The sequence below is a fragment of the Campylobacter massiliensis genome (genome assembly GCF_014253065.1).
Lineage (GTDB): Bacteria > Campylobacterota > Campylobacteria > Campylobacterales > Campylobacteraceae > Campylobacter_A > Campylobacter_A massiliensis.
Genome location: NZ_JACLZK010000001.1, coordinates 633,505 through 748,847, shown reverse-complemented (window position 1 = coordinate 748,847; position 115,343 = coordinate 633,505). Strand labels below are relative to the sequence as shown.

The following is a 115,343-nucleotide window of genomic DNA, read 5'->3' as shown; positions in this document are numbered from 1 at the left end:
TCTGAAGCCAAACTGCTCGGGCGTGATGCTGTACTCGCTGATCTGTCCGCCTCGTAGCTCCACGACGCGCGTCTCATCGCATAGGCTGATCTCGTCTAGTCCGTCCTCGCCGCGAACTACCAGCGCTCGCTCGCGTCCTAGTAGCTGTAGCGTCTCGGCGTAGAGGCGCAAAACGGGCTTATGGTAGACGCCTACTAGCTGATTTTTGAGCGCCAAATTTGGATTTAGCAGCGGGCCTAGCACGTTAAAAACCGTGCGGATACCCAGGCGCTGACGTACTTCGCGCACCTCGCCCACTAGCTGGTGGAAAAACGGAGCGTGGAAAAAGGCTAAATTTTTGTCGTTTAGCAGCTCGCGTTGCCCTAGGAGCGAATTTGAGCTCTTAACGCCCAAAATTTCCAGCACGTCCGAGCTGCCTGATTTGCTAGAAACGGCTTTGTTTCCGTGCTTTGCGACTTTGACGCCGAGGCTTGCGAGGATAAACGCGACGGTGGTCGAGATATTTATCGTCCTAAAGCCGTCGCCGCCCGTGCCGCAAAGATCGATCATCGGCGAGGGATCGCGGTAGGTCTGCGAGTATTTTAGGATGTTTTTGGCGAGGCTTGCGAGGCTTTGCGGATAGAGACTTTTTTCGCTGATTAGCACCAAAAGCGCGGCTAGCTGCGTGATCTCGTACTCTTTACTGGCGATGATTTCGCAAATTTGCTCAAAGTCGCGGTCGTCTAGACGTTCGTTTTCTTGAAGCTTGATTAGAAACGGCTTTAGCGGGCGGACTTTGGGCTCTTTAGCGACTTCAGCCGCAGGTGCGGCTTCGTAGTTGATGAAATTTTCGATGATTTTTTTGCCGTACTGCGTGAAGTAACTCTCGGGGTGAAACTGGATGCCAAAAATCGGCCTGTCTTTGACGCTAAGCGCCATCACTACGCCGTCCTCGCTCACGGCAGCGGCCTGTAAATTTGACGGTAGCTCGTCCACGTAAAGCGAGTGGTAGCGCATAACCTCAAATTCGTCCGGTAGCCCCGTAAATAGCGGCTCTTTGCGGCTAACTTTTATGAGTGAGGTTTTACCGTGATATGGTTTTTCTAGGCGTTTGATCTTTGCGCCGTAAACGAGTCCGATCGCCTGATGTCCGAGGCAGATACCGAGGATCGGCGCGGCGATGTCGCTTTTTAAAATCTCTAAACAAATGCCGCTATCTTGCGGGTGTTTTGGGCCCGGGCTTAGCACGATTTTGCTCGGATTTAGCCTGCGAATCTCATCTAGCGTGATCTTGTCGTTGCGCACGCAGCGCACTTCTTCGGAAGTTAGTTCGCGTAGATACTGCTCTACGTTGAATACGAAACTGTCGTAGTTGTCGATTAATAAAATCAAAATTTTCTCCTTTTTTGCGGCTTGTCTCGTGAGCGCTTTTCCGAGATTTTGCAAAATTTTCGCTCCGCAGGCTACATGCCTAGCGCACGCTCAATTTTGCTTCAAAACTCGAAAAATCATCTCGCGATACTTCGCCTTATCATTTTACTCTCAAATTTGAAGCCAAATTTGGCTAAATTTGCAAATTTTACCCACCAAGACCCGCATCTTGAAAATGTAAATTTAAAAACGTGCGGCGCAATAGCGCCAAATTTAAACCTGCACGCAGTGCAGCAACATCTCACGTCGTAGGGGTTGGGAGATCGTTAAGGGGGAAGGGAGCGACTTCGTAATTCAAGCCCCTTCCCCCTTAACAAAGAAACTTAAACAATAAATTTAAGTAACAATCTGCTTAAAAGTAAAATTAAATTTCTTTTGCGTTTTTCGCAAACACGTTTAGCACCGAGGCGCGTTTTTTACAAATTTCTTTATATTCGTATTCGGGAACGCTATCGATCACGATGCCGGCTCCCGCCTGCACGAAAATTTCGGCAAAATTTTCCCCACGCTCTCTGCTTTTTAAATTTGACTCGTCTGCGCCGTCAAGGTGCGGGTCATGCTCGCTAGCGTCAAATTTGCCGTCAAATTTACGCGCAAATATCGCGCTTCTAATCAAAATCGCCATTTGCGCGTCGCCGTTAAAGTGGAAAAATCCGATACCGCCGCCGTATGCGTTGCGCCTATATGACTCAAGCTCGGCGATGATCTCCATGGCGCGGATTTTGGGCGTACCGCTGAGCGTGCCTGCGGGAAAGATGCTGCCGACCGCGTCAAATGCGTCTAGATCGTCCGCCTTCGCGCCGTAGACGTCGCTTACGATATGCATCACGCTCTCGTAGCGCACGATGCGCATGGCGTTTTTGACCGCGACGCTTTTTGGCTTGCTGACGCGGCCGATGTCGTTGCGGGCGAGGTCGATGAGCATTTTGTGCTCGGCTAGTTCCTTTTCGTCGTTTAGCAGTTCGCGCTCGAGTGCGGCGTCCTCCATCGCGTCCTTACCGCGGCCGCGTGTGCCGGCTATGGGCGCGACGTAGATTTTGCCCTCTTTGATCTCGCAGACTAGCTCGGGGCTAGAGCCCGCGACGTCGCCGTAAGGGGTCGGAAAGTGAAACATATAAGGGCTCGGGTTTGCCTCGCTTAAGGCTCTGTAGAAGTCAAGGCTATCCATATCCGAGGTTAGTTTTAGCTGTTCGCTTAGCACGACTTGAAAGACGTCGCCGCTTTTTAGATACTCTTTGGCGCGCTTTGCGATGTTTAGAAAATGCTCTTTTTCGCCGTCTAAATCGGTTAAAATTTTATATTTGCTCTGCCGTTTTGCGCGGTCCTGGGCGGCTTTTGCTTCGTCGTCCGCGCTAAATTTAACTAAAAAATCGTAATACCGTTCGCTATCGCCGTAAAAGCTGTAAATTTTGCTATTTTTATCAAAGTGCAGGTAGGCGCGGGCGTTAGCGTAGAAAAAGTCGGGGAAATCGTACTGCGAGGCGTTAAATTTGGGGATTTTTTCAAAATATTTTATCCCGCCGTAGCCCAGCACCCCAAATAGTCCCGCAAAAGGGGCGTCAAATTTTTGAGCTTTAAAATAGCTCTTAAGCCCCGCAAAATCGGTTTGTTCGCTGCTTATATACTCGCAGTCGATGCCGACTATGGTCTGCGTCGTGTCCTCGGCGAGGTAGGAGTTGGCAAATCTCTCGCGGATCTTTTCGTAATAAAAAATTGGGCTCAAAAGTAGCATAAAATATCCTTTAATGAGCGTAGATTATATAAAAATTAAGCTTAAATTTCATTTGACGGCGGCGTCAAAAAGCTCGCGTTCTAGCCTCTGCGCCGCGTCTAGGGCGGGGCAGTCCGAGGCGCCGTATCTAGCCGCGATGCTTTTTATATCCTCAAAGCTCACGACCGTTTTGCCCTCTCTTTTTTGAAATAAAAACTTAAACGGAAGCTCCAGCGCTAGGCTCGGTTCGCATTCTATTAAAGGCGCAAGTACGCCCGGCGCGCCGAAGATTACCGTGACCGACGGGGTCAAATTTACTCCCGTTTGCGCGGCGAAAACGTGATGAGGCACTACGGCAAATTCGCTAACGTCTTTCATATCAAGCAGTCTTTGAAATCTCTTGACCGCGGCTTCTAGCTCTAGCTCGCTTTGGCCTGCCGTGACGCCGGCAAAGGCCAAATTTAACCCCGCAAAAATCATCAAAAACAATCTTTTCAATAACTTCCTTTTTTTAAATTTTAAAATTAATTTTACCCAAAAACGGCTAAAATCGGATTTTACTTTAAGGCGAGATTATGGAAATTTTATCGGTTGCGTCGGTCGGATACGTGTGTTTGGGGCTATTTGTCGGCTTTTTGTCTGGATTTTTGGGCATCGGAGGCGGCGCGGCGGCCGTGCCTATACTCGTATTTTTGGGCTTTGACGTCAAATACGCAATCGGCGTAAGCGTCCTTCAGATGGTTTTTAGCTCGGTTTACGGCTCGCTTTTAAATATAAAAAACAAAAACGTTGATCTAAAGCCCGCTTTGGTGCTAGGTATCGGCGGCTTTTGCGGGGCGAGCGCGAGCGGCTTTATCGTGGCGAGCGTTCCGTCGAAATTTTTGCTTCTCACGCTTATTTGCATTCAAATTTTTAACGTTATTAAGCTATTTTTTAAAAATCCGGAGCCAAAAGGCGCGCACAATCCCTCCCTCGTGCCGCTTTTTTTCGTCGGACTTTTCGTCGGCGCGGTGGCGATCAGCGTGGGTATCGGCGGCTCGGTCATCATCATGCCGGTTTTGATAAATTTTCTTAATTACGACATCAAAAAGGCCGTTAGTACGGGGCTATTTTTCGTGATATTTTCGTCGATTTCGGGCTTTATTAGCCTCGCCTCGCAGGGGCTCGTGCAGTACGAGGTCGGCGTTTTGGTCGGTATCGGCTCGCTTATAAGCGTGAGGTTTGGCGTAGCTTTGGCGCAAAAGATCGACCGCACCGTCCAAAAAAGATGCCTACTTGCGCTTATCTCCACGACGCTAATTATAATGATAAATAAGCTTCTTGCTTAAAATTTGAGTTTATAGATTTAAAACAATACGATTAAATTTGCGATAAATAAGGGAGTGGGGCAAATTTGCCCCGCCCGTATTCAAGAAAAATCAGAAATTTTCTAAAAATCCACCGTCGCTTAGTTTTAGCTCGAGATCCTTTACGTAGTCTTCGGCTGCTTTTTGATATTCGTTTTTGCTGGCGGTTTTTATTGTGCCGTTTTTGCCGGTAAACTCAAGGTTTCTCTCTCTTGCAAAATTTGCCGTCTGTTTTACGATATTTTCAAACGAGTTTTCGCCGTTAAATTTAAGTGCGATAAAGGCATCAAACGGCGAAAAATTCGCGGGCACGTTTAACTCGTCGGCAAATTTTATCACCGGTTCGTCTGCGGCACTAAAATACTCAAAATATCCGCGTACTCGCTCTTTTAGGCGACTCTTACCAACTTCATAAGTAATTTTCGGACGCTCGTAAGTCGTTAGCTTCGCACAGTCTGCGGCTAAAATCTCCATAAAACCGAAATATGCCGATTTTACGGCGTTTTCGTCGTCTTTTAAGAGTGCTGCGACATCGGCAAAATTTACGCTTGCCGGATATACGTCGGTAAAGACTTGATAAAGCCAGTCGTATTCAGGTTTCATTAAGACGTTGCTAATATTTTTGTAGCGGTCTTTTTCTTTGTTAAAGCCTGCTGAGATATGTAGCTTGCAAAGTTCGTCGGCGCCGATATTTACGTTAAGGTCGTTTGGAATAAGCTCTTTGTGTACTATCATGCTGCGTCTAAAAACCTTGTTTGTTAAAAAGTCGAGCGTCTGTTCTTTTTCTATGCGCGAGCTAAAATTTGCGTCTATATACGAGTCAAATTCTTCTATTCCTAAATTTGACTGAAAAACGTCCTCAAGCCCGACTTCGGCGAGATAAGTTAGGTTGTTTTTTTCTAAATTTTCCGCAAAATCTTTAAAATAAATCGGATAGTTAAAAACTTCTAAATATTCGTGAGCGATATAAGAATCGTTTGTTGAGAGTATATGGTCGATGTGGAATTTTAGGCTATCATAATTTACGAAAATCTGGCTTACGTTGCCATCTTTTTGGCAAAATTTAGCGTATTCTCCCAGTACCTTTAAAAGCTCTCTAGCTTTGGCTACTTTTGCGGCTTCTCCTTTTATACCCTTGGTGCCAAACATTAAAAAATCTCTGATCGTATCCTTGATCTTCCAGCCCGGATAGACGTTGTAGCTCACGTACGCCACGCCGTTTGGGCTCAAAAATCGCTTGATGGTTTTTAGGATCGCGTCCTTTACGACGCCAGGCACCCAGCTATAAACGCCGTGGCAGATGATGTAGTCGAATTTACCGTAATCGCTCACGTCCGCATCCGTAAAATCGCAGATATCTTTTGCCTTAAATTCGATATTATCCACTCGCATTTGTACGGCTAGCTCTTTGGCTTTATTTATCTGCACTTCGCTTAGATCTATGCCTAGCACCTTTGCCTGCGGATTTGCGATAGCAAAAGGAAATAAATTTCCTCCGTAGCTGCAGCCTATTTCCAGCACTTTAGCCGTTTTTGACGGCGGCGGCGTTAGCGACAAAAAAGAAGCCAAAGCCTCAAGGCGCGCTGGTGAAGTCTCGGGAAAGGCGGCTGAAATATACGGAAGCTCGTCGTAGGATTTTTGGATGTCGTTCATTTTAGAGCCTTAGGTTAAAATATTTTTACGATGATACAGCAATGCCTATTAAATAAGGGTAAATTTAAGCGGTCAAAGCCGCTCAAATTTACTTAAAATTTAAGTCCGAAAACAGCCGAAGCGATAAAGACGACGGTCGCCGTGATGAGAAAAATTCCGATGATGTTTAGCCAGATCCCCGCCTTTATCATCGAGCTGATTTTTACGTAGCCAGAGCCGTATGCGATAGCGTTTGGCGGCGTGGCGACTGGTAGCATAAATGCAAAGGTAGCCGCCATAGTGACCGGGATCGTAAATAGCATAACGTTTGCGCCGGTGTATCCAAGACCTGCGCTAACGCCTGCAATGACGGGCAAAAAGGCCGCTGCGGTAGCGGTATTTGACGTGATCTCGGTGAGGAAAATGACGAGCGCTACGACGGCCATGATGATCGCCGAGGTAGGCAGCGCGCCGAGCGCCGATACCTGATGACCGATCCAAAGCGATAGCCCGCTGCTACTAAATTGCGCCGAGAGCGACAGTCCGCCGCCAAAGAGTATGAGGATGTCCCACGGCAGCTTTTTGGCGCTGCCCCAGTCGATGAGACGCTCGCCGCTTTTGTTTGCGGGCACGATAAAGAGCAAAATCGCCGTACTCATCGCGATTATGGCGTCTAGGCTAGCGATTTTTATATCAAAGGATTTTAGTACGAAGCCTAACGATATCCAGCACGTGGCAGCCGCTACGAAGATAACCCCTACTAGCTTTTCTGGTACGGTTATGGGGCCGAGCTTATCTAGCTCGTCTTGGATTACTTTTTTGCCGTTTGGGATCTCGCCGATTTCGGGCTTAAAGAGCACGTAGGTGAGCAAAAACCAGCACGCCGCAAGCATAACGACGCTAAGCGGTACGCCCACTAGCATCCAATCAAAAAAGCCGATCTCGATGCCAAATTCGTTTTTCATATACGCCACTAGCAGGGCGTTTGGCGGAGTGCCGATGATGGTGCCCACCGAGCCGATAGAGGCGGCGTAGGCGATGCCTAGCATCAGCGAGATACCGAAATTTGAGCTAAAGGAGCTTGTTTTTTCTTTTATCTCATTTGCGATGTCGCGGCCTTTGTGAAATATCGTATTCATCACGCCGCCTTGCACGCCTTTTCGCGAAATTTCGTCTAAATTCGCCACGTCCTCGATCGCCGTAAACGTCCATTTTTGAGTCGTTAGGCGTCCTACTAGATGTAGTACGCTAAGGCCCACGGGCAGCATCATTATAGCGGTTGCAGTGTTGCTCACCCACATGGATAAAAATCCCGTCGCCACCATAAACCCCGCCACCAGCCGCCTAGGACTAGTACCTACTAAAAGCACGATGGCAAGGGCGATTCTAGTGTGTAGATTCCATCTTTGCATAGCAAGGGCTAGCACGAATCCGCCCATGAAAAGATATATCGTGTCCGAAGCATACGGCGCGGCGACTACCTTAAACGCGTCGACGCCTAGCACGGGAAAGGCCACCATCGGCACCAGGGCTGTCGCGGGCAGGGCGATGGCCTCGGTCATCCACCACGCCGCCATCAGCGCGGCTACTGCGGCAACGACGGGCATGGCTTCTACGTGTAGCTTTTTGCCCTTTGCCGCTGCTAGAGCGATATCTCCGGCGTTTGCGGGGAAAATTTTATAAACCGCAATCGCTAGCAAAATGCCTAGCACCAGCCCGATGAGCTCGACTCGGTTTGTTCTTCTGTCGATAGGAATATGCGGATTTGCCATGATAACTCCTATACTTGGGATAATTTATAATACAGCCAAAAAGCTTATAGCTTAAAAAATTCTTTTGCTTTAAAATTGATTTTTTACTAAAGTGTTGATAAAAGTAACAGAGATTTTAGTTAAAGCGATTTTGGGTATAATTACGGGTTAAAAATTTAAAATCACGGAAGCGAAAATGAACTCAAACGACACCATAAAAATCACGGGCGCGCGCGAGCACAACCTAAAAAATTTAAACCTCGAAATTCCGAAAAACAAGCTCGTAGTTTTCACCGGACTTAGCGGCAGCGGCAAGAGCACGCTAGCCTTTGATACGCTTTATGCCGAGGGGCAGCGCAGGTATATGGAGAGCCTTAGTAGCTACGCTAGACAGTTTCTAGACCGCGTAGGCAAGCCAGACGTCGATAAGATCGAGGGTCTAACGCCCGCTATCGCGATAGATCAAAAAACCACGTCCAAAAACCCGCGCTCGACCGTGGGCACGATAACGGAAATTTACGACTACCTGCGCCTTCTATACGCTCGCATCGGCATACAGCACTGCCACAAATGCGGCAAACCGATCTCTAAAATGTCGGCTAGCGATATCATAAACGAGATCCAAAAGCTCCCCCAGGGCGCAAAAGTCGTCATCTACGCTCCGCTCGTGCGCGAGAAAAAGGGCACGTGGGCGGACTTAATAGAAAATTTGCGCGGCAAAGGCTACGTGCGCGCTCAGATAGACGGCGTGCAGGTGCGTCTAGACGAGGAGATCGAACTAGCTAAAACCAAAAAACACACGATAAAGCTCATCGTAGACCGTATCGTGATAGACGCGGATAACGCGCAGCGCCTAGCCCAGGACGTAGAAAAAGCGCTCGCAGAGAGCTACGGCGAGGTCGAGATCGAGATAGCAAATGCCGAAGAACTCGGACTAAAAGAGAGCTTTATACATTACAGCGAGCACTCGGCGTGCTTTGATTGTAAAATTTCATTTACGCCGCTAGAACCGCTTAGCTTTAGTTTTAACTCCCCAAAAGGCGCGTGCGAGAGGTGCGACGGGCTTGGCATCAGATATAGCCTGGATCTCACCAAAGTGATCGACGAAGAAAAAAGCATCGAAGGCGGCGCGATAAAGCTGCTTTACGGCTATAATATGAGCTATTATTATAAATTTTTGCTGGCTTTTTGCGAGCAAAACGGCATTGACGCAAAGCGCCCCTACTGCGAGCTTAGCGAGGATGAAAAGCGCCTCGTGCTCTACGGCAACGTAAAAGAGGTCGAGTTTTTCTGGAAGCGAAACAAGTTGCTACGCAAATTTGAAGGCGCGCTAAAAATCACTCACGGACTGCTAAAAGACTACAAGGACTTCGACGAATACATGAGCGAGAAGGTCTGCGACGACTGCGGCGGACACAGGCTAAAACCTCAAAGCCTAGCCGTCAAGGTCGCAGGCCGCGGTATCGGCGAAATTTTAGACATGAGTATCGAAAACTGCACCGCGTTTTTTTCAGACGAGTCAAATTTTAGCTATCTTAGCGAATACGATAAAACGATCGCAAAGCCGATATTTAAGGAGATAAACGAGAGGCTGTTTTTCCTCTACGACGTGGGGCTGGGGTATCTCTCGCTCGGACGCGACGCACGCACGATTAGCGGCGGCGAAGCGCAGCGCATCAGGATCGCTAGCCAGATCGGCAGCGGGCTAAGCGGCGTGATGTACGTGCTAGACGAGCCTAGCATCGGTCTGCACGAGCGCGATACGCTAAAACTCATCAAAACGCTGCGAAATTTGCAAGCCAAAGGCAACTCCGTGATCGTCGTCGAGCACGATAAAAAAACAATCGAGGAGGCCGACTATGTCGTGGATATCGGGCCTGGAGCGGGGAAATTCGGCGGGCAGATAGTTTTTGCCGGCGACGTGAAAAGCCTGCTAGGCTCAAGTACGCAAACCGCGCTTTACATAAACGGCGAAAAGGAAATCGACTACCAAAAAAACCGCAAAAGCGACACGTGGCTGGAGATCTCAAACGTAAATATCAACAACATATCAAATTTAAGCGCGCGCTTTCCGCTGCGAAATTTAGTCGGTATCACGGGGGTTTCGGGCTCTGGTAAAAGCTCGCTCGTACTACAAACTCTTTTGCCTGAAGCCCAGGAGCAGCTAAACCGCGCCAAAAAGGTAAAAAAGGTCGCGGGAGTAAATTTGAGCGGCCTGGAAAATCTAGACAAGGTGATCTACCTCGATCAAAGCCCGATCGGCCGCACTCCGCGCTCAAATCCAGCCACCTATACGGGCGTGATGGACGAGATCAGAGGGCTTTTTGCGCAGACCAAAGAAGCCAAGCTGCGGGGCTACAAGATCGGCAGGTTTAGCTTCAACGTCAAAGGCGGACGCTGCGAAAAGTGCCAAGGCGAGGGCGAGATCACGATCGAGATGCACTTTTTGCCCGACGTAAACGTCGTTTGCGACTCGTGCGGCGGCACCCGCTACAACGCGCAGACGCTAGAAATCCTCTACAAAGGCAAAAGTATCGCCGACGTGCTAAATATGAGTATCGACGAGGCGGTGGAGTTTTTTAAATCCGTGCCCAAAATCGCCAGCAAACTAACGACGCTGCAAGACGTCGGCCTAGGCTATATCACGCTAGGGCAAAACGCCGTGACGCTAAGCGGCGGCGAGGCGCAGCGCGTAAAGCTCGCAAAAGAGCTCAGTCGCTCGGACACGGGAAATACGCTCTATATCCTCGATGAGCCGACTACGGGGCTGCATTTCGCCGATGTCGATAGGCTCGTGCGCGTGCTGCACCATTTGGTCGATCTTGGCAACTCGGTCTTTGTTATCGAGCACAACATGGACGTCATCAAAAACTGCGACTACATCGTCGATATGGGGCCCGAAGGCGGCGCAAAAGGCGGTAAAATCATCGCCGAGGGTAGCGTAAAAGAGGTCGCTAAAAATCACGCAAAAACGGGCAGCTATACGGGTAAATTTTTAGCCGAGGAGCTGGAAAATATGAAAAACGCGGCAAAAAAGGCGAAGAAAAAATAAACGGCGAAGCAGATCGGTAAAATTTAAAAAGCTATGTCGGCGTAAATTTACGCGAGACTTGCCGCGTTAAATTTGAAGGAGCGAAAATGGACGCAAAACTCTATCTAAACAAAGCCGTTATGCAGCTATCAAGGGGACTTGAGGAGGGCGGCGTACAGAGCCTAAAGGATGCGCTCGGAAGCGACGGCGACGAGGCGAGCAAGGTGCAAGCTAGCGTGATTTTAGGCGAATATTTCGTGATGAAGGGCGAATTTGCGCAGGCTAGGCGATATCTCGAAGCCGTAGTCGAAAACTCTAGCGAACTGGAAGAAGAATACGACGATTTACTAAACGATGAGATTTACAAAGCCGATTTGCTCCTAGATATGATCGATCGCTTCGGCTTTTTAGCGAAGTGAGGCGACGTAGCAGGCAAATTCGCGATATAAATTTGACGGTTTGCGGGCTTAACCGCGCCAAATTTAGCCCGCAAAACGGCTGTAAATTTAACGAAAGGCAAAAATGAGACTTTGGACGATAAGCTTTAAATATCTCGACGCAAAGGGGCTCGTGGCGCTTTGGCGCGAGGCGCTGCTAGCTAAAAACGTGCTGGCTGGGCTTACTAAAGGCTACAAAAATCACCCGCAGCTTGACCGCTTTTATGCGCATGAAAACGCGCTAGAGGCGATAAATGCGTATCTGGCGGGGGTTTATGAGGAGGCCTGCGCTCGCGGGTATAAATTTGACGCCGCGAAAGTGGGCGAATTTGACGAGCGAAATTTGGCGAAAATCAGCGTCTCTCGCGGGCAGATAGAGTATGAATTCGCCTTTTTGCAAGATAAGCTAAAATCGCGCGACGTCAAGGCTCACGAGCGAAATTTGAGCGTAAAAAATATAGAAATAGCTAGCATTTTTAGAGAGGTTGACGGCGGAATCGAGCCGTGGGAGAAGGTAAAAATTTAGCGCCGTTTCGCGCGTAAATTTTGGCTTGCTTGCGCAAATTTGATTAAAAACGCCAAAATAAATACGCAGATTTTGCCAAGATTTGCGGTAAATTTCGAGCGTTAAATTCAGGTATTTAAAACGCCGTAAAACAGCGCAAATTTGGCACTAGGCCGATACGCGGCTTTATGCGGATAAATTTGATTTTGCATTTCGGCGATGTATGGACGGTAAGATAAAAATCTCGCACGAATAGCGCTGCCATAAAATCTAAAATTTACGAGCTAGTGCAGGCGTTTGTTAAATTTGGCGTTTTAAATTTGCCGTCAAATTTAAAGGACGAAGTAGTCAAATTTAAAAAAGCGAACCTGACTTTGTCTCCGCCAAATTCGCCTTTGTTTTTCAAAAAACTTCGCCGACCGACCAAATTTTGCGTTCAAATTTGACGGATCATAGCTCGTTTTACTCCGCTCTCATATGCTCGGCGGCAGGCACTTTAGGCAGTCCCGGCATCAGCATCGTCGATCCGCTGACCGCCACGATAAAGCCAGCTCCGCCGCGTATCTCAAGCGCGCTAACTTCAAAGCTAAAGCCCCTCGGCCGTCCGAGTAGTTTGGCGTCTGAGCTAAAGCTATACTGCGTCTTTGCGACGCAAACTGGGAAGGCGTCAAAGCCTAGACGCGAAATCTCGGCTAGATCCTCCTGCGCGCGCGGGCTAAAGACGACATCTTTGGCGCCGTAAATTTTAGTCGCGATCTTTTCGATCTTGGTTTTGACGGGGTCGGCGGGGTCGTAGGTGAAGTTTATCTCGCGAGCCGGTTTTTCGCAGATTTGCGCGACTTTTTTAGCTAGATCCTCCGTGCCGGCACTTCCTTTTAAAAAGCCTTCGCACACGCTAAACTCAGCCCCCGACTCCTCGCAAAGAGTGCGCACGTGAGCGATCTCCTCGTCCGTATCGGTCGCAAATTTATTTAGCGCGACGATGACGTTTTGGTTAAAATTTTTGAGATTTTCTATGTGGGCTTTTAGGTTTTCGCCGCCTAGCTTTAGCGCGTCTAAATTTGGCTGCGAGATGCCGTCTTTGTCGCATCCGCCGTTATATTTTAGCGAGCGGATAGTGCTTACTAGCACGACGCATTTTGGCGCGAGGCCCGCGGTGCGGCACTTGATATCTAGGAACTTTTGCGCTCCCAGCTCTGCGCCAAAACCCGCCTCGGTCACGACGTAGTCGGCTAAATTTAGCGCCGTTTTAGTTGCGATGACGCTGTTGCAGCCGTGCGCGATGTTTGCAAACGGTCCGCCGTGGATGAGCACGGGCGTGCCCTCTAGCGTTTGCACGAGGTTCGGTTTTATCGCCTCTTTTAGCAGGACGCAGACGGCGTCGGCGCAGTTTAAGGATTTTGCGCGCACGAGGCCGCCCTCTTTATCGTAGGCGACGATGATATTTTGGGCGCGCTCTTTTAGATTTTTTAGGTCGGTCGCGAGGCACAGGATCGCCATTATTTCGCTAGCGGCGGTGATTACGAAGCCGTCCTTGCGGGTAACTTTATTGCTCTTTTCAAGACCTATCTCGATCTCTCTTAGCGAGCGGTCGTTCATATCCATGCAACGCTTGAAAACGACGCGCGCAGGGTCGATATTTAGGGCGTTGCCGTGGTGGATGTGGTTATCTAGCATCGCCGCGATGAGGTTATTTGCCGAGGTGATAGCGTGAAAGTCGCCGTTAAAGTGCAGGTTGATATCCTCACTCGGCGTCACCTGCGAGTAGCCGCCGCCCGTCGCTCCGCCCTTTATGCCAAAAACCGGCCCCAGGCTCGGCTCTCGAAGCGCGGCGCATACGCGTTTGCCGATACGCGCTAAGCCGTCAGATAGCCCGACGGTCACGGTCGTTTTGCCCTCGCCGTACGGGGTCGGATTGGTCGCGGTAACTAGGATGAGGTTTGCGCTAGGCGCGCTGCCTAGTCGCGGCTCGATCTTGGCTTTTAGCTTGCCGAAGGTGTCTAGCGCCTCCTCGCCTAGCCCTAGTTTTGCGCCGATTTTTATGATATTTTGCGGCTTTGCGCTCGCTTCTATTTCTCTGTCGCTTAGCATCGTCTTTCCTTAAAAATTTGATTTAAAATGATTTTGTAATTTTAACTCGCTAATGCGAAAAATCTCATTAAATTTTAGCCGCTCGTAATCAAATTTGGGCTAAATTTGAAACTAAAATCGATAAAGGATCGCTATGAAGGCGCTAAACGTTTTGCTTTTTGACGGATTTACTACAATGGACGCGCTGGGGCCTGCCGAGGTGCTATCTCGAGCGCGAGAGGGCGAGCGAAAATGCTACGAGATAGAGTATTTTTCGGTTGAGGGCGGGCTCGTGGGTAGCAGTACGGGCGCTAAAATTTGGACGCGAAAGCTAGATGAGATGGTTAAATTTGACGTCTTGCTCGTGCCAGGCGGTTTTGCGGCTAGAGAGCTTGCGCATGAGGGCGAGTTTATCGCTATTTTGGGCGAGCTAGCGCGCAGGCACGAGTACGTGTTCACGGCGTGTACGGGCTCGGTTTTGCTAGCTAAAACAGGATTACTCGACGGCATGGAGGCCACGAGTAACAAACTATCGTGGCAGTGGGCGACCTCAGAGGCCCTGAATGTACGTTGGATACGCGCGGCCAGGTGGTGCGTTAGCGGGAAATTTTACACTAGCTCGGGCGTGAGCGCGGGTATCGACGCGGCTCTGGGTTTTGTCGCGGATATGCACGGTCGAAACGAGGCGCAGCGTATCGCCGTGACGATGGAGTATGTCTGCAATAGCGACAAAAACGCGGATCTGTTTTAAATTTTAGTTTGCGGCGGTTGCTAAAATTTGACGGATAAATTTAAGCCGAGTCAAATTTCGAGGCACCGTGTCTAAAAAATGCGTGAAAAACGAATTTACAAAATTAGCCGTTCAAAAGCACGGGTATAAAAAGTGCAAATTTAGTCTGATAGTCGGAAGATTTCTGATTTATGGCTAAAAACAAGTAAATAATCCAAAACAATGCAAATTTTACTGCCAAAAATCGCAAATTTTATAAATTCAGCGGTTTTGGGCGACAGACTTATCGCTGTTTGGAGCGTTTTTAAGCTTTTCGCACACCAAGGCAGCGTAAATCATCGCTAGCGTCGTCGCAAACCAGATGATGTAAGGTAAGCAAAAAACAAAAGGCTTTTCGTAGTAGTCGTATTGCACGTCGACGTTGCGGCCGATGTAGAGATAAAAGCCGCCTACGATGATGACGTAAAGCGCGATAGCGACGGTGTTGCAGGCGCGAACTAGCTTGCTGGTCGGATGTTTTTGTTTAGATACGGTCTCGTGATTATGACTCATCTTTTCTCCTTTATTTTTGGGAAATGTTATCATAATTAGCGTAAAATTTTGATGACATCTAGTAAATTTTAAAGCAAAAAATTCACAACTAAAAAATAATAAAATTTAAGCGGATTTTATGGGGGGGGGGGGGTAGAATGCGTTCTTATTTCACTTTAAAGGATAAAAATGAGTTTTTATTTTTTTGACGCAAAAGATTTGAGGCGTGTTGGTAGGTTTCTGGCTATTTTGATATCGTTTGTATAGGTATTGGAGCCAGTGTCTTGTGTGTTCATTTTTTAAAAGACGATAGCTATTCTCTGCTTTTTATAGTTGTTATCCCTTTGGTATATTTTGGGCTTAAATTTTATTCAAAATGCCCGAACTGCAAAAAGAGTTTTTGTACTAGAAAAATAGGCCAAGAGACGTTGCGTGAGGAGCTGGCGAAAGGAACTAAAAAAGTGGATAATAGAACAGTAAGCACAACGTTTAGGATAAAAGATATAGAAATTTATACTAAATGCGATAAGTGCGGTTTTGAAAATTTTTATACGGTAACCAAAAAAACAGAGGTGTAACTTTTAAGGATTTTAAACGTCTTAAAAATTTTAATCAATAGGAGTAGAAAATGGTAAATGAGAATTTCAAAAAATGGGCTTTGGGTTTTAGCGGTTGCGACGGCGGAGACATCGGTAGCGCGCAAAGCCCGAGCGTTTGGCTATGCGGACTTGAGTGGGGCGGTGGGTTTAAACCTGAAGAGTTGGCTGATGAGTTTAAGGATGATGTTAGCAAGCCATCCGCAGGATACGAAAGCTACGAGCGAAATTTGGCGTATCAATATAATATCAAAGCCCTTAAGCTGCTTTGCGCGCTTAACGGAGCGAGCGATCATATCAAATTTAACGAAACCGTAAAGCCCTTTACGCAAGGTGCAAAAGGGTATTTTAAGCTAAATTTGTATCCGCTTGCGTTTAAAAATACAAACCATAGTCTTTGGAGCGAAGGTTTTGCCGAGGCAACAGGTCTGAAAAATAAGGGCGAATATATACGCTGGATAGAGCAAAATCGCTTCCCTAAACTTAGGGCATGGGCAAAAGAGCGCAAGCCGCGCCTAATAATCTGCGTGGGAATAAGCTATAAAAACGAATTTATCGCGGCATTTGGCGGCGAGGGCGTGCAGGTGAATGAAGCTATTGCGGGCGATAAGAAATTTTATTATTTTAAAAATGAAGACAATACGATTGTGGCTATAACGTATTTTCTAGGCAATCCGCACGGTTTAAATTCTGACGTAGCAATAAAAGCTACGGGCGAGAAAATAGCTCAAATTTTGACTCAAAACGGCAAATAAACTTAGCGTTAAGGGCAGTAAATAACTAAAATTTACCGCACTCGCACGCCAAAAAACGGCGAGTGTGATTTGAGCGTACTTCACGCACTCGCCGAATTTACCTCGCGCTACCACAGTTTTAGGCAGACTTGCCCTATGATGACGGCGATAGGAGCTCCGTTTATGTCGTAAGTATTGCTTGAGTTTGAGCCAAAATCGGGCTTGACGACGTTGCCTTGTATCACCCAAGTGTTGCTTGAGTTTGCGCCGTATTTGGGTTTTATTTTTTTGCCGTCGAACTCAAAGGTGTTAGAGGAGTTGGCTCCAGTTTTAGGCTTTAGCACGCCGCCGTCAAATTCAAAGGTATTGTGCGTGGTTGCGCCGTATTTTGGCTTCAGTTCGTTGCCCTCGTATACCCAAGCGCCGTTGCCCGCAGACCTTCCGTCCCAGTTGATTTTTGGCATTTTATCCTCCTAAAATTGAGATATAAGTAACTATTTTCCGCGGCTTGCTTCTTTTGCCTTTATCGCTTCGTAAATTTCATCCGCGTTTGTCAAATTTGCGTCCAAAAACTCCTGAGCCTTTTTGAGCGTGCGCGCGCCCATGATGCCGTCGGCTTTGACGCCGATAGCCTTTTGCACGTATAAAATTTTATCTTTTTGCGTCATCTGCGGTGCGGTTTTGGCGGCGGCGGTGGAGTTTGTTTCGCGCACCGTCTCGTTTGATCCGTCAAATTTAGCCGTCATCTCGCGAAATTTGGCCTCCAGGCCGCGCGATGCCTCAAAGCGCTCGTCAAGCTGCATAAGAGTCGGAGCGTAACCGAAGCTCGATATCGCGCCGTAGATCGCGCCGAGGGCTCCAAAGCCCGCTAAAATTTTAAAAAACAGCGAAAAAGCCTCTTTGTTTCGCATGCTTTGGCGGTACTCTTTAGGCACGCTGCTTCGGCGAAATAGCGTAACCAGCGCGCTAAGAGGCGCTAATACGCACCAAGCCATGCCCGCGCAAATAGCCAAAAATATAAGCGTGTAAATAGGCGCCATGATGTAGCGATCGGCTAAATTTTCGCCCAAAAATCCCGCCGTAAAAACTAGCGCAAGCAGCCAAAATAGCGAGCCCAACCCAAACCAAACCGCAGGCGAGTAAACGGGGGAGATTTTATTTAGGCATTTTTTCATCGTTTCGCCTAGTTTGCTCGCCGCACCTCTTGAGACGTAGCCGTCGCAGGCCTCTATCACGGCGTTTGCGGCCTCGTTTTGCGCGCCGTCCGTCTTAGCGATACGCTTTAGCGCGGAGTCTAGAGCGGGCTGCGAGCAGTAGCGCGTGAAAAATTTAAACGCCTCTCGCCTAGTTATCTTGCCGTCGGCGTCAATCTTTTCTAGCATTATTATCTCGTCCGCTAAAAGATCGTCGAAAAAGGGCGGCCTGATAAAGGCGTAGGGCGGGTTGCTAAAGCCCACCGCCTCGTACTCTTTGCCTAGCAGTATAAAATTTAGCCTCGTTATCGCGCTAGAACCTACGTAAGAAAACAGGTGCGAATCCTCCCCGCCGCTCTCTTCGTCTTGATAAAAAGGTATCGTCTGCGAGATAAATTTACAGCTGCGAGCGCATAAAAAGTCTAAAAGCTCGTCCGCGTAGGCGCGCGATTTTATGCGTAAATTTACGCTGGGTTTCGCGTAGGCGCCGATGTTTGCTATCGTGGTAAAGTATCCGTGTCCGCTACACTGGGCGCACTGCACGTAGCCAGACCCGCCGCATCCGCCGCACCTTACGGCACCCGATCCCGAGCAGCCGTAGCAGGTGCTTGAACCGCTGCCGCCGCACGATGAACAGCTCTCGTAGCGATACGTCACGTAGGTGCTGCCGTCGGAGTTATACTGCGTGTGAGGGCGATTTACGCCGCCGCTGCCTCCGCACGTAGAGCAGCTTTGTCGTCCGCGTCCGCCGCAGCTGGAGCAGGTTTTTTTGCCTCGTCCGCCGCACTCGCCGCAGCGCGTCTGCCCGTCGCCGCCGCAGTTGTCGCAGCGCTCGCTCATGCTAAATGGCTTAAAATCGTAATACCTAACCGCGGCGCTTGATTTTGCGACGGCTTCTTTTGCGTCTTGGCGTAGCTCGGCGAGTAAAATTTCGTGCAGATCGGCGCTATCTCTAGCCTGCAGCAAGCACTCTCTGGCGTGATTTTCGTAGCCGCGAGTGTCGCCTCCGAAATGTATCTGCTCCTTTTGGCCGCCTGCGATTTTGCTCTCTTCGCGCTTGCCGTAAAACTCCCACGTCACGGTCGCCGTCGCTTCAAAATCAAAAATTTCGTGCGAAATTTCTACCAAATCTTCAGGCTTAGCTTGGTTGCCGCTTACTAGATTTCGTAGCCCTTTTAAAAACGGCTCGTGTAAACTTAGCTCGTCAAATTCGCTCATTTTAAATCCTAAATTTTATTTTAAGCGTCTAGTCCTGCGCGCTTTTTTATCTCGCTTAAAAACTCCGCTCCGCCGTCTGCAAAAGCCTCGCGCGGCACGGCGTAAAACATGGAGTTTTCGATGATAACGACGATAAAATCACCGATATAGCGGGCGTGGCTGATGGCGTTATAAAAATATCTGCCCTCGCCGAATTTGCTTTTTTGCACGAAAAACTCATCCTCCAAGATCACGCTTTTTTGCCCGAATTCGCCGTAGTTTGCTTTATTTATCAGCGCGTGAGTAAGCAGCCAAGGCCGTAGTCCCGTAGCGTAGAGCAGAGTAAAAAATGCGGCCATCCACGATAGGTAGGCTAGATTTTCCACGCCGCTAAAACCGTAATCCCTAAGCAAGTCGCTAAGCTCCCTGAAGTAAAATTTGACGCACAAAAGCGTGATAAAAATCATCCCGATAAAGATCGCCGCAAAGTCACAAAGGTTGATATAGCGCATAAATTTATCGCCCTTATAGACTATCTTGCCCACCTCGCGCGTCATCGCTTTATACTCGGCGCTAGGCTTTATCTCAAATTCGGCTTTTAAATTTGACATTTGCTTCCTTTAAATTTTGATGAAATATTATCAAATTTGGCCTAAATTTACGCTATTTTTAAAACAGCGGCTAAAACGAGAATTAAGCCTAAATTTCGTAAAATCGCCGTCAAGACGCGAGGTCGCGTAATACGTTTAAAGGCATACAATGCAAAGTTCAACCTCATAAATCCCGCTAAATTTAAACCAAATCAAGCATCAAATTTAAATTTAAGGCAGAATCATGAAAAGACGAGATTTTCTAAAACTAGGCGCGCTGGCTGCGGCATCGGCGCAGGCAAAGCAATTTAACGCGCTAGCGCAGGCGATATTTGACGAGCAGATGGGGCTTTGCGCGAATAAATTTGGCGCGTTTTACGTCCAAACCATCGGCGGCAGGGTCGTTGGCACCGAGCCGTTCGAGGGCGACGCGATGCCAACGGTGCTAAACAACGCTCTAAGCGATCACATCCAAAACGAAACGCGCGTGAAATACCCATACGTGCGCAAAAGCTTCCTAGCCGATCCCTCAAATCCAAAGCCGCAGCTTCGCGGCAAAGAGCCCTTCGTGCGCGTTAGCTGGGACGAGGCGATAAAGCTAAGCGCCAAAATTTTAAAAGAAAACTTCGACAAATACGGCTCGCAGGCCATTTACGGGCAGCTTTATCAGTGGGGTAGTCTAGGCAAAGTCGGCCACTCGCAGCGCACTGCAAAGCGCATGCTAAACGCGCTAGGAGGCTACGTGAGCGAGCTTGGCGGCTACTCTTACGGCGCGGCGACTGCGTTTTTACCTCACGTGACGGGCTATATCGATCCGACGCATAATCCTACGCGCTGGGAAGGCGTGGTAAAGGAGGCCAAAACGATCGTATTTTGGGGGACAAATCCGGTCGTCTCAAACAAGATCGCTATCGGCGTTCCGATGCACAACTCCTACGCCTACTACGAGATTATGAAAGAGAAATTTAAAAAAGGCGAGATGAAAATTTACAGCATAGACGTTTACCGCAACGAAACGGCGGAGTATTTCGGCGCGCACTATCTCGCCGTGCGCCCTTGCACCGATACGGCGATGCTGATCGGGCTTTGCGAATATATCTATGAAAACGGGCTTTACGACAAGGAATTTATCGAGCGCTACACGGTCGGGTTTGATAAATTTAAGGATTATTTCACGGGCGCGAAAGACGGCGTGAAAAAGGATCTAAAATGGGCGAATAAAATTTGCGGCGTGAGCGAAAAGGAGCTAAAAGAGCTAGCGGGTACGCTGGCTAAAAAAGACACGCTCATAGTTACAGGCTACGCGATACAGCGCCAGCACCACGGCGAGATGGCGTACTGGGCGCTCATCGCGCTGGCTGCGATGCTAGGCGATATCGGCAAGACCGGACGCGGCTACGTGATGAACGATCAGATGCATAAAAACGCAGATATCAGCTTCGTCGCGCCAAAGCTTCAGGCTTTTAACCCGGCGGTAAATGAAAAATACATCGCCCCGCAAGGCAAGCTAGCCAAAGCCAAATACCACGAGATACCAAACAGTAGGCTCATAGACGCGATCATGGAGCCCGGCAAGCAGATCGAGCGTAACGGCAAAAAGTACGTCATGCCGCACATCCGCGTGATGTTTAACGCCAACGGCTCGACCTTCACCCGCCACCCCGACACCAACCGCGCGGTCGAAGCGATGAAAAAGATAGAGGCGATCATCACCACTGAGCCCTTTTGGACGAGTACGGCGAGGCTCAGCGACATCGTGCTACCGGCGGCGCTTGAGTGCGAGCGCACGGATATAGAGTTTGCAAACTCGACTAGCGAGTATCTTTTTGCGATTAAGCCGCTAGTAAAGCCCGCGGGCGAGAGCAAGAGCGACTTTGAGATCGCGCGACTCATCTGCGCGCAGTGGGGCGAGGAGTACGAGCAGGCCTTTAGCGAGGGTAAAACGGAGCTTGAGTGGGTGAAGGAAATCTACGCCGATGCAGTCCAAAAAGCCGAAGGCATGGGCATAGCGATGCCGAAATTTGAGGAGTTTTGGCAAAAAGGATATGTCAAATTTGATAAGATCGACGAGAAAAAGCGATACTTTACAAACTACGCGGACTTCCGCGCCGATCCCGAGAAAAACGCGCTAAAAACGCCGTCGGGCAAGATCGAGCTCTACTCCGAAGCGGTCGAAAAGCTAGGCTATGCCGACTGCCCGCCGCACGCGACGTGGATGGAGCCGTTTGAGTGGCTGGGCGGCGACGTGAGCAAGTATCCTATCGCCATCAGCGGCGCGCACTCTAAATTTAGGCTCCACTCGCAGCTAAATAGCTCGCTCATCCGCAACTACGCCGAGATCGCGGGCCGCGAACCAGCGCTAATTAGCCCCGCCACGGCAAAGGCGCGCGGCATCAAAACGGGCGACGTAGTAAGGATATACAACGACCGAGGCGAGATCCTCTGCGGCGCGCTGGTAAGCGATACCGCGCAAGATAACGTCGTGATCGTAAGCGAAGGCGCGTGGTACGACCCCGCCGTCTGGGGCGAGCGTAGCCTATGTAAACACGGCAACATAAACGTGCTAACCAAGGACGTGCCTAGCTCGCAGCTCTCGCAAAGCAACACCGCGCACACGAGCATGGCGCAGGTCGAGAAATTTAAAGGCGAACTGCCGAGTGTAACGGCGTTTGATAGGCCAGTGACGATAGAGGCTTAGGCTTTAGGATTTAAATTTGAGCGGTGAGCTAGCCGCTCAAATTTGACTACTTTTTAAATTTACCCGCTTAAATTTATCGTCAAATTTAACTCAAATTTGACCGCTCCAGCGCTTACTCCGCGCCGCTAAATTTAAATTTACTTTCAAATCAGCCGTTTTTTTGCCTAAAATTTGTAAAATTAGCCCAAAAAAAGGATAAAAAATGAGCCAAAAAACGCTAACGATCATCGACACTTTCGGGTTTTTTTTCAGACTTTACTACGCGATGAGCGGGCTAAAAAACCGCGAGGGCAAGCCAAGCGGCATGGTGAGCGGCTTTGCTAGCTTTATCATGAATCTGCGCCAGGAGTTTGCCAGCGACTACATCATCTTCGCGCTAGATAGCAAGGGCAAAACGCTGCGCCACGAGATCCTGGGCGAGTATAAAGCCAACCGCTCCGAGCCGCCCGCAGCGCTAAAAGAGCAGCTGCCCGTTTGTATCGAGATGATAGAAAAAATGGGCCTAGCCGCCGTGAGCCGCGAAGGCTACGAGGCCGACGACATCATCGCTAGCGTCGTAAAGGAGTGCAAGCAGCGGGGTATATTCGTACGCATAGTGACGCACGATAAGGACCTCTACCAACTCATCGAGGACGGCAAAGTAAGCATCTACAGCCCCCAAAGCAAGATCGATCACGATAGCGCGAGCTGCATAGAAAAATACGGAGTTCCGCCAAGCTGCATACGCGATTTTCTCGCAATCGCGGGTGATAGCTCGGATAATATCCCGGGCGTCAAAGGCATAGGCGCGGTCGGCGCAAAAAAGCTACTAAACGAATTCGGCAATCTAGAAAGCATCTACGAAAACCTGCCGCTAGTGCGAAACGAACGTATCCGCGGTATGCTGGCAGAAGGCCGAGAGAGCGCGTTTTTGAGCAAGCGCCTAACCTCGCTCTTTGACGACGTGCCCGACGTGCTCGATCTAAAAAGGGCGGAATTTCCCGAGCAAAATCCGCTCGTAAAGGTCGCCGATACTCTGCGAGAATACGATCTAAACCGCCTCTTAAAAGCGCTGCAAAATAGCGAAAACGCGGGCGAAAACGCGAAATTTAAGCTCGGCTTTAACGCGCGGCTTTTAACGGACGAGGGCGAGATCGAGCGACTGCTGGCAAACGTTGACGCAGACACGCTCGTGGCCTTTGACACCGAGACCACGGACGTCGATACGCAAAACGCCCGCCTGGTCGGCTTTAGCTTTTGCTTTAACGACGAGGAGGCCTACTACGTGCCCGTGGCGCACGAGTATCTGGGTGCGCCAAAGCAAGTAAGCGAAAAATTCGCCGGTTGGGCGATCTCGCAAATTTACAAAGGCTGCGTGATCGGGCAAAATTTAAAGTACGATTTTAAGGTCGTAAAGCGAAATCTAGGGCTCGAGCCGCCGGTAAATTTTAAAGACACGATGATACTGGCGTGGCTCATGGATCCGGGATCTAGCGTGGGTATGGACGCGCTAGCCAAGCGGCTCTACGACTACGATACGATAAAATTTGAAGACGTGGTAAAGCGCGGCGAGACCTTTGCGTCCGTGGCGCTAGAAAACGCGGCAAAATACGCGAGCGAGGACGCGTGGATAACGCTGAAATTTTACAAAAGCTTTTTAAATTTGCTTGACCCTGAGCTGCTCGCGCTCGCCGACACGCACGAGTTTGCGTTCATCCTCACGCTTTTTGATATGGAGCGCGAGGGCATCGCGATAAACCGCGAAAAAATGCAAAATTTAATCCTAAAAAACGACGCTAAGATTAAGGCCTTGACCGCCGAAATTTACGAGCTAACTGGCGAAAATTTTAATATAAACTCCGTTAAGCAGCTAGGCTCGGTGCTGTTTGAGCACCTAAAACTACCCGTAAAGAAAAAGACAAAAACGGGCTACAGCACCGACGAGGCCGTGCTAGCCGAGCTCATCGACGAGCATCCCGTCATCGAAAAACTACTCGAGTACCGCGAGCTATACAAGCTGCAAAGCACATACTGCGAACCGCTGCTAAATTTAGCTAAAAAGGATGCCGACAGCAGGATATACACGAACTTTATCCAGACGGGAACCAGCACGGGCAGACTCTCGTCTAAAAACCCGAACCTGCAAAATATCCCCGCTCGCGGCAACCTAGCTAAGGACGTGCGAGGCTGCTTTGAGGCTAAAAGCGGCTTTAGCTTCGTGGGGCTTGACTATAGCCAGATTGAGCTGCGACTGCTCGCGCATTTTAGCCGCGACGCCGCGCTACTTCAGGCATTTGCGAACGACGAGGACATCCATGCGCGCACGGCGATTAGTATATTCGGCAGCGCAGAGGGGCAAAACCGCGCGGTGGCCAAGAGTATAAATTTCGGCCTCATCTACGGCATGGGCTCGAGCAAGTTGGCAAATCAAGTAAGTATCACGCGTGCCGAGGCAAAGGAGTATATCGAGCGCTATTTTAAGGCGTTTCCGACGATAAAGGGCTTTTTAGAAGGGATAAAAACCGCGGCCAAAAACGAGGGCTTCGTGCGCACGCTGCTGGGTAGAAAGCGGCTATTTGACTTTACTACAGCGACGCCGATGCAAACGGCGATGTACGAGCGCGAGGCGGTAAATACGATATTTCAGGGCTCGGCTGCCGATATCATCAAAATGGCGATGGTAAAAATCCGCCCGCTTTTAAGCCCGCGCGCGAAAATGCTTTTGCAGATACACGACGAGTTGATTTTCGAGGTGCAGGACGGTTATGCGCAGGAATTCGGCGCGGCGGCGCAAAAGATAATGCAAGAAATTTACAAACTAAACGTACCGCTAAAAACGAGCCTAAACGTGGCGAAGGATTGGGGCGAGCTTAAGTAATCGGATGCATTTGGCGCGGAGTTTTTAAAAAGATAAACGCAAAAAATTTTATAGATTTTTTATAAATCAAATTATTTTTGACTGCAAGACGGCGTCAAATTTAAAATTTGGCGTATTTATCTTGCAATCAAAAATCCCGCGAGCCTTTTGGGCGACTAACGCGGGATAAAATTTAAGCAAATAGATTTATCACAAAAGAAAAAACGATCACCATCGCTACGCCGCACAATATAGACGGGCGCTGGAAGCGGTTGGCGGTTTTTAAATCAGAGCCTTCGCACACAGGGATCAACGTAGGCAAATTTGCGACCGGTCCGCCGGTTAAAAAATGCTGCGTTAGTGCGCTACCTCCCGCTGCGGCTACGCAAGCGGCTAGCGGATCGGCTCCGGCGCTGATAACGACCGTTAGCATCGGTATGGTTAGCGCTCCCGATGCAGAATAAGACTGTGTAATTATGCCCGCAAATATCGAAACCATAAGCATTACGAGGATCGGCGATATATTTAAAAGCGGCTCAAGTATGCTGCGTATGCTATCTATCATACCGATATTTTTGATAACCCCGGACATAAAAAGAAAGCCGATCGTAGCTACTAGCGGTATCGCCATACGCGTAAGACCCTCTATCATCATATTTTCGCCTTTGCCGGGAGCCAGTCTAGCTAAAAAAATCACCACGACGCCGCAAGCCATACCTACGATAAAAATAGGCAAGCCGCTAACAAAACCAGCAAGCAGTAAGATAAAAGGTAAAAACGCTTTAAACGACGTGATGCGCGAATCCGTATCTTTAAAATCCTCAAGTATCTTTTCGATCTCTTGCCTGGACAAGAGCAAATTTCGCTTCTTCATGTAAAAATACATCCTAGTAAACGATGCTAAAATGATCGTCATCGCGCAGATCGCTCCGACGATGTTTATCGCACCAAAGCCTATGCCCGCAGTCGCGATTAGGGCAACTTGGGTCGGATGAGTAAAGCCGCCGAAATTTCCAAGTCCGCCGGCATGTCCTAGAGTGCCAGCGGTTTGGTTCGGGTCGCAGCTCATTTTAATAGCCGCAGGCCCAGCGATCGCGCCGGTTACGATAGGAGGCGAATAGCCCGTGAGCATGCCCATTATGCCCGCAGCCGTCGATGCTGCCGCGCAGATACCCGGGCCTCCGCCGATTTTTATACCAAATCTTATGACCGAGCGCACTATCACGGCCAAAAAGCCCGAGCCCTCCAAAATACCTAAAAACAAAAGCACGCCCGTCATATCGGCGATGACGGGATTTAAACCGCCTTTGACTAAATTCGCGATAGTTGCGCCGTCTTTACCCGACATAGGAAAGCCTGCGACGATCGCTACTATCGTAGAGCCTATGATAGCCGTGATGTATAGCGGGGTGCGACCCGTGATCATTAGCGCCAGCACCACTAACATCAAAATTTGAACAACAACGCTCATATCCATGACGTCCTCCTTTTAGCGTAAAATTTCTCGCAACCGGTCGATACCGCGGTGAGTTAGCGAGTTAAATTTGGCATCAAGCGGCAAAGGCTGAGATGAAAACTTAGCAATCACCAGATCGCTTTGCGGCTCGATAAATAAATTTTGCCCGAACACTCCAAGTCCAAAGACCAACGGATGCTCGCCGCGCTCGACGTACCATTTGCTACGGTAGTGCATCGGGCGTTTTTCGTAAAATTCGTAAAAATCGCCGCCATCCCAAGCCTCGCGGCTTCCAGCCGTTAGAATATCTTTTAGCCACTGCGGCGGTACGATCTGTCTGCCGTTTGCTGTACCCTGCGTTACGAATAGTCGCCCGAGTCTAGCCATATCTCTCGTCGTGCAGTTTAACCCGCCGGCGCATCTTGGCGCACCCGTACTATCGACCGTTATATAGGCTTTTTCTTGCGCTCCTAACGGTTGCCAAATTAGCTCGCTTAGCAAGTCGGTGTAGCGAACACTCGTTACTCGCTCGATCGCCCAACCTAGCAGGTCGGTATTTGGCGATGCGTAGTGAAAGCGCTCATTGTGTCCGCCGTCGCTCTCCTTAAGCGTCCCGAAAAATTCGCGCAAATTCGTCTTCTCGTCGCATGGTAAAAACGGATCCCATCCCTGAGCTTTGCGGTAGGCGATGATTTTGCCTGAGGAGGCGAGGTAGTTTTCGTCAAATTCTACCCCCGCGCGCATATCGAGCAGATCGCGCAGGCTCGCTCCCGCGTATGCCGTATCTTTGACCTCCGGTAAAATATCCGTAACTAGCGTGTTTAAGTTCAAATTTTGCCTCTGTGCCACGATGCCGTAAAGCAGCCCCAGTACGGACTTTGAGACCGACATTAAAATGTGAGGACGATTTGGTTTGAGCTCGCCGAAGTATTTTTCATATACGAGCTTGCCTTTGCGCAAAATAACGATACCGTCGGTGTAAGTTTGCTCAAGCCAATCGTCAAATTTTAGCTCGCCGCCGTTTTCTTGCAATGAAAAATCGGACAAATCTTGCATTCGCGCTTCAAAAGGCGTAAATTCGTCGCGGTCGTTATCTATGATAGCCGATGGCACGATCTCGCAGACGTGGCTAAAAGCCCAACGGTTAAAAGGCGCTTTTCTCCAATTGCTTAAATCCACTTGAGACTCTTTTGCGGGCGGAAAACCTTGCATTAGCGTCGCCATTCTTTACCTCCTAGTAAAAGATATATTAGATATTATATATAATGTATTATATGCCTTAAAGGTAAACAGTTAGTAAAATTTAATCTGTTTTTTACTTAATTTTTTTAAGATTTTTTCTTTTTAGAAAGTGTGAATTTGTTTTTGAAATACTAAAATAGGCGAGCTTTTATATGTTTTTTATGTATAATAGCTCACAAAAAATCGGAGTTAAATTTAAATGATGTATAACAATGCCCTAGGGCGCCCTATGACGACAACGGAATTTATAGTTTATAGCTTAAGTCAAGAGATATTAAACGGCAAAATAAAATCAGGAACCAGACTCACGCAAAACGAAATTTCAAAAAAATTTAACGTCAGTCAAACGCCCGCAAGAGAGGCTCTAAAAATCCTTACCGCAGAAGGATTAATAAGCTTTGACCCCTATAAGGGCGCGATAGTAAAAGGACTTTGCTATAAAGATGCTAAAGATATCTATGATTTGAGGATTTTACTGGAGCCAAAGCTTATCGCGGACGGCTTTGAAAATTACGACGAAGAAAATCTGCAAAACGCTTTACAAGTGCAGCAAAAGATAGAAGAGTGCGATGATTTTAACGAGTGGGCGCTGCTAAACGCCGATTTCCACAGGTGCTTTTGGCAAAGCGAGGCAGGAAGCAGGACGTTTGCGATAGTGGAAAATTTGATGTCGGCCTCGATCCCATACGTTTCTTTGTCCTTGCACTATAAAAAGACGCATCTTAAAGCCTTTAACGCGCAGCACAGAGCGATACTGGAGGCCTATAAAGATAAAGATCTGGAAAAGCTCATCAAACTAAGCGTCGAACATACGGCTCAAACGAGAGAAATTTTAGAAGATGCGATAAACAGCGTCCTTTAAAATTTGAATACGAGAATAATAAAACTCAAAAAAGACAGACTTATTCAAAAGCGCTTTAATTTACTCTAAACCTTGTGAATTTTGACGTAAAATTTAAAGCGCATTTGATGTTGTTTCTGTAAATTTAGCTATTTTATAAACCCGACCTGCGGTAAAATTTCAGCTAGCGCTGCATCCTTTTTCTCGTTAAATTTGACCTTATTCTGCTCGAAAAGATTATTTCCGTGCGCGTCAATCGAGACGATGAGCGGGCCAAACTCCTTCACGCGGCACTTCCACAGCGTCTCGGGCATCCCAAGCTCCGTCCAGTCGGCACTCTCGATCTCCTCGACCTGCGTCGCGGCGACCACCGCGCAGCCCGCAGGAAATACGCAGTGTATCGCGCCAAACTCCTTGCAGCCGCTCATCGTGCCCTCGCCCATGCCGCCTTTGCCCACTATCAGGCGCACGCCCGTTTTAGCGATAAACTCGCGCTCGAATTTCTCCATCCGCATGCTCGTAGTCGGCCCCACGGAGACCATCTCGAAGGCCTCTTTACCGCCATCGTCCATTTTTCTGATGATCGGCCCCGCGTGCAGGATCGCGCCGCCCCTGATATCTAGCGGCAGCTCGCGGCCCTCCTCTACGACGCGTCTATGCGGCACGTCGCGGCATGTGACGATATGCCCCGTGAGGTATATGACGTCGCCGATTTTGATATCCGCTAGGTCCTCTGCGCTGATCGGCGTGGTTAAAATTTTCTTACTCATAGCGCGAACTCCTTGTGCGATTTTACGTCGAAATTTAGCTGCTCGTCCCAGACGATATGGCCTTTGCGGTGCGACCAGCAGCCTACGTTTACGGCGACGGCGATGACGCTTGGGTGGCGGGCGCAGTTTTCGATATGTACGCCCATCACGGAGCTCGCGCCGCTCATGCCTTGCGGGCCCAGGCCGATTTTATTGATGCCATCTTCGAGTAGCTTTTCGGTTAGCGCGGCTCGGTCGTTTGGATTATGCGAGCCTAGCGGTCTCATCAGCGCTTTTTTGGATAGCAAGGACGCCACGTCGATCGAGGTGCCTACGCCTACGCCCAATAGCAGCGGCGGACAGGCGTTTATGCCGTAACTGGTCATTATGTCCATGACGAATTTCACGACGCCCTCGTAGCCCATGCCGGGCATCAGCACGATTGCCTTGCCGGGTAGACTACAGCCGCCGCCCGCCATGTAGGTGTGTATCTCGCACTCGCTACTTTGCGGCACGATCTCCCAAAAGACGCTAGGCGTGCCCTTGCCGACGTTTTTACCGGTGTTGTACTCGTCAAACGTCTCGACGCTGTTGTGGCGCAGCGGAGCCTCGCGCGTCGCTCGCAGTACGGCCTCTCGCAGCAGCTCCTCAAGCTCGCCGATGAGCGGGAAGTTCGCTCCGCAGCGCACGAAAAACTGGATCACGCCCGTATCCTGACAGGACGGACGGTCTAGCTGCTTAGCTAGGCGCTGGTTTTCAAACATCGTTTTGTAGATCTCCTTTGCCAGCGGCTGCGTCTCGCGCTCGCTAAGCTCCCGCAGCTTCGCCGTCACGTCGTCAGGTAGCACCTTGCCCGTGTAGCCGACGAATTTCGCCATGACCTCGGTCATCTTTTGCACGGCTTTTTCTTTATCCATCGCTTCTCCTTTGCCAAATTTTACTTTCAAATTTTTCATAAGCGCCCGCTAGGATGCAACCCACGGCGTAGCAGAGCAGGTCGGCAAAATCAAACGTCCCGCCGATCATTACTTTTAAAATTTTATTTTCTACGCCTAAAATTTGCACCGCGCCCAAATACTGCGCGAGCTCCAAAGCCGCCGCAAACGCGAAAATTTTAAGCGGCAAATTTAAAGATGGCGCGCTAAATGTAGCCCGAGCCAACGCGTAAAGCAAGATGACGGCAAAAACGTCGCCCGCATAGTGTCGCACGAAGCCGCCCTTTACGCAGATCGCGATGTAAATTTCGACCGCCAAAAGCACGCCAGCCGCGGCTAAAAACGCTAGCCTTGTTCGTGCACTTTGCCTTGTTTGCGGCTTTTGCGCGAGCTTTTTCGCGCCCTTCGGTCCAGCCTTTTGCTCGTTTAAATTTTCCTCTCGCAACGCTTTCCTTTTAAATTTAGCCTTCAATTTAACTCGTTAACTCGCACGCTCAAATTTAGCCGTTAAATTTCCTCGCGCGGCGTAAATTTATAGATGATTTATCAGGCTTGCGTTATATGCTGCGCCGAAGCCGTTGTCGATATTTACGACGCTCACGCCGTTTGCGCAGCTGTTTAGCATCGCTAGCAGCGCCGCCAGCCCGCCAAAGCTCGCGCCGTATCCCACGCTGGTGGGCACCGCGATCACCGGCACGCTCACAAGGCCTGCAAGCACGCTAGCTAGCGCGCCCTCCATGCCCGCCACTGCGATCACGACCTTTGCGCCGCGTATCTGCTCTAAATTTGCGATCAGCCTATGCAGCCCGGCCACGCCCGCGTCGCTAAATTTGCGCGCGTCGTTGCCTAGAAATCGCGCCGTTTCGTACGCCTCCTCCACTACCGCGCCGTCGGCGGTGCCGGCAGATACTATCGCGATGTAGCTTTGCGTGAGCTCGGGCTCTTTAAATTTGACGCTGATGACGCGGCCGCGAGCGTTAAACTCCGCCTGCGGTAGCGCCTCGCGCACCCGCTCGAAAACCCGCTCGTTCGTGCGCGTGATCAGGATATTTTGCCGCCTCGCGCCGATCGCCTCTACGATACACAAAATTTCATCATCCGTCTTGCCCTCGCCGTAGATCACCTCTCCCGCGCCGTTTCGCAGGGCGCGCTGGGTATCGATCTTGGCACAGCCCACGTCCTCGTATGGGTAATTTTTCAGGTATTTTAGCACCTCTTGCTCGCTCATGTGGCCGCTTTTTATCCCCGCAAAAAGCTCTAAAATTTCATCTTCTCTCATGCAAAACATCCTCTCTAAGCCCCTTTAGATCGAGCGTCACATCCGCAGCGCCCAGCGCCACGAGCCGCCTAACGACGCTTTTAAATTTCGCGTCGTTTAGAAAGCTTTGCATGCTAGAAAAGGGCATTTGCAACTTTATATTTTTGCGGTCGCATCGCGCACGGACGTTTGCGTAGCCGCTTGTGATGAGCAGATTTTCCGCCGCTTCGATCAAATTTAGCTCGCTCTCATCGATCTCGCGCTCGTACGGCAAGCGCGTTAGCAAGCACGCATAGCCTGGCTTTTCGGCTGTGGGTAAGTTTAGCTCGCGCGATAGCTCGCGGATCTCAGCTTTGGTTAAATTTATCAGCGGCGAGAGCACGCCTAGCTCCTCTTTTGCTTTGAGCCCGGGGCGGTATTCGCCCAGATCGTCTCGGTTCGTGCCGTCTGCGACACGGCTAAAGCCAAGCTCACGGGCGCGCTCGATCAGTCGCGAAAACACGGCCTTTTTGCACAGATAGCAGCGGTTTTCGGGATTGTCTTTGATCCCCTCCGCGACGCCTAGCTCTAAAATTTCGTGCCTGATGCCGTAGATGCGGGCAAATTCTACGGCTTCGGCGATCTCGCGCGAGGACATGTAGGGCGATCTTATCGTTATGCCGATCGCGCGCTCACCTAGCGCGTCGTGCGCCGCGCGTAGCAGCAGCGAGCTATCCGCGCCGCCGCTAAATGCGACCGCGAGTTCACCCAGCCCGCGCAGATCAGCCTTTAGTTTTTCTAGTTTCGTCATAGATTTCTAACGCCTCTTTTCGCACCAGCTCTATCGTCGTGCCGTGCGCGAGCGCCGCGGCCTTGCAGTCGTCAAATTCTGGCTTTATTTTTTGCGTTTGCCCGTTGCCAGAAATTTTGAGCCCTATCTCGCCAAATTTAGTCTGCACACGCACAAACTCGCGCTTTAGCTCGGTTTTAGCAATCTCTATCTCGCGGACGCCGATCGCCGTCGTGTGCGTAAAAATCAGATCCTTTAAATTTTGCGCGTCCTGTTTGCGGCACAGCGCGTTTAGCTCAAAGCCCGCGCGCCCCTTTTTCATAAAAATAGAGCGACTAAATACGTCCAGCGCGCCGTTTTCGCGCAAAATTTCGCACGCAAGCGCAAAACTCTCGGCATCCATATCGTCGATGTTCGTGGAGATCAGAATTTGCTTGCAAACCTCGCCATGGCCAGCTCGCGCGCTTAAATTTCGCTCGCCGCTTTCGTCGCTTAAATCTGCCTCGCATATCATCACTCGAAGTAAGTTTGCAAAGCCCGCCGCGTCTTTGCTGCCCGCGCCGTAGCCGATCTTTTCTATTTTAAAGCTCGCGCCGTCCGTAAATTCGTCCGCGCAAGTTTTTAAAATCGCCGCACCCGTGGGCGTAGTCATCTCGAAATTTGCGCGCCCGAGGCTTACGGGCACGCCTTTTAAAATTTCGCAAACGGCTGGCGCAGGTACGCTAAGCTCGCCGTGATCGCAGATCGCTACGCCGCCGCCAAGCTCGATTTTGGAGCTTATGACGTGCGAGACGCCGAGCTTTTCAAAAAGATACTCGAGGCAGATCGCCGCGCCAGCGACGTCCGCGATGCTATCGACCGCGCCGACCTCGTGAAAATGCACCCGCTCTATGTCCGTACCGTGGACTTTGGCTTCCGCCTGCGCGATCGTGCGAAATATCGCGTCCGCTCTTTGTTTGCAGCGCTGGCTTAAATTTGAACTCTCTAAAATTTGCCTGATACCCGCGTAGCTTCTGGCATGGGGCTGCGATTTTAGCGGCACGACGTCGATTTTGGTCGCGGCGATGCCTTTTTTTAGCACGTTTTTGCGCACAAGCTCAAATTCGCCGGCCAAATTTAACTTCTCTAGCTCGGCGCAAAGATAGTCAAAATCTACGCCAAGCTCCACCAGCGCGCCTAAATTCATATCGCCGCTAATACCGCAGCTAGCATCATAGTATAAAATTTTAGCCATACTTAAACCTTAGGCACAGTCATAGAGCCAAACGGCAAGATGATGATCCCGGCGTCCGCGCCCTTTTGCGCGAGCGCGTCGTCTAGGGCCTTTTGCAAATCATGATACGGTTTTAGGTGTACGGCTCGCATCTCGTCGTCGCTGAGATCGCTCACCGCCCAGGTCTGCGCCCAGAGCGAGATTTCAGCCATTTTAGCGGCCTTGTGGTAGCCGAGCTTAAAGCCCGCGCTAATCTTTTCTAGCACCTTTTTAGGCGTATCCGCGGAAGCCATCAGATCAAAAAACGGCTTTGGTCCGATGCCGGTGCGGCACTTTGCGACCATTATTAAAATTCCGTCCTGCGCGAGCGCTAGTTTGCCGTTATCTAGGGCTTTTTGCGCCTGATAGAGATCGACGTCCATCGGATAGGGCGCAACCGAGATCACGATATCGGCCTTGCACGGGATATTTACGCAAAATACCTCGTCGGCCTTTTTTACGCAGTCGTAAAAGCTGTTGTTTAGATCGCCTGCGCTTGCGTAATACACGCCGTGCTCGCTGTCAAGCACCGTCTGGATCGAAAAAACGTCGATGTGAGCTAGCACTTTCATCGCGTCGATCATATCCTCGTGCACGGGATTGCCCTCTAGTCGCAGAGCTTGCGCGTCGGCGCTAAGAGCGAGCTTGTGGTTTTGCGTGATGCTCTCATACGACGCAGTACCCGGCAAAAATGCCTTTCTGCCGCCCGTGTAGCCCGCGAAATAGTGCGGCTCGACAGAGCCTATGACGATTACCTTTTTGGCTTCTGCTACGATTTTGTTTAGATACATCTGCGTGCCGTTTTTGGACTCGCCTAAAAATACCATCTCGTCGTGCTTGGAGTCGTGATCGTGAACTTCGTTTTTGGCGTTAAGCTCCGCGTAAATTTCTTTACCGAAGATCATCTCGTACTCATCGAGCGTGCCTTCTCTGTGGCAGCCCGTGGCGATGATGAAAATTTTCTTTTTATAGCGTAGCTTTGGGTAAATTTGCTTTAAAACTTTTGCCGTCGGCGTAGGTCTCGTGCCGTCATTTACGATGACGACGATCTTTTCGTCGCCCGCGATAAACTCGTCAAAGCTTTTTTGATTTATCGGATTTGCTAGAGCCTTTGCGATGAGCGCCTTTTCGTCAAATTTAGCCACCGGGTTTGGATCGAAAACTCCGAGCAAATTTTTCTCGTTTATCTCTAGGCTTAGATGATCGTCTTTGCCGTATGCGATAGGGATTTGCATATTTACTCCTTAAGCAGATTTATTAATTTTTAGTCTCGGGATTATATATCAAATTTTCTTTTAAAAGCATTTGGCGCGGTTAAATTTGAGTAGCGGCCGCGTCAAATTTCATAAATATATGATTAATATTTACAAATGTATTTTTAATTTTTTTATTAGTATTTAATTTTAATATTTATATAATCGCGGCGTAATTTCCAAAAAGGAGAACAAATGGAATTCCTAACCAGTTTGAGTGAAAGCACTCAGTTCACTCTCCAACTAATCGTAGTGCTCGGATGTCTATTCTACGGCGCTAAAAAAGGCGGTATGGCGCTAGGCGTACTAGGCGGCATCGGTCTTGTTATCTTGGTATTTGCATTCGGTATGAAGCCGGGCAAACCCGCAGTAGACGTTATCCTCACGATCCTAGCCGTCGTTGTAGCAAGCTCCACGCTACAAGCCGCGGGCGGTCTTGACGTTATGCTTCAGATAGCGGAAAAAGCGCTAAGAAAAAATCCTAAATTCGTCTGTATCCTAGCCCCTCTTTGCGGCTGGACGCTAACCGTTCTATGCGGCACCGGACACACGGTCTATACGCTGCTACCGATCATTTACGACGTATCTATTAAAAGCGGCATCCGTCCGGAAAGACCGCTGGCTGCGACTACGATCTCTTCTCAGCTAGCCATCATTGCTAGCCCGGTTTCGGTTGCTGGCGTATCTATGGTCGCCGTTTTGCTAGGCACGGGCACCGTTCATATCGACGGCTTTACTAGCTACGTAGATCTATTAAAAGTCACTATCCCGTCTACGTTTATCGGTATGCTTATCATCGGTACTTACTCGATCTTTAGAGGTAAAGACCTAGATAAAGACCCTGACTTCCAAGAGAGGATCAAAGACCCTGAGCAAAGAAAATACATCTACGGCTCAGACGAATCTCACTCGCTAATCGGCGTAAAACTCCCTGCTAAACAGTGGAACGTAATGTGGATATTCCTAGCTACCATCGCTATCGTGGCGGTTCTAGGCTACTATAAACAACTCCGCCCTAGCTGGACTAGCAACGTCCCTGGCAAATCTATCGAAATCGTAGTAGATAAAAAAGTAGTTAAAAACATCACCGTAAAAGACGGTCAAGTAGTCTCTACCGTAGATAGTAGCAAAGTCGTTTCAAACGTAAAAGACAACAAAGTAAAAGACGCTACTAAATTTACGAACGTAGAAGTCCTAGATAAAGACAAAAAAGTAACTCAAAGCTTCGTGCTTCAAGACGGCAACGTAGTCATCACCAAAGGCGACAAAACCGAAACCGTCGCAAACGCTAGCATCGTAGTAAAAGATACTATGAAAAAGACCGCCCCTCTAGGCATGGTCGATACGATCCAAATTTTCATGCTTTTAGCCGCGTCCATCATGATGATCTACTCAGGCATCAAAGCTGCTAAGATCGCTCAAAACGAGATTTTCCACAGCGGTATGGTTGCGCTCGTAGCGATCTACGGTATCAGCTGGATGGCTGATACTATGTTCCACTCTCATATCGAGATGCTAAAAGGCTCGCTAGGAGAGGTGATGAGAGCCTATCCGTGGATGTATATCGTAGTAGGTATGTTGATTTCTAAGTTCCTAAACTCTCAAGCAGCAGCCGCCGCGACGTTTGTACCGCTTGCCGTTCAGATCGGCGTGGATCCAGGCATCATCGTCGCGTTTGCTACGGCTTGCTACGGATACTTCATCCTTCCTACATATCCGAGCGACCTTGCGGCGATCCAGTTTGACCGCTCGGGTACGACTAAGATCGGCAAATACGTCATCAATCACAGCTTCATCATCCCTGGCCTTATCGGCGTGTTTAGCTCGTGCGCAGTGGGTTGGGTATTAGCTAATCTGTACGGATTTATTAAATAATTTTGCTTTTAGACAAGCTGCCTTTGCGGCTTGTCTTTTTCCTTTATACTTCGTTGGAAACTCAGTCGGCTTCGGTCACGGACGACTAGTCCGCTCCCTCGCCTCCGTCGTTTCCGCCTCGTCTAAAGAAAAAATACTTCGCCTTAACTTTTTACGTTCAAATTTATAGATTTCACTCGCCAAAACCCGCATCTTGAAAATGCAAAATTGAAACCTGCGACGCTTTGCGTCAGCAAAGCTATGTCGCCTCCTTGAACGTGCAGTGGGGTAGGTGGGGGTTTGGGGGCGGAAGGGCGACGCTTCGTAAGTAGAAACCCCTTCCGCCTCCCAAGGAAAAAGAAAGCCTAAAAATTTAGAGAAGTTAATTGACAAAACCAAATTTTGGCATTTTTGCGATACAGGTCTCGGCGAGTAAAATTCTAAAATTTATCCAAATTTGAGCGGCGCAAATTTGACTCCAAATTTGGCTTCAAATTTACAGTTAAAAAGTCAAATTTAAATTTCACTTCAGCCTATCGCCGAATTTTTGTTTGTCGCTCATATAGACGAAGCTTAGCACCTCGGCGACGGCGCGAAAGAGCTCTGCTGGGATCATATCGTTTACTTCGCACATCTTGTACAGCTCGCGCGCTAGCGGGGGATTTTCGACAATTTTGACGTTATTTTGCACTCCGATTTGCTTGATACGAAGCGCTAGAAAATCCACGCCTTTAGCGAGGATCACGGGCGCTTTTTCCTTTGTTTTATCGTAGCGAAGGGCGACGGCGTAGTGGGTCGGGTTGGTGATGATGACGTCTGCTTGCGGGATATTTTGCATCATTCTGTTGCGCGCGGCTCGCATTTGCAGCTGGCGGATGCGTCCTTTTACCTGCGGGTCGCCCTCCATCTGTTTGTACTCATCCTTGATCTCCTGCTTGCTCATTCTTAGGTCGCGAAAATACTGAAAACGCACGATCAGCACGTCAAGAAGCCCGATGATAAACATCACGATTAGCATCACGGCAGCTAAAATCAGCATTTTTTCTTTTAGCCACGCTAGCTGCGCCGCCATCGAGAAAAAAAGTGTATGGGGCAGCTCTTTGATGAAGCTTAAAAACATCAAAAACCCGACCGTAAAAACCGCCGTGACCTTGAGTACCATTTTGATGCCGTCTATCAGCTTTTTGAGCGAAAAGAGATTTTTGAGCCCTTTTAGCGGATTGATTTTGTTTAAATTCGGCTCCAAAGGCTTAGTCGTAAATATAAATCCAAACTGCATGAGATTAGCGACGACGCCTGCGATCGCGATACAAACGGCGATAGGCAGGATGATGAGCAGCGTGCGAAATATCGTCGTGATCGCGACGCTAAAGAGCAGCTTGCGCGTAAATTCCTGCCCGATGAGGCTCTGATAGTAGTTATATAGCGTGAAAAACTGATCGCCGATAAAGCCAAGAAGCGCCACCACGACGAAGATCGCGACCGCAAGCGTGACGAAGCCGGCTAGGTCTTGGCTTTTGGGAACGTTGCCGTCCTTGCGCGCGTCTTCGATCTTTTTGGAGGTGGGTTCTTCGGTTTTTTCTTGGTCTTCGCCTGCCATTTTCGTCCTAAATTTATCTTGCTGAGCGTTTTGGCTCAAATTTGCTTAAATTTGGGCGATTATACCTAAAACGAGGTTAAATTTTACGCTACAATTGTCTAAATTTAAAGGAGGAAAATGCAAAAACTTGACTGTCACGTAAGTGAGTGGTTCGGGCAGATGAGGGCGCGCAACGAGGCTGTCGCAGATCACTTTAAAAGCCGTAAAATCCCCTACGACGAGTCAAATTTGATAGAAGTTTTAGAAAGCTCGCAGGATAAATTTGATCTCCTTTGGGCTACTATCGCCTTGCGCGAGCTGGGTACGGCGCGCGCGATATCCGCGCTAAAAGGCGCCGTCAAATTTAAAAGCCAAGACGTGCAGGGTAGCGCGGCTTTAACTATCGCGTTTTTAGCAAATGGCGGCGAGAACGGCTTTTTGGCGAGTTTGCTCGCTAGCAAAGAGTATCGCGCGAAATTTTACGCGATGACGGGGATTTTATATAAAGAGGACGCGGCGCACTCGGCCTTGCCTTTTGTTTTGGAGTATTCAGCCAAGGCGACCAAAGGCTGTAAGGTGCTTGCTAAAACAGCGTGCGAAGGGCTAGACTGGCTCTATCTAGCTAGATACGGCGCGCATTTGCCCCAGGCGCAAGAAATTTTTGATAAAATAAATAAAAATAGGAAGTATGTAGATGAAAACGTTTTTACAAGACTCGCAGGAGAATTCCCGCAAATTTTCACGATCTGAAAAACCGCAAAAGAGCGAAACCGAGCTGCTTTTGGACGAGTGCGGCGAAGTTTTAGCCAAGCTAAAAAAGAAAAATTTAACCGAGCGAGAGTTTTTGTGCGAGTTGATAAAACTGATGGCTTTTTCGATACCGCAAATTCCTTATGAAATTTGGCTCGAAAAATGTATAGAAAGCGGCGATGTGGAGGCTTTAAACGATCTTGTTTTTCAGTACGCCAGAAACGAGCTGCTGCCCGGCTGCGAGGGCGGGTACGATCAGTGCGAGAGGCTGATACATACGTTTCTTGCGCTAGCGTGCGGCGACATGAGCGGCGCCAAAAACGTAATGACGCACTCTATGCCGCCTAGCACGAACGGATATAGATTTTTGTGCGTGATGAGCGATCTGGTTTCGGCGCTGCTATGGGACGATAAAAAATCCCTTGAGCCCGCACTCAAAAAAGCGCGTAGATTTGCGGACTCCAAAAAGCCGATAAACGAAAGAGAAGCGGTAAAATTTATCCTTGCGCTACACGAAAAAGACGCGGCCGCGATGAGCGAGAGTTTGAGTAATTTTTGCGTAAAAGTTGCTAGAACCGCCGCGCCGCAATTTGAAAAGAGGATTAGTTTTTTTGCGCACGGACTTTACGCTTTGGCGCATTATCTCTTGCCTTTTGAGATTTTTGAGCGCATTTGCCTGCCGAAAGCTAAAAATTTCAATGAAAATTACGCAAAAAGGCTTTTAGGCGGCAAACCGGCGCAGCCCAAATTGTATTTTAGCTTTCCGCCAGAATTTGAAGTTTTTAATCAAATTTTAAACGCTTTGCCGGCTAAAACCGTTCTTTGCCAGCCTTTTGACGGGCCTTCGCCGAGCGATCAAATACGCTTCCTAGATCACGATACGATGGTTGAAAATTTAGCGGACAAAATTTTAAAAGCTAGGACATTAAACCAAAATTTATAAATTTTTGGGTATCATCCGTCTCTTACAACCAACAAAGCTCCCCAAGTCTTTTGAAATCCAAAAGCGCTTTTTGGTCTTACCAAATTTAGAAAGGTAGAGTATGTCAAAATACGCTATATTTAAGCACGGCGGCAAGCAGTATCGCGTCAGCGAAGGCGAATATCTTAAGCTTGACCATTTCAGTGCTGAAGCAAAATCATCAGTCGAGATTACGGACGTTTTGTGCGTAAACGACGGTGAAGTAAAGGTAGGCGCGCCGTTCGTAAAGGGTGCGAAAGTCGTTCTTGAAGTCGTAAACGAGGGCAAGGATAAAAAAGTCGTTATTTACAAAAAACGCAGACGCAAAGACTCAAAACTAAAACGTGGTTTTAGAAGACAGTTTACACGCGTAAAAGTCGTAAGTATCGCAGCTTAAGGAGATAAGAAATGGCACACAAAAAAGGTCAAGGCTCAACCCAGAATAACCGAGATTCCATCGGACGACGCTTAGGCGTTAAAAAATTCGGCGGCGAATTCGTTCGCGCGGGCAACATCATCATCCGCCAGCGCGGTACCGCTACTCACGCGGGCAGCAACGTCGGCCTAGGCAAAGATCACACGATTTTTGCGCTAATCGACGGTTTCGTTAAATTCGAAAGACTAGACAAAAACAGGAAAAAAGTTTCAGTTTATCCTGCTGCGTAATCCTTGGGGCGAAAGCCCCTTTTTCTTTTAAAACCACCCAAATTTTTAAAATCCAAAAATCTTTTATATAACAAAAATAATCATCGCGTTAGTTACCAAATTTTAAAATTTGACCATTTGTATTGTGTTAATAACGGCGCTTGGCAAATCGTTTGAACTTTTCGGCAAATCAAATTTTAATCAATAAACCGATATAATCCGAAAATTTCGCAAAATAACGAACCGAAAAACAATGAAATAAAATTTAAAAACTAAGGCAAGAAATGTTTATAGATAGCGTAAATTTAACCCTAAGCTCGGGTCACGGCGGAGCTGGATCGGTGAGTTTTCGCCGCGAAAAACACGTGATTTTAGGCGGACCGGACGGCGGTGATGGCGGTGACGGCGGGGATGTGTATTTTGTCGCCGATAACAACACTCACACGCTGGCGGCGTATAAAGGCAAAAAGGCCATGCGCGCGCAAAACGGCGAGGCGGGTATGGGGCGCAGGATGCACGGCAAAAGAGGCGAGCATCTCGAGCTCATCGTGCCTCCAGGTACCGCGGTGCTGGATGCTGAGACGGGCGAGCTACTCTGCGACTTAACGAGCGAGGGGCAGCGCGAGCTGTTTTTAAAAGGCGGCAAGGGCGGGCTTGGCAACGTGCACTTCAAAAGCTCGATCAATCAAGCCCCTGAATATGCGCAAAAAGGTCTTGAGGGCGAAACGCGCGAGGTGCGGCTGGAGCTTAAGCTCATCGCCGACGTGGGGCTCGTGGGCTTTCCAAACGTGGGCAAAAGCACGCTAATCTCGACCGTCTCAAACGCCAAACCCCAGATCGCAAACTACGAGTTTACTACGCTCACGCCAAAGCTCGGCCTAGTCGAGGTCGATGAATACAGCGGCTTTGCCATGGCCGATATCCCGGGCATCATCGAGGGCGCTAGCGAGGGGCGCGGGCTTGGCGTGCAGTTTTTAAAACACGTCGAACGCACTAAAATTTTGCTTTTTATGCTCGATCTTGCGAACTACCGCAGCCTTGAGGAGCAGTTTGACGCGCTGAGGGCCGAGACGGCGAAATTTTCAGAGGAGCTTGCAAAAAGAGACTACGCGATCGCTCTAACTCGCGCGGACGCGGCCGAAAATTTGCAGGAAAAATTTGACGCGTTTTTGTCGCATTTGGGGCTTGCGGGCACGGCTGGCGAGATGAATTTTAAACAAGATATTTATGAATTTGACGCCTCTAAGCCGTTTTTTGTGATGCCGATATCTTCGGCGACGGGGCAAAATATAAACGAGCTAAAATTTAACCTGCTTGAGCTGCTTAAAAAGGAGCTGTAGGTTGCGCCAAAAGCCGCGCCGCAGAGGGCTTTTGCGAATGCAGGCCTTAAGCACGTCCGTATATGTGGGTAAATTTTATATTTATCGCTCGCAAACGCCGCAAAAAGATAAAATTTAAGGATGCGAAATGAATAAAATTTTATTCTAGTATTTTTATGCTTCGGCGCATACGCTTGCGATCCCGCCGATCCGGTGCCGAATTTTATGGACTTTAACGACAAGGATCATGGCGGCGCGCTGAGCTTGCAGGAGTGGACAGCGAGCGAGGTGCCGTCTGGGTTGAGAGCAGAGCTAAATCTGCGCTCAGGCTCGGAATTTAAGAGGCTCGATGCTAATCGTGACGGCAAGATTAGCCTTGATGAGCTGGGGGCGAAACCGTCTGCAAAGATTTATTGGTCCAAAGATCCGTGTGCTTTTTGGCCGTGAAAGGATCAAAGCGGAGATGAAAATCAAGCCGCCGTCAAATAAGGCGTACGAGTGTGAACCAGGGTTTACCTCACGGTTTGCGTAAAATTTGTTTCGAGCACGATTGCGCCCGCATGATCGCTCGCGCCGTGATTTGGCTAAATTTAAAGGAAAAGAATGAATATAGTTTTTATGGGAACGCCTGAGTATGCGGCTAAAATTTTACGCGCGCTTGCGGGGGCGAAATTTAATATCGCGGCCGTCTTTACGCAGCCTGACAAGCCTGTCGGCAGGAAGCAAATTTTAACTCCCAGCGAGGTTAAAGTTTATGCGCAACAGCGCCTTCCCGCCGTGCCGATCTTTCAGCCCGCAACGCTCAAAGACGAGGCGGTAGCAGAACAGATAAAAGAGCTAAAGCCCGATTTTATCGTGGTTGCCGCATACGGTAAAATTTTGCCGCAAGTCATCCTTGATGTTACTCCTTGCATAAACCTGCACGCTTCGATCCTGCCTAAATACCGCGGCGCGAGCCCTATTCAAAGCGCGATCTTGGCGGACGAAAAGCAGACGGGCGTGACGGCGATGCTGATGGATGCGGGGCTTGATACGGGCGATATGCTTGATTTTGCCTACACGCCTTGCGAGGATAAAACGGCGGCGCAGCTGTTTGACGAACTGGGTGATCTAGCGGGCGAGCTGATAGTGCGAGTGCTGCGAAATTTTACAAATTTAACGCCGCTCAAGCAAGACAATGCGCAGGCTACGCACTGTAAAAAAATAAGCAAATCTGACGGGCTTTTTGGCTTTGAGCAGAGTGCGGAGCAGATTTATAATAAATTTCGTGCGCTAACGCCCTGGCCGGGGATATATCTAGCTAGCGGGCTAAAAATTTTGGATTTAGAGATCTTGCGCGAATCTTGCGGGCGTAAATTTGAACGTGCGGGCGAAATTCTGCACGTCGGCAAGCTCGGCTTTTGCGTCGCATGCGGCGAGGGCGCGGTTAAGATCATAAAGGTGCAAGAGCCCGGCAAAAAGCCCGTGGACGCTAGCGCGTATCTAAACGGCAAGCGCCTTGGCGTCGGCGATATAGTGTCGTAAATTTGAGCCGAGCGAAGCTTGCCTTGTAAATTTAACGATACGAATGCGCTCGCAGCGTAAAATTAATCAGCAAATTTAAAAGGAATAAAATTTGAGAATAGAGTTCGCAGATAGCGTCCCCTCTACGCAAAAAGTTTTAGTCGAGGGGCTACGAAACGGCGAAATACAGCCTCCTTTTGCGCTAGTGGCAAAGGAGCAGACGCAGGGTATCGGCAGCAGAAACAATACGTGGAGCGGGCTGGAGGGCAATCTATTTTTTTCATTTTGCATGAGCGAGACGGCGCTACCCGGCGATCTAAAAGGCGAGTCGGCGTCGATTTACTTTTCGGTGATAATGCGCGAAGCGCTCGCGGCTCGCGGCTCGAAAATCTGGCTAAAATGGCCGAACGACTTTTACGTCGGCGATAAAAAAATCGGCGGAACCTTGACGACGAGGGTCGGCGAAATTTACGTTTGCGGCATGGGTATAAATCTAAAAAACGCGCCCGAAAACGCTGGAATTTTAGATATAGACGTGAGCCCTAGCGCCGTGGTCGGGGAGTTTTGCAAGAGGCTGCAAGCGGCTCCGTCTTGGGCGGAAGTTTTTAAAAAATTTGAGAGCGAATTTGAAAAATCAAGAGAATTTATCACGCACTTTGAGGGCGAAGAGGTAGCGCTCAAAGATGCAAAACTCCTGCCCGACGGCTCTTTGGACATAGGCGGACGAAGAGTTTTTTCGCTCAGATAAATTTGCTTAAATTTAACGTAAAATTTAATATTTTTACGAAATATCGGCTGGGACGAGTCGCGAAATTCTTTCAGAAATTTTAAAGCCGAAACTAAACTTGGACAAAGTAAGTTTTCTGTAGAATTAATCAGTTAAAAAACAAAAATTTGGAAAATTCTCATGTGTGAAATTATAACCATTGCAAACCAGAAAGGCGGCGTCGGGAAGACGACCACGGCGGTAAATTTGGCCGCATCGCTAGCGGTGGCTGAAAAAAAAGTCCTACTCATCGACATCGATCCGCAGGCAAACGCGACGACAGGAATGGGCTTTAGTAGAAACGACTACGAGTATAACATCTATCACGTACTCACGGGTCGCAAAAAGCTCTCGCAAATCGTGCTAAAAACCGAGATCCCGACGCTTTTTCTAGCGCCTTCAAACATCGGTCTGGTAGGCATCGAGCAAGAGCTAAGCGAACAGAGCAAAGACTGCCAAAAGATACTAAAAAGCAAGATCGAAGAGGTCGAGGGACAGTATGATTTTATCATCATCGATAGTCCTCCGGCGCTAGGTAGCATCACCGTAAACGCCCTAAGCGCTAGCGATAGCGTGATAATCCCGATCCAGTGTGAATTTTACGCATTAGAGGGGCTTGCACAAATTTTAAACACGGTCAAAATAATCAAAAAAACCATAAATCCAAAGCTAAATATAAAGGGCTTTTTGCCGACCATGTACAGCTCGCAAAACAACCTCGCTAAGGAAACCGTGGCAAATTTAAAGCAGCATTTTGAAAATAAGCTGTTTAAAACAAAGGACGGCGATGGAGACTTCGTCATAGTGCCGCGAAACGTAAAACTCGCCGAAAGCCCGAGCTTTGGAAAGCCTGTGATACTATATGACATAAAATCGCCCGGCTCGCAAGCGTACCAAAATTTAGCGTATTCGATCTTAGGGTAGAAGATGGCGAAGAGAAGTTTAGGGCGCGGACTGGGCGCTATACTAGAGGACGTCGAGCTTGCGTACAAAGCTGAGCTAAACGAGGGCAACAGCGATATAGTAAAGGATATCGATCTAGACCTGATCGTCGAAAACCCGTATCAGCCGCGTAAAAATTTCGACGAAACTGCGCTAAGGGAGCTTAGCGAAAGTATAAAAAGACACGGACTAATCCAGCCGATCATCGTCATAGAAAAAGACGGCGGATATATGCTGATCGCGGGCGAGAGGAGATTTCGCGCGACTAAACTGCTAGGCGAAAGCAAGATAAAGGCCATAGTTGCCGATATCGAAAGCCAAAGCTTGCGCGAGCTAGCGCTCATAGAAAATATCCAAAGAGAGGACCTAAATCCGATCGAGCTTGCAAATTCTTATAAAGAGCTCATAGACGAATATAAAATCACGCAGGATGGGCTCGCAAACATCATCCACAAAAGCAGGGTTCAGATAACAAATACGATGCGACTTTTGAGCCTTAGCGCCGTGACGCAAGAATATATAAAAGAAGGCAAACTAACGCAAGGGCACGCCAAAGTCATCGTGGGCCTTGAGCCAAACGACGAAAAAACGGCGGTCGATACCATCATCGGGCAGCGCCTTAGCGTGCGCGAGACGGAAAATTTGGTAAAAAATTTAAAAAATAAATTGCCGCCTAAAACAGCACTTAAGTTAGATGAAAGATATCTTGAAAGACTAACGAATTTAAAAGAGATTTTTTCTAGATTTGACGTACCGGTTAAGATAAAAGGCAAAAAAATCACTATCGAATTTGACGACATAGCTGATATCGATAGGCTAATAAACAAGATAAAATAAAAATATTTCTTTAAATTTAGCTTGTTTTATCCTTTTTTTTTGTAAAATAAGCACGGTTTTATTATGCTTAAGAAAATATTAAACTTTAAGGAGATTTGATGTTGGAAATTAATTTGCCGCTAGTCGTCCTAACGGCAGTTATTTTTCTAGGGCTTATCGCCGTTTTAAATTCCATCCTTTACAAGCCTCTACTTAAATTTATAGACGCTAGAAACGATGCGATAAAAAACGACGAAGAGAGCGCTAGTAAAAATACGAGCGATCTTGGCGTGTATGAAGCGCAGATAGAACAGCTCATAGCTGCCGCAAGAAACGAAGCCGGCAAGATCAAGCAGGAGGCTATCAACGCCGCAAAAGACGCGGCCGCTAAGATAGTCAGCGAAAAGCGCGGAGTTTTGGAGGCTGATTACGATGCTTTTATCCAAAATTTAAACGCTCAAAAGAGCGATTTTAGAGCTGATTTACAGCAAAAATTGCCTGAACTTCAAGCTGCTTTAAAAGCAAAACTCGCAAGGATTTAATATGAAAAGCAAAATTTTACTTTTATTATGTCCTTTTGTTTTGATGGCGGACGGCGGATACGACATCGTACCTAGAACGATAAACTTTATCGTTTTTGTCGCAATTTTGTATTATTTTATAGCAAACCCTATCAAGAACGCCTACAAGGGAAGAATCGCCGGTATCGCGGCAAGACTTGATAATATCGAGCAAAAACTAAAAGACTCAAAAGCCAAAAAAGACGACGCTCTAAGACGCGTAGAAGAAGCCAAAGCAAATGCTGCTAGTCTAGTAGAAACCGCTAGAAAAGAGGCTGTTTTGATCTCTGAGCGCATCAAAGAAGAGACTAGACAAGAGGTTGCAAATCTGGAAAAAAGTTTCCAAGATCAAAAAGAATTTGAAAAAAGACGCATGGTTAAGTCCGTCGTAGGCGAAATTTTAAATGAAATCTTCGCAAGCGACAGCGTTAAAATGGATCAAAGCGAGCTTATCAATATTATGCTTAAAAGGGTCGGCTAATGAAAGAACTTATCGCAAAAAAATATGTAAAAGCTCTAGTTAGCGACCTTAGCAAGGATGAGTTTAATAACTTTACCGCTAAACTACAAGAGGTCGCAAACGCATTCGCAAATGAAAAATTTCAAAATATCATCGTTTCGCCGAATTTAAAAAATAGCCAAAAAGCCGATTTCGTCCTATCTTTAGTCGGTGAGGCGGATCAGAAATTTGTAAATTTCATAAAACTGCTCGGCGAAAATAAAAGACTTGATATTTTGCCTAATATCGTTTCAGAGCTTTTAGCGCAAAAATCAAAAATGGACAATATTTTTTACGGCAAAATTTACGGCGGCTCGCAGATCAGCCAGGCTCAAATTTCGGAGCTTGAAAACAGCTTTTCTAAGAGATTTAACGCAAAAATCATTTTAGAGCCGGTAAAAAGCGATTACAACGGTATCAAGATCGAACTAGACGATCTGGGCGTGGAGGCTAGCTTTTCGGTAGATAGGCTAAAAGCCCAAATGAGCGAATACATATTAAAAGCAATATAAAGGAGAAAAAGCGTGAGTGCAAAAATAAAAGCAGATGAAATCAGCGCCATCATCAAGGAAAGGATTGAAAATTTCAGCCTTAACGTCGATGTAAACGAGACGGGCAAGGTTATATCCGTAGCCGACGGCGTTGCTAACGTTTACGGCCTAAAAAACGTTATGGCCGGCGAGATGGTCGAGTTTGAGAACGGCGAAAAAGGCATGGCTCTAAACCTAGAGGAAAGTAGCGTCGGTATCGTTATCTTAGGTAAAACGGACGGTATCAAAGAGGGTTCGAGCGTAAAACGCCTAGCTAAGCTTTTACGCGTTCCTGTTGGCGATGCTTTGATAGGCCGCGTCGTAAATTCGCTCGGCGAGCCGATAGACGCCAAAGGCCCGATCGAAGCTAGTGAGACTAGATTCGTCGAGGAAAAAGCAAAAGGAATCATGGCTAGAAAGAGTGTTCACGAGCCGCTTCAAACAGGTATCAAAGCTATCGATGCGCTAGTGCCGATCGGCCGCGGACAACGCGAGCTCATCATCGGCGACCGCCAAACTGGTAAAACTACCGTCGCGATAGATACCATCATCAACCAAAAAGGTCAAGACGTTATTTGTATCTACGTAGCGATCGGACAAAAACAATCAACTGTCGCTCAAGTCGTTAAAAAACTCGAAGAGTACGGTGCTATGGAGTACACTATCGTGGTAAATGCCGGCGCTTCCGACGCTGCTGCGCTTCAATACCTAGCTCCTTATGCGGGCGTAACAATGGGCGAATACTTTAGAGATAACTCTCGCCACGCCCTAATCATCTATGACGATCTTTCAAAACACGCCGTCGCGTACCGTGAAATGAGCTTGATTCTTCGCAGACCGCCGGGCCGCGAAGCTTATCCTGGCGACGTTTTCTATCTACACTCTCGCTTGCTAGAGCGCGCATCTAAGCTAAATGATAAGCTAGGCGCTGGTTCTCTAACGGCTCTTCCTATTATCGAGACGCAAGCGGGCGACGTTTCGGCGTATATTCCAACAAACGTTATTTCTATCACCGACGGTCAAATTTTCCTTGAGTCCGATCTATTTAACTCAGGTATCCGCCCTGCGATCAACGTCGGTCTTTCAGTTTCTCGCGTCGGCGGTGCAGCCCAGATAAAAGCTACCAAGCAAGTTTCGGGAACGTTAAGACTTGACCTTGCGCAATATCGCGAACTTCAGGCGTTTGCGCAGTTTGCGAGCGACCTTGACGAGAGTTCGAGAAAACAGCTTGAGCGCGGTCAAAGGATGGTCGAGGTGCTAAAACAGCCTCCTTACAGCCCGCTTGCCGTTGAAAAGCAAGTCGTTATCATCTTTGCCGGTACGAAAGGCTATCTAGACGATATTCCGACCGTAGCCGTTACAAAATTTGAAGCTGAGTTTTATCCTTATATAGAGGCGAAGTATCCTGAAATTTTCGAGCAAATTCGAACCAAAAAAGCACTTGACAAAGAGATCGAGGAGCTTTTGCATAAGGCGCTAAAAGACTTTAAAGCGACGTTTGCCGCTAACTAAGGCTAGAATATGTCAAATTTAAAAGATATAAAACGAAAGATCAAGAGCGTCCAAAACACCCAAAAGACGACGCGCGCGATGAAGCTGGTATCTACGGCTAAACTTCGCAAGGCTGAAGAAGCAGCTCGTCACTCTAGGGTTTATGCACTCAAGATCAACGAAGTTTTATCTGAAATCGCCTATAAGATCAATCAATATCGCTCCGTAAACGCCGAGAGTAAATTTTTCGACGTTAAGGAGAATATCGAGAAGGTCGATATTATATTTGTTACCGCAGACAAAGGGCTTTGCGGCGGTTTTAATATTTAGACTATTAAAACCGTTAGAAATATGATTAACGAATTTAAGGCAAAAAAAGAAAAGATAAAGCTTCGCGCGGGAGGTAAAAAAGGGATAGAATTTTTTAGCTTCCAGGGGATAAATTTGCTTGAAAAATATGTCGGCGTGAGCTCGTCTCCAACCTATGAGAAAGCTCAAAATATCATAAAAGACGCGATAGACGACTTTATAAGCGGTGCGACTGATAAGGTTATTTTAGTGCATAACGGCTACAATAACATGATCTCTCAGCAAATTCGCATAAACGACATCGTGCCGGTCGAGCCGCCGAAACTCGTCGAAGTCGAGACGAATTCTTTGATGGAATTTGAGCCGAGCGACGACGGTAAAATTTTAAACGAACTACTTACGAAGTATTTCGAGTATAGCATGTATTACGCTTTAGTAGATAGCCTCGCGGCTGAGCACAGCGCCAGAATGCAGGCGATGGATAACGCGACCAACAACGCCAAAGAGCGCGTCGCACAGCTAAAACTATCGTATAACAAGGCTCGCCAAGAGTCTATCACCACTGAGCTTATCGAAATTATCAGTGGCGTCGAATCAATGAAATAATTAAGGAGTATGGATGAAAGGTATCATTTCTCAGGTAATGGGTCCGGTAGTCGACGTCGATTTCACGGATTATTTACCCAAGATCAACGAAGCCGTCGAAGTAAATTTCGAGGTTGAGGGCAAGCAAAATAGACTTGTGCTAGAGGTTGCCGCGCACCTTGGCGATAACCGCGTAAGAACTATCGCTATGGACATGAGTGAAGGCTTGACTAGAGGCCTTGAGGCTACGGCTTTAGGCGCGCCTATTAGCGTTCCGGTCGGCGAAAAAGTTTTGGGAAGAATTTTTAACGTCGTCGGCGATCTAATCGACGAGGGCGAGGGCGTAGAATTTGACAAAAAATGGTCTATTCACCGCGATCCTCCGCCGTTTGAAGAGCAAAGCACGAAGAGTGAAATTTTTGAAACAGGCATCAAAGTAGTTGATCTTTTGGCTCCTTACGCAAAGGGCGGTAAAGTCGGACTATTCGGCGGTGCCGGCGTCGGTAAGACGGTTATTATCATGGAGCTGATCCACAACGTCGCATTTAAACACAGCGGTTACTCCGTATTTGCTGGCGTTGGCGAGCGAACGCGTGAAGGAAACGACCTTTATCACGAGATGAAAGAAAGTAACGTTTTGGATAAAGTCGCCTTGTGCTATGGCCAGATGAACGAGCCACCGGGGGCAAGAAACCGCATCGCTCTAACAGGTCTTACAATGGCTGAGTACTTCCGCGACGAGATGGGACTTGACGTTTTGATGTTTATCGACAACATCTTCCGTTTCTCTCAGTCTGGTGCAGAGATGTCGGCGCTTCTTGGACGTATCCCGTCAGCCGTTGGTTATCAGCCGACTTTGGCGAGCGAAATGGGTAAATTCCAAGAGAGAATTACGTCAACCAAAAAAGGTTCGATCACGTCGGTTCAGGCTGTTTACGTTCCTGCGGACGACCTTACTGACCCAGCTCCTGCAACCGTTTTTGCGCACCTTGACGCGACTACCGTTCTAAACAGAGCTATTGCAGAAAAAGGAATTTATCCCGCGGTTGACCCGCTTGATTCGACATCAAGAATGCTCGATCCTCAAATTTTAGGCGGCGAGCACTATAAGGTAGCTCGCGGCGTACAGGCGGTTTTACAAAAATATAAAGACCTTCAAGACATTATCGCGATCCTTGGTATGGACGAGCTTAGCGAAGAAGATAAGGTTACCGTCGACCGCGCTAGAAAGATCGAGAGATTTTTATCTCAGCCGTTCTTTGTTGCCGAGGTATTTACGGGAAGCCCTGGTAAATACGTAAGTCTTGAGGAGAATATCGCTGGCTTTAAGGGAATTTTGGAAGGCAAATATGATGATTTGCCGGAAAACGCATTTTATATGGTAGGAAACATCGACGAGGCGATAGCGAAAGCTGAAAAACTTAAAGCCTAAATTTAAAGGAAAAAGTAATGAATAAATTACATTTAGAAATCGTTACGCCTGAGGGTTTAGTGTTTTCAAACGATATCAAAAGCGTAGTTTTGCCGGGTAGCGAGGGCGAGTTTGGGGTTTTACCCGGACACGCCTCGCTTATATCGCTTTTAAAAGCCGGCGTTATAGACATCGAGAGCGAAGATAAAAGCCATGATGCCGTCGCGATAAACTGGGGATATGCCGAGATAAATGAGGGTAAGGCAACCATCCTTGCCGACGGCGCCGTTCACGTGTCGGGAAATTCTGAGAGCGAGATAGCAAATTCATTGCAAAAGGCTAAGGATTTGATCGCTAGCATGAGCAGCGAGAATAACGCTATGGCCGCTGCCGTAGCAAAACTAGATAGTATGGCTCGGACAAGATAGTGGCTGGGCTTGATATTTTTTTGAACTACTTATCAAGAAGTAGTTTTATTACTATATTCGTACTTAGTTGGCTCTCTTTTTATTTCATAATAAGCCTTACCATACTTTTATCCCGTATGGCGGGGCTTGCCTCATGGCAAAAAAAAGAGCAAAATGCGCTTGAGTCGCTATTAATGGGCGGCTCTAAGCATACTCTAAACGACTCGGTTTTAAAAAGATTCGTAAGCGGCTCCGTATCTAAAGAAAAGCTTTCGGTTGCCGTTAGTATTTCGGAGAGAAATGCGACTAGCGGTATCACTTGGCTTAGTATTATCGCTTCTACTTCGCCTTTCATTGGACTTTTTGGTACGGTTGTATCCATCTTGGAGACATTTTCTCAGCTCGGTCAAGGCGGAGGAAATGCTTCGCTAGGCGTTATCGCTCCAGCTATCAGCGAGGCCCTCGTGGCTACCGGAGCAGGTATATTCGTAGCGATTCCAGCTTATACCTTTAGCTTGCTTATCAAACGAAAAGCTTATGAGCTCATGGGCGTCATCAGGCGCGAAGTCGACATCCTCGTAACGCTTAAAGAAGATCAATGATAAATCTCGACGAAACTCCGGAGCTAAATATAACTCCGCTCGTGGATATCATGCTTGTTTTGCTGGCGATTCTTATGGTTACGACGCCTACTATCGTTTACGAGGAGCAAATTTTACTACCTGACGGCTCAAAAACCAAAACATCCTCGGCTCAAAGAAAAGATTTGACCGTCATAGTGGATGCTGCGAAAAAGGTTAGGATTGATCAAAGCACTATGGATCTACGCGAGCTTCCCGACAACATCGTGCTTATCGGCGCAAAATACGATAAAAACTCGCCCGTTTATATTAAAGCTGACAAAAGCCTCATATACGACGATGTGATGTTTGTTCTAAAGAGCGTAAAAAACGCAGGCTTTACAAAGGTAGCGCTCCAGACTAATGGATAAATTTGATCTCAAATTTAACACCTCCGGCTATTTCCTACTATCGGCTTTTCTTTACCTTTGTATCATAAGCGGTATTTTTATTAAGCTTACTTACTTTAAGGAAGAGCCAAAAAAATACACCGATACAAAAGATGCGTTTATGGATATCATGATAGTTGAGCGCGAGCCCGACATCACCGTAAAGGCGCCCGAGCCCAAAAAAGAGATCGTAAAAGAAGAAAAGCCCCAGCCTGTAAAAAAAGAGGAAGAGGTTAAAAAAGAAGAACCTAAACCGGACACCACAAACAAGCCGCCTGAGCCAGATCCCGCACCGCCAGAACCTGAAGAAAAAAAGGTTGAAGAGCCAAATTTAAAGGATTTGTTCAGCAGTATCGATACCTCTAAGCTAAAAGAGGACAAGGTTGCTAAGAAAAAAGAACAGCCAAAAGAGCAAAGTCGCAAAAAACCTGAAAAAGTCCAGATAACAACCCAGCAGAAAAAGGCTAGCGACGTTATAAATGCGCTTACCTTGGATCAGGTTGCTAAAACTCCAAAGTCTCAAATGACTGGCGAATACAACGAATATTTCGGTACGATTAGCAGAATTTTGCAGAGTAAATGGAGTGCTTATAAGGCCGATTCTAGCGATGAGGCGGAGGTTGAGATTATTATCGACATTGACGGATCGTTTAGTTATGATATAAAAAAGTTATCGTATAATAGCGAATTTAACGACAAAGTTAGGGATTTCTTGCAAAGTATGACTTTTGAGAAATTTCCGCCGCCTACCCAGATAGGCAGAGCTGTTAGGCTCGGAACCAAACTAGAAGATAAACTAGAATAACGGAGGAAAAATGAAGAAAATTTTACTTTTTCTTGCTTTTGCCAGTTGGCTTTTTGCCGTTGATGCAACCATTTCGGTCATCAACAAAGGCTTAGCCCTACCAAAAATCGTACTTCAAGATGCTACAACGGCCGTCGGCGATCAGGCTTTTAAGAGCAAATTTCACAAAATCATGCTAGGCGACCTAAAGGTCAGCTCTGATTTTGAGGTCGTGGATGAATACGTCGCAAGTAGTTATGAAGGCGACTCAAATACGAACGTTATGAGCGAGAAGGGCGCGCAGCTTATATTTAGATACGCGCTTGAGGGTTCTCCAAACTCGCCTCTAAGCCTTAGAGTTAAGCTTATAAATGCAAAAACGGCGACTACTCAGTACGAGAAAATTTATAATATGAACGACGGAGCAAAATACCCGTTTATCGCGCATAAAGCAATAGTCGAGCTGATCAACGAGCTAAAAATGCCTCCTGTTAACTGGATGGAGAAATTTATCATTTTTGCTAAAGGAACAGGCTCTAAGCAAAGCGAGATCGTTATAGCCGACTATACTCTAACCTATCAAAAAGTACTTGTTCGCGGCGGTTTGAATATATTTCCTAAATGGGTAGGAGCCGACCAGAGGGCGTTTTACTACTCTGATTACAGCGGCAAAAATTTGGTTCTTTACAGATATGACGTCGCAAGCGGCCAAAAAACTAAAATTTTAGATAGTAAGGGCGGTATGCTTATAGCCTCCGACGTTAGCCAAAACGGGGATAAAATTTTATTAACTATGGCTCCGCAAGATCAGCCTGATATCTATACATACGATCTAAATTCAAAAAGACTATCTCAGGTAACTAACTATAGCGGCATAGACGTCAACGGCAATTTCGTCGACGGCGACAGACGCGTAGTTTTCGTTTCCGATAGACTCGGCTATCCTAACGTTTTCGCGCAAAACGTCGATGGAAGCGGTTTTGAGCAGTTGGTCTATCACGGCAAAAACAACAACTCCGTCAGCACCTACCAAAACTATATAGTTTATTCTAGCAGAGAAGACGGTAAGAGTAGCTTTGGAACGAGAGATTTTAACATTTATATGATCTCTACGCAGACCGATTACATCAGACAGCTCACTGCAAGCGGTAAAAATTTATACCCTAGATTTTCTAGCGATGGACAAAGCGTAGTGTTTATCAAAGAGCTTGGCGGCCAGAGTTCTCTTGGTATAATTCGCGTAAATGAGAACAAAAGTTTCCAATTTCCGTTAAAAATCGGCAAAATTCAGTCTATTGATTGGTAATATTTAGTAAATTTTATGATATAATCACGTTAAATTTCTATAAAAGGATGAAAATGAAAAAAGTAGTTTTAACTTCTGCTGCTATTGCGGCTTTATTGTTGAGCGGTTGTAGCTCTAAAACCCCTGAAGTTGATATGAGCGCTGACGCTAATCAAAATATGGGCGGTATGAACTCAAGCGATAACATGATGAGTGATAGCGAGAGATTGCAACAATTAATCTCAAGCATTGAAGGTCAAGTTCAAACTGTATACTTTGACTTTGACAAATTTAATATCAAAGGCGACATGCAGTCTGCTATCAACACAAACGCAGGCCTATTTAATCAATCAGAGGCTCAAGCTCTTTCTGTAAAAGTAGAGGGTAACTGCGACGAGTGGGGTACAGATGAGTACAACTATGCACTTGGTCTAAAAAGAGCAAAAGCTGCTAAAGACGCGCTTGTAAAACAAGGTGTTGCGGCTGACAGAATCACGGTTGTAAGCTACGGCGAAAGCAATCCTGTTTGCACAGACAAAACAAAAGCTTGCGACGCTCAAAACAGACGTGCTGAATTTAAAGTTCTTCCATAATTAGATTTATGACGAATTTAAAAACTTTCGTGGCTCTTTTTATAGGAGCCACTCTCTCTTATTCCGCCTCCAATGAAATTTCGGTATTTGATGCTGGAAATTTAGATAGCTCGAGTCCCTACGGTTTGACCGATAACGAAAAAACTTTTCTAAAGAACAAGCAAAACGTAGAAAATTTAAGTAGAAATATGGGCGACGTCGAGTCGAATTTAAATGCTATGCAAGAGCGCTTAGAGGGCTTGCAAAGTGTACTAGACGGACTAAACTCAAGAATGTCTAGGATAGAAAAAAGACTAAACGATATCGAAGGAAACGACGGAAATTCTACCGCAAAAAGTGATTTTGACGAGCTTAAAAAATACGTAGAAGAAAGCCGAAAAATACAAGAGGCCAACAACGCTAAAATCACCAAAGCCCTTAAGGATATGGGCGCTTTGATAGATAAGAGCAACGCCGCACCTGCTACCACAAAAAAAAACGATGAAGACAAACCGGTAGCTAGTAGTCCAGCCGCTGCTGAGTCGCAAGCTCCAAAGACTGATTTTACCAAACAAAAAAATCAAGACGTAGCAAGCGAAGCTAAAAAGCTATTTGACGCAGGTAAGCTTGATGATGCAAAGGCTAGATACGAATATCTTTTAAGTAAAGATCATAAGCCTGCGATGGCAAATTTTTATCTCGGCGAGATAGCGTATCAGCAAAAAGCTTACAACAACGCCATAAAATACTACCAACAAAGTATCCAGCTCTACGACAAGGCCGAGTATACACCAAAGCTTCTTTATCACACTGCTATTAGCTTTGATAAGATAAAAGACACGGCAAGTGCGAATAAATTTTACAAAGCGCTAAAACTAGGCTATCCGGACAGCAAAGAAGCCAAAGCCGCACCTACTCGAAACTAAAACATTCTTTAATAAATTTAACGATATAATCACGTTATTTTCATAAATAGGAGAAGAACGTGAAAGAACAAGTTATAGCTATGTTTTATGAGCTAAAAGACGCAAAAACGGGCGAAATTTTAGAGTCCAATATGCAAGTAGGGCAGGAAATTTCCTTTTTAACGGGCCGCGGACATATCATCGAGAAACTAGAAGAAGAGGTCACCAAACTAGAAAAGGGCGAAACTAAGGTTATCGTTATCCCGGCTGCGCAGGCTTGCGGCGAGTACGACTCTAGCGCCGTTCAGATGCTACCTAAGGAGCAATTTGCTGGCATCGAGCTAAAAGAGGGAATGGAGCTTTTTGGTCAAGGCGAGCATGGCGAGAGCGTACGCGTGATAGTAAAATCTATCGGCGAGGACGACGTGACGGTTGATTTTAACCACCCTTACGCAGGCAAAGATTTGGAGTTTAAGGTTCAAATTTTCGACAAACGTGACGCTACGGAGGACGAGATAGCTACGGGCATGGTAGCCGGCGCTCACACATGTGGATGCGGCGGGCACGATCATGACCATCATCACGGCGAGGGCGGTTGCTGCGGCGGCCACGGCCATCATGAGCACAAAGAAGGCGGTTGCTGCGGCGGGCACGGTCATCATCACGATGACGGCGGATGCGGTTGCCACTAAGAGGACCTAGATGAGAGCGGCGTTTATATTCCCGGGACAAGGCTCGCAAAGCATCGGTATGGGTAAGGAAATTTACGAAAATTTCCGCCCGGCCGCCGAGCTTTTACAAAATGCAAGCGATAGCCTAAAAATCGACTTTTCAAATCTGCTTTTCAACGAAAACGACCTCATAAACAGGAGCGAATTTACCCAGCCGGCCATCGTTTTAAACTCGCTTATGTGCTATCTCGCGCTAAAGCAAAGCGTAAATTTAAAGCCTAAATTTGCGCTCGGCCACTCTTTGGGCGAGTTTAGTGCGCTTGCGGTTAGCGGCGCGTTTGATTTTGTTGATGCGCTTAGGATCGTAAATTTACGCGGTAAATTTATGCAAGAGGACTGCGCGGGCAAAGACGTAACGATGAGCGTTATTTTGGGTCTTAGCGACGAGACGGTCGAGCAAATTTGCAAAAACGCTCAGGCGGACGGCCATCAAATTTACGCCGCGAACTACAACTGCGACGGTCAGATCGTGATCGCGGGGCTAAAAGAGGACATCGCCAAATTTGAGTCTGCGTTTAAAGAAGCGGGCGCTAAGCGCGTACTGCCTTTGAATATGTCCGTCATTAGCCACTGCCCGCTTTTAAAGAGCGCTAGCGAGAAGCTAACGGCGCAGCTAGAGCCAGCGTTGGCAGCTAAATTTGACCCGGTCGTTTCAAATGCGTCGGCGAAGGCTTACGGCTCGAAAGACGAAGCGCTAAATTTGCTAAAAGCCCAGCTCGTTAGCCCCGTTTTATACAAACAAAGCATCAAAAGCATCGAAAACGAGGTTGATATTTTCGTGGAGTTCGGCGGTAGCGTGCTAAAAGGCATCAACAAAAAAATCACCGAAAAGCTGACCTTTAGCGTCACCGATCTTAGCAGCCTTGAAGAGCTTTTAAAGGGGCTTAAATGATAGCGATCTTAGGCGCGATGCGCGAGGAGGTTGCTCCTCTGCTCGAGTGCATCAAGGACTACAAAGAGGTTAAACACGCAAATAACGTATTTTACCTCGCAAATTTCGGCGGCAAAGAGCTTGTGATCGCCTACTCAAAGATCGGCAAGGTAAACGCCGCTCTAACCGCAAGTGCGATGATTGAGAAATTCGGCGCCCGGAAGCTACTTTTTACCGGCGTCGCAGGCGCGCTAAATCCAAATTTGAAAATCGGCGATATGCTTTACGCGACTAGTCTAGTGCAGCACGACGTCGATATCACGGCGTTTGGGCACCCGCACGGCTACGTGCCCGAGACCAGTATCTTTATCAAAAGCGACGACGCTCTAAATGCGTTAGCCTCTAGCGTCGCGGCCGAAAAAGGCATCGAGCTAAAAGGCGGCATCATAGCCACGGGCGATCAGTTTATCTGCGATAATGCTAAAAAAGAGTGGCTCAAAGCAACTTTTAAAGCCGATGCGGCCGAGATGGAAGGCGCTAGCGTGGCGCTAGTTTGCGAGAGCCTGGGCGTGCCGTTTTTCGTGCTTCGCGCCATCAGCGACGAGGCGGGCGGTAGCGCGGAGTTTGACTTCGATAAATTTTTACAAGACTCGGCAAACGTCAGCGCGCAGTTCATGCTCGCGATGATCGAGCGACTATGATAGAGCTTAGCAAGCGGCTGCTGCGCCAGGTCGGGCAGACCAACGCCAGATACCGCATGGTGCGCGGCGGGGATAAAATTTTGCTCGGTCTTAGCGGCGGTAAGGACAGCCTCGCGCTCGCGCACGTGCTAAAACACATGCAAAATGTTACGCCCGAAAAATTTGAGTTTAAGGCCGTGACGCTAAGCTACGGCATGGGCGAGGACTACGCCTATCTCACGCGCCACTGCGCCGAGCACGGCATCGAGCACGACGTGATCGACAGCTCGATCTTTGAGATATCTAAGGACAAGATCCGCAAAAATTCTAGCTTTTGCAGCTTTTTCTCGCGTATGAGGCGCGGCTATCTCTACACCTACGCGCTCGAACACGGCTTTAACAAGCTCGCCATCGCCCACCACCTCGACGACGCGGTCGAGAGCTTTTTTATGAATTTTACTTATAACGGCGCGCTGCGAACGCTTGCTCCCAAATACATCGCGGCAAACGGTATCGAGGTTATCAGGCCGTTTATATTCGTGCGCGAAAGGCAGCTGCGCGAAAACGCCGTGCAAAACGGACTTACGGTTATCGGCGACGAGGCGTGTCCGGCGATGCGATTTGACGTCAAGATGCCTCACGCTAGAGCCGAAACTAAGGAGCTTTTGGCAAATTTAGAAAAGCAAAATCCAAAGCTTTTCGTCTCGCTAAAGGCCGCTTTTGAAAACATCCACAGCGATACGTTTTTCGCCGCCGGGGCGCAAAATTTGACCGACGAGGAGTGAGCACTCGTCAAATTTAGCTTAAATTTGACCGCTCTTTCGGTCAAATTTGACTTTTGTCGGTCGGTTATCTCCTTGCTCCTACCGCATCATAAGCGATCCATCATCGTCGCTCTGCGGCATTTTTACTACTTAATTTTTGGATTAGTTTATTGGATATTAGCTTTTCTTTGTCTTGACTACTTATATTGGCGTCGATATAGATTACCTTTGCGGGGTTGTTTTTGTGCGCTTCTAAAAACTGCCGTACATATTCCCCTCTTTTTTCTTCATTTGCCCATTTTACAAAAGATTCGGTATCTTTAAACGTAGAATTTTCATCTGAACAATGTTGCTTATAGTAGTCTATCTCTTTATCAAATTCTTCTATCATTTTCGGGTCTATCGGCTTTGGTTTGTATTGTAAAAGACCGTCTTCATATAGTAGCGAATAAGGAGCATATTTGTATTTATCATACTTTTTCTTTATCTTTTCTTCGGCCTCTTCGTCTCTGCCTTGATTCATTTTATAGATGTATTTTTCCTTGTCTTCAACTGCTCACTTGTGTCTTATATAGCATTTTTTATACGCCTCTTTCAACTCCTCACTCGTAGGTTGCCCCGAAACATTGTTGTCTAGGAGTAAATTTAGCATAGGTTCGTAGTTTGGTATTATGCTCAGCCTGCCAAAGCAGTCAAATTCCTCATATCTTTGGGCTTTAAATTTGCATTCTGACTTATAGCCCAGCTCAAAAAACATTTTTGAAATTTCCAGTAGATTGTTAGCTATGGCGTAGCCGAAGGGATCTGCCGCATCCTTTGAGTCCGTATCGGCGAAATCAAAATTTATATGCACGTCGTCTTTATCTACGACTATGCTATTTATCAGAGAATATATAGCATGGTTTTGATAAAACTGCACGGCTTTGACCTCCTCAAGCCTGACCCCGCTATCAAGCAACAGCTTAACGGTCTTTGTGGAGTTGTTTTCGATGGCGTAGGCCAGGGGCGAGAGTTTGTAGCTATCTCGCGCATGAGCGTCCGCGCCCATATCTATAAGTCTTTTTGCCGTGGCTTCGTCGCCATAAAAGCTAGCGTACATCAGCGGCGTCGTGTTTGCCTTCATCTTTACGTCGGCACTAAGCCCGTTTCTTGTCATAAAATTTAAAATCTTATCCGTATCTTTTAGCCTCAGCAAATTTCTTAAAGCGTTAAGGGTGGCGTTGTTTTCCTCGTATTCGTCTATATCCCAGTATCTAAAAGTAAAGTCGTCTATCTCCTCTTGCGTTACGTATTTGGCTAGCTCGGAGTTTGGGTCTATTTTAGTATCAGGAGTGACGGTAAAATGCGTAGGGCGAGATAGCTTTTCGTAAATAAAATTTACGAAAACGACGAGGAAAATAGCGGCAAAGCCGAGTGCGAATCTTTTTAAATTTATCCCTTAAATCAAAATTGCGAAATATTAGCCAAAACTCGGTAAAGAGGCGGTAAATTTGATGAAATTTGAGCCGATAAATTTGGATATCGGGAGTAGGGCGCGGCGAGATCCGTCCGCATAAAATTTGAGCGGGTTAAATTTGAAAGCAAATTCGGGCGAGTCAAATTTGAAACGGTAAATTTGATCAAAATCCCTGAAGCAAAACCGAGTAGAGCGCGTCTATCTCGTCATCGTCAAGCAGCAGCGTAGAGCGCTCGCTAAAGAGCATTTTTATCTTTTCTATCTCAAAACCCTTTTGCGCGGCGCAGTGCTCGTGAGCGGGCAAGAAGCTCCTGGCTAGCGCAACTCTATCCTCCACTGGCTCATCGCAGATAAAGCAAAAAAGCTCGTCGTGCAGCCTGCCCTCGGCCTCTAAAATGCGCACGTAGCTCTCGATAAGTAGGCGTTTGGGAGCGCCCCTGTCAAAGCGCGAGGCGCAAAGCTCAAGCTCCCGAAAATACACCTCGTCTATCTGCTCGACGTCTCGCAGGTGCGCGTAGAGTAGGCGCATAAACTGCTGCCACGCGAGTAGCCGCTCGCGCGAGAGTAGCCAGCGGTAGCCTAGGTGCAGGACGCTGCGCAGGTGCGGGAGGAAGTTTTCGCCGCCTTCGAGCTCGAAGTCGATCTTGTAGCCTTGCAGGACGTTTGAGTGGCGCGCGCCGTAGAAGCGGTAGGATTTGACTAGCAGCGAGGGCGTGAGGATGTAGACGAGTAGGTCCTCGTCGCGCACTTTTTGCGTGTGCAGGATGTAGCCTTGCATGGTTAGAAAAAGGCTTGGATTTTTTGGCGCAGGGTTTCCGGCTCGGCGATATGGTTTATCTCGTCGCGAAAGGCGCTGGCGCCGTCTATGCCTTTGGAGTAGCGGTGTAGGTGCTTGCGAAATATCGCCGCTCCGTGCTCGCCGTAGTGCTCGATCATCGCGTCAAAATGCGCCAAGATGATCGCCTTTTTCGTCGCCGCGTCGATGCTGCCGCCCGTCTTTATCTCGTGGAAAACCCACGGCTTGCCGATGCAGGAGCGTCCTATCATTAGCGCGTCGGCGTTGGTTAAATTTAGCACGTCGGCCGCATTTTCGGGCGAGATGTCGCCGTTTGCGATGACGGGGATGGTTACTGCTTCTTTAGCTCGGCCGATCGCGGCGTAGTCTACCGTAGCTGTGTAGCCGCCCGCTCTCGTGCGTCCGTGAAATGCGATGTAGTCAGCTCCGGCGTCCTGCGCGGCGAGGGCTAAAATTTCGGGTATTTTTTCATCAAAGCCTAGGCGCAATTTGACGCTAGTCATTTGCTTATTTGAGGTTTTTTTGATGGTTTCTACGATGCGTTTTAGGTTCGAGATATCTTTTAGCAGAGCAGAGCCCGCAGACTGTTTGACGACCTTTGGCACGGGGCAACCGCAGTTTAGATCGATACCGTCGATGCCTTCGATACCGTTTAAAATCTCCACCGCTTTTTTGACGATGTCCGCGTCGCTGCCTGCGATCTGCACGATATAGGGCATTTCAAGCGGTGATTTTTTGAGCATCTCAAGAGTTTTGCTGCCTTCATAGACTAGGGCGTTTGCGCTAATCATCTCGCTTACGGTCACGTCGCAGCCAAACTGCTTGACCACGCTTCTAAGCGGCAGGTCCGAAAAGCCCGCGAGCGGAGCTAGAAAAAGCGGCTTTTTTGAAAAATCTATCAGCAATGCGCGTGCTTGAAAAATAGATCGGTCGGGACGTTTTTGCCGTTTTGTCTGAGATATAGCAAAGTGCGGAAATTTTGATATTCGCCGGCTTCAAGGCCTGATAAAACCTCCTGCGCGCGCTCGAGCATCTCAAACTCAAACAGCAGATAAACGTAGGCTTCCTGCGCCTCTTGACGTTCGTTTTTGAGGCGCTCGAATATGCTAATGACGGCGTCCGGAGCGATTTTGCTTTTTAGCGTCGCGGCGCTGATACCAAAGCTGTCTTTTGAAATTTTATCCGAATTTAACAGCTCCAAAATCTCGTCGTTGCTCAATTTTATCTCGTCTTTGGCAAAGCGGGCGATTAGTGTCATGATCTCTTTTTCGTCCAGATCTGGAGCAAATTTTTTGATATCGGCGAGCGAGCCTAAATTTATTAGCTTTTGCCTTGCTTCGCGGACTATTTCGCCCTGATCGCCCATAGGTTTTTTAAGCGTTTCTAGATAGTATCCGTCCAAATTTGCTATTTTGTTTAGCTCGTTTTTGATAAAGAGCGGATTGTCCTTAGGTAGCTTAAATTTCTTTAGGTCGGCGACTTCGCCGTTTTTGACCGCGCGCATTATATCTAGGGCGTTTTGTAGCTCCTCGCCCTCGATATTTGCGTCTTTGTATCTATCCCACGGCGAGAGGATTCTAGCTATCTGAGACGGGATTTTATAAAAGTTCGTTTTAAAGTCTTTGTTCGTATCTAGGCCGAGTAAAATTTCTTTGCCGAGCTCTCTGTAAAATTTCTCATCATGCGAAATTTTGCGTTTAAAGGCGTAAAATTTAAATCCGTGATAGGCCATGTGAAGCACGCAAAATAGCGTCAAAATCGCAGGCGGCAGTATCATCCAAACTGCGACGGGTAAATTTAGCGCATACTCGATGTCGCTGCCAAAAAGGGCAAATTTAAGATGAAGCTCGTAAGAGCCGTCATTGAAAAGATAAACGATCGCGCCGACTACGACCAGGTAAAGCACGGCGTAGACTATAAAACGTTTGATTTGCATGGCGTACCCCTATTTTGCGGTTTTTTCCACTATCTCACGGCAGGTGATGCAGTATTTTGCGTGCGGTTTGACGCGCAAACGCGCCAGCCCGATATCCTCCTCACACATCTCGCAGATGCCGTAGGTTTTGTCGGCGATCTTTCGCAGCGAGACATCGATCTCGGCTAGTTCTTGTCTTTGTTGAGCGCTGATTGATTGCTCGATGAGCTGATCGGCGTTTACGGAGGCGATATCAAACTCGTCGCTGACGCCGCTTTGGCGTAGCCCTGCCATCTCGTTTGACGAGTCTAAAATATTTTTAGTTATCTGTGCTTTTCGCTCCAGTAAAAGTGCCTTAAACTGCTCCAGGTCGCTTTTGCGCATTTTTTTCCTTTATTTGTGATATGGGTGGTTCGCGTTTATGCAAAGAGCTCTGAAAATCTGCTCATGAAGCATAAGTTTGGCGATCTTGTGCGCCATTGTCATGCGGCTTAGGCTAACGACGGCGTCGGTTTTTTGTTTAAAATTTTGGCTCAGCCCGTAAGCTCCGCCGATAAAAAACGAAATTTGAGCCTTATCCGAGATGAGTTTAGCAAACTCTTCGCTGTTAAATTCGCGGCCCGCTTCGTCAAGTGCCACGCAAAAGCCGTTTAAATTTGGCTCGTAAGCCTCGTCATAGGCTTTTAGCGCCTCTTCTCGCCCCTTACTTTGGGCTTTAGCGATCTTGTCGTTAAAGATGACGACGTCTGAAATTTTAGCGAACTTAGACGACATCTTCGCATACTCTTTGATCTCGTTTTCAAAATTTTCACGTTTTGACTTTTGGATACAAAACACGGAAATTTCCAAATTTATTCCTCGTCGTCCAAGTTTTGAGTGCTCGGCTGCTTGGCGGCGTAGGCCGGGTTGTTTGAGAGTAGCCTTATCATATCGCTTAAAAACTGCTTATGCTCTTTGCGCTCGACTATGGCGTCTATTAGGCCGTGCTCTAGCAAAAACTCCGATCTTTGAAAGCCCTCAGGCAGATCGGCTCCGATGGTTTGCTTGATAACGCGCTGTCCGGCAAATCCGATGAGAGCGCCGGGCTCTGCGATGATGACGTCGCCCAGCCACGCGAAAGACGCGCTCACGCCGCCCATCGTAGGATCGGTTAGGACCGAGATATAGGGCACCTTAGCCTCGTCAAGTAGCTTTAGCGCGGCAGAGGTCTTTGACATCTGCATCAGCGAAAACGTACTTTCCTGCATCCTCGCTCCGCCCGAAGCCGAAACGATGATGAGGGGCTGCTTTTTATCGAGCGATCTTTTTACGGCGCGCACGATCTTTTCGCCCTCGACCGAGCCTAAAGACCCGCCCATAAAGCTAAAATCAAAAACCGCCAGCTGTACGTTCATATCGTCTATCTTGGCCTCGCCGCAGATCACGGCCGAGCTTCTGCCCGTTTTTTCCTCGTTTTCGCTTATGCGTTTTTTATACGATTTTTTATCGACGAATTTGATCGGATCGACGGGCTTTAGCTTGGTGTCAAGCTCGACGAAACTACCTTCGTCACAGATCATCGCTATCCTCTTGTCGGCGGCTAATCTCATGTGAAAACCGCACTTTGGACAGACGTTAAAATTTGCCTCGACCTCTTTGTAATACATCAGCGAATGACAGCTGTCGCATTTGACCCAGTGCGCCGGAGCCTCGCTAGGAGCGGATTGTTGCTTTCTTGTTTTGGAAAAAATATCTAAAAAGCTCATGGTTCCTACTTTTTAAAAAATTTAGGGATTATAGCCAAAGTTAGCTTATGTTTTGCTAGTCGGGTGTTAAATTTACGCTGCGCGCTTTGGGGAGTAGGCGGGCAGAATCGCCGAAATTTGCATCGCCTTTTTTTGTGCTTTTTGGGGGAAATTTAAATTTATGCGGAGGTGGTTTGTAAATTTGAGGTTAAATTTGAGAAATTTGACTGTAGCGCGTTTAAGCTTTGCGATATAAATTTAAAGCACTCAAATTTGTAAAATTTAACCCAAAATTTGACGAGGTATTAGCTTAAATTTAAGCCTTTAAATTTGTAGCTTACCACTCGATATAGGTTTTTGCCTTTTTTATATTCGCGATTTTTATTTTTAAAATTTGACCTTCGCTCTCAAACGAGATCTCATCGTCGTCGGCGGATATGATTTTGCCTTTTAGCTTTTTATTTTCGCCGTCTACTTCGGCTGAGATTTTAGCTAGTTCTCCGATACTTGAGATAAAATGACTCGGTTTTTCTAGCTTTCGCTCAAGTCCGGGCGAGCTAACCTCTAGCACGTAGTCTCCGCTAAGCGGCGGCTCGACGTCAAATATCGGCGAGAGTAGGCGCGAGACCTTTTCGCAGTCGTCTAAATTTACGCCGCCGGGCTTTGCGATGTAGATCCTATAAATGGCTCTGCCGTTTTCGTTTGCGACCTCGACGTCGTAGAGCTGCACGCCGCACTGCGAGATCAGATTTTCAAGATTTTGCATTTTTGTTTAGATCCTCTGAGATTTTTTCAAACAAATCATCCATGTGGTTTTGGTACTCGAGTCTGTCGTCAAATTTAAAGTGAAAATTCGGCGCTCTATACCAGCCCTCAGCCGCCATGCAGTGGTTTTGCAGGTGCTTTGATACGCGCTTTAGGCGGTCTAGTATATAGGCCTGCTCGCGTTCGTCAAACATCATTTTATCTAGATAAACGAACGCGTCGTACCTGCCTTTTTTACACTCGACGTCAGTCACGCAAAGCCCGCGTAAAAGCTCATCTTCAAGCGTAGATAGAGCCTCAGGTAGAAGCTCTTTTAGTACGCTTTGCGTGCGCAGGCGTTTTATCTCCGAGGGGTTCATAGGCTAGCTTGCTCCTCTACCTCTTTAAAGCTCTCGATGTAGTCGCCCTCTCTGATGTCGTTATAGCCGTCTATGCCCACGCCGCACTCAAAGCCGCGCGCTACCTCTCTCACGTCGTCTTTGAAGCGTTTTAGCGAGCTTACCGTACCCTCGTGTACGACCACGCCGTTTCTGATCAGGCGGATTTTCGCGCCGCGGTTTATCGTGCCCTCGGTTACCATGCAGCCTGCGATCGCGCCTACTTTAGGGACGTTGATGACCTGGCGTACTTGCGCTTGACCGAGCTGCTCCTCGTGGATGACAGGCGACATTAAGCCGCTTAGGATCGCCTTGACGTCGTCGATCAGGTTATAGATGACGTTATAGGTTTTGATTTCGACGCCGCTTTCTTTGGCTTTTTCTTTCACTTCGCCCGTCGGCCTGATGTTAAAGCCTAAAATCACGGAGTTTTCGCTCGCTCTGGCTAGCTCTACGTCGCTTTGTGTGATGCCGCCCACGCCTGAGTGGATGATATTTACTTTTATCTCGTCGTTGCGAAGTTTTTCTAGGCTTGCCTTGATAGCTTCTAGCGAGCCGCCCACGTCGGCTTTTACGATAACCGGGAGCGATTTTAGCTCACCCTCGGCGATCTTTTCGCTAAGCTCTTCTAGGCTTACTTTTGTTGTTTTGCTAAGCTCTTTTTGGCGCAAGTATTCAGCCTTTTTCTGTGCGTATTCGCGGGCTTCTTTGTCGGTTTTAACGCTTATTAGCGTTTCGCCGGCTTCCGGAATCTCGCTAAGGCCCATTATCACGCCGCATTCGCCCGGTTTTATCTCTTTTAAAATTTTGCCCTGATCGTCGGTTATGCTTCTTATTTTGCCGTATGCAACGCCTGCAACCACGATATCGCCGACTTTTAGAGTGCCGTTTTCTACGATAACCGTAGCTACCGGACCGCGGCCTTTTTGCTGCGAACTTTCTATTATGGCTGCTTTTGCGTTTGCCTTTGCGTTTGCTTTTAGTTCTAAAATTTCAGCCTGCAAGAGCACGATTTCAAGTAGATCGTCTATGCCCATACCCATCTTTGCGGAGATCGGTACGAACTCGTACGTGCCGCCCCAGTCGGTAGATAGGATATCCAGCTCGGCTAGTTCGCTTTTTACTTTGTCAGGGTTTGCGGCCTCTTTATCCATCTTGTTTATCGCGATGATAATCGGTACGCCGGCGGCTTTTGCGTGACTAACGGCCTCTTTGGTCTGCGGTTTTACGCCGTCGTCGGCTGCGACCACGATGATAACGATATCGGTGATCTTGGCCCCTCTAGCGCGCATAGCCGTGAAAGCTTCGTGGCCCGGAGTGTCGATAAAGGTAATGTTTTTACCGTTTTTATTTACCATATAGGCGCCCACGTGTTGCGTGATGCCACCCGCTTCGCCCGCTGCCACGCGAGAGTTTCTGATGTAGTCTAGTAGCGAGGTTTTACCGTGATCGACGTGACCCATGATGGTGATAACGGGAGCGCGGACAGTCAAATTTGCATCATCCAGCTGTTCCTCTTCTTCGTCGTAGGCCTTAACGTAGTCAAACGCTTCTTGCGTATCGACGATATTTACCTCGATACCGAACTCATCGGCTAAAATCTCTATCGCATCCTCGTCTAGGAAGTCGTTTTTGGTCGTCATCATGCCTAGCATAAAGAGCTTGCCGATGATTTCGCTCGGTTGCTTGTTGATCTTGTCGGCAAATTCGTAAAGACGGATCTCTTTTGGCATCTCGACGTAGGTTACCGCCTCTCCGTTATGGTCGGCTCGTTGCGATTTTTTATGTTTTTTACGAGGCCTGCGCGCAGTACCTTGCTCTAGAAACGAACTTACCGATGTATTTAGTACCGGTTTGTAGTTGGTATTTGCAGGTTGTCTTGTTTTTTGAGGCTCCGGAGTTTGAGTTCGCACTGAAAAATCAGGCAATATAACCACGTCCTCATCATCTATCACGATGTCTGCCATATCGCGGTCGCCGAGCAGATCCATCTTTGTTGCGCCGTCTTTTTTAGTTGCGATGACCGATTTTTTCTCTTTTTTCTTTTTGCGCTCGATCTTTTCGTCGCTAAATTTAAATATACTTTCCAAATTTAGTGCCGGCGCAGACTCCTTTCTCTCGCTTGCTCGAGGTGCGGGCTGCTCGTCTTTTTTCTTTTTTACGATGACTAGACCGCGCCTTTTTTGCAGACTAACGTCGGCTAAGCTCTCTTTTGGATGGACCGGCTCGGCGGCAGGCTGGGTCTTTGGCTCCTCTTTTGGTGCTACTTGCGTTTTTGGCTCCGGTGCTTTTTCTGCCGGTTTTTGAGTGACTGTTTTTTGTTCTTTTTCGGATTTTTCGTCGTTTTTTGTTTCTACTTTTTCTTTAGGCAAAGGCTTTTCTTCTTTTGCGGCGCTTGGTTTTTTTGCCTCTTTAGGTTTGCTTTCTTTTTCCTCTTTGCCCTCTTTGGTTTCCGCCTTTTTGACGGTCGGTTTTTTCTTTTCCGGTTTTTTCTTGAGAGCTTCGGGGATCTCGCCGGTTTGGATGTAGGTGTATAGCGCCTCCGCTTCTTCAGGACTAACGCCGCTCGAGTGCGTTTTGACCTTTAGCCCAAGCTCAATAGCCTTTTCTAAAACCTCTTTGCTATTGTAGCCGAGCTCATTTGCTATCTCTGAAATTCGAACAGTCCCCATTTAAGAGTATCTCCTTTAAATTTTGCCCGTTTTGTAGCGTCGCTATAAAGCTGCCTGCGACTCTTCCGAGCGATTTTCTTAAAATTTTCTCGTCTTTTTTTAGACATTCCTCGCAAAGATAAAAGCTGCGTCCGTTTCCGTTTCCGAAAAATAGCGAAGAATTTATCAGTCTGTATCTACGCAAAATTTGCTGTTCAAAGCGCTTTTTGCAGACCACGCACGTCCTGATAGGGATAAATTTTTGAGCCATTATTATAACTTCTTTTAGCTTTTTTTTAGCTTTGTAGGATTTTTATCCCGTCGTTGTCGAAATTAAAAATTTCAACCCGAAAGCTCTTAAATTTATCTTGCAGTTTTTGTTTTAAATTTGCCGCATCGCCAGCGTAAACGATATTTAAAAAGCTCGATCCGCTGCCTGAAAGCGTGCTTAAAAGTGCGCCGTTTTCGTAGGCTATCTTGCGCACTTCAAAGAGCTCGGGTAGGCTTTGCATGCGGATTTGCTCGTGCATGACGTCTTTTGCCGCCGTTCTTAAAAGCTCGTAATTTTCGCTAAAAAAACAAGCCGTGAGAAATGCGGCGTGAGAGAGGTTGCTAACGCACTCGCCCATAGTGAAATTTTTAGGTAGCTTGGCGCGAGATTCGTTCGTGCTCATCGGCTTATCCGGGATCACGACGACGGCTTTGATATCGGTGCTTAAAGGTTTTTTTAGAGATTTTACCTTGCCGTTTTCAACGACGGAGCTAACAAAACCGCCAAGCGTCGCCGGAGCGATGTTGTCGGGGTGGTTTTCGTAAACTAGCGCCTGGTTTAAAATCGCGCTTTTATCCGCCTTAAATCCAGCTGCCGCATAAGCCGCCGCGATGGCTGAAGTGATGACTGCAGAAGAGCTTCCGAGTCCGCGAGAAAACGGGATTTGATTGGTAAAAATCATGCGAAAAGTATCTTTTTTGTCCGTTAGTTTGACGTAAATTTCATTGAAAATAGATAAAAAAATGTTGTTTTTTTTAAGAAGCGCGTTGTCTTTGCCTTCGCCCAAAATGCTCACGGAGGCGAAATTCGCCCTCGTTATCTCGACTGTGTTGTGTAACTCTAGGGCAAGTCCTAGGGCGTCAAAACCGGGGCCAATGTTTGCGCTCGTGGCTGGAACTAAAATTTGCAAAAAATCTCCTAAACGGCTTGTATAACGTAATTTGGTAGAGTATCTAAATTTAGATTTAAAACGGCTAAATTTTGCGGTAAGCCAAATTCGCCCGCTTGCGCTTTTTGTAGTTTTATGCCATTGGGCGTATCTACAAAGCTTAAGTTTTTATTCGCCCGTATCGGCGCGCCGCTGTTTAGCTCAAAGCCGCTAACCGCGTAAAATTCGCACTCTTTTACGATGCTAATCGTCTTTAAAACGACGTAGGCGACTTTCACGCCCATAAAGCTTCCCGGGCCGTTTGCGTAGATAATTTTTTGCAGATTAAATTTGCCGCCGTTTAAAATCTCGTCCATTATTTTTACGAGAGAGACGTCAGATTTTTCTTCGCTAGAAATTTGCTCTATAAGCTCGCCATTTTCGTCATAAATGCCGATGATTAGCGGCGAGCTAAGAGCGATAACTAAAATTTGGATATTTTTTATGCAAATACCTTTTGGTACTCGCGCGCGAAATCGCCTTTTAGCGTGACGATTTCGTAGTTTTTATCGTCGCTTAGGATGGCTAGCGTTAGCTCGTGGTTTAGCTCGTGGCTACCCGCAAAGCTAGTATAATCAGCCATCAAAGGCGCGCCCATCAGACTCAGATCGCCGATCGCATCTAAAATTTTATGACGAACGAATTCATTTTCAAAGCGCAGGCCTTCAGGATTTAAAATTTTATTATCGTCGATGACTACGGCGTTGTCTAGGCTGCCGCCGAGGGCTAAATTTTGCGCCCTTAGCATCTGCACGTCTTTTAAAAATCCAAACGTCCTAGCGCGCGCAATCTCCTCGATGTAGGCTTGTTTGCTAAACTCAAACACGTAATTTTGCTCGCCTATTATCGGGTGGGCAAATTTAATCGTAAAGTCAAATTTCGGGTTATTTGACGGCGTTACTCTGGCGAATTTTCCGTTTTTGTTTACTTCTACCGGGCGTTTGATTACGATTACTTTTTTGTCCGCGTCAAGCTCCGCCGTGCCGGCTTCATCCAGCATCATACAGTAGCTTATCGCCGAGCCGTCCATAACGGGAACTTCGTTGGCGTCTAGGACGATACGGACGTTGTCGATGCCGTAGCCGTTTATCGCGCTAAGGAGGTGCTCGATCGTCGAGACGTAGCCCTCTTTGCCGCCGATTACGGTAGCCATTTGGGTGTTTATCACGTTTTTCGGCTCTGCCTTAAAGCTCACACCGAGGTCTTTTCTGTAAAATATTATTCCCGAATTTGCCCCAAGCGGTTCAAGCGTGATTTTTATCGGCTCACCTTTGTGAAGCCCGATGCCTACGCCTTCTACGGTTGATTTTATGGTTGTTTGTTTCAAATTTTTGCCCTTATTTTTCTTATTCTTGCCATTATACAACAAATTTACAACAAAATGGCAAATTTATTCGACCATTTTTTTAGCCGCGTTCAAAACGCCGGTTACGTTATCCTTCATCCAGCCGTTATCCATCCACTCTTCCGGGCGCACCTCTATGCCTTGCACCAGCATGCCAAAGTGCAGGTGATCGCCCATCGCTAGGCCCGTAACACCGGTGTTTGCTATGACGTCGCCGGCCTTGACGGAGTCGCCGGCTTTGACGTTTAGCGAGCTGCAGTGCCCGTAGAGCGAAAATAGTCCGAATCCGTGATTTATCAGGACGTTGCGCCCGTAGATGCCGTTTTCTGCGGCAAATTCGACCGTGCCGTCGTTGTTAGCGACGATGTCGGCTCTTTGCGTCGAGGCTAGGTCGATACCCATGTGCCAGCTTTCGCTCACGTCTTTATCTTCAAAGGTATAGTATCTATGGTCACCGAAGCTCGCTACCGCTTTGCCGTTTTTTAGCGGATAAAATTTATTTACGCTAAAATTTTCCGCAGCGTCTATCTCGACTTTTGCGGCGATTTGCGAGATTATTTTCTCATTTGCCTCGCGTAGATTTTCATTTACGAATTTCATTTTTTCCAGATTGCTCATCGCGTCGTAATTTTTGGCGTATTGCTGCGCGAGCTCGGGGATTTTTTCGTTTAGAAATCTACTTTGACCGTCCAGTTTTATCTTTGAGATGCGGTATTTTTTGTCTTGGTAGAAAAATCTTATCTTGCTTTTTGTTATATTCCCCGCCGCGTCAAGCGCTACGACGTCGGCGCTAAAGGAGCCTTGCTGCGCCGGCCAAGCTACTAGCGAGGCGTAGTAGCCGTCTTTTACGAATTTGCTCGGGATAAATTTTTTACCGTAATTCGTCTCTATATAGACCTCTTTTAGCATCTCGTCAGTTGCCTTAAATACGACCGTCGCGCTACCGCCTTTTGTGATGGCGTACGAGTGGTTTAGGATGTTTACGTCGGGTTTTTTGTTATCGACGGTGATTTTGACCTCTTTTTTTTGCGTGTTGCCGAGGAAAAATCCCCATTTGCTAGTATCCGTGGCCTCGATCACGATGTTGTAGATATCTTTTTGCGCTCCGAATCCCGTTTTCGGAAAGGTCAAATTTAAATCGACGATCTCAGACGGCGCTTCAAATTTTTGAGTCAATAAATTTACGCTGCCTTTTTCGTCTACGAGCGAGATTTTAACCGATTTCACGCCGCCTTCGTCGGTTATTTTGATCGGCAGGGGCGAGGTTAGATTCCAGTAAATTTGATCTGAGATGGCTATGCTAGGCGCTTCTCGCTCAAATGTTTTTGAAGTAAATAAAAAAGCTATCGCCGCAACTAAAAGTAAAATAATAACGCCGAAAAATATTAAATTCGGATTGCCGCGTCTTCTCATAAAAATCTCCTAAATCTTAAAGAGACCGATTTTACTAAAAAGCGATAAATTTAAGGTAAATTTGCGCTCGAATTTACAAAATTTCGCGTATTTTTCTAGCTTCGCCCATCCATTCTCGCAGCTCGTCCCACTTCTCGTTTTTGATTAAATTTTCGCATTCGTCAAGCTCTTTTTTGAAAAGGTCTATCGAATTTATCAAATTTTGCTTGTTTTGTTTAAAGATATCCGTCCACATCACGGGCGAGCTTTTGGCGATCCTGATCATGCCGTTAAATCCCGTGCCGCTTAGCGCGATGATATTTTTTTTGTTTTCCTTTTTTAGTACGCTGCTAGCTAGCGAAAAGCTGATGGCGTGGGGCAGGTGGGAGATAACGCTGGCGTGATGGTCGTGCTCCGCCGCGCTCATGAAGATAATCTTCATGCCCAGGTGCGAAAAGAGCTCGACTGAGCGCTTGACGTGCATCTCGCCGCTTTCTTTAAAGTCGCAGATAGCTACGACGGCGTCTTTAAAAAGCCCAGAAAACGCGGCAGTCGGGCCGGAGTACTCGGTGCCAGCCATCGGGTGAGCGGGGATAAAATTTTGCCTGATGCTCTCTGGCACGGCTTCGATTATTTTTTGCTTGGTGCTACCAAGATCGACGATGGTCGTGTTTTCGCCGATACCTTCAAATTCTTTGACGATTTTGATGATGCCTTCGACAGGGATGGCTAGAAATATCATGTCGCATTTTTGCTTCATCTGCTCAAGAGTTAAAATTTCATGCACGAGGCCGAGCTCAATCGCCTGTTTTTCGTGCTCTTTGTTTAGATCCATGCCGCTAACGCAGCTGATTAGTTTTTCGTTTTTTAGGCTAAGACCTAGCGAGCCGCCGATGAGTCCTAGGCCTACGATACCGATTTTCATAAATTCGCCTTTTAAATTTATATTGTTTAAAAATAAAATGTGCTATTATACAGCCTTATCATCACTTTTAGGTTAAATCAATGAAAAAAAGCGTTTTTCTACTACTTTTGGGCGCTGTTTTGGCGAATGCCCAGCAGATAACTTCCATAAATTTTAAAGGTCTCATTCATCTATCCCCCGAAACCGCAAAGGAGATAATGGGGCTAAAAGTCGGCGACGAGTTAAACGGCGATAGCACGGATAGGGCGATCGCGAAGCTGTTTAGGCAGGGCTACTTCGACGATATCTATATCGAAAACGAGGGCGGCGACGTGACCGTAACGGTAAAAGAAAAGCCTAGCATCGCTCGTATCGACATCAAGGGCGTAGTGACCAACGATAAAACCGCTATCGACGGGCTAATCAATATCAAACAAGGCAATATGTACGATGAGCTAGCCATAGAGCGCGCAAAAGAGCGTATCAGGCAGTATTATGAGTCAAAAGGATACTTTGACACTATCGTAGACGTAACCAAAGAGCCGGTAGCGGGTAATGAAAGCAGCCTTTTTGTCACCATGAACATAAACCGCGGCGAAAATATCATAATAGAAAACGTAAATTTAGTCGGCGCAAAGCTTTTTGATTATGGCGACGTGGAGCCTGTGGTAGCGAATAAAGAGCGCGAATTTATGGGCTGGATGTGGGGTAGAAACGACGGTAAGGTTAAGCTTTTTGAGCTACCGAATGATCCTGCGAGAATCCAAGACAAATACTATCAAAAAGGCTACCTAGACGCCACTGTCTCAAACCCGTATCTAAACGCCTACATGGATAACTACACCGCAGATCTCACCTACTACGTGACCGAGGGCGAGCAGTATAGGGTATCTAGCGTAGATATCGAAGCTCCAGAGTTTTTAGAGCTTGATAAAGAGAAAATTTTAAAAGACTTTAGGCTAGAGAGCGGCGACGTGATGAACTCCGCCCGCCTAAGACAAGATATGAAAAAGCTCGACGATATCGTAGCGGACAAGGGTTATGCATTTGTAAGGATAAATCCAAAAACCGAGAAAAACGTCGAGGATAAGACCGTAAGTATCGTCTACGAGGTCGTGCCGGACGAAAAAGTATATATAAGAAACGTACAAATTTCAGGTAACGATAGAACCGTAGATAGAGTAGTTAGACGAGAGCTATACCTCACGGAGGGAAATTTATATAGCAGAACCGACTTGCAAGATAGTAAGGACGCGTTAAAGCGAACTAGCTATTTTGACGATGTCGAGATCGAGGAGCAGCGTGTCGGAGCAAATCAAGTCGATCTACTCGTAAAAGTAAAAGAGGCCTCCACCGGCTCTATTAGCGGCGGTATCGGCTACGGCAGCTCGGACGGCTTGTTACTTAACGCTAGCGTGTCCGATACGAACGTGTTTGGTAGCGGTATGAAAGGCGTCATAAGCGTCGATAGAAGCGACAACGAGCTCTCCGGTCAGATAGGCCTAACTAACCCGCGCCTTTTTGACTCCGAGTACAGCCTGGGCGGCACGCTTTACGCTAACGACTACGACTGGAACAACTACGACGAGAAATCATACGGTCTAAATTTAGTACTAGGCAGAAAGCTAACTAGAAATTTAAGCGCGTCTTTGGGCTACGTCATCGAGCAAAGCCGTATCAGCGGGCTTAGCGACGTGCTAAAAACCGTCGGATACAAAGACGGCAAGAGCTTAAAAAGCTCGCTTATCCCGTCTATCACGTATAACAGCACGGATGATTATTATCTGCCTCGTACCGGTATCATCGCAAGTACTAGCCTAGAGTTTGCAGGCGTGGGCGGCGACGAGAAATTTTTAAAGAGCAGAACGAATTTTAACTGGTATCAAGGCATCAGAGAGTGGGTGGACTACGACCTTATTTTCAGATTTAAATCAAGCTTCGGTAAAATTTGGGACCGCGGATACATACCGATCAACGAGAAGCTATATCTAGGCGGTATCAGAAATCTACGTGGCTTTGAGAGTAGGACGGTTTCGCCGAAGGTAAAAGCCCTAAATGGTCAATGGTACGAAACCGGCGGCACTATCTCGTTTAACAGCTCGGCCGAGCTTAGCTTCCCGATCATAGAGCGCGTAAAAATGCGGGGCGTGATGTTTGTTGACTATGGCGTCATAGAAGGCAAGCATGTACAAAGAAGGGCCGGATACGAGTATATCGACGGACGTATCAGCAGATATAGCGCCGGCGTGGGTATCGAGTGGGTGACGCCGATGGGGCCGCTTCAGCTCATCTTTGCTAAACCGCTTAACAAGCAGGACAGCGACGACACTAGCACATTTGAGTTTACTATCGGACAACGCTTCTAATATTGCGCTAATGCGGCGTTTTGGTTTGCAAGATGCCGCTTTATCTTTGTTTAAATTTATCGCCGTAAAATTGCCGATTTTGACTTAAATTTGAAAGTCGCGCCGCGAAAGTAAAATTTAAAATCCAGCAAAAGTAAAATTTAATCCCTCTCTTTAAGCGCTTCCAAAATCACCGTAACGTGACTTAAATTTATATCCTTCGTCGCCGTTAGTAGTGCGATTTTGCCGTGGATTTTTTCTAGCGATTTTAGCTTTTTTAGTCCCGTCGCCGCTTCCTCGTTTGCAAGCTCGCTTTTAAATTTGAGCCTAAATTCGCTAAATCTCCTCTCTTTGTCTTCGTGAAACCACGCTCTAAGCTCGTTTGAAGGCGCGACCGATTTTAACCACAAAAATGAGCTAAATATCTCCTTTTTTATGCCGCGAGGATATAGCCTATCGACGAATACGCGGTAAAAATCGCTGCTTTCGTTATCTTTGATAAAATCGTAAATTCTAAAAGCCTTAAACATAAAATACCTTTTTGCAAATTTGACCTAAATTTTACTGCAAAAAAACAAATTTATCGGCAGCGCAAGAGATAAAATTTAAAGATTAAGCACCGTTTTACTATTGTAAGCTATAATTAGCGTTTATTTTGAATTTAAATTTGTAAAGGAAGCATTTATGTTTAGGTCAATCACGAACAAGATAGCCGTGATGCTCATCGTCTCGCTGATCGTCTCATTTGCCGCTATTTCCGCCGTTAGCTACTATACGGCGCAAAACAAAGTCGTCCAGCTCGTCAGCCAAAATCAGGCTCAAATTTTAAAGGACGTCGATGCGGTCACTGATTCGTTTTTTAAAGACTATATCGACGCAGTAAAAAAACTAGGCGTAAAAATCCAAAAAGCGCAATATAGCGAAGAGGAGCTACTAAAAGCATTAGTTCTAGAAAAAGATCAGTCAAATTCTATCGTGGATTATATTTACTACGGTAGAGAAGCTGACGGAAGTCATTTTCAATCATCAAATAACAAGTTGACTCCTGAAAAGGATAATTACGACCCTCGTAAGCGCGGCTGGTATATGGATACGAAAGCCGCAAATAGGGCTATTTATACTGAGCCTTATATCGATGCTATGAGCCAAAGCCTGGTTATGACCTTTGCCGTGCCGGTAAACGAGAGCGGTAAATTTGCGGGCGTAGCAGCTATAGACCTAAAAATAGACGCTCTAAGCAAGAAAATTTTAGATATGGGTAAGACCGAATACGGGTATGTCTACATGATGAATAAAGACGGTCTGATACTAATGCATAGCGATCCCTCAAATGTAGGGAAAACCGTCCCTGCGAGTAAATATTTAGCGGAAGAATACGCGGCAAAAAGGTTTGACGAAAACGGCCTGATCCCATACGTCAACTACAAAGGCGAAAATGTAACGGCCAAGCTCATACCTATCAACGAACAAGGCTGGCTAGTAGTTGCAGCTATCGGCGCGGATACCTTTTCTAGCAACACTTTGCCGCTTTTAAAAGCTCAGCTTGTGCTAGCTACGGTGTTTATCATCGCGCTTTCGTTGTTTGTCTACGTACTGCTTAAAAAATCGCTAAGCCCGATAAAAACTATCCAAGAAAAGCTTGACGATACGTTTAAATTTGTTACTTATGAAGCATCTAAAGCTCCTGAAAAGCTAGTCGTAAGTACGCAGGATGAATTTGGCGTTATGAGCCGAGCCATTAATGAAAATATCGATAAGGTCATAGGCGGCATCAAAAAAGACAGCTCCCTAATCGAGGAGATGAACGGCATCGCAAACCTCATGATAAAGGGCCATATGGGCGCGACTATCAAAGCAGATCCAAACAACCCTGCGTTAGTCGAGCTAAAAGAGCTGTTAAATCGATTCTTTGCTTCTATCTCGTCAAATTTAAAAGATATCGCGCGTGTGCTAAATTCCTATAACAAAAACGACTATACCGCTAAAGTCGAGGTGCAAGAGGAGCTAGAAAGCGACCTAAAAGATATGATCGTAGGCATAGAGAGTGCCGGGGCCGCCGTGAGTCACATGCTAAAAGAAAATCTAAAAGAGGCGCAGATGCTAGAAGAGCGGGCTAAAATTTTGGCCGATTCTATGCGAAATTTGACGGAGGGCGCAAGCAAACAAGCCCACTCTATCCAAGAAAGCGCTGCTGCGGTCGAGCAGATGAGTAGTTCTATGAACGCCATCAGTCAAAAGGCACAGGACGTGACGCGCCAAAGCGAAGAGATCAAAAATATCATCGTGATCATCCGAGATATCGCCGATCAGACGAATTTGCTAGCTCTAAATGCGGCTATCGAGGCCGCACGCGCTGGAGAGCACGGACGCGGCTTTGCCGTCGTGGCCGATGAGGTTAGAAAGCTAGCCGAACGCACTCAAAAATCGCTCGGCGAAATCGAAGCTAACGCAAACGTGCTGGCTCAAAGCATAAATGATATGAGCGAAAATATAAAAGAGCAAACCGGCGCGATAAATATGATAAACGAGTCGGTATCCGCGATAGATAACATCACGCACGAAAATATCTCTATCGTAAATACGACAAATGACATAACGCGCCAGATCGACGATATGGCTAAAAATATCGTCGCGGACGTGAGAAAGAAGAAATTTTAAAATTTAGGCTAAATTTGAGGGGTGCAGAGTTAAATTTGCGCCTCTAAATTTGGCTGCAATGCCACTAAAATTTAACGCATTGTACTTTGGTACAATATACAAAAATCCCAAATAATTATATAATCCTCGCAAATTTAAAAATAAAAAGGAGCATTTATGCCAACTCAAGCAGGAATAGTAAAAAGTATAGAGGGCAAAGTCGTAGCGATCGGCAGCGACGGCGCAAAAAGAGAGCTAAACGTAGGGGACGTGGTCTATTTAGGCGAGAGCGTCGTCGGACAGGATGCATCGTCTAAGATCGTAATCTCGGCAAACGACGGTAAAGATATCGTAATGCTAGGCAAAGATACGTTAGTGCTTGATCAAAGCATAGCGGTAAACGAGGGCTTTGGAGGCGAAGCGATGATGGCCGATGTTGAGGCATTACAGCAGGCCCTGCTTAACGGAACCGATCTTCAAGACCTAGAAGCGACCGCAGCGGGCGGTGGCACAGGCTCTGCTAGCAGCGATGGTGTTAGTCTAAGCCAAGTCGCATTTACTCAGGGCGGTCATATATCAAACGTGAGCGCTAGTTACGGCGATCTAGGCGGAGCCAACCAAGGCTCGCAAAGCAGTAGCGCATATCAGGGCTCCGCTGCAAGAAGTTCCATTGCCTCAACTGCAGTAGATAATCAACCAAGCCAGCCTGAACAACCAAGCCAGCCTGAACAACCAAGCCAGCCTGAACAACCAAGCCAGCCTGAACAACCAAGCCAGCCTGAACAACCAAGCCAGCCTGAACAACCAAGCCAGCCTGAACAACCAAGCCAGCCTGAACCGGAACCAGCTCCGACAATAATGGAAATTCCTTCATCTGCATATAATATCGAGATGGGTAGAAATAATGAAGGAAAATTGGGAATAAATGCCGAAACAAGGTCGAACTACAATACTATGCGTGATAGCAATATGGATCCGTCCTTGGATAGATCCAATGATTATTTTAGGGACCTAAATTCGGTTCAGGGCGAGGACAAAGGTTCTATATCGGCTACTAGTGATGCGTCTCAGGCTCAAAAGATAAATGATTCAGATATATCAAAAGCATTTAAAGACGCCGTAGACGGATTAACTATAAATAAAGGCGAGATAAGCGTAGGAGATAAACTTCTACAAAAACACTATATAGAAAATTATCAAGACAAATTCGATTACCAAGACGGTTGGTTCATAAGCAAAGATAAATCGACTATTATAGGATCTGATAATGCTAAAAAGCTAGTAGTGGCCGGAGAGAATACCAATACTTCAGGATATGAAAGTAAAGCGGATACTACCGTAGTAAAAGTAGATGATACTGTAAAACCTAAAATTTTTGGTTCCGATAAGGCCGATAACATAACCGTAGACGGCGCTAAAGTGCAGATGATCTCTACGGGAACCGGAGACGATACGATTAACGTTAAAAATGGAGCGGAAATTTTAACTAATATCAATAGCGGTAGCGGCGACGACACGATAAATGTAGATGGAGAAGGCACGAAAGTAAATGGGGAAGAAATAGTAAACCATACTGGCTATAAGATAAGACAAGGCGGTATAATAGCCGGCGATGGCGATGATACTATTAACATCACAAATAAAGCCAAAGTTAAAGCTGGAATTTACGACGGCGACGGCGATGATAAGATTAACATAAAAGGCGGAGCTACTGTCGGTACTGTAGGAATTGAAGATGTATCTGCCAGATATAAGAGCATAGATAAATATAAAGACGGTCGTGAAATTACCGATGAGGATAGAATTTCTATGGAAGCTCAATTTCAACAAAGATCTGGCGTTCAACTAGGTCATGGTAAAAATACGGTAACTATAGAGGGCGAAGATACTGCTGTAAGTAGAGTAACTGGCTATAAATATAATCATGATGGCGAATTTAAAAACGAAAATTGGACTAATACTGTAACCGTAAAAGACAAAGCTACAGTATCCTTTGATATAGACATAAATAGTATAAATAAAGATACGGTAAATGTAGAAAATAATGCTACCGTAAGAGGAACTATCTATACTGGCAAAGGCAGCGATACTATAAACGTAACCAACAATTCTAAAGTCGGCGGTGTAAGGGCTGAATCTGATGGCGACACAATAAATATAATCGATTCAACGGTCGGCGGAAAAGGTAGTTTCTATGGAAGTTCAGCCAATAAAGACGGGGGTAATTTTAATGGAGACGACTCATGGAACAAAAAACAATTTGAGGGTATTAATGGAGATGGAAACGATGTCTTTGATACGGTTAATGGCGAAGATACTATAACAATCAAAAATTCAACCGTTAACGGCACAATTTGGGGTGGAGGTTATAATGACACTATAAATATATCAGACAATAGTGTTATTAACGGAATTATCGACGGCGAAGGCGGAGACGATAAAATAACCATAAATAACTCTACAGTAAATGGACGAGCCGCTAAAGATTCTAAAGATAATGATATCAAAGAGGCTATCATAGGGGGCGAGGGCAATGATACGATCTCTGTACAAAACGAATCTAACGTAAAAGGCAATATTTCTGGAGATCAAGGTAGCAATACTATCACTGTAGAGAGTGGCTCTAAAGTAGCCGGATGGGTTTACGGAGCAAATGGTAAATATGATAATATGTATAATGAAACAGGAAAAAACACCATAACCGTTACCGGAGAAAATACCGAAGTATCTCGCGTCGGCGACGTAAGTGCGGGCGACTCTAAGATAACTATCAGTGATAAAGCCACCGTAAAATCGGTACATGGCGATAAAGGCGTAGATACTATCACCGTAGATAACGCTACCGTGGCAGAAAAAATCGAAGGCGGACACGGCGATGATAAAATTTACGTTAAAAACGGCGCTAGAGTAGAAGGCTATGTTAGCGGAGATCTAGATAACGATACTATCGAGGTTTCGGGAGAAAATACTTACGTAAAAGAAGTAAAAGGCGATAAAGGCAACGATACTATAACCGTCGAAAATAAAGCCAAGGTCGTTACTATAGAAGGCAACGACGGCACCGATACTATAAACGTTAAAAATAACGCTACCGTAGGTAACGTGTTTGGCAACGACGGTATAGATACCATAAACGTCGAAAACGCTACGGTAAGGGGAAACATCCGCGGCGGCGCAGGCGACGACGTGATAACTGCGAAAGGAAGTTCGTCGATAAATAATATACTCGGAGAGGCAGGAAAAGATACTATAACCCTAGAGAGCGGCGCCAAAGTAATAGGCCAGATAAGAGGCGACGCCAAAACTATGAACGATATATACGAAAAGCAGGTAAATCCGGCTTTGGATATAGTAGATAGCGGCGCTGATGCCGACACTATAACTTTAAGCGGCGCGGGAACCAGTGCGAAGCATATATTTGCCGGAGACGGCGCCGATGTCATCACTGTAAAAAATGGCGCAAACGTAGAGGGAGAAGTAAGGGGTGATTCTGGAGACGATACTATAACCGTAACCGGCGCTCAAACCTATGTTAGCTCGATAAACGGTAGAGGTGGTGACGATACTATTTTAGTTAGCGACAAGGCTAAGGTCGACGGCATAGTCGGAAGATGGGGTAAAGATAATATAACCGTAACCGGAGCCGGCACGGTCGTAACCGGTAGCGTAGACGGCAATGAAGACAATGATACTATCAAAATTGCAGACGGTGCGGTCGTAAATGAGTACGTAAGAGGCGGAGACGGTGCAGACAAAATCGATGTAACAAGCGGATCAAAAGTCAAGAAAACCGTAGAAGGCGGCGCGGGCGAAGACGAGATAACCGTAACCGGCGCCGGAACGGTAGTAGGCGAAGCGCTAACCACTCCGGAGCTTAGAGTAAACGGAAGCATCACGGGCGGCGAAGACGATGATAAGATAGTGTTAAGCGACGGAGCGCATGCGGTAAATGCGGGCATAGCCGGCTGGGGCGGCGACGATAAGATGACCGTAACCGGAAGCGGCACGAGAGCGCACTCCGTCAGCGGTCACGCCGGCGATGATACTATACGCGTAGACAACAAAGCCTATATCGAGCACGCAGTTAGCTCAAACACCGGAAACGGTACCGTAACGGTCTCGGGCGAGGGCACTAGCGTGGGCGGAATACAGAGTAACGGCAATGCGCCTATCACCGTCGAAGACGGCGCTGAGGTAAGGGGTGCTCTATATGCCTATGGACTCAGCGGCGAGCAGACTATCGTCGTTCAAAGCGGAGCGAAGGTAAACGTCATAAATACGGCCGTCGACTTTAGAGACGATAACAATACCGGCGGAAATACCGAGGATACCGTCATAGTAAAAGACGCTGGCACCGTAGTAAACGCCGTAAGAACGGGCAATCACGACGATACGCTCATCGTCCAAGACGGCGCGACCGTAGGGAGCGTCGGTTTGGGTACCGGCAACGACACTAAGATGACCACGACCAATAATAATGGCAACATAGTCGTAAACAGCCTAGACGGAGACGGCAATATCGATCTATCAAAGATCGCAAAAGTAGCGGAAAATATAAACTCGGTCGACGTAAGCGCCGTAAATAACGCCGTGCTAAACGTCGATCCAAAAGACGTGCTAGACCTTGGTGCATCAGGCAATACGCTAGAGATCAAGGGCGGCAGCGACGATACCGTAAAATCAAAATCGAGCGGTCAATGGAGTGCGGATGGATCTGACGCTACGCATAAATCATTTACGGGCAGCGCAAACGACGATAACGGCGTGGCACAAACCGTGACGATCAAGGTAGAAAACGACGTCGCTACAGATCTGTAAATTTGACCGCTAGGCTCGGCGGTTTAAAATTGCCGAGCTTGAGCGATTTATAAATTTAGCCCCGTAAATTTGGCACTAAAAGCTAAATTTACTGGAGGCTATCAAATTTGCGGGCTTAAATTTGACGTCCGCTTCAAATCTCAAAATATCTCCAAATTTTACATTCAAATTTTACTCGCAAATCCGCCAAAATAACCGCCCTTTAATCAAAATCCTTGTAAAATCCGCCAAAAAAATCAAGGCAAATTTATGCAAAAAAGTAAAAAAATCGCTCTTATTATCCTAGGCTCGCTCGCGGGCTTGCTACTCATCTACACGCTCGCGGGCTTTTTAGGCGTTCCTTACGCGCTAAAAAATACACTGCCAGCAAAGCTAAAGGATATGAACGCGAGCCTTAGCGTGGCGGAGACTAAATTTAACCCCTTTACCTTCGAGCTAAACGTCACGCGTCCCGAACTAAACACGACCGCGCCGCTTTTTAGCGCGAAGCAAATCGACGTCAAGCTTAAGCCTTTTTCGCTCTTTAAAAAGCTAGCAGAAGTCGATATCTTGCGCCTTGAAAGCCCTAGCGTAAATATCGCTAGAGATAAAAACGGCACGCTAAATTTAGCTGCTTTTTTAGGCGAGTCAAACGCTACTAGCACCGAAAATAACGAAACTAGCAGCATAAATTTCGCTCTAAACAGCACAAAGATAATCGGCGGCTCGTTTGCCTACTCGGACGAGAGTTTAAAACAGCCGTTTAACGCCAAATTTGAGGGCATAAACTATGAAATCTCGGATATAAATACCGAGCAAAATAGCGCGGGCAAGCACGTTTTTGATGCAAACTCCACGCTAGCTCAAAAGCTGGACTGGCAAGGCGGTATCGACCTCGCGCCGCTTCGCGTTTACGGCGATCTTAGCCTAAAGGACTTTAACGTCCGCCCCGTCGCTCTTAGCTTCATCGACACGCAAGATCTACGCATAAACAGCGCGCTCATAAACGCGAAAACTAGTTACGAACTAAGCGCGGACGGCGGCGTTATTAAAGCTGCTTTAAAAAATGCCGCTTTAAATTTAAAGTCGTTTGAAGCACAGCTAGACGGGCAAAATTTGAGCCTAGAGGAGCTTGATCTGCCCGCCATCGAGGTAAATGCCGACGTTAGCGAAAAAAGAAGCTTTGCGGCCGATATTAGCGAGATAAAATTTAAAAATACGAGCTTTAAAGGCGAGGCGCAGGCAAATTTAAACAGTCTAAATTTGAGTGGAGTCGCGCTTAAGGCTGATATAAACGAAAAGGGCGATATAAACGCCTCCGCAGCGCTCAAAGCCCTGGGCGTTAGCGGGATAAACTTGACCAAAAAAAGCGTCGGCGAGATAAAACTCAAAGACGCGAACGCAAGCGAACTGGATGCTAAAATAAAAGGGCAAAATATCGCAGCTAGCCTAAAAAATTTGACGCTTAGCACCGCCTCCGCCCCGGTCGGTAAAAACAGTGCGGCAAGCCTAGAAAAGCTCATAATAAATGCGCCTAAATTTACGCTGGAAAATAACGCTAGCACCGCCTCTATCGGCGAAGTAAAAGCACAAAAAATCGCGCTAAAAACAAAAAACAAAGAGCTCGCTATCATCGCCGAAATCGGCGTGAAGGACGCGGATTTTGATCTAGCCAAAACTGCGCTTCGCATCGAAAGCGTAAGTATAAATAAGCCTAAATTTGCAACCGATATAAAAGAAAACGGCGAGCTTAGCGCTATTAGCGAGCTTGGCTTAAACGGCGAAAAAGCCTCCGCCAAAAAATCAAGCGCGAAAAAACCTGCCAAATCTCAAAAAACGGCCAAAAAAAGCAATGCCGGCAAAAATAAAAAAGCCGAGCAAAAAAGCGCTCAGAGCGCAAAGAGCGGATTTCAATTTAGCGTCAAAAACGTCTCCGTTACGGGCGCCGACATAGGTATAACCCATGTCTTTGAGGGGCAAAAGATAGCGCACAAATTTGACGGGCTAAATGTAAATTTGCAAAATATCAGCGAAAATTTAGCTGCGCCAGTGACCGCTAAAATCGACATGAAAAGCTCGCAAAAGCTAAATTTGGCGCTAAACGGCAAAATCACGCCTGAACCTCTAAATATCGAAGCGGACGTAAAGCTAAACGACGCAAATTTGCCTCGCTACTTCGCCTACGCTAAAAACTATCTGGACGCGAGCCTAAAAAGCGGCGAGCTAAATGCCGAGCTAAACGTAAAATACGCCGCGGACGCCTCCGTAAGCGGTAAGGCAAACATCGCAAACATCGAGCTTGCGGACGGCTCCGGCGATAAGGTTTTTGCCTTTAAAAACCTCAAACTATCTAAAATTTCGTTTGCGAAAAATTTCTTAAATTTAGAGCGCGTGACTCTGAGCGCGCCGTTTTTAAAGACGCATCTAAATAAAGAGCGCGAATTTAACCTAAGTCGCCTCGTGAAAAAGAGCGAGGGCGAGAGCGCTCAAAATGCAGACGCGAAACAATCCGCCTCTAAAAACGAAAAGGCCGCAGAGGCAGCAAAACAGCAGAAAAAAGAGGGCGAATTTGACTTCGCTATCAAGAACATCCTCGTAGAAAACGGCGACGTAGACTTCTCCGACGCGTCGCTATTTATGCCGTTTGCGACTAAGATCACCAAGCTAGAAGGCGTGCTGATGGATATCGACAGCACTCGCCCGACGATGGGTACCTTTGAGGGCATAGTCGGCAAGAGCGGCTTTAGCAAAATCGGGCTCAAGCTGCTGCCGTACGATCCTAAAAAAAGCACGGAGGTTAAGCTCGGCTTTAAAGACATCGATCTAGTCGACGTGACGCCTTATAGCGGGCAGTTTTTGGGCTATAAGATAGAAAAAGGCAAGCTAAATTTGACTCTAAACTACGATGTTAGGGACTCTAAGCTAAACGGTAGCAACGTCGTAAATCTAGACACGCTCACTCTAGGCGAAAAAGTCGAGTCAAAAGATGCGGTAAAATTGCCTCTATCGCTTGCTATCTCGATCCTGAGCGATCAAAACAATCAGATAAACATCGATCTGCCGGTGACGGGCGATCTAAACGACCCAGACTTTAAATACGGCGGCATCGTTTGGGAGGCTATTAAGAAGCTATTTGCCGATATCACACTAGCTCCGTTTAGATTTCTGGGCAGTGCGCTAGGCCTAAGTAGCCAGGATCTAAACACTATCGACTTTATGCCCGCAAATGCCGAGTTAATCGTATCCGAGCAGGTCAAGATAGCCGACTTTATCAAGCTAACGACGGCAAAACCCAAGATGAAGCTAAGCATCACGCCTGCTTACTCGGACGTGGACGTAACGGCGCTAAAAAATGCGAAACTAAACGAAAAAATCAGTCAAACGATGGCGCAAACGGGCAAGGACTACTCAGGAGCGCTCGCATCGCTGGCTCCTAAAGAAAAAAGTAGCGACGAAAAGGCGCTGCGGGAGGCTGCGCTAAAAGGCATCGAGGTGAAAAAAGAGCAGCTGCTAGATCTCGCTAACGCAAGAGCCCAGGCTATCAAAGCGGCCCTAGCGCAGGCGGGACTGGCAGAGGATAGGATGGTCGTTAAAAAGCCCGAAAAAACGGACGTCAAACAGGGCGAATACTCAAGCGTGATGATGGGCGTGGCGGACTAAATTTGCGCGGTTGCGGTTGTTTATTTTATCCGCGTTCTTGCTTGTTCGTCTTGCTTGCGGCAAAGGTTTTTTGGGCAAATTTGACGCGGCCAGACCCGCACCGCAAAAATGCTAAATTTGGCTCGGTCAAATTTGACGCCAAACTCTAGCGAGGCTTAAATTTTCACGTTTTCAAGATTGCCGTTTCTAAGGGCAAATTTGACGCGAGATAAATTCGCGATATTTTAAAAGTAGAGGTAAAATTTGCCTAAAAAATAGTCTCCTCGAGGCGGTCGGCGTCGCGATTTTTTTAAAATAATAGTTCGCGGATAGCCCGAACTAGCGCGTTAAAAACCGAAACGCAAGCCGACGAAAGAAAAAATTCGTCTGCAAAAATCTACGAATTTAAGTTTTAGTTCGGTAAAATTAGATAAAAATTTTATAAAGGTTAATCGTTATGAGAGGTTACAAAATCTTTTCGGGTACCGCAAATCCGGCGTTTTCAAAGAAAATTTCGCATTATTTATCGCTTCCGCTCAGCGAAGCCACGATCAAGCGCTTTAGCGACGGCGAGATCAGCGTGCAGATCGGCGAGAGCGTACGCGGCAAGGATATTTTCATCGTCCAGCCTACGTGCGCGCCGGCAAACGTAAATTTGATGGAACTTTTGATCCTAACCGACGCACTTAAGCGCAGCTCGGCTAGCTCAATAACGGCGGTGGTTCCGTATTTCGGCTATGCGCGCCAAGACCGCAAAGCCGCTCCTCGCGTGCCTATCACGGCAAAACTCGTGGCAAATATGATGCAAACGGCGGGCATCGACCGCGTCGTCACGATCGACCTTCATGCGGGCCAAATTCAGGGCTTTTTCGACATCCCGGTCGATAACCTCTACGGCTCGATCATCTTTAACGACCACGTCAAAAATAAAAATCTCAAAAATCCTATCATCGCTAGCCCCGATATCGGCGGCGTCGCGCGCGCTAGAAGCGTCGCAAAAGCCCTAAATCTCGATATCGTCATCGTCGATAAACGCCGCGAAAAAGCTAACGAGAGCGAAGTAATGAACGTAATCGGCGACGTGGCGGGCAAGGACGTGATCTTGGTCGATGATATGATCGATACGGGCGGCACGATAGTAAAGGCGGCAAAGGTCTTTAAAGAGCGCGGCGCAACCTCGGTGATGGCGTGCTGCACGCATGCGGTGCTTTCTGGCAAAGCCTACGAAAACCTCGCTGATAGCGCGCTAGACGAGCTAGTGGTGACAGACACGATACCGCTTCGCGAAGAAAACGAGAAGATAAAAGTTCTCAGCGTTGCTCCGATTTTCGGCGAAGTGATCAGACGCGTGTATCATAACGAAAGTGTAAATTCGCTATTTGACTGATTATTGGCGGCTCTATGTTCGCCGGTTTTGATTAAATTTACCCCTTGACGGCGCATGCGACGAGTCTGCGCCGTTTTTAAATTTATACCTATCTTTAAGCGTCAAATTTAACTCCCGATTTACAACCCGAAAATTCAAATCAGTTTTGGTTTATGCCGTAAAGATGCGGGTCGTGCCGATCAAATTTGACTGCATCAAATTTACTCAAAAAGGACTGAAATTAAACGTAACTTTTCACGTTTTTTTCACGGAGTGAAAAGTGAAATAATTTATATTATTTTGGTTAATTTTGTAATCTTAAATTTAATCCCCAAAGCCCTTAAAATCGGCATTTGCTACTAAAAAAGAACTTAAATTTATATAGCTTTAAATTTGAGGAAATTTTGAAATAAAACTTAATGCTAAAGGCGAAATTTAAAAGTTATTCACATACGGCGGAGTGGCAAAATTTGGAGCGAAATTTCAAAAAGCGAGCCCGAAGCTAGGCTCGCAAAAAGCCTCAGTGCGTGCCTTTGTGCAGGAAATAAAGTCCCAAGCAAAGCGCCAAAATCGAGGCCGCAAGATAGGTCATCTCAAGCGGCGTGGTGAAATTTGCGCACAAAATGCGCTGGAAAAAGTTAACGATAAGAACCATGATGATGACTTTGCCCAGTTTGTCCTTGAGCTCGTCGAGCGAGTGGACCTCGAGGACCTTGCTCTGTTTGGACTGCTTGAGCTCCTCTATCTCGGAGATAAACAGCTCGTAAATGCCGAAGCTAAAGATGTAAAGCACCAGCGCCATGAGATAAAGGTCGATCGCGCCCACGATCTCGACGACGACGTCTGAGTGGAAGTTCTCGGGGTGAAAATCGCCGAAAAAGTAGTGATAGACGTCGATGAAAACCTTACCCACGTCGTAGCTGGCGATGACGAAAAGCACGATCGCGCCGAGCAAGCCAAAGACCACGGGCAGGAGCGTGAAGTTGTTGCTAAAGAGCAGGATTTTTTCAAAAGCTCTACGCATTACATTCCTTTGTTTAAAAATAAAAAGCTTATTTTATAATATTTTCCTTAAAGATGGGACTCAAGAACTAGCAAAAATAGTCGTAGTTAAAAAAGCGAAAACCTAATCGTATTCGTCATAAACATCTCTTTTTTCTTCCGCTCGCGCTTCTTTTGTGTATTGTTCGGCAAATTCTCGCATAGCTGCTGCAAATCTAGTAAAACCCTCCGCATCAAGGTCTTCGGCTTTTTCTTGATTCTGCTTAGTAAGCCCTCGCTCTTCCCGCCCGTAAGTAAAAGTATGTGTTCCGCGCTGATTAAAAAGCGCGAGTGTAAATTCGGAGCGTATTTTGTCAGCATCCCGCTCATCTAAAATATCGGCCACGGCTTTATGCATCCAAAGCCCACCCGGATCAGCAGGCGCGTAGGTTGAAATTTGTCCGATATAGTGCCTAGCAACTCTTATATGCCCCGTCTCTTCGGTGATTCTTTTGGCTTCCTTGATCCACTCTTTAAATGCATTTTCGTCAAATTTTCCATCTTCCTTAACTCCCGGACAAAGTTTCCATTTATATAAAATATCGTAGGTATTTTGGGCTAGATAGCGTTTATTTTCATCTATTTCTTTAGTATTGTCGCTTTTATCATACTCGGATCGAAAGGCGAGAGCAATCATATCGGCAAAGAATTGCGGATCGGAAGCGAGTTTTTTCTCGATTGTGGTAGGAGATTTTTCTCTAGAAAATCTTTTTAGCCAAGGAAAGAACTTAAATTCGATTTTAAGTAGCACGTCTTGATCTATGGTTTTTGATTTTTGAAGACGCTTAATTAGCTCAACTACACTATAAGTAGCGTAGCTATAACTAATGAGTTCTTGCATGCCGCTTTCGCTATTAAGAACAGACATAAGCGAATGAACCGCTAAGGCTTCATTAATTTCGGCTTTATTTGCCTTGTGAGCAGCGCAGATAACGGCCGCGCCTTTGCGCCCATACGTAAGCAATTTTTCGGTTGCTTTATTTAGATTGCTGCCTGATTCATAAGGATTAACTCTAATATTTTTCCAGTACAGACCCTCGCTGTTTTCTCCTAAATACTTAGAAACCGTTTCCCATACCTCTTCATTGAAAGGTAAAAGCAACAGAAATTTAGCGCGTTGCTCTAAAGACCAATCTTTTTGCATGATCATATCAACCCAATCGATGCCGATTTTATAAAATTTAGTCCGTGCGTATCCGCTTAAAACCTGCTTTTCAACTTCATCATTTGAATCAAGAAATGTTGGCAATAGTTCATTTTCAATCAAATAATATTCTATTTCGCCCAAAGCTCGACCTACATCAAACGGCGAAGCTACTTTTTTGGCAAAATTTATGCAGCTCATCAAACCTCCGCTGTCCAAAATTTCTTTTATAGCGGAATTGCGTTTTTTAGCGAGCCTTTCTATTTGTTTATCATGGCTATCATCTTCGTCCAATAACTCAAAAACTACGCCATTAAATAAATAACGATATTTTATTTCCGGCGAAGATGGCGCAAGACTATCGGCTAAGTTTTCGATTTTGCAAAGTTCTTCTTCGGGCAATGCCCAGTTAGTATCAGAAAATTTTCTATGGCGACGCACAATCTCATCAAGTTTTTCCCAAACTAAATCGCGCTTTTCTTCGGGCAAATTTATTATGCTATCTGACAAGCAATAATCAAGAATAAAATCGTATGCATTTTTGGGTAAATTTGAAAGCCTTTCTATAAGCTCGATAAATTTATCCACGTCTTCTTTTACCAAATCAATCACAAGTTCGGACAGCGCGGTAGTTTGCTCCAAATATTCATATTGAAATACGCCATCCTTCCAATCCAGCGGGATAAAATCTCTCCAAATAGGGCGGCAACTTCCGATTGTGGTTTGGCATTCTCTCGGAAGCAACTCTAGCAGCAGGGACCATCCGATTTTAGGTTGATTTTTTATCACGGCCTTGATCGCCGCTTTTCTTTTATCAAATTTTGCGGCAGTTTGCACATGCCAAGGTAAAAATATATTCACAAGCGATCTTATAGGACGATTTGCCCAAGATCCGCCGGGATCAATAGAGGCAAGATCTGCCAAGACAACCGCTACTCTTGATAAATAATCAGGAGACCATGCCAGCTCTTCAAGAGCCCATAACAGGCCGCACATATAATTACGACCTTCGATCCCGCTTCCTTCTTGTTCAAATATTTTATGAAAAGGAGAATTCGAAATATCAACTAATGCCGACTCTACGGCATCAAGAAATTCGCTGGGTGCGGCTTCTGCCAAAAGCGGTAAGTAGTAATCTATGCTCGCCCATCGCTCCCAATCCGCCCCATCAAGCAATGTGCGCACAATAAAATTTACAGTGTTTAAAGCTTCATTGCAAGAGCAGTTACTAAGCGCTTTGGGGCGACTACCCATCAAAGCAAGCGTTTTGAGAAATTCCTTTTCTAATATTTTGCGAATAGTTTAATTGTTTTCCATAAATACTAGCGGCACATCGTTCTTCTTTCAGCAAATCAAGCGCCGGATCTCTTTCTCTTAGAACCAAAATCGCCATATTTCTAAAGCGAGCTAGATCATCATTTGAAAGCATTCCCCCAAGAATGTTCCAAGTTTCATCTCTCGAAACAACCTTCCATTTTCCTTCTATCAAAGTAAGTGGAGAGTCTGGACGCAGTGCGTCAGCTCTAAATTTTTCTATCCATTCTTTATAGCTTTTGCCGACAAATTCTTCTATGGTTTGAATGTCAGCTTTATTTTCTTCATCCCATCGACCTATTAAACAGGCTTTTGCCAATTCGCGAACAGTATTTCGTTTCGCATACGACGGCGCAGCGGCTCCTACGAGATACCTCATAAGTGCAGACAGCCTCCTGTTTCCTATTTTAGCAAATTCCTCTGCAAGAGCATCTGGGAACTGCGCTTTCGTCAGTATCTCTTTGATCTGATATGATGGAGGACTTTTAGGCCTATAACATCGTCATTGCCGTTTGATGAGGCATCGCAAAACGGCACGATCACTCCATGCCCTTTTTCTATGGCTAACGCAAGTAAATTTTGTTGTTCATCATCCAAGCCTAGCCTAGGGCTAGCAACCAATACATGCGATCGTCGTAACTCGGATATCGCTTGCCATGTATCTTTATCTTTTATAAAAAGACACCTATCTGCATATTTTTTTCGCCTTTTCTTTCTCAAGCGTCATAAGGTAAGCCGCCACAAAATCATCTACATCGTTTTCGCTCTCAGCAATAATAAAAAGTTTTTTAGCTTCGCAAGAAAAGATGGTTTCAAGCGCGCTACACGCTTTATCGCGAGAAGAGATAAAAAGCTCGGGCGGAAGAGTCAGCCCATTAAATTGCGACTGGATCAAGTTGGAATTTTTAATTTTAGATTGAGTTAAATTCCGGTGCTCAAGCGGCGTTATAACGCCGCTTGAATTTGGCAAAATTCCTATTTTAGCAGCTATCCACCTACTAGTAGCTGGAAATTCTCTAAGCCAATCCGCTAGCTTTACTCCATCTATTATTATAATTCGTTTCCATCCTGTATTTTGCCGCCTTTTGATCCAAGCTCTCTGTTTTGGTTCATCCCAACCATTTGCTTCGGCCGAACGCGGAGTAACGAAGACGAAAGTAGAGTCTGCCCGTTCTTCATCGCTCAATTCATCGGTTCTTTTTTGAAAGTCACTACTTGCTTTTTCTTGAGGATCTTTTCCGGTACCTATTTCCCAATAGGATTTCCCCGAAGGAACAAATTCCAAAAATCCGGTCTCGCAATCTACAACGCCGTCCATACCTGGTTGATTTACGGCATCGCCGTAAGGTATGCGACATTCGCTTATATCGGATACAGATTGCTTGATAAGTAAATAAATAAGCTCCGGAATTATTCCTTGGCTTTCACGCATATCTGCATATCGTGCTAAATCGCTAGGAGTTATAATGCTTGTATATTTCATGATCCAAGTACCCTTTTTTTGATAGCATTTTATATATTTTTAGCTTTATTTCACAAATTTAAACTATATGGGTAAAGCAAATTTACTTTCTAAAATTTTTAAGCAAATTATGCTTCAAGATGGCATAGCAATTTAAGACCTCTTTGTGGCTGTTTATCGTAAAGATGCAGGTAAATGTATATGTGGAATTTACAAAAGATTGTGTGCGGGTCAAATTAAAAATTTACATCGGCGCAAATGAGAAAATTTAATACGACAAAAAACACGATTTTATTTTCTAAAATAATCAAAATTTAGCCAGAAAATCCAAGCTTTGCAAGGCTTTGATACTAACCCACGCGCAAAACCTGCACTAAATTTATGCCTCAAATAAGATAAACGTAATTTAGACAAAATTTAGCCGAATCTACGCCAAAGCGCGGCAAGGTGTGCCCGTCAAACCAAAGCGCAAATTCGGCAAATTTAAACAAAATGCGGACTACTCCTGCATCTCTATCCATTTTTGCGCGATTCTTACGGCATTGGTCGCCGCTCCCACGCGGATCTGGTCGGCGCTGCACCACAGATGAAGGACGTTTTTGCGGTAGTTATCCGTGCGGATGCGTCCGACGTAGGTTTCGTTGGTGTCGCTTGAGATGCTTGGCATCGGGTATTTTTTCGCGGCTGGCTCGTCCACGACCACGATGCTAGGCGCTTTGCGCAAGATTTCGCGAGCGGCTGCGGCGTCTACGTCTCTATCAAAATGAATCGTGATAGCCTCTGAATGGCTGCGAAGCACCGGCACGCGCACGCAGGTCGCGCTCACTTCCATATTTTTGTGGAGGATTTTTTGGGTCTCGTTGACCATTTTCATCTCCTCTTTCGTGTAGTCGTTGTCCAAAAATACGTCGATGTGCGGGATGACGTTAAACGCTAGCTGGTGCGCGAACACTTTTGGCTCGCACTCGTCAAGCTTAAACTCGAAAAACTTTTGCAGCTGCGTGACTAGCTCCTCCATGCCCTCTTTGCCGGCACCCGAAGCCGCCTGATAGGTCGAGACGTCCACGCGGTTGATGCCGTATGCGTCATCCAGCGGTTTTAAAATTTGCACCATTTGGATGGTCGAGCAGTTCGGGTTGGCGATGATGCCGCGGGTTTTCCACTGCGCGATGTCCTGCGGGTTGCACTCAGGCACGACTAGAGGCACGTCCGCGTCCATCCTAAAGTGGCTGGTGTTGTCGATGACGACGGCGCCGCTGGCGGCTGCAAATTTGGCGTATTTTTCTGATACCGATCCGCCCGCGCTAAAAAACGCTATGTCGATCTCGTGCTCGTCAAAAACGGTCTCGGTAAGCTCCACGACTTTGTGGTTTTTGCCTTTAAACTCTATTTGGGTGCCCGCGCTTTTCGCGCTTGCTAGCGGTAGTAGCTCGCCCACTGGGAAATCAACCTCCTCCATAACGCGGAAAAGCTCCTCTCCGACTGCGCCCGTCGCGCCCACGACGGCAACGTTAAATTTTCTCATTTTAGACTCCTTTGTTTTTACTTCTCGGTCGGCAAAGCCGCCCTGCGACCAACCCCATCGGTTGGATCCCGTACTCCTCGTAGAGTAGTCTCGTCGCAAGCGGATGCGATGCGAAAAGACTTGTCCGACTTTGCGGACCAAGTTTAGGTTTTACTTCTCAGTCGGCAAAACTCCCGCGACGAGCCTCTTTGGCTTGACCCGGCGCCAAAGACTCGTTAGGCTTTGCGGACTAAATTTTGTTTTTTTTAGGCGGCAAGCCGTCTCGCGGTTAGTCTCGTCGGTCAGATCGCACGCTTAGGACAAAACTCGTTTCGCGGACTAATTTTGGATTTTTCAGAAAGTTATCCGCGACCGCTCTCCCCCATTAAATTTAACTCAAATTTTACTTCTCGTCGGCTCAAATTTGCCAAACCGTACGTCGCATTTTCAGCGTCACCGTCTCGCCGGCTAAATTTTAAATTTAAGCTAAAATTTCGCTTATTTTACTCGCGTAAAGCTTAAATTTAAGCTACTTTCTGCTGCGAGCCTGCAAAAAAAGATCGCCGGGTTGTATTTCCTCGCCTTCGCTCAGTATCGCCGCTCGCTGCACGACGGAGATGAGCTCGCGGATATTGCCCGGGAAATCGTAGTTTTCAAGCTCTTTTACCGCTGCTTCGGAAAAGCCTTTTTTGCCGAGATTAAACTCCTCGCAACTTTGCTTTAAAAAGCGCTCTGCGATAGGCAAGATCTCCTCTTTGCGCTCTCTTAGCGGCGGGATGGCGACGGGCACGGTGTTTAGACGGTAAAACAGATCCTCTCTAAATTTACCCTCGCTGATCATCGCGGGCAGGTTCGCGTTCGTCGCGGATACGATGCGCACGTCGATCTTGACGCTTTTTGTGGCACCAAGACGCGTGATCTCGCGCTCCTGGATCGCGCGCAGGAGTTTTGGCTGCAGATTTAGCGGCATCTCGCCGATCTCGTCTAAAAACAGCGTGCCGCCGCTTGCTAGCTCGAACTGTCCCTTTTTCATGGCTGAGGCGTCGGTAAATGCGCCCTTTTCAAAGCCGAAAAGCTCGCTTTCTATCAAATTTTCGGGGATCGCGGCCATGTTTATCGCGATAAACGGACCGTCCTTGCGCGGCGAGTTTTTGTGGATAAATTTAGCAAACAGCTCCTTGCCCACGCCGCTTTCGCCCATTAGCATCGCCGAAGCATCCGTTTTTGCGACGCGCGAGGCTAAATTTAGCGCGTTAGCAAGCGCGGGCGAGCTAGCTACGAAATCGGTCGAATCAGCCTGCGAATTTGACCCGTTTTGCGCGGCTTTTAGGCTCGCAGCAGGTAGCTTTCGGCGTAAAATTTCGACCCTTTTTATCGCCTCATATAGCGTTTGCGCGTCAAAAGGCTTCGTGAGGAAGTCCTTGACGCCAAGGCGCACGCTCTCGATGGCTTTGTTTAGCGTCGCGTTGCCCGTCATTATGATGACGTCAAATTTGCCCTCCAGACGCTTGATAAACTCCAGCCCGTCCATCTGGGGCATGTTGATGTCGGTGATGATGAGATCGACGTCCTCGCCCATTTTTTTAAGCGCCTCGACCGCGCTTTTATAGCTTTTGATTTTTAAATCGTCATATTCGCCAAGCGCGATCTCTAGGGACTTGCGCATATTGATGTCGTCTTCTACTATTACGATGTTCATCTTTTACTCTTTGTTTTTAAATACGCTTATGATAGCCGAAGAGGGCTTAAATTTCACCGTAAAACGCACGGGAAACAGCGTGAGGTCGGTTGCGGAGTTCATATTTTTGTTGCGTTGAACGAAGCGATCTTCGACCTTAAATTTATAAGGCAAAAAGCACTCGAAAAGCTTGTTTTTATGTAAATTTAAAAACTCTAGCGAGCTTTGCGCGGGCTGCTTGGAGGCGTTTATTTCGCATAGATACTCATACTCTAGCTCGCTTAGAACCATTGCTTTTGAAAGCGCGATATCGTCGTAAACGACGGTGTGATTTTTAGTGGAGATTTTGGCCCAGAGGATGAACTCCTCCGAGCCGTAAAGAAGCGCCGCAGCGGCAATCAGTAAGCAAAAATTTCTTGCCACTTGCTTTGGTCTATTTTCATTTCCATTCTGACGCGATAAAGCCCGTCTTTAAAGTCGTGCTCGATGATGGAAGCGTTTTTGATGAGGCCTGCGACCTGAGCCGTGATAGTGGAGTCTCTAAGCATTGCATCTCTAACCGTATCTTTGGAGTTTATCTTGACTCCGTATAGCTTCTCGGCTAGCTGTCTGTGCGCATCGGCGATGGCCGCGCGCTTGGCTAGGGCTAGCGACTGAGCGTGAGAGACGGTGTTGGTCGGAGCGATACCCTCGCCCACGGCACCAAATACCGCATCAACTTGCTCGATATCGTATATCATCTTTTCTTGTTTCATCACGCTTCTGATGTCTTCTTTATCGACCTTTTGTATGACGATATCTTGCTTTGCCGACGTGGTTTCGTCGGAGGAAAAAGGGCTATTAAAAGAGCAACCGCTCGTCAAAAAGGCTACCGCGCCCAAAACCGCGAATGTAATTTTTTTCATTCTTGAACCTTTAAATTTAGTTGTTTTTTCGTTTGCAAATTTACTAGCAAATTGTATTCCAAAAACACTAAATTCATTCTAAATTTTCTAGCGTCTCTTCGCCGCTCTCATCCTCGCCTTCGTCGGCTTTAGGGCACTTTGCGATACTAACTACGTCGTCGCCGTCTACGTTTACTACGATCACGCCGCTGGTGTTTCGGCCTGCTTTGCGGATGCTTTGCATATCGACGCGTATCATCTTGCCGCTTGAGGTTAGAGCCATCAGATCTTGTTCGTCATCGACCATCACGACGCCGATCAGATCGCCGGTGCGATTAGTTAGCTTCATGCAGATTACGCCCTTGCCGCCGCGATTTGTTAGGCGGTATTCGTCTGCGGTAGTGCGCTTGCCGATACCTTTTTGAGATATGCTTAGCACTTCTTGTTCGTTGCTTTCGATGACGGCTGCGCCTACTACCTCGTCGCCTGCTTCTTTAAATTTAATACCCGTCACGCCGCGAGCCGTTCTGCCCATCTGGCGGACTTTGCTGAGTTTAAATTTGAGGCACATTCCCTTTTTGGTTACGATAAATAGCATCTTTTCGCTATCGTCGCTTCCTTCAGCCGCGTTCTCGTCGTTTTCCTCGCTATTTTCTTCGTCGATCTGAGCCTCTATCGCCTCTATCTCGTTTATCTCGGTTTCAACGCCAAGCTCGTCAATTAGATTTATCGGCTCTTCCTCGCCTTCTACGATTAGAGCCGTTACTAGCTCGTCGTTCTCGTCTAAACTGATAGCGCGTACGCCGATAGAGCGGATATTTTTAAATTCGCTCAAATTCGTGCGTTTTACGATGCCGTTTTTAGTGAAAAACGCGAGCGATTTACTCTGGGCAAAATCGGTCGTCGGGATGATCGCCTTGATCTTTTCGTCAGGTTGTAGCTGGATGAGATTTACTACCGCTTTGCCTTTTGCCGTGCGGCTTCCTTCAGGGATCTTATAGACTTTGAGCCAGTAGAGCTGTCCGCGGTCGGTCACGAACATCAGCGTATCGTGGGTGTTGCTCGTAAAGAAGCTCTCGATGAAGTCGTCGTCGTACGTAGTTACCGCGACCTTGCCCTTGCCGCCGCGTTTTTGCTTCTCGTACTGCTTGCTCGGCACGCGCTTGATGTAGCCTCGGTGCGTGATGGTTACAACCATATTTTCGTTAGGGATGAGGTCTTCGATGTCGATATCGTCGTAGTCGTCGACGATCTCGGTGATGCGCGGCACTTTAAATTTATTTTTTATTTCGAGCAGCTCGTCTTTGATTAGTTTTTCTAGCAATGTTTCGCTCTTTAAAATTTCATCAAGGCGCGCGATCTCGGCCATCAGCTCTGCTAGCTCGGCCTCTAGTTTTTCGCGCTCAAGACCCGTTAGCTTGCTTAGCCTCATATCAAGGATTGCGTTTGCTTGTAGCTCGCTAAGGCCGAATTTTGCCACCAAGCCCTCGCGAGCGCTAGGCGTATCGGCGCTATTTTTGATGAGCTCGATCACCTCGTCGATATTATCTAGCGCGATCTTTAAGCCCTCTAAAATATGCGCTCTAGCGCGGGCTTTTTCCAGGTCAAATATCGTGCGGCGGATGATGACGGTTTTTCTGTGATTTAAAAATAGCTTCAAAAGCTCGATTAGGTTAAATACCTTCGGCTCTTTGTTGTTTATCGCAAGCATTATGACGCCAAACGTACTCTCCATCGTCGTGGATTTAAAGAGATTGTTTAGCACGATGTCGCTCATCGCGTCGCGTTTTAGCTCGATGACGACGCGGATGCCGTCCTTATCGGACTCGTCGCGCACCTCGCTGATGCCTTCGATCTGTTTTTCTTTGACCAGCTCGGCGATTTGCTCGATGAGGCGGGCTTTGTTCGTCTGATACGGTAGTTCATCTACCACGATGACGTCTTTGTTCGGCTTTTTTTCGATGTGGGTTTTGGCGCGTAGTTTGACGCGGCCGCGTCCAGTGCGGTAGGCCTCGATGATACCTTTTTTGCCAAATATTATCCCGCCAGTTGGGAAATCAGGCCCTTTTATATACTGCATCACCTCTTCTAGCGTCGCGTTTTTGTTTTCAAGTACGAGCAAAAGTCCGTCTATGAGCTCGTCAAGGCTGTGCGGCGGGATATTCGTCGCCATACCGACGGCGATACCGCTAGAGCCGTTTAGCAGCAAATTTGGTACGCGGCTAGGCAGGACGTCTGGCTCAGTCTCTCTGTCGTCGTAGTTTGGGATAAAATCAACCGTGTCTTTTTCGATATCTCGCAAAATTTCTTCGGTGAGATTGGTCATCCTAGCTTCGGTATAACGCATAGCAGCCGCGCCGTCGCCGTCGATGGAGCCGAAGTTTCCTTGGCCGTCGACTGCTGGATAGCGCATGGAAAATTTCTGCGCCATACGCACGAGCGCATCGTAAACGGCCGTATCGCCGTGCGGGTGGTACTTACCGATGACGTCGCCCACGATACGCGCGGACTTCATATACGGGCTACGGCTGCCGACTCCGAGGTTGTTCATCGCGTAGAGGATACGTCTATGAACGGGCTTTAGACCGTCTCTAGCATCGGGCAGGGCGCGACCGACTATGACGCTCATCGAGTAGTCTAGGTAGCTCGTTTTTATCGACTCCTCGATATCGACGGCTTGGATGTCTTGATTTTGATTGAGTAGATTTTCTTCCATTTTTATCCTTAAAATTTACTGCCTGATTCTAGCTTAAATTTGATTAAAATTTAATTTAATACCTCGCATCCGCAAGCGTCAGCGCAAAAAGCACCTCACAGCCGGCTTTTTGCAGCGTCCGTCTGGCTTCGTCTATCGTTGTGCCCGTCGTCACGATATCGTCTATCAAGATAACCGGAAATTTAGGCGTTTTTAAAAGCTTAAAATTTCTCGGATTTTTTAGGCGAAAGGCTAGATCCTTGCCGTGATAGCTGACGTTTGAGCCAGCGTGCAAGCAGGCGTAAAGCGGATGTATTTCCGCACTTTTTAACGCGCGAGCTAGGATTGCCGTATGCGAGTAGCCGCTAGTCGTTTTGTCGTCGATCGGCACGGCATTTACCGGCGAGCCAAAGCTAAACTTGCGAGCAAAAACTTTAAAACTCAAATTTGCAAGTGCGCCATAAACGAAAGAGCCGTGAAATAGGTGCTTTGAGTGGAGTAAATTTTTAACTTCGGAGTAGTCAAAAAAGCTGTAAATTTTAAAATCACCGTCCAAAACGCGCGTCCTTGCGGGCGAGGAGAGCAGGTGATCTTTGCAAATTTTACAGATCACGGCTAGGCTCAGATGCCCGCAGTTAGCGCATCTCATCAGCTTTTTAGGATCTGGATCGCCGCGCGTTTTACGATGTCTTGTAGTAGCTCATCAAAAAAGCTTTTAAACGCGCCGCTCGTGTGGATCGGGGCAAATTTAGTCTGCTCTTGAGAGACGTTTTTGGTGATGGTCTGATCGCCTCTGTGCACCGTTATAGCGAGTTTTGCCGAGCCTTTTAGGTTGTCGGTGGAGTAGCCGCTTAGATTTGCTTTAAGCTCGACGATCCTCACGTCCACGACAATATCGCCAAAGTCGCTCAAATTTGCTCCTAGGCGCTTAAGTTCGGTGCTAAGGCCGTCTTGCAGCCAGCCCTCGATGCTATTTTGCAGCGTGACGTACTCCTTGACGTTGCCGTTGCTACCCGTGATCGTGGCGACGATGCTTTTGTTGGCGCGAGCGTCCTCGATGCTATTTATTCGGATATTTTTTTGGTAGCCCATCTGGTTTGAGGTTGATTGATACGGGGTTAAATTTAACACCGAGCTGCGCTGCGAACATCCGCTCATAACCGCGGCAAAAAGCGCGGCGGCAAGGGCGTAAAAAGCTAGTTTTTTCATATTTTTCCTTTATAGTTTTGATATCTCTTCGGCGGCTTTATTGGCGGCTTGTTTAACGAGAAGGTAGACATAGAGGTTAAAATCCTCAGTGTCCTCGGCCTCCAGCTTGCGCACGTCTTGTCTGGTGGAGATGTTTAGCACGCGGGTTTTGTTGATGTTTTTGACGCCCAGTTTGCCTTTCATCGCCGCGCTTAGATACTGCGACGGCTCGCTATAAGACGCTGCATAGTCGGTAAATGCAAAATCCACGCGGTACGTGTACGGCGAGGTCTGGCTATCCACGACCATAATGCCGCGGTTTAGCAGCTCGTCTTGTAAGAAAAGATGAAAAAGCCTCTCTAAACGCTCTTTTGGATAGAGCATTTTCGCGCCGTTTTTAGAGATAAATTTTATGCCGCTATCAGCTGCTCTTTCATCGGCTATTTTGTGGATATAGACTTTTTTGATGGCCGCGCTCGTATCGATTCTGCTTTGAGCGATGCAGCATTTTATCGCGACGTCGCTGGTGTAGTCCGTGCCGTTTATCTTGATATCCTGACCGCCGCTAGCGCATGAGGAGCAGTCTGCTTTGATACGCATCACTTCTTTGTAGCCTTTGGCGTTGCCGTCGCTAGCTTGAGCGACCTCCGGCGAACTCTCGAATAGCCCGAAACATCCCGTAAAAAGGAACGCCGCAAATAAAAGTATAAAATTTCTCATAAAAGATCCTTTCGTAAATTTTACATCGCGCAAGCAAAATTCTATCCAAATTTGAGATGAATTTCCAAATTTGCGTAAAATTTGGAGGAAAATTGGAAATTCGTATAAATTTTATTAAATTTGATTTTTGAAATTTTAAAGCGGATATAGCGTCAAATTTAGCATTTTCGTGGTGCGGGTCTGGGAGGTCAAATTTGTAAATTTGAGCTCAAATTTGACCGTGAGATAATAAAAAGCGGCCGCGAGCGTAGCGAAAAACTCCGCAAAACGCTCGCAAGACGCCGCTAGTCTATTTTTAAAACGCTTAAAAACGCCTCTTGCGGCAAATTTACCTTGCCGATGGCTTTCATGCGCTTTTTGCCCTCTTTTTGCTTTTCGAGTAGCTTGCGCTTACGCGTGATGTCGCCGCCGTAGCACTTGGCGGTTACGTTTTTGCCCATCGATTTCACCGTTTCTCTAGCGATGATTTTGTTGCCGATGCTAGCTTGAATAGCCACCTCAAAGAGCTGGCGCGGCACGATCTCTTTCATGGCTTTTACGAAGTCGCGTCCCTTGGACTGAGCTTTTGATTCTGGCACGATGATGGAGAGCGCATCCACGGTCTCGCCTGCGACCTTGATATCAAGCTTCACCAGGTCGCCCACGCGGTAGTCGCTAGGCTCGTAGTCGAAGCTCGCGTAGCCTTTGGTGCTCGATTTTAGCTTGTCGTAAAAGTCCATCACGATCTCGTTCATCGGGATGTCGTACTCGAGCAGCACGCGCTCGGGTGTGATGTAGTCCATCTTGGTCTGCACGGCGCGGCGGTTGTTTAGCAGCGTGATGATGTTACCCAAAAACTCGCTAGGCGTGATGATGGTGGACTTTACGTACGGCTCTTTGACGTGCTCGATTTTATTGACCGGCGGGAGCTGGCTGGGGTTTTGGATGCGTAAAATTTGACCGTCGGTTTGCACGACTTCGTAGGTGACGGTCGGAGCCGTGGCGATGAGGTCGAGGTCAAATTCGCGCTCCAAGCGCTCCTTGATAACCTCCATGTGCAGCAGTCCCAAAAAGCCGACGCGAAAGCCAAATCCTAGTGCGACGGAGGTCTCAGGCTCGTAGCTGATCGAGCTGTCGTTTAGCTTGAGTTTATCCAGGGCGTCGCGTAGGTCCTCAAATTTATCCGTTTCGATCGGGTAAAGTCCCGCAAATACGAACGGTTTAGCCCGCTCAAAGCCTCCGACTGGCTCTTTTACGGGGTTACGAGCTAGCGTGATCGTGTCGCCTACCTGCACGTCGCTCACGTTTTTTAGCCCGAGCACCACGATGCCGACCTCGCCCGCGCCCAAATTTGCCGTTTTTATCGGCGCGATGGGGTTTGGATACATGAGATCTAGTACGATGTGTTTTTTGCCCGTGCCCATGACTAGGATTTCGTCGTTTTTCTTTAGCTCGCCGTCGTAGACGCGAACGAGTGCTAGCGCGCCTAGATAGTTGTCAAACCAGCTGTCGTAGATGAGCGTTTTTAGCGGCTTTTCCGCTTCGCCGCCGGGAGAGGGGATGCGCGTGATGATGGCTTCTAGCAGCTCTTTAATGCCGATGCCCGTTTTCGCGCTGACCTCGATCGCGCCGCTGCAGTCAAGCCCTATAACGTGCTCGATCTCGTTTTTTACGCGAGCCGGATCTGCTGCGGGAAGGTCGATTTTATTTATGACGGGGATGATTTCGAGGTTGTTTTCTAGCGCGATATAGACGTTTGCGATGGTCTGCGCCTCTACGCCTTGAGAAGCGTCCACGACGAGCAGCGCACCCTCGCAGCTAGCTAAGCTACGGCTTACCTCGTAGCTAAAGTCCACGTGGCCCGGAGTGTCGATCAAATTTAGGACGAAATTTTCGCCGCCAAGCGCGTAGTTTAGGCGCACAGACTGAGCCTTGATCGTGATGCCGCGCTCTTTTTCGATGTCCATCGTGTCCATGATCTGCGAGCTCATCTCGCGGTCGCTGACGGCGCCGCACTCCTGGATGAGGCGGTCTGCTAGCGTACTTTTGCCGTGGTCGATGTGAGCGATGATGCTAAAATTTCTGATGTTTTTCATGAAATCCCTAGTTAAATTTTGGGCGATTGTATAAAAATTTTCGTTAAAGTAGAGTAAATTTAGCTTTCGTTAAACGGGTGGCGGCTTGAGGCGGGAGATTTGGAGTAAATTTGACGCGTATTCGGTTCGTAAAATTTAACGTAAATTTTGAAGTTTTTCGCGCACGGCGCAAATAACGACGCAAAGCGAATACAAAAAATAAACATACGCCGCCAGTGGAGCAAAAGCTACGAACCCCGAGGCGTAAACTAGAGTGCTTAGGCCGTATGTCGCGTTTGCGAGCGCGGGTATATGATACGTCCAAAGCTCAGGCTTTTCAAAAGGAGTGTCGATAGCGTTGAAATACAAGGTTAAATTTAGCGCGAGCAGTAACAAAAATATATAATTCTTTTTCATAAAAGGAAAAGCGGCGCAAACCAAGGCTACCGCGAAATTTAGCGCGATAAGAAAACCTATATAATTACCGTTCCCGAGGGCGCAATGCAGGGCGAAAATCACGACTAGATATATATTTAAATTCGCCCCTTTTATAAAAATGCGTCAATTTAAATTTTAGCAAAATTTATTCGTTTCGGGCTGCGGATTTGATTTGATATGCTAGATCGCGAAATTTCGCCCCAAATTTGCCCAAATTTCAATGACTATGCCCTAAATGCCCGCCCGCATCGTTTGATCTTACTTCGCAGATTAGCTCGTCAGCGCATTCGTTGTCGCTACTTTCAAGCTGCAGCGTCGTGTGCGTGATGCCCAGATGCTCCATCTCGTGCGATATTTCGCGCAAGATCCGCTCTGCTTCGCGCACGCTTAGCTCGCCGCTAACTACGATGTGAGCCGTGAGCGCGTTTGCGCCGCTTGTTATGCTCCAGACATGTAGGTCGTGCACCGAAAGCACGCCGTCCACGCCCCTGATCTGCGCGACGAGCGCGTCTAGGCTCACGCCTTTTGGCGAGCCCTCCATGAGGATGTTTAGGCTGTCTTTTAGCACGCCCCAGCCGCTTTTTACGATGAGCACGGCCACGAGCAGGCTAGCCGCCGCGTCCGCCCAGCCCCAGCCAAAGCACATCATCAGCACAGCCGCCGCGATCGCGCCCACCGAGCCCGCAGCGTCGCCCAGCACGTGCATGTAGGCGCCGCGCATATTGACGTTTTCTCTCACGTCGCTGCCGCGCAGCATATAATAGGCCACGACGATATTTACGGCAAGACCCAGCGTGCTGATGGCGAGCATGCCAGCGGTGGCTACTTCTGGCGGATTTTGCAGGCGCCGCGCCGCCTCGATGACGATAAAAACGGCGATGACGATGAGCGTGACGGCGTTTATCGTCGCGGCTAAAATTTCGATCCGCCTGTAGCCGAAGGTCTTTTGCAGATTGCCCTTGCGTTCGCCGAATTTAAACGCAAATAGCGAAAGCCCGAGCGCTGCGGCGTCTGATAGCATGTGCCCGGCGTCGGAGAGTAGGGCGAGCGAGTTCGTCGCTAAGCCGCCCGCGACCTCGACTAGCATAAAAGCGAATATTATAAAGAAAGAATTTCTTAAAACGACCTTGTTTGACGCGTGCGAATGTGCGCAGTGGGCGTGATTTTTGTGCATTTTGACCTCGTTTTTTGGCAAATTTTAGTTAGATTATACCCAAAAAAGCGCCTAAATTTTATCTATATCGCCTTCTAGTCCGGCATCCACGCGCTTGCCGATATCTTTTAGTTTGCTAAACTCCTCTATCAGCCTAGGCGCGTCGTCAAGACTGATCGCAAACGTCCAAAGATAGGTGAGCACCGAGTAGATGTGGCCCGCGTTTGCCTGCTTGCTTGAGAGCAAAAATATCGCCAAACTAAAAATCGCCGCCGCACTTGTACCGATGATGAAAAAGCTCATCGCCTCTCTGTTTGAGATGCGGATACGAAGCTTTGAAAGCACATCGTAGTGGCGCTTTAGCGTGCGCTCATCGCCTGCGCTTATGCGTCCTGCCTCGCGCTCTAGTTGGTTGTTTAGCTTTAGATACAAGCGGTCGTTTTTGGCGATGTATTTGGGTAGCAAAACTCCAAAAACCGCGAGCAGGGCAAAGACAGCCAAACCCACGTAGAACTCGATAAACAAAAGCATGATCGCCGAGCCGAAAATCGAGACGACCGAGGTGAAAAACACGGGAAAATGCTGCTCGAAAAAATCCACAAATTCGCGAGATAAATTTGCTCTTGCGATTACTGCGCTTTCGTCTTTTGCGGCTCTTTTTCGTTCATTATCACGCTTACGGCAAGTCCCGCGTATATCCTAGTAAATACCTGCGTATCCACGCGCCGTCTAATCGAGCCAAGCCCCCAGCCCACGAACACCATGACCGAGTAGCTAAGCGCCAAAAGCGTGTCTCCCGCTACGATGGCGTTTATGGCGATGCCGGCTAGTACGGGATAGACGAGAAATAGCCCGTTTTCCGCTAAAACCAGGCTAAACGTCAAGAACAGCTTTTTAAAATTTTTCTTTGCGATGAGCGTTAGCGTCTTAAATGCGCTATTTTGCATAAAATTCCTTTGTTTAAAATCGCGCGGATTTTAGCTGATTTTAAATTTTGCATCAAATTTTGGAATTTTTGCTGTAACTCTTGACATTACAATAAAATTTTATTATACTTCGCTCATCAGTTGTAAGTTATAGCATTACAACAAAAAAATTCTAAGGAGAAAAAGATGTCAAACTACAAGATCGTTTCAACGAAAAATGAGCCGAGAGTCGAGCTAAAAGAAGCCCTAGGCTTAAGCGGCTGCGAGCTCTCTATCAACGAGCTTCCTGCAAACGTGAGCGTGCCGTTCGTACATTCGCACAAGCAAAACGAGGAGCTTTATTTGGTGCTAAAAGGCGGCGGTACGCTTTTCATTGACGGCGAGGAGAGGGCAGTCAAAGAGGGCGACGCGATCCGCATCGATCCGGCAGGCAAGAGATGCTTCAAGGCGGGGGCGCAGGGGATGAAGTTTATCTGTATACAGACCAAACGCGGCAGCCTGGAGCAGTACACTAACGGCGACGGCGTGATAAACGACGATGTAAAGCCGAGCTGGCTGTAAATTTACGCGGCGATCAAGTAAATCAAATTTAAAGGATAAACAATGAAAGTAGCAATCATAGGTGCAAACGGAAAATAAGGTTCAAATTTGGTCAAGAAGCCTTAAAACAAGGCTAAGACGTTACGGTGATCGTGCGAAACAAAGGGTATAAAAACGGCAACGTAAAAGTCGTTTTTGAGCTTAGCAAAGCCGATTTAGAGGGCTTTGACGCCGTTATCAGCGCATTTGCGGCATGGACGCCGGAGACGTTTGGGCTTCATAAAAAGGTAGCAAAACACCTCGCAGACGCGCTTAGCGGTACTAAAACGAGGCTGCTCGTCGTTGGCGGCGCGGGTACGCTATACGTGGACGATAAAGGCACTATGGCTATGGATGCGCCTGACTTCCCGTCCGAGTATATGGGCGTCGCAAAGGCTACGGCGGAGTCGTTTTTCGAGCTAAAAGGTAGAACGGACGTGCTCTGGACATACGTCTCGCCTGCTGGAGACTACGACGCAAACGGCGCTCGCACGGGCAAATACAACCTGGGCGGCGATAATCTAATACTAAACTCCAAAAAACGAGAGCTACATCAGCTACGCAGACCTAGCGCTTGCGGTCATAGACGAGCTAAAAAACGGCGCCTTCGTGCAAAAACGCTTTACCGCCGTGGGCGAGAGGGCGTGAGCTTAAAATTTTGCGTAATTTAGCTAAAATAAGGCCGCGCAAAAAGAACGCGCGGCTTTTAAATTTAAACCAAGGCTGATTATGCAAATAGGACAAAAATTTTCCATCGCTATCCATATCCTGCTTAGCTGCGAGTTTTTTAAGGACGAGAAAAACACGAGCGAGTTTTTAGCCGGTACCGTCGGCACGAACCCCGTCATCGTGCGAAATATCATTAGGCTTTTAAAATCGGCAAATTTAATAAACGTAAGCGCAGGCACGGGCGGTGCGAGTCTGGCTAAGAAGCCTGATCAAATCACGCTTTTTGATATATTTTCGGCGGTAAACGAGGGCGAAAACGACATCTTTAAAATCCACAAAAACTCGCCGCCGCCTTGCCCGCTAGGAGGCAGGATCGAGGAGCTTTTGGCGCCTAAATTTAGCTCCGCGCAGCAAGCGATGTTTGATAGCTTGGCGAGCGTAAATTTGCAAAATTTGCTAGACGAACTGGCGGCTAAAAACTAAAATTTGCGCCTTTTAATTTTTTCTCGCTTTAAATTTAATCCGTAATTCAAAAAACAGAAGTATTTGTAGTTTAAGAAAAATTTACTTATAATTCACGGATTAAATTTAAAGGAGATTTCGTGCAACCAAACGCTAAACGCGGAATAGTTCAGAAATATTTCGAGGCGAATTTGCTTCTAAAAATTTTAGCCGGGCTTATTTTGGGCGCCGTTTGCGGCATCATTTTTCAAGACGCAAAGGATGCGATAGTTATCCTAAAGCCTTTTGGCGACGTATTTATAAGGCTTCTTAAAATGATCATCGTGCCTATCGTTATGGCCTCGCTCATCGTGGGCTGTAGCTCCATCTCGCCTTCGGATCTTGGCAGAGTAGGGGCAAAGGTGCTGATTTTTTACATATTGACGTCGTTTTTAGCCATCATAGTCGGGCTTGCGGTCGGGCTTATCTTGGAGCCTGGAGCGGGACTGCACATAACCGGCAGCGGCGATATAGGCGGCAAGGCTGCAAATGCGCCTAGTATGTCGTCGATACTCGTAAATTTATTTCCGACTAACCCTTTTGAAGCTATTGCAAAGGGCGAAATTTTACAAATCATAACTTTTAGCCTATTTTTCGGCGTCGCACTTTCGTTTTTAAAGGATAGCAAAGACGAGAGGCTTAGCAGGCTGGGAAATTTGATCTACGACGTATTTGACGGGATCAACCACATCATGTTTTACGTCATAAGATGGATCATGGAGTACGCGCCGTTTGGTGTTTTCGCGCTTATATTTATCGTATTTTCTCAGCAAGGCGTAAAGGCTTTCGGGCCGCTTTTGGGCGTCACGGTTAGCGCGTATATCGGCTTTGCGGCTCAAATTTTCGTCGTTTATTTCTTGATTTGCTTGGTCGTTAAAATCAATCCGTTTAAATTTCTAAAAAAAGTTCGATCGCCTATGCTAACGGCTTTCGTAACCAGAAGCTCGGGCGGAACGCTGCCTATCTCGATGAAAACGGCCGAAGAAGATATGGGTATCCCAAAGCAAATTTACGGCTTTGCGCTTCCAGTGGGCGCCACCGTAAATATGAACGGCACGATCATATATCTTGGTATCTGTGCGATGTTTATAGCTAACGCCGTGGGCGTGGAGCTTGACTCTGGGGCTAAAATGACCATAATACTAACGGCCGTCCTGGCTGCCGTGGGAACTGCCGGAGTGCCTGGAGCGGGCGCGATAATGCTTTTGATGGTACTTGAATCAGTCGGCCTAAAAGTCGAGGCCGGAAGCGCTGTAGCCGCTGCGTATGCGCTTATTTTGGGCATCGACGCGATCCTTGATATGGGGCGCACGTCGATGAACGTCACGGGAGATATGCTGGGCGCGCTAGTTGTGGCCAAAAATGAAAAAAAATTAGACGAAAGTAAGTGGGCGGATTAGAATTTAATAAATATTTAGATAAAATCGCTAAAAATTTAAAGGAAATATATGATTTTTATCGACGCTTGTTTGAAAAAACCGACGCCCTATACGCCCGTTTGGATGATGCGGCAGGCAGGTCGGTATCTGCCCGAGTATATGCGAGTTCGCTCTGCGGCGGGAGATTTTTTATCGCTTTGTAAAGATTATAAAAAAGCCAGCGAGGTTACGATACAGCCGGTTGAAATTTTAGGCGTCGATGCGGCGATACTTTTTAGCGATATCCTCGTCGTGCCGCTAGAGATGGGCATGGATCTTAAATTTGTCCAAGGCGAGGGGCCCGTATTTAGTGGTCCTATCAAGACGAGAGAGGATCTAGATAGACTGGATGTTCAAAAGTCAATCAAAAATTTAAACTACGTATACGATACAATCAAGCTAACGCGCGAAAATTTGGCGCAGGATAAGGCTCTGATCGGCTTTTGCGGGGCGCCGTGGACGATAGCTACGTATATGATAGAGGGCGGTGGAACGAAAACCTATGCGGTTAGCAAGAAGCTTTTATATTCAAATCCTGAGTTTATGCATCAAATTTTAGCCAAGGTCACGGCCGCGCTCATAGGCTACATGAAAGAGCAGATAAAAGCCGGCGTAAATGCGGTGCAAATTTTTGATAGCTGGGCGGCTGCGCTGGAGGATGAGGCGTATTTTGAGTTTGGCTGGAAGTATATCATGGATATAGTTGATGCGCTTAAGGCCGAATTTCCGCAAATTCCGGTTATCGTTTTTCCAAAAGGCATAAGCGGGTATCTGGATAAAATTTCAGGAAATTTTGATGTTTTTGGCGTGGATTGGAGTACGCCGATTGAGCTTGCCAAAGCAAAACTAAGCCCAAAATACGTCCTTCAAGGAAATATGGAGCCTATGCGTCTTTATAGCAAAGAAGCAATCGACGCAGGTGTGGAACGAATTTTGCAGACGATGAAAAACGCGCCGCATATCTTTAATCTCGGACACGGTATTTTGCCTGATATTCCGGTAGAAAACGCGAAATATTTTATAAAACGAGTGCAAGAAAAAAGCGCAAGATAGCACAAAAGGAGAGAGGAAGTGAACAACGTCGGTATCAAATTTAAGATCATGACGATAGCTATCGTCGGCCTAATCGGGCTTGGTATAATGAGTGCATATCTGCTAAACGGTATTGCAAAAACTAGGGCAAAAGCCGAATATAGTGAGAAAATCGTAGACATCATCATAAATCAAACTAGTTTTATCCACGAGATGCAAAAAGAGCGAGGATTTAGCTCGGGGGTGCTTTCGGGCGGGGATAATGCCAAGCTACTAGCTCAGAGAAAAAATGTAGACGAGACGCTTGAAAAGCTAGCCGAAAAAAGCGAGATAGCCTCCGAATTATCTAAGATCCGCGCAGGAGTCGATCAAAGAAGCGGGGATAATCTCATCGGCCGTATAACAAAAATCCTAAGAAAAGAAGTTATAACGATAAACGGCTATAGCGACAAACTCGAGCCTAGCATAGTAGATGATCTAAACCGTATCATCATCGTGGGCGAGATAAAAGAGTCTTTCGGTATCTTGCGAGCGGCTTTAAACGGAGTTTTTACTAAAAAAAGTATAAGCAAAGAAGACTACAACAAAGTAGTCGCTCTAAATAGCGTTATAAATAAATTTATGCAGGATTTTGACGACTATAACCCGAAAGAATATAGCGCGGAATTTGATTATATCGCGAGAAAAAAGACAGACTTTAACGATGCGATAAATATCATTAAAGACGTAGTCGCGACTGAAAATGTATCTTACGAAGCGCCAAAATGGTTTTCAAAGATAAGCATCTCGATAGACGCTTTAAGGGAACTTGAGCTTAAGCTGCTAAGCAATATGAAAGAAGATGCCGCGCTTGTTAAAAACGACGCAAATACCCAGATGGTCGTTAGCGTCGTTGTTATAGCAGTTTGTATCATACTTGTGCTGCTAGTATCCACATTTATAGGTAGAAATTTGATCTCCGGTATCAACCAGACCAAAAACGGACTAGTGCAGTTTTTTGACTTTTTAAATAATAAAACCGACAAAGCCAAGCTACTAAATCGCGGCGGTAGCGACGAGATCGGACAAATGAGCGCGCTAATAAACGAAAATATCAAGCAAATCGAGGCAAATCTTGCCGAGCAAAATAGCTTTATCAAAGAGGCAAATGCCTTCGTAAATCAAATAGGCAAGGGCAACTACGTAGCGCAGCTAAACGCCGACACTTCAAATCCGGCTCTTAGCCAGCTAAAGCAAACTTTTAAAGACCTACAAATCGCCCTTAAGCAAGCCATAGCCGCAAACGGCGATGAAGTGTTAAATTTACTCGAAAGCTTTAAAAAGCAAGACTTTACAAAAAGGCTCGAAGATGGCGGCAAGATGGCTGTAGGTATCAATGCTCTAGGCGAAGAGATAGCCGGCATGTTAAGGACAAATTTGGAGCAAGCTCGCATTCTAGAGGAAAAGGCGGAGTTTTTAGCTCAGTCTATGAGGCAGGTAACCGACGGCGCAAGCTCTCAAGCAAGCTCGCTCCAAGAAAGCGCCGCCGCAGTCGAGCAGATGAGTAGCTCGATGAGCGCTATCAATCAAAAGACGCAGGATGTAATACGCCAATCTGAAGAGATTAAAAATATCATCGTCATCATCCGTGACATCGCAGACCAGACAAATTTGCTAGCGCTTAACGCTGCTATCGAGGCGGCAAGGGCAGGCGAGCATGGGCGCGGTTTTGCCGTAGTTGCCGATGAAGTTAGGAAGCTAGCCGAACGCACTCAAAAATCGCTCGGCGAAATCGAAGCTAACACAAACGTGCTGGCTCAAAGCATAAATGAAATGAGCGAAAGTATCAGAGAGCAAAGCGAAGCTATAAATTTAATCAATCAAGGCGTGTCTCATGTTGACGAGCTAACCAAGCAAAATGTCAGGGTTGCAAACGAAACCAACGTAGTTACCGCCGAAGTGGATCATATGGCTAAGGCTATCGCGCAAGACGTGAGAAAAAAGAAATTTTAAAACAAAAATAAAAATTACCAAAGGAGGGTTTAGATGAAAAAGGTTGCAAATAAGATAGCTTTTATCATTTTTGCATTGTTGGCTGTACTATTTACTATATTTGCGGCCATGAACTACAATAGTACTAAAAATACTATTTTGGATGTTTCGAAAAATTCAAAGGAGGCCATCGCGCGTTCTTTGGAAGTTTATGTCGACGAGTATCTTGGCAGTAAGGTTTTTGCAGTAGAAGGCCTAGTACGATATATAGAGGAAAATCCTCATCTTATGACTGACAGGGAGCAGCTCAAAGATCGCCTAATGACTATGGCCGTCGGTCTAGATATACCTGAGTTTTACATAGGTTTTGCCGATAACGGAGAGCTTTATGATGCGGTCGCGCAAGCGGGCAGGGGGCCTAAATTTTTAAAATTAACGCCTGAAAAAGATAAATTTGACTCTAGAGAAAAGGGTTGGTTTAAACAAAGCGTTTCTAGCGGCAAGCTCTACTTTACGCCGCCGTATATAGCGCAATCTAGCGGAAAAAATACTATGACCATAGCTAAGTCGTTTATGGTAGATGGTAAAGCTGCAGGCGTAGTGGCTGCGGATTTGTATCTAGACGGCGTAGCAAGTAGTTTGGCAAAATCAAAAGAGTCTAAAACTAGCGTTCCATTGATCATAGATCTAGATACTCAGCTAGTGGTTTATCATCCGGATAGCAAATATATTTTATCTTCCGATCCGGAGATCAAAAAATCTGTCGATTTTGTCGTAAATAGCTACAATAAAGACGGCGGTAAAGCGTTTTTTAATAGGATTGGTGACGATGAAAGCGTCTTTGCGTGTCAAAAATACGATAGAGCAAATTGGCTCGTGTGCTCTAATAACTCTATAGAAGATTACGATCCTATATTAGATAGCGTTTTATTAAATCAGTCTGTATCCTCGCTCGTATTTATAGCGATTATCGTCGTTATATTGATAATTATGGTCGGATATTTCTTGAAGCCTCTTGGTATCATATCAAGCGCGCTAGATGCGTTTTTCAAATACCTAAACTACGAAACCAAAGAGCCGCTTAAAGCAAATGTGGCCACGAAGGACGAATTTGGTGTCATGGCGGCGCTTATAAACGAAAATATAAGCAAAGTAGAGGCGTCAAATACCGCTGAAAATAACTTTATCAAAGAAGCAAACGCTTTTGTGGATAAGATAAAAGCGGGCGACTTTACGGCGACTCTTGACGCGCACACGTCTAACCCTGCGCTAAATCAGTTGAAAGCCACTTTTGCTCAGCTTCAAGCAGCCTTAAAAGATGCGATCGCTGAAAACAGCAATGAGGTTATAAGATTGCTAGAGAGCTTTAAAGCGCAAGACTTCACAAAAAGGCTTGATGATAGCGGCAAAATGGCTGCAGGTATCAACTCGCTAGGCGAAGAGATCGCGAATATGCTCAATATAAATTTAGAGCAAGCTAAGTTGCTAGAAGAAAAAGCAGGCATGTTGGCTGAGTCGATGAAGGAGCTTACAAACGGCGCTAACGTACAAGCAAGCTCGCTACAAGAAAGTGCCGCTGCGGTAGAGCAGATGAGTAGCTCGATGAACGCTATCAGTCAAAAGACCGGCGATGTCATGAGACAAAGTGAAGAGATCAAAAACATCATCGTGATCATCCGCGATATAGCCGATCAGACGAATTTGCTAGCGCTTAACGCAGCTATCGAGGCGGCTCGTGCAGGCGAGCACGGACGGGGCTTTGCCGTCGTAGCCGATGAGGTTAGAAAGCTTGCCGAACGCACTCAAAAATCGCTCGGCGAAATCGAAGCCAATGCAAACGTACTGGCTCAAAGTATCAACGAGATGAGCGAGAGCATCAAGGAGCAAAGCGAAGGCATAAATATGATAAATCGCTCTGTGGCTCAGATAGACGAACTCACTCACAACAACGTAGGCGTCGTAAGTAGAACTAACGAAGTAACCGCTCAGGTCGACAACATGGCTAAAGCTATCGTCGAGGACGTGAGGAAGAAGAAATTTTAACTCTTGTGACGGCTCTGGTTTTGCAGGGCCGTCAAATTTACCCCAAATTTATCCGCTTTAATAAATTTTACCCCGGCTTTTAGTATAATCGCACATCTTAAATTTAGGAAAATAAATGCAAATCGTCTTTGGTCCCGTTAGCTCGCGCAGGTTCGGTATTTCGCTGGGCGTCGATCTATCGCCTGCGCAAAAGTGCTGTAACTTTGACTGCGTTTACTGCGAACTCACGGCGGCAAAACCCGTCGCGGCGATAGAAAATCCGCCTAGCGTAGAGCAAGTAATCGCCGAGGTGAAGGCCGCGCTTGCCGCACATCCGCATATCGACGTCATCACGCTAACG

The 115,343-nt window shown here is 47.0% G+C and carries 102 protein-coding genes and 7 pseudogenes (2 of these 109 only partly in view); 53 read left to right on the top strand and 56 right to left on the bottom strand.

What is annotated here, in order from left to right; all coding sequences use genetic code 11:
* The 3 genes from trpD to H7R39_RS03470 all read right to left on the bottom strand — a co-directional run.
* Nucleotides 1-1,371 carry the 5' portion of an anthranilate phosphoribosyltransferase gene (gene trpD / locus H7R39_RS03480; protein ID WP_185897980.1) on the bottom strand. Its footprint begins 243 nt before the window's first position, so the window shows 1,371 of its 1,614 coding nt (coding positions 1-1,371); its start codon is at nt 1,369-1,371; its stop codon lies beyond the left edge, outside the window.
* Nucleotides 1,372-1,774: 403 nt separating this feature from the next.
* Nucleotides 1,775-3,142 (bottom strand): anthranilate synthase component I family protein, encoded by a 1,368-nt coding sequence (locus H7R39_RS03475; protein ID WP_185897979.1) that lies wholly within the window; start codon nt 3,140-3,142, stop codon nt 1,775-1,777.
* Nucleotides 3,143-3,190: 48 nt separating this feature from the next.
* Nucleotides 3,191-3,619 (bottom strand): DUF302 domain-containing protein, encoded by a 429-nt coding sequence (locus H7R39_RS03470; protein ID WP_185897978.1) that lies wholly within the window; start codon nt 3,617-3,619, stop codon nt 3,191-3,193.
* 77 nt (nt 3,620-3,696) lie between these two features.
* On the opposite strand from H7R39_RS03470, the gene H7R39_RS03465 reads away from it, so the two are divergent.
* Nucleotides 3,697-4,449 carry a sulfite exporter TauE/SafE family protein gene (locus H7R39_RS03465; protein ID WP_185897977.1) on the top strand — a complete coding sequence of 251 codons (753 nt, stop codon included), beginning with the start codon at nt 3,697-3,699 and terminating at the stop codon, nt 4,447-4,449.
* A gap of 90 nt (nt 4,450-4,539) precedes the next feature.
* Here the strand turns inward: H7R39_RS03465 and H7R39_RS03460 are convergent, their stop codons facing one another.
* Both H7R39_RS03460 and H7R39_RS03455 read right to left on the bottom strand, forming a co-directional pair.
* Entirely contained in the window at nt 4,540-6,120 is a 1,581-nt protein-coding gene (locus H7R39_RS03460; protein ID WP_185897976.1) for a class I SAM-dependent methyltransferase, read from the bottom strand.
* 92 nt (nt 6,121-6,212) lie between these two features.
* Complete coding sequence (locus H7R39_RS03455; RefSeq protein ID WP_185897975.1) at nt 6,213-7,871, bottom strand: SLC13 family permease; 1,659 nt, start codon at nt 7,869-7,871, stop codon at nt 6,213-6,215.
* 175 nt (nt 7,872-8,046) lie between these two features.
* On the opposite strand from H7R39_RS03455, the gene uvrA reads away from it, so the two are divergent.
* From uvrA to H7R39_RS03440, 3 genes are all read left to right on the top strand, one after another.
* Complete coding sequence (uvrA, locus tag H7R39_RS03450) at nt 8,047-10,902, top strand: excinuclease ABC subunit UvrA (RefSeq protein WP_185897974.1); 2,856 nt, start codon at nt 8,047-8,049, stop codon at nt 10,900-10,902.
* An 86-nt stretch (nt 10,903-10,988) separates the two neighbouring features.
* Entirely contained in the window at nt 10,989-11,300 is a 312-nt protein-coding gene (locus H7R39_RS03445; RefSeq protein WP_185897973.1) for a hypothetical protein, read from the top strand.
* 103 nt (nt 11,301-11,403) lie between these two features.
* On the top strand, nt 11,404-11,844 hold the full coding sequence (locus H7R39_RS03440) for a pyrimidine dimer DNA glycosylase/endonuclease V (RefSeq protein WP_185897972.1): 441 nt from the start codon (nt 11,404-11,406) through the stop codon (nt 11,842-11,844).
* A gap of 256 nt (nt 11,845-12,100) precedes the next feature.
* Here H7R39_RS03440 and H7R39_RS11440 read toward each other — a convergent pair whose 3' ends face one another.
* On the bottom strand, nt 12,101-12,229 hold the full coding sequence (locus H7R39_RS11440) for a hypothetical protein (protein WP_267454658.1): 129 nt from the start codon (nt 12,227-12,229) through the stop codon (nt 12,101-12,103).
* A gap of 56 nt (nt 12,230-12,285) precedes the next feature.
* A complete protein-coding gene (locus H7R39_RS03435; protein ID WP_185897971.1) occupies nt 12,286-13,914 on the bottom strand; it encodes a formate--tetrahydrofolate ligase in 1,629 nt (542 codons plus the stop codon).
* Between the two features lie 133 nt (nt 13,915-14,047).
* On the opposite strand from H7R39_RS03435, the gene H7R39_RS03430 reads away from it, so the two are divergent.
* On the top strand, nt 14,048-14,644 hold the full coding sequence (locus tag H7R39_RS03430; RefSeq protein WP_185897970.1) for a DJ-1/PfpI family protein: 597 nt from the start codon (nt 14,048-14,050) through the stop codon (nt 14,642-14,644).
* Between the two features lie 240 nt (nt 14,645-14,884).
* Here H7R39_RS03430 and H7R39_RS03425 read toward each other — a convergent pair whose 3' ends face one another.
* Nucleotides 14,885-15,175, bottom strand: a complete 291-nt coding sequence (locus tag H7R39_RS03425; RefSeq protein WP_185897969.1) for a hypothetical protein — start codon at nt 15,173-15,175, stop codon at nt 14,885-14,887.
* 607 nt (nt 15,176-15,782) lie between these two features.
* On the opposite strand from H7R39_RS03425, the gene H7R39_RS03420 reads away from it, so the two are divergent.
* Entirely contained in the window at nt 15,783-16,505 is a 723-nt protein-coding gene (locus tag H7R39_RS03420; protein WP_185897968.1) for a hypothetical protein, read from the top strand.
* Nucleotides 16,506-16,612: 107 nt separating this feature from the next.
* Here the strand turns inward: H7R39_RS03420 and H7R39_RS03415 are convergent, their stop codons facing one another.
* From H7R39_RS03415 to H7R39_RS03405, 3 genes are read right to left on the bottom strand one after another with little or no spacing between them, the layout of a single operon-like run.
* Nucleotides 16,613-16,948, bottom strand: a complete 336-nt coding sequence (locus tag H7R39_RS03415) for a hypothetical protein (RefSeq protein WP_122863445.1) — start codon at nt 16,946-16,948, stop codon at nt 16,613-16,615.
* A gap of 30 nt (nt 16,949-16,978) precedes the next feature.
* Nucleotides 16,979-18,895, bottom strand: a complete 1,917-nt coding sequence (locus H7R39_RS03410; RefSeq protein WP_185897967.1) for a hypothetical protein — start codon at nt 18,893-18,895, stop codon at nt 16,979-16,981.
* A 20-nt stretch (nt 18,896-18,915) separates the two neighbouring features.
* Nucleotides 18,916-19,485, bottom strand: coding sequence for a YcxB family protein (locus H7R39_RS03405; RefSeq protein ID WP_185897966.1), 570 nt, complete (start codon nt 19,483-19,485; stop codon nt 18,916-18,918).
* Nucleotides 19,486-19,708: 223 nt separating this feature from the next.
* Here H7R39_RS03405 and H7R39_RS03400 point away from each other — a divergent pair, with 223 nt between their 5' ends.
* Nucleotides 19,709-22,162: a molybdopterin-dependent oxidoreductase gene (locus tag H7R39_RS03400; RefSeq protein WP_185897965.1), complete on the top strand. Its 2,454-nt coding sequence runs from the start codon at nt 19,709-19,711 to the stop codon at nt 22,160-22,162.
* A 202-nt stretch (nt 22,163-22,364) separates the two neighbouring features.
* Nucleotides 22,365-25,019 carry a DNA polymerase I gene (polA, locus tag H7R39_RS03395; RefSeq protein WP_185897964.1) on the top strand — a complete coding sequence of 885 codons (2,655 nt, stop codon included), beginning with the start codon at nt 22,365-22,367 and terminating at the stop codon, nt 25,017-25,019.
* A gap of 172 nt (nt 25,020-25,191) precedes the next feature.
* Here the strand turns inward: polA and H7R39_RS03390 are convergent, their stop codons facing one another.
* Both H7R39_RS03390 and H7R39_RS03385 read right to left on the bottom strand, forming a co-directional pair.
* Entirely contained in the window at nt 25,192-26,475 is a 1,284-nt protein-coding gene (locus H7R39_RS03390; protein ID WP_185897963.1) for a citrate transporter, read from the bottom strand.
* A gap of 12 nt (nt 26,476-26,487) precedes the next feature.
* Nucleotides 26,488-27,678, bottom strand: coding sequence for a serine hydrolase domain-containing protein (locus H7R39_RS03385; protein WP_185897962.1), 1,191 nt, complete (start codon nt 27,676-27,678; stop codon nt 26,488-26,490).
* A gap of 247 nt (nt 27,679-27,925) precedes the next feature.
* On the opposite strand from H7R39_RS03385, the gene H7R39_RS03380 reads away from it, so the two are divergent.
* Nucleotides 27,926-28,558 carry a GntR family transcriptional regulator gene (locus H7R39_RS03380; RefSeq protein WP_228724713.1) on the top strand — a complete coding sequence of 211 codons (633 nt, stop codon included), beginning with the start codon at nt 27,926-27,928 and terminating at the stop codon, nt 28,556-28,558.
* Nucleotides 28,559-28,686: 128 nt separating this feature from the next.
* On the opposite strand, the gene ttdB is transcribed toward H7R39_RS03380, so the two are convergent.
* From ttdB to H7R39_RS03345, 7 genes are all read right to left on the bottom strand, one after another.
* The gene (ttdB, locus tag H7R39_RS03375) at nt 28,687-29,307 is read right to left on the bottom strand and encodes a L(+)-tartrate dehydratase subunit beta (protein WP_185897960.1); all 621 of its coding nucleotides are present in this window, start codon (nt 29,305-29,307) and stop codon (nt 28,687-28,689) included.
* On the bottom strand, nt 29,304-30,203 hold the full coding sequence (gene ttdA, locus H7R39_RS03370) for a L(+)-tartrate dehydratase subunit alpha (protein WP_185897959.1): 900 nt from the start codon (nt 30,201-30,203) through the stop codon (nt 29,304-29,306). The genes ttdB and ttdA overlap by 4 nt, the downstream gene beginning before the upstream one ends.
* Entirely contained in the window at nt 30,196-30,666 is a 471-nt protein-coding gene (locus H7R39_RS03365) for a ribosomal maturation YjgA family protein (RefSeq protein WP_185897958.1), read from the bottom strand. Before H7R39_RS03365 ends, ttdA begins: the two co-directional genes overlap by 8 nt.
* An 87-nt stretch (nt 30,667-30,753) precedes the next feature.
* Complete coding sequence (gene larB, locus H7R39_RS03360; RefSeq protein WP_185897957.1) at nt 30,754-31,500, bottom strand: nickel pincer cofactor biosynthesis protein LarB; 747 nt, start codon at nt 31,498-31,500, stop codon at nt 30,754-30,756.
* Nucleotides 31,487-32,269 carry an ATP-dependent sacrificial sulfur transferase LarE gene (gene larE, locus H7R39_RS03355; protein WP_185897956.1) on the bottom strand — a complete coding sequence of 261 codons (783 nt, stop codon included), beginning with the start codon at nt 32,267-32,269 and terminating at the stop codon, nt 31,487-31,489. Before larE ends, larB begins: the two co-directional genes overlap by 14 nt.
* A complete protein-coding gene (gene larC, locus H7R39_RS03350; RefSeq protein ID WP_185897955.1) occupies nt 32,241-33,482 on the bottom strand; it encodes a nickel pincer cofactor biosynthesis protein LarC in 1,242 nt (413 codons plus the stop codon). Before larC ends, larE begins: the two co-directional genes overlap by 29 nt.
* Nucleotides 33,483-33,484: 2 nt before the next feature.
* Nucleotides 33,485-34,735: a lactate racemase domain-containing protein gene (locus tag H7R39_RS03345; RefSeq protein WP_185897954.1), complete on the bottom strand. Its 1,251-nt coding sequence runs from the start codon at nt 34,733-34,735 to the stop codon at nt 33,485-33,487.
* Nucleotides 34,736-34,948: 213 nt separating this feature from the next.
* Between H7R39_RS03345 and H7R39_RS03340 the strand changes: the two genes are divergently transcribed.
* Nucleotides 34,949-36,628, top strand: coding sequence for an anaerobic C4-dicarboxylate transporter (locus tag H7R39_RS03340; protein ID WP_185897953.1), 1,680 nt, complete (start codon nt 34,949-34,951; stop codon nt 36,626-36,628).
* Between the two features lie 502 nt (nt 36,629-37,130).
* Here H7R39_RS03340 and flhB read toward each other — a convergent pair.
* Nucleotides 37,131-38,207, bottom strand: coding sequence for a flagellar biosynthesis protein FlhB (gene flhB / locus H7R39_RS03335; protein WP_185897952.1), 1,077 nt, complete (start codon nt 38,205-38,207; stop codon nt 37,131-37,133).
* A gap of 117 nt (nt 38,208-38,324) precedes the next feature.
* On the opposite strand from flhB, the gene H7R39_RS03330 reads away from it, so the two are divergent.
* From H7R39_RS03330 to H7R39_RS03200, 27 genes and pseudogenes are all read left to right on the top strand, one after another.
* Nucleotides 38,325-38,936 carry a hypothetical protein gene (locus H7R39_RS03330; RefSeq protein ID WP_185897951.1) on the top strand — a complete coding sequence of 204 codons (612 nt, stop codon included), beginning with the start codon at nt 38,325-38,327 and terminating at the stop codon, nt 38,934-38,936.
* The gene (locus H7R39_RS03325) at nt 38,881-39,879 is read left to right on the top strand and encodes a hypothetical protein (RefSeq protein WP_185897950.1); all 999 of its coding nucleotides are present in this window, start codon (nt 38,881-38,883) and stop codon (nt 39,877-39,879) included. The genes H7R39_RS03330 and H7R39_RS03325 overlap by 56 nt, the downstream gene beginning before the upstream one ends.
* A gap of 100 nt (nt 39,880-39,979) precedes the next feature.
* A complete protein-coding gene (gene rplU / locus H7R39_RS03320; protein WP_002947447.1) occupies nt 39,980-40,294 on the top strand; it encodes a 50S ribosomal protein L21 in 315 nt (104 codons plus the stop codon).
* Nucleotides 40,295-40,305: 11 nt separating this feature from the next.
* Nucleotides 40,306-40,563, top strand: coding sequence for a 50S ribosomal protein L27 (gene rpmA, locus H7R39_RS03315; RefSeq protein WP_002943616.1), 258 nt, complete (start codon nt 40,306-40,308; stop codon nt 40,561-40,563).
* A 263-nt stretch (nt 40,564-40,826) separates the two neighbouring features.
* Entirely contained in the window at nt 40,827-41,882 is a 1,056-nt protein-coding gene (obgE, locus tag H7R39_RS03310; RefSeq protein ID WP_185897949.1) for a GTPase ObgE, read from the top strand.
* A gap of 204 nt (nt 41,883-42,086) precedes the next feature.
* Nucleotides 42,087-42,308 (top strand): EF-hand domain-containing protein, encoded by a 222-nt coding sequence (locus H7R39_RS11615; protein ID WP_185897948.1) that lies wholly within the window; start codon nt 42,087-42,089, stop codon nt 42,306-42,308.
* Nucleotides 42,309-42,464: 156 nt separating this feature from the next.
* Nucleotides 42,465-43,385 (top strand): methionyl-tRNA formyltransferase, encoded by a 921-nt coding sequence (gene fmt / locus H7R39_RS03300; protein WP_185897947.1) that lies wholly within the window; start codon nt 42,465-42,467, stop codon nt 43,383-43,385.
* A 91-nt stretch (nt 43,386-43,476) separates the two neighbouring features.
* Nucleotides 43,477-44,112, top strand: a complete 636-nt coding sequence (locus H7R39_RS03295) for a biotin--[acetyl-CoA-carboxylase] ligase (protein WP_185897946.1) — start codon at nt 43,477-43,479, stop codon at nt 44,110-44,112.
* Between the two features lie 159 nt (nt 44,113-44,271).
* Entirely contained in the window at nt 44,272-45,054 is a 783-nt protein-coding gene (locus tag H7R39_RS03290; protein WP_122863273.1) for a ParA family protein, read from the top strand.
* Between the two features lie 3 nt (nt 45,055-45,057).
* The gene (locus H7R39_RS03285) at nt 45,058-45,909 is read left to right on the top strand and encodes a ParB/RepB/Spo0J family partition protein (RefSeq protein WP_185897945.1); all 852 of its coding nucleotides are present in this window, start codon (nt 45,058-45,060) and stop codon (nt 45,907-45,909) included.
* A 98-nt stretch (nt 45,910-46,007) separates the two neighbouring features.
* Nucleotides 46,008-46,430 (top strand): F0F1 ATP synthase subunit B family protein, encoded by a 423-nt coding sequence (locus H7R39_RS03280; protein WP_122863275.1) that lies wholly within the window; start codon nt 46,008-46,010, stop codon nt 46,428-46,430.
* 1 nt (nt 46,431) lies between these two features.
* Nucleotides 46,432-46,929, top strand: coding sequence for a F0F1 ATP synthase subunit B (locus H7R39_RS03275; protein WP_185897944.1), 498 nt, complete (start codon nt 46,432-46,434; stop codon nt 46,927-46,929).
* Entirely contained in the window at nt 46,929-47,459 is a 531-nt protein-coding gene (locus tag H7R39_RS03270; RefSeq protein ID WP_185897943.1) for a F0F1 ATP synthase subunit delta, read from the top strand. The genes H7R39_RS03275 and H7R39_RS03270 overlap by 1 nt, the downstream gene beginning before the upstream one ends.
* Nucleotides 47,460-47,471: 12 nt before the next feature.
* Nucleotides 47,472-48,989, top strand: a complete 1,518-nt coding sequence (gene atpA, locus H7R39_RS03265; protein WP_185897942.1) for a F0F1 ATP synthase subunit alpha — start codon at nt 47,472-47,474, stop codon at nt 48,987-48,989.
* A gap of 9 nt (nt 48,990-48,998) precedes the next feature.
* Nucleotides 48,999-49,883 (top strand): annotated as a pseudogene (gene atpG, locus H7R39_RS03260) (ATP synthase F1 subunit gamma).
* A gap of 13 nt (nt 49,884-49,896) precedes the next feature.
* A complete protein-coding gene (atpD, locus tag H7R39_RS03255; protein ID WP_002947477.1) occupies nt 49,897-51,294 on the top strand; it encodes a F0F1 ATP synthase subunit beta in 1,398 nt (465 codons plus the stop codon).
* Nucleotides 51,295-51,311: 17 nt separating this feature from the next.
* Nucleotides 51,312-51,701: an ATP synthase F1 subunit epsilon gene (gene atpC, locus H7R39_RS03250; RefSeq protein ID WP_002952434.1), complete on the top strand. Its 390-nt coding sequence runs from the start codon at nt 51,312-51,314 to the stop codon at nt 51,699-51,701.
* Nucleotides 51,702-51,817: 116 nt separating this feature from the next.
* Nucleotides 51,818-52,282: a MotA/TolQ/ExbB proton channel family protein gene (locus tag H7R39_RS03245; protein WP_221892091.1), complete on the top strand. Its 465-nt coding sequence runs from the start codon at nt 51,818-51,820 to the stop codon at nt 52,280-52,282.
* Nucleotides 52,279-52,671 carry a biopolymer transporter ExbD gene (locus H7R39_RS03240; protein WP_185897940.1) on the top strand — a complete coding sequence of 131 codons (393 nt, stop codon included), beginning with the start codon at nt 52,279-52,281 and terminating at the stop codon, nt 52,669-52,671. Before H7R39_RS03245 ends, H7R39_RS03240 begins: the two co-directional genes overlap by 4 nt.
* The gene (locus H7R39_RS03235) at nt 52,664-53,494 is read left to right on the top strand and encodes a TonB C-terminal domain-containing protein (RefSeq protein WP_185897939.1); all 831 of its coding nucleotides are present in this window, start codon (nt 52,664-52,666) and stop codon (nt 53,492-53,494) included. Before H7R39_RS03240 ends, H7R39_RS03235 begins: the two co-directional genes overlap by 8 nt.
* 10 nt (nt 53,495-53,504) lie before the next feature.
* Entirely contained in the window at nt 53,505-54,779 is a 1,275-nt protein-coding gene (gene tolB, locus H7R39_RS03230; RefSeq protein WP_185897938.1) for a Tol-Pal system protein TolB, read from the top strand.
* 53 nt (nt 54,780-54,832) lie between these two features.
* The gene (locus H7R39_RS03225; RefSeq protein ID WP_185897937.1) at nt 54,833-55,351 is read left to right on the top strand and encodes an OmpA family protein; all 519 of its coding nucleotides are present in this window, start codon (nt 54,833-54,835) and stop codon (nt 55,349-55,351) included.
* An 8-nt stretch (nt 55,352-55,359) separates the two neighbouring features.
* Nucleotides 55,360-56,256, top strand: a complete 897-nt coding sequence (locus tag H7R39_RS03220; RefSeq protein ID WP_185897936.1) for a tetratricopeptide repeat protein — start codon at nt 55,360-55,362, stop codon at nt 56,254-56,256.
* 59 nt (nt 56,257-56,315) lie between these two features.
* Nucleotides 56,316-56,927 (top strand): FKBP-type peptidyl-prolyl cis-trans isomerase, encoded by a 612-nt coding sequence (locus tag H7R39_RS03215; protein ID WP_185897935.1) that lies wholly within the window; start codon nt 56,316-56,318, stop codon nt 56,925-56,927.
* A 10-nt stretch (nt 56,928-56,937) separates the two neighbouring features.
* Nucleotides 56,938-57,858, top strand: a complete 921-nt coding sequence (fabD, locus tag H7R39_RS03210) for an ACP S-malonyltransferase (protein WP_185897934.1) — start codon at nt 56,938-56,940, stop codon at nt 57,856-57,858.
* Nucleotides 57,855-58,538, top strand: a complete 684-nt coding sequence (locus tag H7R39_RS03205) for a 5'-methylthioadenosine/adenosylhomocysteine nucleosidase (protein ID WP_185897933.1) — start codon at nt 57,855-57,857, stop codon at nt 58,536-58,538. Before fabD ends, H7R39_RS03205 begins: the two co-directional genes overlap by 4 nt.
* The gene (locus tag H7R39_RS03200; RefSeq protein ID WP_185897932.1) at nt 58,535-59,302 is read left to right on the top strand and encodes a tRNA 2-thiocytidine biosynthesis TtcA family protein; all 768 of its coding nucleotides are present in this window, start codon (nt 58,535-58,537) and stop codon (nt 59,300-59,302) included. The genes H7R39_RS03205 and H7R39_RS03200 overlap by 4 nt, the downstream gene beginning before the upstream one ends.
* 100 nt (nt 59,303-59,402) lie before the next feature.
* Here the strand turns inward: H7R39_RS03200 and H7R39_RS11220 are convergent, their stop codons facing one another.
* The 17 genes from H7R39_RS11220 to H7R39_RS03120 form a co-directional block, all read right to left on the bottom strand.
* A complete protein-coding gene (locus H7R39_RS11220; protein ID WP_228724712.1) occupies nt 59,403-59,804 on the bottom strand; it encodes a hypothetical protein in 402 nt (133 codons plus the stop codon).
* A gap of 33 nt (nt 59,805-59,837) precedes the next feature.
* On the bottom strand, nt 59,838-60,476 hold the full coding sequence (locus tag H7R39_RS11215) for an ankyrin repeat domain-containing protein (RefSeq protein WP_228724711.1): 639 nt from the start codon (nt 60,474-60,476) through the stop codon (nt 59,838-59,840).
* 424 nt (nt 60,477-60,900) lie between these two features.
* Complete coding sequence (gene recO, locus H7R39_RS03190; protein ID WP_185897931.1) at nt 60,901-61,515, bottom strand: recombination protein RecO; 615 nt, start codon at nt 61,513-61,515, stop codon at nt 60,901-60,903.
* Between the two features lie 2 nt (nt 61,516-61,517).
* Nucleotides 61,518-62,435: a tRNA dihydrouridine synthase gene (locus H7R39_RS03185; RefSeq protein WP_185898480.1), complete on the bottom strand. Its 918-nt coding sequence runs from the start codon at nt 62,433-62,435 to the stop codon at nt 61,518-61,520.
* Nucleotides 62,432-63,469, bottom strand: a complete 1,038-nt coding sequence (locus H7R39_RS03180) for a LapA family protein (protein ID WP_185897930.1) — start codon at nt 63,467-63,469, stop codon at nt 62,432-62,434. Before H7R39_RS03180 ends, H7R39_RS03185 begins: the two co-directional genes overlap by 4 nt.
* A 9-nt stretch (nt 63,470-63,478) precedes the next feature.
* A complete protein-coding gene (gene dksA / locus H7R39_RS03175) occupies nt 63,479-63,832 on the bottom strand; it encodes an RNA polymerase-binding protein DksA (protein ID WP_002952411.1) in 354 nt (117 codons plus the stop codon).
* A 9-nt stretch (nt 63,833-63,841) separates the two neighbouring features.
* The gene (locus tag H7R39_RS03170) at nt 63,842-64,297 is read right to left on the bottom strand and encodes a 23S rRNA (pseudouridine(1915)-N(3))-methyltransferase RlmH (protein WP_185897929.1); all 456 of its coding nucleotides are present in this window, start codon (nt 64,295-64,297) and stop codon (nt 63,842-63,844) included.
* 2 nt (nt 64,298-64,299) lie between these two features.
* Nucleotides 64,300-65,193 (bottom strand): acetyl-CoA carboxylase, carboxyltransferase subunit beta, encoded by an 894-nt coding sequence (accD, locus tag H7R39_RS03165; RefSeq protein ID WP_185897928.1) that lies wholly within the window; start codon nt 65,191-65,193, stop codon nt 64,300-64,302.
* A gap of 316 nt (nt 65,194-65,509) precedes the next feature.
* Nucleotides 65,510-65,938: a ribosome maturation factor RimP gene (gene rimP / locus H7R39_RS03160; protein ID WP_185897927.1), complete on the bottom strand. Its 429-nt coding sequence runs from the start codon at nt 65,936-65,938 to the stop codon at nt 65,510-65,512.
* Entirely contained in the window at nt 65,925-66,296 is a 372-nt protein-coding gene (gene rbfA, locus H7R39_RS03155) for a 30S ribosome-binding factor RbfA (RefSeq protein ID WP_002943703.1), read from the bottom strand. Before rbfA ends, rimP begins: the two co-directional genes overlap by 14 nt.
* A complete protein-coding gene (infB, locus tag H7R39_RS03150; protein WP_185897926.1) occupies nt 66,293-68,986 on the bottom strand; it encodes a translation initiation factor IF-2 in 2,694 nt (897 codons plus the stop codon). The genes rbfA and infB overlap by 4 nt, the downstream gene beginning before the upstream one ends.
* The gene (locus H7R39_RS03145; protein ID WP_002947517.1) at nt 68,952-69,236 is read right to left on the bottom strand and encodes a YlxR family protein; all 285 of its coding nucleotides are present in this window, start codon (nt 69,234-69,236) and stop codon (nt 68,952-68,954) included. Before H7R39_RS03145 ends, infB begins: the two co-directional genes overlap by 35 nt.
* A 25-nt stretch (nt 69,237-69,261) precedes the next feature.
* Nucleotides 69,262-70,146, bottom strand: coding sequence for a homoserine kinase (gene thrB, locus H7R39_RS03140; RefSeq protein WP_185897925.1), 885 nt, complete (start codon nt 70,144-70,146; stop codon nt 69,262-69,264).
* A gap of 8 nt (nt 70,147-70,154) precedes the next feature.
* On the bottom strand, nt 70,155-70,565 hold the full coding sequence (locus H7R39_RS03135) for a glycoprotease (protein ID WP_407644567.1): 411 nt from the start codon (nt 70,563-70,565) through the stop codon (nt 70,155-70,157).
* A gap of 41 nt (nt 70,566-70,606) precedes the next feature.
* The gene (gene lpxC, locus H7R39_RS03130; RefSeq protein ID WP_185897923.1) at nt 70,607-71,491 is read right to left on the bottom strand and encodes a UDP-3-O-acyl-N-acetylglucosamine deacetylase; all 885 of its coding nucleotides are present in this window, start codon (nt 71,489-71,491) and stop codon (nt 70,607-70,609) included.
* Nucleotides 71,492-71,554: 63 nt separating this feature from the next.
* Complete coding sequence (gene pgp6, locus H7R39_RS03125; protein WP_185897922.1) at nt 71,555-72,922, bottom strand: peptidoglycan metallopeptidase Pgp6; 1,368 nt, start codon at nt 72,920-72,922, stop codon at nt 71,555-71,557.
* Between the two features lie 73 nt (nt 72,923-72,995).
* Nucleotides 72,996-73,826: a prephenate dehydrogenase gene (locus H7R39_RS03120; RefSeq protein ID WP_122872707.1), complete on the bottom strand. Its 831-nt coding sequence runs from the start codon at nt 73,824-73,826 to the stop codon at nt 72,996-72,998.
* Between the two features lie 80 nt (nt 73,827-73,906).
* On the opposite strand from H7R39_RS03120, the gene bamA reads away from it, so the two are divergent.
* Nucleotides 73,907-76,171 carry an outer membrane protein assembly factor BamA gene (gene bamA, locus H7R39_RS03115; protein ID WP_185897921.1) on the top strand — a complete coding sequence of 755 codons (2,265 nt, stop codon included), beginning with the start codon at nt 73,907-73,909 and terminating at the stop codon, nt 76,169-76,171.
* Nucleotides 76,172-76,311: 140 nt separating this feature from the next.
* Here bamA and H7R39_RS03110 read toward each other — a convergent pair whose 3' ends face one another.
* On the bottom strand, nt 76,312-76,680 hold the full coding sequence (locus H7R39_RS03110) for a DUF488 domain-containing protein (protein ID WP_185897920.1): 369 nt from the start codon (nt 76,678-76,680) through the stop codon (nt 76,312-76,314).
* Between the two features lie 154 nt (nt 76,681-76,834).
* Here H7R39_RS03110 and H7R39_RS11610 point away from each other — a divergent pair.
* The 5 genes and pseudogenes from H7R39_RS11610 to H7R39_RS03090 all read left to right on the top strand — a co-directional run.
* Nucleotides 76,835-77,578 (top strand): annotated as a pseudogene (locus H7R39_RS11610) (cache domain-containing protein); the annotation flags it as partial.
* Nucleotides 77,579-78,406: 828 nt separating this feature from the next.
* Nucleotides 78,407-78,808 (top strand): annotated as a pseudogene (locus H7R39_RS11605) (methyl-accepting chemotaxis protein); the annotation flags it as partial.
* A 156-nt stretch (nt 78,809-78,964) separates the two neighbouring features.
* Entirely contained in the window at nt 78,965-83,605 is a 4,641-nt protein-coding gene (locus tag H7R39_RS03100; protein ID WP_185897918.1) for a retention module-containing protein, read from the top strand.
* Between the two features lie 249 nt (nt 83,606-83,854).
* A complete protein-coding gene (locus H7R39_RS03095; RefSeq protein WP_185897917.1) occupies nt 83,855-87,244 on the top strand; it encodes a DUF748 domain-containing protein in 3,390 nt (1,129 codons plus the stop codon).
* A 436-nt stretch (nt 87,245-87,680) separates the two neighbouring features.
* Nucleotides 87,681-88,610: a ribose-phosphate pyrophosphokinase gene (locus H7R39_RS03090; RefSeq protein WP_185897916.1), complete on the top strand. Its 930-nt coding sequence runs from the start codon at nt 87,681-87,683 to the stop codon at nt 88,608-88,610.
* A gap of 499 nt (nt 88,611-89,109) precedes the next feature.
* Here the strand turns inward: H7R39_RS03090 and H7R39_RS03085 are convergent, their stop codons facing one another.
* The 17 genes and pseudogenes from H7R39_RS03085 to H7R39_RS11600 form a co-directional block, all read right to left on the bottom strand.
* Entirely contained in the window at nt 89,110-89,613 is a 504-nt protein-coding gene (locus tag H7R39_RS03085) for a YqhA family protein (protein ID WP_185897915.1), read from the bottom strand.
* A 102-nt stretch (nt 89,614-89,715) separates the two neighbouring features.
* Nucleotides 89,716-92,031 (bottom strand): hypothetical protein, encoded by a 2,316-nt coding sequence (locus H7R39_RS11085; RefSeq protein WP_221892064.1) that lies wholly within the window; start codon nt 92,029-92,031, stop codon nt 89,716-89,718.
* Nucleotides 92,021-92,467: a hypothetical protein gene (locus H7R39_RS11080; protein ID WP_221892063.1), complete on the bottom strand. Its 447-nt coding sequence runs from the start codon at nt 92,465-92,467 to the stop codon at nt 92,021-92,023. The genes H7R39_RS11085 and H7R39_RS11080 overlap by 11 nt, the downstream gene beginning before the upstream one ends.
* A gap of 71 nt (nt 92,468-92,538) precedes the next feature.
* Entirely contained in the window at nt 92,539-92,685 is a 147-nt protein-coding gene (locus tag H7R39_RS11075) for a hypothetical protein (protein WP_221892062.1), read from the bottom strand.
* Nucleotides 92,686-92,773: 88 nt separating this feature from the next.
* Nucleotides 92,774-93,571 (bottom strand): hypothetical protein, encoded by a 798-nt coding sequence (locus tag H7R39_RS11070; RefSeq protein WP_221892061.1) that lies wholly within the window; start codon nt 93,569-93,571, stop codon nt 92,774-92,776.
* Nucleotides 93,572-94,049: 478 nt separating this feature from the next.
* Nucleotides 94,050-95,075: an aspartate-semialdehyde dehydrogenase gene (locus H7R39_RS03075; RefSeq protein ID WP_185897914.1), complete on the bottom strand. Its 1,026-nt coding sequence runs from the start codon at nt 95,073-95,075 to the stop codon at nt 94,050-94,052.
* 508 nt (nt 95,076-95,583) lie between these two features.
* Complete coding sequence (locus tag H7R39_RS03070; RefSeq protein WP_185897913.1) at nt 95,584-96,753, bottom strand: sigma-54-dependent transcriptional regulator; 1,170 nt, start codon at nt 96,751-96,753, stop codon at nt 95,584-95,586.
* A 3-nt stretch (nt 96,754-96,756) separates the two neighbouring features.
* Nucleotides 96,757-97,155, bottom strand: coding sequence for a hypothetical protein (locus H7R39_RS03065; RefSeq protein WP_185897912.1), 399 nt, complete (start codon nt 97,153-97,155; stop codon nt 96,757-96,759).
* A complete protein-coding gene (locus H7R39_RS03060) occupies nt 97,131-97,637 on the bottom strand; it encodes an LPP20 family lipoprotein (RefSeq protein ID WP_185897911.1) in 507 nt (168 codons plus the stop codon). The genes H7R39_RS03065 and H7R39_RS03060 overlap by 25 nt, the downstream gene beginning before the upstream one ends.
* A 73-nt stretch (nt 97,638-97,710) precedes the next feature.
* Complete coding sequence (gene gyrA / locus H7R39_RS03055) at nt 97,711-100,332, bottom strand: DNA gyrase subunit A (protein WP_185897910.1); 2,622 nt, start codon at nt 100,330-100,332, stop codon at nt 97,711-97,713.
* 55 nt (nt 100,333-100,387) lie between these two features.
* On the bottom strand, nt 100,388-100,960 hold the full coding sequence (locus H7R39_RS03050; RefSeq protein WP_185897909.1) for a ComF family protein: 573 nt from the start codon (nt 100,958-100,960) through the stop codon (nt 100,388-100,390).
* Nucleotides 100,960-101,520: a YajG family lipoprotein gene (locus H7R39_RS03045; protein ID WP_185897908.1), complete on the bottom strand. Its 561-nt coding sequence runs from the start codon at nt 101,518-101,520 to the stop codon at nt 100,960-100,962. The genes H7R39_RS03050 and H7R39_RS03045 overlap by 1 nt, the downstream gene beginning before the upstream one ends.
* A gap of 9 nt (nt 101,521-101,529) precedes the next feature.
* The gene (locus tag H7R39_RS03040; RefSeq protein WP_221892060.1) at nt 101,530-102,219 is read right to left on the bottom strand and encodes a hypothetical protein; all 690 of its coding nucleotides are present in this window, start codon (nt 102,217-102,219) and stop codon (nt 101,530-101,532) included.
* A 284-nt stretch (nt 102,220-102,503) separates the two neighbouring features.
* On the bottom strand, nt 102,504-104,294 hold the full coding sequence (gene lepA, locus H7R39_RS03035) for a translation elongation factor 4 (protein ID WP_185897907.1): 1,791 nt from the start codon (nt 104,292-104,294) through the stop codon (nt 102,504-102,506).
* Between the two features lie 135 nt (nt 104,295-104,429).
* A complete protein-coding gene (locus H7R39_RS03030; RefSeq protein WP_228724710.1) occupies nt 104,430-104,690 on the bottom strand; it encodes a transporter in 261 nt (86 codons plus the stop codon).
* Nucleotides 104,691-104,928: 238 nt separating this feature from the next.
* Nucleotides 104,929-105,885 carry a cation diffusion facilitator family transporter gene (locus tag H7R39_RS03025; RefSeq protein WP_185897906.1) on the bottom strand — a complete coding sequence of 319 codons (957 nt, stop codon included), beginning with the start codon at nt 105,883-105,885 and terminating at the stop codon, nt 104,929-104,931.
* 51 nt (nt 105,886-105,936) lie between these two features.
* Nucleotides 105,937-106,811, bottom strand: a pseudogene (locus H7R39_RS11600) (ABC transporter six-transmembrane domain-containing protein).
* A gap of 165 nt (nt 106,812-106,976) precedes the next feature.
* Between H7R39_RS11600 and H7R39_RS03015 the strand changes: the two are divergent.
* From H7R39_RS03015 to H7R39_RS02980, 10 genes and pseudogenes are all read left to right on the top strand, one after another.
* The gene (locus tag H7R39_RS03015; protein WP_185897905.1) at nt 106,977-107,351 is read left to right on the top strand and encodes a cupin domain-containing protein; all 375 of its coding nucleotides are present in this window, start codon (nt 106,977-106,979) and stop codon (nt 107,349-107,351) included.
* Nucleotides 107,352-107,476: 125 nt separating this feature from the next.
* Nucleotides 107,477-108,040 carry an NAD(P)-dependent oxidoreductase gene (locus H7R39_RS03010; protein ID WP_228724709.1) on the top strand — a complete coding sequence of 188 codons (564 nt, stop codon included), beginning with the start codon at nt 107,477-107,479 and terminating at the stop codon, nt 108,038-108,040.
* Nucleotides 108,041-108,098: 58 nt separating this feature from the next.
* Complete coding sequence (locus tag H7R39_RS03005; RefSeq protein WP_185897904.1) at nt 108,099-108,521, top strand: Rrf2 family transcriptional regulator; 423 nt, start codon at nt 108,099-108,101, stop codon at nt 108,519-108,521.
* A gap of 119 nt (nt 108,522-108,640) precedes the next feature.
* On the top strand, nt 108,641-109,939 hold the full coding sequence (locus H7R39_RS03000) for a dicarboxylate/amino acid:cation symporter (protein ID WP_185897903.1): 1,299 nt from the start codon (nt 108,641-108,643) through the stop codon (nt 109,937-109,939).
* Nucleotides 109,940-109,987: 48 nt separating this feature from the next.
* Nucleotides 109,988-111,010, top strand: coding sequence for a uroporphyrinogen decarboxylase (hemE, locus tag H7R39_RS02995; protein WP_185897902.1), 1,023 nt, complete (start codon nt 109,988-109,990; stop codon nt 111,008-111,010).
* 48 nt (nt 111,011-111,058) lie between these two features.
* Nucleotides 111,059-111,811, top strand: a pseudogene (locus H7R39_RS11595) (nitrate- and nitrite sensing domain-containing protein); the annotation flags it as partial.
* Nucleotides 111,812-112,579: 768 nt separating this feature from the next.
* Nucleotides 112,580-112,981 (top strand): annotated as a pseudogene (locus tag H7R39_RS11590) (methyl-accepting chemotaxis protein); the annotation flags it as partial.
* Between the two features lie 33 nt (nt 112,982-113,014).
* Nucleotides 113,015-113,572: pseudogene (locus H7R39_RS11585) on the top strand (cache domain-containing protein); the annotation flags it as partial.
* Between the two features lie 378 nt (nt 113,573-113,950).
* Nucleotides 113,951-115,003 carry a methyl-accepting chemotaxis protein gene (locus H7R39_RS11580; protein ID WP_407644566.1) on the top strand — a complete coding sequence of 351 codons (1,053 nt, stop codon included), beginning with the start codon at nt 113,951-113,953 and terminating at the stop codon, nt 115,001-115,003.
* 115 nt (nt 115,004-115,118) lie between these two features.
* Nucleotides 115,119-115,343: the start of a radical SAM protein gene (locus H7R39_RS02980; RefSeq protein ID WP_185897899.1), read on the top strand. It continues 681 nt past the right edge of the window; the window shows 225 of its 906 coding nt (coding positions 1-225); it begins with the start codon at nt 115,119-115,121; the stop codon falls past the right edge of the window.

What these genes read in the sequence shown, in the direction of transcription:
- H7R39_RS03475 (WP_185897979.1), bottom strand. Translation starts at nt 3,142, where the DNA reads ATGCTACTTTTGAGCCCAATTTTTTATTACGAAAAGATCCGCGAGAGA.
- H7R39_RS03465 (WP_185897977.1), top strand. Translation starts at nt 3,697, where the DNA reads ATGGAAATTTTATCGGTTGCGTCGGTCGGATACGTGTGTTTGGGGCTA.
- H7R39_RS03460 (WP_185897976.1), bottom strand. Translation starts at nt 6,120, where the DNA reads ATGAACGACATCCAAAAATCCTACGACGAGCTTCCGTATATTTCAGCC.
- H7R39_RS03455 (WP_185897975.1), bottom strand. Translation starts at nt 7,871, where the DNA reads ATGGCAAATCCGCATATTCCTATCGACAGAAGAACAAACCGAGTCGAG.
- uvrA (WP_185897974.1), top strand. Translation starts at nt 8,047, where the DNA reads ATGAACTCAAACGACACCATAAAAATCACGGGCGCGCGCGAGCACAAC.
- H7R39_RS03445 (WP_185897973.1), top strand. Translation starts at nt 10,989, where the DNA reads ATGGACGCAAAACTCTATCTAAACAAAGCCGTTATGCAGCTATCAAGG.
- H7R39_RS03440 (WP_185897972.1), top strand. Translation starts at nt 11,404, where the DNA reads ATGAGACTTTGGACGATAAGCTTTAAATATCTCGACGCAAAGGGGCTC.
- H7R39_RS03435 (WP_185897971.1), bottom strand. Translation starts at nt 13,914, where the DNA reads ATGCTAAGCGACAGAGAAATAGAAGCGAGCGCAAAGCCGCAAAATATC.
- H7R39_RS03430 (WP_185897970.1), top strand. Translation starts at nt 14,048, where the DNA reads ATGAAGGCGCTAAACGTTTTGCTTTTTGACGGATTTACTACAATGGAC.
- H7R39_RS03425 (WP_185897969.1), bottom strand. Translation starts at nt 15,175, where the DNA reads ATGAGTCATAATCACGAGACCGTATCTAAACAAAAACATCCGACCAGC.
- H7R39_RS03420 (WP_185897968.1), top strand. Translation starts at nt 15,783, where the DNA reads ATGGTAAATGAGAATTTCAAAAAATGGGCTTTGGGTTTTAGCGGTTGC.
- H7R39_RS03415 (WP_122863445.1), bottom strand. Translation starts at nt 16,948, where the DNA reads ATGCCAAAAATCAACTGGGACGGAAGGTCTGCGGGCAACGGCGCTTGG.
- H7R39_RS03410 (WP_185897967.1), bottom strand. Translation starts at nt 18,895, where the DNA reads ATGAGCGAATTTGACGAGCTAAGTTTACACGAGCCGTTTTTAAAAGGG.
- H7R39_RS03405 (WP_185897966.1), bottom strand. Translation starts at nt 19,485, where the DNA reads ATGTCAAATTTAAAAGCCGAATTTGAGATAAAGCCTAGCGCCGAGTAT.
- H7R39_RS03400 (WP_185897965.1), top strand. Translation starts at nt 19,709, where the DNA reads ATGAAAAGACGAGATTTTCTAAAACTAGGCGCGCTGGCTGCGGCATCG.
- polA (WP_185897964.1), top strand. Translation starts at nt 22,365, where the DNA reads ATGAGCCAAAAAACGCTAACGATCATCGACACTTTCGGGTTTTTTTTC.
- H7R39_RS03390 (WP_185897963.1), bottom strand. Translation starts at nt 26,475, where the DNA reads ATGGATATGAGCGTTGTTGTTCAAATTTTGATGTTAGTGGTGCTGGCG.
- H7R39_RS03385 (WP_185897962.1), bottom strand. Translation starts at nt 27,678, where the DNA reads ATGGCGACGCTAATGCAAGGTTTTCCGCCCGCAAAAGAGTCTCAAGTG.
- H7R39_RS03380 (WP_228724713.1), top strand. Translation starts at nt 27,926, where the DNA reads ATGACGACAACGGAATTTATAGTTTATAGCTTAAGTCAAGAGATATTA.
- ttdB (WP_185897960.1), bottom strand. Translation starts at nt 29,307, where the DNA reads ATGAGTAAGAAAATTTTAACCACGCCGATCAGCGCAGAGGACCTAGCG.
- ttdA (WP_185897959.1), bottom strand. Translation starts at nt 30,203, where the DNA reads ATGGATAAAGAAAAAGCCGTGCAAAAGATGACCGAGGTCATGGCGAAA.
- larB (WP_185897957.1), bottom strand. Translation starts at nt 31,500, where the DNA reads ATGAGAGAAGATGAAATTTTAGAGCTTTTTGCGGGGATAAAAAGCGGC.
- larE (WP_185897956.1), bottom strand. Translation starts at nt 32,269, where the DNA reads ATGACGAAACTAGAAAAACTAAAGGCTGATCTGCGCGGGCTGGGTGAA.
- larC (WP_185897955.1), bottom strand. Translation starts at nt 33,482, where the DNA reads ATGGCTAAAATTTTATACTATGATGCTAGCTGCGGTATTAGCGGCGAT.
- H7R39_RS03345 (WP_185897954.1), bottom strand. Translation starts at nt 34,735, where the DNA reads ATGCAAATCCCTATCGCATACGGCAAAGACGATCATCTAAGCCTAGAG.
- H7R39_RS03340 (WP_185897953.1), top strand. Translation starts at nt 34,949, where the DNA reads ATGGAATTCCTAACCAGTTTGAGTGAAAGCACTCAGTTCACTCTCCAA.
- flhB (WP_185897952.1), bottom strand. Translation starts at nt 38,207, where the DNA reads ATGGCAGGCGAAGACCAAGAAAAAACCGAAGAACCCACCTCCAAAAAG.
- H7R39_RS03330 (WP_185897951.1), top strand. Translation starts at nt 38,325, where the DNA reads ATGCAAAAACTTGACTGTCACGTAAGTGAGTGGTTCGGGCAGATGAGG.
- H7R39_RS03325 (WP_185897950.1), top strand. Translation starts at nt 38,881, where the DNA reads ATGAAAACGTTTTTACAAGACTCGCAGGAGAATTCCCGCAAATTTTCA.
- rplU (WP_002947447.1), top strand. Translation starts at nt 39,980, where the DNA reads ATGTCAAAATACGCTATATTTAAGCACGGCGGCAAGCAGTATCGCGTC.
- rpmA (WP_002943616.1), top strand. Translation starts at nt 40,306, where the DNA reads ATGGCACACAAAAAAGGTCAAGGCTCAACCCAGAATAACCGAGATTCC.
- obgE (WP_185897949.1), top strand. Translation starts at nt 40,827, where the DNA reads ATGTTTATAGATAGCGTAAATTTAACCCTAAGCTCGGGTCACGGCGGA.
- H7R39_RS11615 (WP_185897948.1), top strand. Translation starts at nt 42,087, where the DNA reads ATGGACTTTAACGACAAGGATCATGGCGGCGCGCTGAGCTTGCAGGAG.
- fmt (WP_185897947.1), top strand. Translation starts at nt 42,465, where the DNA reads ATGAATATAGTTTTTATGGGAACGCCTGAGTATGCGGCTAAAATTTTA.
- H7R39_RS03290 (WP_122863273.1), top strand. Translation starts at nt 44,272, where the DNA reads ATGTGTGAAATTATAACCATTGCAAACCAGAAAGGCGGCGTCGGGAAG.
- H7R39_RS03285 (WP_185897945.1), top strand. Translation starts at nt 45,058, where the DNA reads ATGGCGAAGAGAAGTTTAGGGCGCGGACTGGGCGCTATACTAGAGGAC.
- H7R39_RS03280 (WP_122863275.1), top strand. Translation starts at nt 46,008, where the DNA reads ATGTTGGAAATTAATTTGCCGCTAGTCGTCCTAACGGCAGTTATTTTT.
- H7R39_RS03275 (WP_185897944.1), top strand. Translation starts at nt 46,432, where the DNA reads ATGAAAAGCAAAATTTTACTTTTATTATGTCCTTTTGTTTTGATGGCG.
- H7R39_RS03270 (WP_185897943.1), top strand. Translation starts at nt 46,929, where the DNA reads ATGAAAGAACTTATCGCAAAAAAATATGTAAAAGCTCTAGTTAGCGAC.
- atpD (WP_002947477.1), top strand. Translation starts at nt 49,897, where the DNA reads ATGAAAGGTATCATTTCTCAGGTAATGGGTCCGGTAGTCGACGTCGAT.
- atpC (WP_002952434.1), top strand. Translation starts at nt 51,312, where the DNA reads ATGAATAAATTACATTTAGAAATCGTTACGCCTGAGGGTTTAGTGTTT.
- H7R39_RS03245 (WP_221892091.1), top strand. Translation starts at nt 51,818, where the DNA reads ATGGCGGGGCTTGCCTCATGGCAAAAAAAAGAGCAAAATGCGCTTGAG.
- H7R39_RS03240 (WP_185897940.1), top strand. Translation starts at nt 52,279, where the DNA reads ATGATAAATCTCGACGAAACTCCGGAGCTAAATATAACTCCGCTCGTG.
- H7R39_RS03235 (WP_185897939.1), top strand. Translation starts at nt 52,664, where the DNA reads ATGGATAAATTTGATCTCAAATTTAACACCTCCGGCTATTTCCTACTA.
- tolB (WP_185897938.1), top strand. Translation starts at nt 53,505, where the DNA reads ATGAAGAAAATTTTACTTTTTCTTGCTTTTGCCAGTTGGCTTTTTGCC.
- H7R39_RS03225 (WP_185897937.1), top strand. Translation starts at nt 54,833, where the DNA reads ATGAAAAAAGTAGTTTTAACTTCTGCTGCTATTGCGGCTTTATTGTTG.
- H7R39_RS03220 (WP_185897936.1), top strand. Translation starts at nt 55,360, where the DNA reads ATGACGAATTTAAAAACTTTCGTGGCTCTTTTTATAGGAGCCACTCTC.
- fabD (WP_185897934.1), top strand. Translation starts at nt 56,938, where the DNA reads ATGAGAGCGGCGTTTATATTCCCGGGACAAGGCTCGCAAAGCATCGGT.
- H7R39_RS03205 (WP_185897933.1), top strand. Translation starts at nt 57,855, where the DNA reads ATGATAGCGATCTTAGGCGCGATGCGCGAGGAGGTTGCTCCTCTGCTC.
- H7R39_RS03200 (WP_185897932.1), top strand. Translation starts at nt 58,535, where the DNA reads ATGATAGAGCTTAGCAAGCGGCTGCTGCGCCAGGTCGGGCAGACCAAC.
- H7R39_RS11220 (WP_228724712.1), bottom strand. Translation starts at nt 59,804, where the DNA reads ATGAATCAAGGCAGAGACGAAGAGGCCGAAGAAAAGATAAAGAAAAAG.
- recO (WP_185897931.1), bottom strand. Translation starts at nt 61,515, where the DNA reads ATGCAAGGCTACATCCTGCACACGCAAAAAGTGCGCGACGAGGACCTA.
- H7R39_RS03180 (WP_185897930.1), bottom strand. Translation starts at nt 63,469, where the DNA reads ATGCAAATCAAACGTTTTATAGTCTACGCCGTGCTTTACCTGGTCGTA.
- dksA (WP_002952411.1), bottom strand. Translation starts at nt 63,832, where the DNA reads ATGCGCAAAAGCGACCTGGAGCAGTTTAAGGCACTTTTACTGGAGCGA.
- accD (WP_185897928.1), bottom strand. Translation starts at nt 65,193, where the DNA reads ATGAGCTTTTTAGATATTTTTTCCAAAACAAGAAAGCAACAATCCGCT.
- rimP (WP_185897927.1), bottom strand. Translation starts at nt 65,938, where the DNA reads ATGCAAAATCTTGAAAATCTGATCTCGCAGTGCGGCGTGCAGCTCTAC.
- rbfA (WP_002943703.1), bottom strand. Translation starts at nt 66,296, where the DNA reads ATGAACCCCTCGGAGATAAAACGCCTGCGCACGCAAAGCGTACTAAAA.
- infB (WP_185897926.1), bottom strand. Translation starts at nt 68,986, where the DNA reads ATGGGGACTGTTCGAATTTCAGAGATAGCAAATGAGCTCGGCTACAAT.
- H7R39_RS03145 (WP_002947517.1), bottom strand. Translation starts at nt 69,236, where the DNA reads ATGGCTCAAAAATTTATCCCTATCAGGACGTGCGTGGTCTGCAAAAAG.
- pgp6 (WP_185897922.1), bottom strand. Translation starts at nt 72,922, where the DNA reads ATGAGAAGACGCGGCAATCCGAATTTAATATTTTTCGGCGTTATTATT.
- H7R39_RS03120 (WP_122872707.1), bottom strand. Translation starts at nt 73,826, where the DNA reads ATGAAAATCGGTATCGTAGGCCTAGGACTCATCGGCGGCTCGCTAGGT.
- bamA (WP_185897921.1), top strand. Translation starts at nt 73,907, where the DNA reads ATGAAAAAAAGCGTTTTTCTACTACTTTTGGGCGCTGTTTTGGCGAAT.
- H7R39_RS03110 (WP_185897920.1), bottom strand. Translation starts at nt 76,680, where the DNA reads ATGTTTAAGGCTTTTAGAATTTACGATTTTATCAAAGATAACGAAAGC.
- H7R39_RS03100 (WP_185897918.1), top strand. Translation starts at nt 78,965, where the DNA reads ATGCCAACTCAAGCAGGAATAGTAAAAAGTATAGAGGGCAAAGTCGTA.
- H7R39_RS03095 (WP_185897917.1), top strand. Translation starts at nt 83,855, where the DNA reads ATGCAAAAAAGTAAAAAAATCGCTCTTATTATCCTAGGCTCGCTCGCG.
- H7R39_RS03090 (WP_185897916.1), top strand. Translation starts at nt 87,681, where the DNA reads ATGAGAGGTTACAAAATCTTTTCGGGTACCGCAAATCCGGCGTTTTCA.
- H7R39_RS03085 (WP_185897915.1), bottom strand. Translation starts at nt 89,613, where the DNA reads ATGCGTAGAGCTTTTGAAAAAATCCTGCTCTTTAGCAACAACTTCACG.
- H7R39_RS11080 (WP_221892063.1), bottom strand. Translation starts at nt 92,467, where the DNA reads ATGAGGTATCTCGTAGGAGCCGCTGCGCCGTCGTATGCGAAACGAAAT.
- H7R39_RS11070 (WP_221892061.1), bottom strand. Translation starts at nt 93,571, where the DNA reads ATGAAATATACAAGCATTATAACTCCTAGCGATTTAGCACGATATGCA.
- H7R39_RS03075 (WP_185897914.1), bottom strand. Translation starts at nt 95,075, where the DNA reads ATGAGAAAATTTAACGTTGCCGTCGTGGGCGCGACGGGCGCAGTCGGA.
- H7R39_RS03070 (WP_185897913.1), bottom strand. Translation starts at nt 96,753, where the DNA reads ATGAACATCGTAATAGTAGAAGACGACATCAATATGCGCAAGTCCCTA.
- H7R39_RS03060 (WP_185897911.1), bottom strand. Translation starts at nt 97,637, where the DNA reads ATGAAAAAAATTACATTCGCGGTTTTGGGCGCGGTAGCCTTTTTGACG.
- gyrA (WP_185897910.1), bottom strand. Translation starts at nt 100,332, where the DNA reads ATGGAAGAAAATCTACTCAATCAAAATCAAGACATCCAAGCCGTCGAT.
- H7R39_RS03050 (WP_185897909.1), bottom strand. Translation starts at nt 100,960, where the DNA reads ATGAGATGCGCTAACTGCGGGCATCTGAGCCTAGCCGTGATCTGTAAA.
- H7R39_RS03045 (WP_185897908.1), bottom strand. Translation starts at nt 101,520, where the DNA reads ATGAAAAAACTAGCTTTTTACGCCCTTGCCGCCGCGCTTTTTGCCGCG.
- H7R39_RS03040 (WP_221892060.1), bottom strand. Translation starts at nt 102,219, where the DNA reads ATGAGAAATTTTATACTTTTATTTGCGGCGTTCCTTTTTACGGGATGT.
- lepA (WP_185897907.1), bottom strand. Translation starts at nt 104,294, where the DNA reads ATGAAAAACATCAGAAATTTTAGCATCATCGCTCACATCGACCACGGC.
- H7R39_RS03030 (WP_228724710.1), bottom strand. Translation starts at nt 104,690, where the DNA reads ATGAAAAAGAATTATATATTTTTGTTACTGCTCGCGCTAAATTTAACC.
- H7R39_RS03025 (WP_185897906.1), bottom strand. Translation starts at nt 105,885, where the DNA reads ATGCACAAAAATCACGCCCACTGCGCACATTCGCACGCGTCAAACAAG.
- H7R39_RS03015 (WP_185897905.1), top strand. Translation starts at nt 106,977, where the DNA reads ATGTCAAACTACAAGATCGTTTCAACGAAAAATGAGCCGAGAGTCGAG.
- H7R39_RS03005 (WP_185897904.1), top strand. Translation starts at nt 108,099, where the DNA reads ATGCAAATAGGACAAAAATTTTCCATCGCTATCCATATCCTGCTTAGC.
- hemE (WP_185897902.1), top strand. Translation starts at nt 109,988, where the DNA reads ATGATTTTTATCGACGCTTGTTTGAAAAAACCGACGCCCTATACGCCC.
- H7R39_RS11580 (WP_407644566.1), top strand. Translation starts at nt 113,951, where the DNA reads ATGGTCGGATATTTCTTGAAGCCTCTTGGTATCATATCAAGCGCGCTA.